The 83,347-nt window shown below is 40.1% G+C and carries 95 protein-coding genes, 1 tRNA gene, 1 other RNA gene and 2 riboswitches (1 of these 99 only partly in view); of the genes, 84 read left to right on the top strand and 13 right to left on the bottom strand.

The window, feature by feature from the left end:
• The 5 genes in view from ACFQZ9_RS15675 to ACFQZ9_RS15695 are tightly spaced (at most 32 nt apart) and all read left to right on the top strand, a layout consistent with a single transcriptional unit that may run on beyond the window.
• Positions 1 to 224, top strand: partial view of an NUDIX hydrolase gene (locus ACFQZ9_RS15675; RefSeq protein WP_026575958.1) — the 3' portion only. The gene continues 235 nt to the left of window position 1, outside the view; 224 of the gene's 459 nt are visible here — the last part of the coding sequence; its start codon lies off the left edge, out of view; it ends in the stop codon at positions 222 to 224.
• Between the two features lie 19 nt (positions 225 to 243).
• Positions 244 to 1,137, top strand: a complete 894-nt coding sequence (rapZ, locus tag ACFQZ9_RS15680) for an RNase adapter RapZ (RefSeq protein WP_026575959.1) — start codon at positions 244 to 246, stop codon at positions 1,135 to 1,137.
• Complete coding sequence (mgfK, locus tag ACFQZ9_RS15685; RefSeq protein ID WP_498944516.1) at positions 1,134 to 2,120, top strand: gluconeogenesis factor YvcK family protein; 987 nt, start codon at positions 1,134 to 1,136, stop codon at positions 2,118 to 2,120. The genes rapZ and mgfK overlap by 4 nt, the downstream gene beginning before the upstream one ends.
• Positions 2,121 to 2,152: 32 nt before the next feature.
• Entirely contained in the window at positions 2,153 to 3,106 is a 954-nt protein-coding gene (gene whiA, locus ACFQZ9_RS15690; protein WP_498944517.1) for a DNA-binding protein WhiA, read from the top strand.
• Between the two features lie 23 nt (positions 3,107 to 3,129).
• Positions 3,130 to 3,393, top strand: coding sequence for an HPr family phosphocarrier protein (locus ACFQZ9_RS15695; protein ID WP_198310436.1), 264 nt, complete (start codon positions 3,130 to 3,132; stop codon positions 3,391 to 3,393).
• A gap of 77 nt (positions 3,394 to 3,470) precedes the next feature.
• On the opposite strand, the gene clpP is transcribed toward ACFQZ9_RS15695, so the two are convergent.
• The gene (clpP, locus tag ACFQZ9_RS15700) at positions 3,471 to 4,079 is read right to left on the bottom strand and encodes an ATP-dependent Clp endopeptidase proteolytic subunit ClpP (RefSeq protein WP_198310435.1); all 609 of its coding nucleotides are present in this window, start codon (positions 4,077 to 4,079) and stop codon (positions 3,471 to 3,473) included.
• A gap of 203 nt (positions 4,080 to 4,282) precedes the next feature.
• On the opposite strand from clpP, the gene ACFQZ9_RS15705 reads away from it, so the two are divergent.
• From ACFQZ9_RS15705 to ACFQZ9_RS15730, 6 genes are all read left to right on the top strand, one after another.
• Positions 4,283 to 4,354 (top strand) — tRNA-Arg (locus ACFQZ9_RS15705).
• 138 nt (positions 4,355 to 4,492) lie between these two features.
• Entirely contained in the window at positions 4,493 to 5,443 is a 951-nt protein-coding gene (locus ACFQZ9_RS15710; protein ID WP_498944518.1) for a tyrosine-type recombinase/integrase, read from the top strand.
• A 171-nt stretch (positions 5,444 to 5,614) separates the two neighbouring features.
• Positions 5,615 to 6,370: a helix-turn-helix domain-containing protein gene (locus ACFQZ9_RS15715; RefSeq protein WP_498944519.1), complete on the top strand. Its 756-nt coding sequence runs from the start codon at positions 5,615 to 5,617 to the stop codon at positions 6,368 to 6,370.
• Between the two features lie 183 nt (positions 6,371 to 6,553).
• On the top strand, positions 6,554 to 6,805 hold the full coding sequence (locus ACFQZ9_RS15720; protein ID WP_498944520.1) for a hypothetical protein: 252 nt from the start codon (positions 6,554 to 6,556) through the stop codon (positions 6,803 to 6,805).
• Between the two features lie 573 nt (positions 6,806 to 7,378).
• Positions 7,379 to 7,948, top strand: a complete 570-nt coding sequence (locus tag ACFQZ9_RS15725) for a recombinase family protein (RefSeq protein WP_498944521.1) — start codon at positions 7,379 to 7,381, stop codon at positions 7,946 to 7,948.
• Between the two features lie 341 nt (positions 7,949 to 8,289).
• Entirely contained in the window at positions 8,290 to 8,439 is a 150-nt protein-coding gene (locus ACFQZ9_RS15730; protein WP_498944522.1) for a hypothetical protein, read from the top strand.
• Between the two features lie 121 nt (positions 8,440 to 8,560).
• On the opposite strand, the gene ACFQZ9_RS15735 is transcribed toward ACFQZ9_RS15730, so the two are convergent.
• A complete protein-coding gene (locus tag ACFQZ9_RS15735) occupies positions 8,561 to 8,788 on the bottom strand; it encodes a helix-turn-helix domain-containing protein (RefSeq protein WP_498944523.1) in 228 nt (75 codons plus the stop codon).
• A gap of 354 nt (positions 8,789 to 9,142) precedes the next feature.
• Between ACFQZ9_RS15735 and ACFQZ9_RS15740 the strand changes: the two genes are divergently transcribed.
• The 3 genes from ACFQZ9_RS15740 to ACFQZ9_RS15750 all read left to right on the top strand — a co-directional run bounded on the left by ACFQZ9_RS15740 (position 9,143) and on the right by ACFQZ9_RS15750 (position 11,152).
• The gene (locus ACFQZ9_RS15740; protein ID WP_498944524.1) at positions 9,143 to 9,331 is read left to right on the top strand and encodes a hypothetical protein; all 189 of its coding nucleotides are present in this window, start codon (positions 9,143 to 9,145) and stop codon (positions 9,329 to 9,331) included.
• On the top strand, positions 9,328 to 10,524 hold the full coding sequence (locus ACFQZ9_RS15745; protein WP_498944525.1) for an FtsK/SpoIIIE domain-containing protein: 1,197 nt from the start codon (positions 9,328 to 9,330) through the stop codon (positions 10,522 to 10,524). The genes ACFQZ9_RS15740 and ACFQZ9_RS15745 overlap by 4 nt, the downstream gene beginning before the upstream one ends.
• Positions 10,525 to 10,681: 157 nt before the next feature.
• Positions 10,682 to 11,152, top strand: coding sequence for a hypothetical protein (locus ACFQZ9_RS15750; RefSeq protein WP_498944526.1), 471 nt, complete (start codon positions 10,682 to 10,684; stop codon positions 11,150 to 11,152).
• A gap of 13 nt (positions 11,153 to 11,165) precedes the next feature.
• Here the strand turns inward: ACFQZ9_RS15750 and ACFQZ9_RS15755 are convergent, their stop codons facing one another.
• A complete protein-coding gene (locus ACFQZ9_RS15755) occupies positions 11,166 to 11,390 on the bottom strand; it encodes a helix-turn-helix domain-containing protein (RefSeq protein WP_498944527.1) in 225 nt (74 codons plus the stop codon).
• Positions 11,391 to 11,539: 149 nt separating this feature from the next.
• Between ACFQZ9_RS15755 and ACFQZ9_RS15760 the strand changes: the two genes are divergently transcribed.
• The 32 genes from ACFQZ9_RS15760 (at position 11,540) to ssrA (ending at position 36,572) form a co-directional block, all read left to right on the top strand.
• On the top strand, positions 11,540 to 11,728 hold the full coding sequence (locus tag ACFQZ9_RS15760) for a hypothetical protein (protein WP_498944528.1): 189 nt from the start codon (positions 11,540 to 11,542) through the stop codon (positions 11,726 to 11,728).
• A gap of 70 nt (positions 11,729 to 11,798) precedes the next feature.
• Positions 11,799 to 12,032: a hypothetical protein gene (locus ACFQZ9_RS15765; protein WP_498944529.1), complete on the top strand. Its 234-nt coding sequence runs from the start codon at positions 11,799 to 11,801 to the stop codon at positions 12,030 to 12,032.
• 923 nt (positions 12,033 to 12,955) lie between these two features.
• Positions 12,956 to 13,162 carry a helix-turn-helix domain-containing protein gene (locus ACFQZ9_RS15770; RefSeq protein ID WP_498944530.1) on the top strand — a complete coding sequence of 69 codons (207 nt, stop codon included), beginning with the start codon at positions 12,956 to 12,958 and terminating at the stop codon, positions 13,160 to 13,162.
• 13 nt (positions 13,163 to 13,175) lie between these two features.
• Complete coding sequence (locus tag ACFQZ9_RS15775) at positions 13,176 to 13,694, top strand: helix-turn-helix domain-containing protein (protein ID WP_498944531.1); 519 nt, start codon at positions 13,176 to 13,178, stop codon at positions 13,692 to 13,694.
• 251 nt (positions 13,695 to 13,945) lie between these two features.
• Positions 13,946 to 14,602 carry a hypothetical protein gene (locus tag ACFQZ9_RS15780; RefSeq protein ID WP_498944532.1) on the top strand — a complete coding sequence of 219 codons (657 nt, stop codon included), beginning with the start codon at positions 13,946 to 13,948 and terminating at the stop codon, positions 14,600 to 14,602.
• A 72-nt stretch (positions 14,603 to 14,674) separates the two neighbouring features.
• Complete coding sequence (locus ACFQZ9_RS15785) at positions 14,675 to 14,881, top strand: helix-turn-helix domain-containing protein (RefSeq protein WP_498944590.1); 207 nt, start codon at positions 14,675 to 14,677, stop codon at positions 14,879 to 14,881.
• A gap of 43 nt (positions 14,882 to 14,924) precedes the next feature.
• On the top strand, positions 14,925 to 15,062 hold the full coding sequence (locus ACFQZ9_RS15790; protein ID WP_498944533.1) for a hypothetical protein: 138 nt from the start codon (positions 14,925 to 14,927) through the stop codon (positions 15,060 to 15,062).
• 99 nt (positions 15,063 to 15,161) lie between these two features.
• Positions 15,162 to 15,728, top strand: coding sequence for an HNH endonuclease (locus ACFQZ9_RS15795; protein ID WP_498944534.1), 567 nt, complete (start codon positions 15,162 to 15,164; stop codon positions 15,726 to 15,728).
• A complete protein-coding gene (locus ACFQZ9_RS15800) occupies positions 15,725 to 15,949 on the top strand; it encodes a hypothetical protein (protein ID WP_498944535.1) in 225 nt (74 codons plus the stop codon). Before ACFQZ9_RS15795 ends, ACFQZ9_RS15800 begins: the two co-directional genes overlap by 4 nt.
• Before the next feature lie 113 nt (positions 15,950 to 16,062).
• Complete coding sequence (locus ACFQZ9_RS15805; RefSeq protein WP_498944536.1) at positions 16,063 to 16,242, top strand: hypothetical protein; 180 nt, start codon at positions 16,063 to 16,065, stop codon at positions 16,240 to 16,242.
• On the top strand, positions 16,243 to 16,395 hold the full coding sequence (locus ACFQZ9_RS15810; RefSeq protein WP_498944537.1) for a hypothetical protein: 153 nt from the start codon (positions 16,243 to 16,245) through the stop codon (positions 16,393 to 16,395).
• 18 nt (positions 16,396 to 16,413) lie between these two features.
• Positions 16,414 to 16,842: a hypothetical protein gene (locus tag ACFQZ9_RS15815; protein WP_498944538.1), complete on the top strand. Its 429-nt coding sequence runs from the start codon at positions 16,414 to 16,416 to the stop codon at positions 16,840 to 16,842.
• Positions 16,829 to 17,488 (top strand): hypothetical protein, encoded by a 660-nt coding sequence (locus ACFQZ9_RS15820; RefSeq protein ID WP_498944539.1) that lies wholly within the window; start codon positions 16,829 to 16,831, stop codon positions 17,486 to 17,488. The genes ACFQZ9_RS15815 and ACFQZ9_RS15820 overlap by 14 nt, the downstream gene beginning before the upstream one ends.
• Positions 17,488 to 17,814, top strand: coding sequence for a hypothetical protein (locus ACFQZ9_RS15825; protein WP_498944540.1), 327 nt, complete (start codon positions 17,488 to 17,490; stop codon positions 17,812 to 17,814). The genes ACFQZ9_RS15820 and ACFQZ9_RS15825 overlap by 1 nt, the downstream gene beginning before the upstream one ends.
• Complete coding sequence (locus ACFQZ9_RS15830; protein WP_498944541.1) at positions 17,814 to 18,095, top strand: hypothetical protein; 282 nt, start codon at positions 17,814 to 17,816, stop codon at positions 18,093 to 18,095. Before ACFQZ9_RS15825 ends, ACFQZ9_RS15830 begins: the two co-directional genes overlap by 1 nt.
• Positions 18,096 to 18,256: 161 nt before the next feature.
• Positions 18,257 to 18,616 (top strand): hypothetical protein, encoded by a 360-nt coding sequence (locus ACFQZ9_RS15835; RefSeq protein ID WP_498944542.1) that lies wholly within the window; start codon positions 18,257 to 18,259, stop codon positions 18,614 to 18,616.
• Positions 18,592 to 20,217, top strand: a complete 1,626-nt coding sequence (locus ACFQZ9_RS15840; RefSeq protein WP_498944543.1) for a tape measure protein — start codon at positions 18,592 to 18,594, stop codon at positions 20,215 to 20,217. The genes ACFQZ9_RS15835 and ACFQZ9_RS15840 overlap by 25 nt, the downstream gene beginning before the upstream one ends.
• A gap of 133 nt (positions 20,218 to 20,350) precedes the next feature.
• Complete coding sequence (locus tag ACFQZ9_RS15845) at positions 20,351 to 20,680, top strand: hypothetical protein (protein WP_498944544.1); 330 nt, start codon at positions 20,351 to 20,353, stop codon at positions 20,678 to 20,680.
• A gap of 547 nt (positions 20,681 to 21,227) precedes the next feature.
• Positions 21,228 to 22,562, top strand: coding sequence for an RNA polymerase factor sigma-54 (rpoN, locus tag ACFQZ9_RS15850; protein ID WP_498944545.1), 1,335 nt, complete (start codon positions 21,228 to 21,230; stop codon positions 22,560 to 22,562).
• An 89-nt stretch (positions 22,563 to 22,651) separates the two neighbouring features.
• Positions 22,652 to 22,906 (top strand): thioredoxin domain-containing protein, encoded by a 255-nt coding sequence (locus tag ACFQZ9_RS15855; protein WP_498944546.1) that lies wholly within the window; start codon positions 22,652 to 22,654, stop codon positions 22,904 to 22,906.
• A gap of 125 nt (positions 22,907 to 23,031) precedes the next feature.
• Complete coding sequence (locus ACFQZ9_RS15860; RefSeq protein WP_498944547.1) at positions 23,032 to 24,054, top strand: sugar-binding transcriptional regulator; 1,023 nt, start codon at positions 23,032 to 23,034, stop codon at positions 24,052 to 24,054.
• Between the two features lie 45 nt (positions 24,055 to 24,099).
• Positions 24,100 to 25,107: a type I glyceraldehyde-3-phosphate dehydrogenase gene (gap, locus tag ACFQZ9_RS15865; protein WP_198310431.1), complete on the top strand. Its 1,008-nt coding sequence runs from the start codon at positions 24,100 to 24,102 to the stop codon at positions 25,105 to 25,107.
• A gap of 166 nt (positions 25,108 to 25,273) precedes the next feature.
• Positions 25,274 to 26,458 carry a phosphoglycerate kinase gene (locus tag ACFQZ9_RS15870; protein ID WP_498944548.1) on the top strand — a complete coding sequence of 395 codons (1,185 nt, stop codon included), beginning with the start codon at positions 25,274 to 25,276 and terminating at the stop codon, positions 26,456 to 26,458.
• 31 nt (positions 26,459 to 26,489) lie between these two features.
• Positions 26,490 to 27,251: a triose-phosphate isomerase gene (tpiA, locus tag ACFQZ9_RS15875; protein ID WP_498944549.1), complete on the top strand. Its 762-nt coding sequence runs from the start codon at positions 26,490 to 26,492 to the stop codon at positions 27,249 to 27,251.
• On the top strand, positions 27,244 to 28,776 hold the full coding sequence (gpmI, locus tag ACFQZ9_RS15880; RefSeq protein ID WP_498944550.1) for a 2,3-bisphosphoglycerate-independent phosphoglycerate mutase: 1,533 nt from the start codon (positions 27,244 to 27,246) through the stop codon (positions 28,774 to 28,776). Before tpiA ends, gpmI begins: the two co-directional genes overlap by 8 nt.
• 27 nt (positions 28,777 to 28,803) lie before the next feature.
• Entirely contained in the window at positions 28,804 to 30,102 is a 1,299-nt protein-coding gene (gene eno / locus ACFQZ9_RS15885; RefSeq protein ID WP_198310427.1) for a phosphopyruvate hydratase, read from the top strand.
• Between the two features lie 332 nt (positions 30,103 to 30,434).
• Positions 30,435 to 31,826, top strand: coding sequence for a M28 family peptidase (locus ACFQZ9_RS15890; RefSeq protein WP_498944551.1), 1,392 nt, complete (start codon positions 30,435 to 30,437; stop codon positions 31,824 to 31,826).
• A 215-nt stretch (positions 31,827 to 32,041) separates the two neighbouring features.
• The gene (gene secG, locus ACFQZ9_RS15895; protein ID WP_026575985.1) at positions 32,042 to 32,275 is read left to right on the top strand and encodes a preprotein translocase subunit SecG; all 234 of its coding nucleotides are present in this window, start codon (positions 32,042 to 32,044) and stop codon (positions 32,273 to 32,275) included.
• Between the two features lie 126 nt (positions 32,276 to 32,401).
• Positions 32,402 to 33,148 carry an alpha/beta hydrolase gene (locus ACFQZ9_RS15900; protein WP_498944552.1) on the top strand — a complete coding sequence of 249 codons (747 nt, stop codon included), beginning with the start codon at positions 32,402 to 32,404 and terminating at the stop codon, positions 33,146 to 33,148.
• 24 nt (positions 33,149 to 33,172) lie between these two features.
• Complete coding sequence (gene rnr, locus ACFQZ9_RS15905) at positions 33,173 to 35,524, top strand: ribonuclease R (RefSeq protein WP_498944553.1); 2,352 nt, start codon at positions 33,173 to 33,175, stop codon at positions 35,522 to 35,524.
• Positions 35,525 to 35,611: 87 nt separating this feature from the next.
• The gene (gene smpB, locus ACFQZ9_RS15910) at positions 35,612 to 36,079 is read left to right on the top strand and encodes an SsrA-binding protein SmpB (RefSeq protein WP_198310424.1); all 468 of its coding nucleotides are present in this window, start codon (positions 35,612 to 35,614) and stop codon (positions 36,077 to 36,079) included.
• A gap of 158 nt (positions 36,080 to 36,237) precedes the next feature.
• Positions 36,238 to 36,572, top strand: a transfer-messenger RNA (tmRNA) gene (ssrA, locus tag ACFQZ9_RS15915).
• A gap of 337 nt (positions 36,573 to 36,909) precedes the next feature.
• On the opposite strand, the gene ACFQZ9_RS15920 is transcribed toward ssrA, so the two are convergent.
• Complete coding sequence (locus ACFQZ9_RS15920; protein WP_498944554.1) at positions 36,910 to 37,317, bottom strand: LAGLIDADG family homing endonuclease; 408 nt, start codon at positions 37,315 to 37,317, stop codon at positions 36,910 to 36,912.
• A 314-nt stretch (positions 37,318 to 37,631) separates the two neighbouring features.
• On the opposite strand from ACFQZ9_RS15920, the gene ACFQZ9_RS15925 reads away from it, so the two are divergent.
• The gene (locus tag ACFQZ9_RS15925; RefSeq protein ID WP_498944555.1) at positions 37,632 to 38,681 is read left to right on the top strand and encodes an acyltransferase family protein; all 1,050 of its coding nucleotides are present in this window, start codon (positions 37,632 to 37,634) and stop codon (positions 38,679 to 38,681) included.
• An 84-nt stretch (positions 38,682 to 38,765) separates the two neighbouring features.
• On the top strand, positions 38,766 to 39,368 hold the full coding sequence (locus ACFQZ9_RS15930) for an undecaprenyl-diphosphatase (RefSeq protein WP_498944556.1): 603 nt from the start codon (positions 38,766 to 38,768) through the stop codon (positions 39,366 to 39,368).
• Positions 39,369 to 39,406: 38 nt separating this feature from the next.
• On the opposite strand, the gene ACFQZ9_RS15935 is transcribed toward ACFQZ9_RS15930, so the two are convergent.
• Together ACFQZ9_RS15935 and ACFQZ9_RS15940 are read right to left on the bottom strand one after the other, a co-directional pair.
• Positions 39,407 to 40,045, bottom strand: a complete 639-nt coding sequence (locus ACFQZ9_RS15935) for a DUF2085 domain-containing protein (RefSeq protein ID WP_498944557.1) — start codon at positions 40,043 to 40,045, stop codon at positions 39,407 to 39,409.
• A gap of 61 nt (positions 40,046 to 40,106) precedes the next feature.
• Positions 40,107 to 40,328, bottom strand: coding sequence for a hypothetical protein (locus ACFQZ9_RS15940; protein ID WP_498944558.1), 222 nt, complete (start codon positions 40,326 to 40,328; stop codon positions 40,107 to 40,109).
• Between the two features lie 233 nt (positions 40,329 to 40,561).
• Between ACFQZ9_RS15940 and ACFQZ9_RS15945 the strand changes: the two genes are divergently transcribed.
• The 4 genes from ACFQZ9_RS15945 (at position 40,562) to ACFQZ9_RS15960 (ending at position 45,617) form a co-directional block, all read left to right on the top strand.
• Entirely contained in the window at positions 40,562 to 41,023 is a 462-nt protein-coding gene (locus tag ACFQZ9_RS15945) for a MarR family winged helix-turn-helix transcriptional regulator (RefSeq protein WP_498944559.1), read from the top strand.
• A 3-nt stretch (positions 41,024 to 41,026) separates the two neighbouring features.
• The gene (locus tag ACFQZ9_RS15950) at positions 41,027 to 44,164 is read left to right on the top strand and encodes an MMPL family transporter (RefSeq protein WP_498944560.1); all 3,138 of its coding nucleotides are present in this window, start codon (positions 41,027 to 41,029) and stop codon (positions 44,162 to 44,164) included.
• 149 nt (positions 44,165 to 44,313) lie between these two features.
• Positions 44,314 to 45,315, top strand: coding sequence for an AI-2E family transporter (locus tag ACFQZ9_RS15955; protein ID WP_198310405.1), 1,002 nt, complete (start codon positions 44,314 to 44,316; stop codon positions 45,313 to 45,315).
• Positions 45,316 to 45,383: 68 nt separating this feature from the next.
• Positions 45,384 to 45,617 carry a hypothetical protein gene (locus ACFQZ9_RS15960; protein ID WP_498944561.1) on the top strand — a complete coding sequence of 78 codons (234 nt, stop codon included), beginning with the start codon at positions 45,384 to 45,386 and terminating at the stop codon, positions 45,615 to 45,617.
• A 30-nt stretch (positions 45,618 to 45,647) separates the two neighbouring features.
• On the opposite strand, the gene ACFQZ9_RS15965 is transcribed toward ACFQZ9_RS15960, so the two are convergent.
• Positions 45,648 to 46,355 carry a DNA alkylation repair protein gene (locus tag ACFQZ9_RS15965; RefSeq protein WP_498944562.1) on the bottom strand — a complete coding sequence of 236 codons (708 nt, stop codon included), beginning with the start codon at positions 46,353 to 46,355 and terminating at the stop codon, positions 45,648 to 45,650.
• A 206-nt stretch (positions 46,356 to 46,561) separates the two neighbouring features.
• Here ACFQZ9_RS15965 and ACFQZ9_RS15970 point away from each other — a divergent pair, with 206 nt between their 5' ends.
• Both ACFQZ9_RS15970 and ACFQZ9_RS15975 read left to right on the top strand, forming a co-directional pair.
• The gene (locus tag ACFQZ9_RS15970; RefSeq protein ID WP_498944591.1) at positions 46,562 to 47,536 is read left to right on the top strand and encodes a cation diffusion facilitator family transporter; all 975 of its coding nucleotides are present in this window, start codon (positions 46,562 to 46,564) and stop codon (positions 47,534 to 47,536) included.
• Between the two features lie 60 nt (positions 47,537 to 47,596).
• Positions 47,597 to 48,598 carry a DUF3231 family protein gene (locus tag ACFQZ9_RS15975; protein WP_498944563.1) on the top strand — a complete coding sequence of 334 codons (1,002 nt, stop codon included), beginning with the start codon at positions 47,597 to 47,599 and terminating at the stop codon, positions 48,596 to 48,598.
• 30 nt (positions 48,599 to 48,628) lie between these two features.
• On the opposite strand, the gene ACFQZ9_RS15980 is transcribed toward ACFQZ9_RS15975, so the two are convergent.
• Positions 48,629 to 49,141: an acyl-CoA thioesterase gene (locus ACFQZ9_RS15980; protein WP_133334019.1), complete on the bottom strand. Its 513-nt coding sequence runs from the start codon at positions 49,139 to 49,141 to the stop codon at positions 48,629 to 48,631.
• Positions 49,142 to 49,311: 170 nt separating this feature from the next.
• Here ACFQZ9_RS15980 and ACFQZ9_RS15985 point away from each other — a divergent pair, with 170 nt between their 5' ends.
• The 9 genes from ACFQZ9_RS15985 (at position 49,312) to ACFQZ9_RS16025 (ending at position 58,770) form a co-directional block, all read left to right on the top strand.
• The gene (locus ACFQZ9_RS15985) at positions 49,312 to 50,424 is read left to right on the top strand and encodes a serine hydrolase domain-containing protein (protein ID WP_498944564.1); all 1,113 of its coding nucleotides are present in this window, start codon (positions 49,312 to 49,314) and stop codon (positions 50,422 to 50,424) included.
• A 43-nt stretch (positions 50,425 to 50,467) separates the two neighbouring features.
• Positions 50,468 to 51,289, top strand: coding sequence for an NAD(+) synthase (gene nadE, locus ACFQZ9_RS15990; protein WP_198310399.1), 822 nt, complete (start codon positions 50,468 to 50,470; stop codon positions 51,287 to 51,289).
• 136 nt (positions 51,290 to 51,425) lie between these two features.
• Positions 51,426 to 52,256: an amino acid ABC transporter substrate-binding protein gene (locus ACFQZ9_RS15995; RefSeq protein WP_498944565.1), complete on the top strand. Its 831-nt coding sequence runs from the start codon at positions 51,426 to 51,428 to the stop codon at positions 52,254 to 52,256.
• On the top strand, positions 52,243 to 52,941 hold the full coding sequence (locus ACFQZ9_RS16000) for an amino acid ABC transporter permease (RefSeq protein ID WP_198310684.1): 699 nt from the start codon (positions 52,243 to 52,245) through the stop codon (positions 52,939 to 52,941). Before ACFQZ9_RS15995 ends, ACFQZ9_RS16000 begins: the two co-directional genes overlap by 14 nt.
• 16 nt (positions 52,942 to 52,957) lie before the next feature.
• Entirely contained in the window at positions 52,958 to 53,692 is a 735-nt protein-coding gene (locus ACFQZ9_RS16005; RefSeq protein ID WP_498944566.1) for an amino acid ABC transporter ATP-binding protein, read from the top strand.
• Between the two features lie 677 nt (positions 53,693 to 54,369).
• Positions 54,370 to 54,915 (top strand): NfeD family protein, encoded by a 546-nt coding sequence (locus ACFQZ9_RS16010; RefSeq protein WP_498944567.1) that lies wholly within the window; start codon positions 54,370 to 54,372, stop codon positions 54,913 to 54,915.
• 12 nt (positions 54,916 to 54,927) lie between these two features.
• Entirely contained in the window at positions 54,928 to 56,448 is a 1,521-nt protein-coding gene (gene floT / locus ACFQZ9_RS16015; RefSeq protein ID WP_498944568.1) for a flotillin family protein, read from the top strand.
• Between the two features lie 254 nt (positions 56,449 to 56,702).
• Positions 56,703 to 57,413: a response regulator transcription factor gene (locus ACFQZ9_RS16020; RefSeq protein ID WP_198310394.1), complete on the top strand. Its 711-nt coding sequence runs from the start codon at positions 56,703 to 56,705 to the stop codon at positions 57,411 to 57,413.
• Positions 57,391 to 58,770, top strand: coding sequence for a HAMP domain-containing sensor histidine kinase (locus tag ACFQZ9_RS16025; RefSeq protein ID WP_498944569.1), 1,380 nt, complete (start codon positions 57,391 to 57,393; stop codon positions 58,768 to 58,770). The genes ACFQZ9_RS16020 and ACFQZ9_RS16025 overlap by 23 nt, the downstream gene beginning before the upstream one ends.
• A gap of 22 nt (positions 58,771 to 58,792) precedes the next feature.
• On the opposite strand, the gene ACFQZ9_RS16030 is transcribed toward ACFQZ9_RS16025, so the two are convergent.
• On the bottom strand, positions 58,793 to 59,548 hold the full coding sequence (locus ACFQZ9_RS16030) for a (S)-benzoin forming benzil reductase (RefSeq protein WP_498944570.1): 756 nt from the start codon (positions 59,546 to 59,548) through the stop codon (positions 58,793 to 58,795).
• Positions 59,549 to 59,690: 142 nt separating this feature from the next.
• Between ACFQZ9_RS16030 and ACFQZ9_RS16035 the strand changes: the two genes are divergently transcribed.
• Positions 59,691 to 60,359 (top strand): FMN-dependent NADH-azoreductase, encoded by a 669-nt coding sequence (locus ACFQZ9_RS16035; RefSeq protein WP_498944571.1) that lies wholly within the window; start codon positions 59,691 to 59,693, stop codon positions 60,357 to 60,359.
• Positions 60,360 to 60,386: 27 nt separating this feature from the next.
• Here ACFQZ9_RS16035 and ACFQZ9_RS16040 read toward each other — a convergent pair whose 3' ends face one another.
• Positions 60,387 to 61,169 (bottom strand): undecaprenyl-diphosphate phosphatase, encoded by a 783-nt coding sequence (locus tag ACFQZ9_RS16040; RefSeq protein ID WP_198310390.1) that lies wholly within the window; start codon positions 61,167 to 61,169, stop codon positions 60,387 to 60,389.
• 203 nt (positions 61,170 to 61,372) lie between these two features.
• Between ACFQZ9_RS16040 and ACFQZ9_RS16045 the strand changes: the two genes are divergently transcribed.
• The 3 genes from ACFQZ9_RS16045 (at position 61,373) to ACFQZ9_RS16055 (ending at position 63,715) form a co-directional block, all read left to right on the top strand.
• The gene (locus ACFQZ9_RS16045; protein ID WP_198310389.1) at positions 61,373 to 62,161 is read left to right on the top strand and encodes a DUF4931 domain-containing protein; all 789 of its coding nucleotides are present in this window, start codon (positions 61,373 to 61,375) and stop codon (positions 62,159 to 62,161) included.
• A 118-nt stretch (positions 62,162 to 62,279) separates the two neighbouring features.
• Positions 62,280 to 63,452 carry an FtsW/RodA/SpoVE family cell cycle protein gene (locus tag ACFQZ9_RS16050; protein WP_198310388.1) on the top strand — a complete coding sequence of 391 codons (1,173 nt, stop codon included), beginning with the start codon at positions 62,280 to 62,282 and terminating at the stop codon, positions 63,450 to 63,452.
• Positions 63,453 to 63,472: 20 nt separating this feature from the next.
• Positions 63,473 to 63,715, top strand: a complete 243-nt coding sequence (locus ACFQZ9_RS16055; RefSeq protein ID WP_198310387.1) for a DUF2573 family protein — start codon at positions 63,473 to 63,475, stop codon at positions 63,713 to 63,715.
• A gap of 266 nt (positions 63,716 to 63,981) precedes the next feature.
• Here ACFQZ9_RS16055 and ACFQZ9_RS16060 read toward each other — a convergent pair whose 3' ends face one another.
• The 3 genes from ACFQZ9_RS16060 to ACFQZ9_RS16070 all read right to left on the bottom strand — a co-directional run bounded on the left by ACFQZ9_RS16060 (position 63,982) and on the right by ACFQZ9_RS16070 (position 64,911).
• Positions 63,982 to 64,332, bottom strand: a complete 351-nt coding sequence (locus tag ACFQZ9_RS16060) for a spore coat protein (protein WP_498944592.1) — start codon at positions 64,330 to 64,332, stop codon at positions 63,982 to 63,984.
• Positions 64,333 to 64,352: 20 nt separating this feature from the next.
• A complete protein-coding gene (locus ACFQZ9_RS16065; RefSeq protein ID WP_498944572.1) occupies positions 64,353 to 64,652 on the bottom strand; it encodes a hypothetical protein in 300 nt (99 codons plus the stop codon).
• A gap of 124 nt (positions 64,653 to 64,776) precedes the next feature.
• On the bottom strand, positions 64,777 to 64,911 hold the full coding sequence (locus tag ACFQZ9_RS16070) for a YuzL family protein (protein WP_081810862.1): 135 nt from the start codon (positions 64,909 to 64,911) through the stop codon (positions 64,777 to 64,779).
• Between the two features lie 214 nt (positions 64,912 to 65,125).
• On the opposite strand from ACFQZ9_RS16070, the gene ACFQZ9_RS16075 reads away from it, so the two are divergent.
• From ACFQZ9_RS16075 to sufB, 17 genes are all read left to right on the top strand, one after another.
• The gene (locus tag ACFQZ9_RS16075; protein WP_498944573.1) at positions 65,126 to 67,501 is read left to right on the top strand and encodes a 3-hydroxyacyl-CoA dehydrogenase/enoyl-CoA hydratase family protein; all 2,376 of its coding nucleotides are present in this window, start codon (positions 65,126 to 65,128) and stop codon (positions 67,499 to 67,501) included.
• A gap of 49 nt (positions 67,502 to 67,550) precedes the next feature.
• Positions 67,551 to 68,726, top strand: coding sequence for an acetyl-CoA C-acetyltransferase (locus tag ACFQZ9_RS16080; protein ID WP_198310385.1), 1,176 nt, complete (start codon positions 67,551 to 67,553; stop codon positions 68,724 to 68,726).
• 71 nt (positions 68,727 to 68,797) lie between these two features.
• Complete coding sequence (locus ACFQZ9_RS16085; RefSeq protein ID WP_198310384.1) at positions 68,798 to 70,582, top strand: acyl-CoA dehydrogenase FadE; 1,785 nt, start codon at positions 68,798 to 68,800, stop codon at positions 70,580 to 70,582.
• Positions 70,583 to 70,842: 260 nt separating this feature from the next.
• Positions 70,843 to 71,199 (top strand): arsenate reductase family protein, encoded by a 357-nt coding sequence (locus ACFQZ9_RS16090; protein ID WP_498944574.1) that lies wholly within the window; start codon positions 70,843 to 70,845, stop codon positions 71,197 to 71,199.
• A 91-nt stretch (positions 71,200 to 71,290) separates the two neighbouring features.
• Positions 71,291 to 71,671 (top strand): glycine cleavage system protein GcvH, encoded by a 381-nt coding sequence (gene gcvH / locus ACFQZ9_RS16095; RefSeq protein ID WP_026576029.1) that lies wholly within the window; start codon positions 71,291 to 71,293, stop codon positions 71,669 to 71,671.
• Between the two features lie 230 nt (positions 71,672 to 71,901).
• Positions 71,902 to 72,258: a toprim domain-containing protein gene (locus ACFQZ9_RS16100; RefSeq protein ID WP_026576030.1), complete on the top strand. Its 357-nt coding sequence runs from the start codon at positions 71,902 to 71,904 to the stop codon at positions 72,256 to 72,258.
• 8 nt (positions 72,259 to 72,266) lie between these two features.
• The gene (locus ACFQZ9_RS16105; protein WP_498944575.1) at positions 72,267 to 72,575 is read left to right on the top strand and encodes a thioredoxin family protein; all 309 of its coding nucleotides are present in this window, start codon (positions 72,267 to 72,269) and stop codon (positions 72,573 to 72,575) included.
• Between the two features lie 112 nt (positions 72,576 to 72,687).
• Positions 72,688 to 73,044 (top strand): SCP2 sterol-binding domain-containing protein, encoded by a 357-nt coding sequence (locus ACFQZ9_RS16110; RefSeq protein ID WP_498944576.1) that lies wholly within the window; start codon positions 72,688 to 72,690, stop codon positions 73,042 to 73,044.
• A gap of 78 nt (positions 73,045 to 73,122) precedes the next feature.
• Positions 73,123 to 73,224: riboswitch (SAM riboswitch) on the top strand.
• A 59-nt stretch (positions 73,225 to 73,283) separates the two neighbouring features.
• Positions 73,284 to 74,600, top strand: coding sequence for an O-acetylhomoserine aminocarboxypropyltransferase/cysteine synthase family protein (locus ACFQZ9_RS16115; protein ID WP_498944577.1), 1,317 nt, complete (start codon positions 73,284 to 73,286; stop codon positions 74,598 to 74,600).
• 135 nt (positions 74,601 to 74,735) lie between these two features.
• A riboswitch (SAM riboswitch) is annotated at positions 74,736 to 74,841 on the top strand.
• Between the two features lie 163 nt (positions 74,842 to 75,004).
• Complete coding sequence (locus ACFQZ9_RS16120; protein WP_498944578.1) at positions 75,005 to 76,033, top strand: methionine ABC transporter ATP-binding protein; 1,029 nt, start codon at positions 75,005 to 75,007, stop codon at positions 76,031 to 76,033.
• Positions 76,023 to 76,694, top strand: coding sequence for a methionine ABC transporter permease (locus tag ACFQZ9_RS16125; RefSeq protein ID WP_498944579.1), 672 nt, complete (start codon positions 76,023 to 76,025; stop codon positions 76,692 to 76,694). Before ACFQZ9_RS16120 ends, ACFQZ9_RS16125 begins: the two co-directional genes overlap by 11 nt.
• 13 nt (positions 76,695 to 76,707) lie before the next feature.
• Positions 76,708 to 77,556 carry a MetQ/NlpA family ABC transporter substrate-binding protein gene (locus ACFQZ9_RS16130; protein ID WP_498944580.1) on the top strand — a complete coding sequence of 283 codons (849 nt, stop codon included), beginning with the start codon at positions 76,708 to 76,710 and terminating at the stop codon, positions 77,554 to 77,556.
• A gap of 390 nt (positions 77,557 to 77,946) precedes the next feature.
• On the top strand, positions 77,947 to 78,729 hold the full coding sequence (gene sufC / locus ACFQZ9_RS16135) for a Fe-S cluster assembly ATPase SufC (protein ID WP_198310377.1): 783 nt from the start codon (positions 77,947 to 77,949) through the stop codon (positions 78,727 to 78,729).
• Between the two features lie 21 nt (positions 78,730 to 78,750).
• On the top strand, positions 78,751 to 80,052 hold the full coding sequence (gene sufD / locus ACFQZ9_RS16140) for a Fe-S cluster assembly protein SufD (RefSeq protein ID WP_498944581.1): 1,302 nt from the start codon (positions 78,751 to 78,753) through the stop codon (positions 80,050 to 80,052).
• 1 nt (position 80,053) lies between these two features.
• Positions 80,054 to 81,283: a cysteine desulfurase gene (locus tag ACFQZ9_RS16145; protein WP_498944582.1), complete on the top strand. Its 1,230-nt coding sequence runs from the start codon at positions 80,054 to 80,056 to the stop codon at positions 81,281 to 81,283.
• Positions 81,273 to 81,710, top strand: a complete 438-nt coding sequence (sufU, locus tag ACFQZ9_RS16150) for an iron-sulfur cluster assembly scaffold protein (RefSeq protein WP_498944583.1) — start codon at positions 81,273 to 81,275, stop codon at positions 81,708 to 81,710. Before ACFQZ9_RS16145 ends, sufU begins: the two co-directional genes overlap by 11 nt.
• Before the next feature lie 61 nt (positions 81,711 to 81,771).
• On the top strand, positions 81,772 to 83,169 hold the full coding sequence (gene sufB / locus ACFQZ9_RS16155; protein WP_198310373.1) for a Fe-S cluster assembly protein SufB: 1,398 nt from the start codon (positions 81,772 to 81,774) through the stop codon (positions 83,167 to 83,169).
• Positions 83,170 to 83,347: the final 178 nt, after the last annotated feature.

Below are 83,347 nucleotides of genomic sequence, written 5' to 3' on the forward strand. Positions count from 1 at the left end.
TGATGTTTTCATTTTTGGCTAATGACTCAGATGGAATGGATGTCGAGGAGTCAGAAGAAGGAATTCTTCAATGGCATACATTGGATCAGATTAAAAATCTGCCAATGGCAGCGGGTGATTATCATATTATCGATTATATGATTCACGGAAAAGGAATCATTTACGGCACTTTCACGTATACAAAAGATTTTGAACTAATCAGTTATCGATTAGATCCAAGCTAATTTATAGGGGGAATTGAAAATGAGTACCGGGTCTACGGGCGATACTCAAATGGTCATCATTACAGGAATGTCTGGAGCAGGAAAAACAGTTGCCATTCAAAGCTTTGAAGATTTAGGGTTCTTCTGTGTGGATAATTTACCCCCAACATTATTACCAAAGTTTCTTGAACTAATGAAGGAATCAGGGAATAAAATGAATAAAGTGGCCTTAGTCATGGATTTGCGTGGGAGAGAGTTTTTTGATCATCTTTTTAAAGCTCTTGATGACCTAGCCGAAACCTCATGGGTTACACCAAGAATTTTATTCTTAGATTCAGATGATTCCACTTTAGTGCGCAGGTATAAAGAAACAAGACGGTCACACCCGCTTGCCCATGAAGGGCTTCCGTTAGAAGGAATTAAGCTAGAAAGAGAGCTATTAGAGGAATTAAAAGGCCGGGCCCAATTAATTTATAATACTTCAGAGATGAAACCGCGCGAATTGCGGGAAAAGATTTTAACGGAATTTACTGCGAATAAAGAACATATCTTTACTGTTAATGTCATGTCATTTGGATTTAAGCATGGGCTTCCAATTGATGCTGACCTTGTATTTGATGTGCGTTTCCTGCCAAACCCACATTATATTGACCATATGCGCCCTAAAACAGGAATGGATGAGGAAGTCTCCAGTTATGTTTTAAAATGGAGCGAAACCCAAAAGTTTTTAGAAAAGGTTACGGACTTGCTTTCCTTTATGCTTCCTCATTATAAGCGGGAGGGAAAGGCACAATTGATTATTGCGATTGGTTGTACGGGCGGGCAGCACCGCTCAGTAGCACTTGCGGAATATATTGGGAAGTTTTTCGAGAAGGATTACAAGACTTGTATTTCGCACCGTGACATTGAAAGGAGAAAGGAAAAAACTACATGAGCAATTTCGGACAGCCAAGAATCGTCATCATTGGTGGAGGAACTGGATTGCCTGTTTTGTTGCGAGGATTAAAGCAATATCCTGTTGATATCACTGCGATTGTTACCGTTGCGGATGACGGCGGAAGTTCAGGGAGATTGCGGGACGATTTGCATATTCCCCCGCCCGGAGATATTCGTAATGTATTAGCGGCCATGTCGGATGTAGAGCCGCTTGTCGAGGAAATGTTTCAGCATCGTTTTAAAACCTCAAATGAGTTGTCAGGACACTCACTTGGGAACCTCATCCTTGCTGCTATGACATCGATTACCGGCAACTTTGTGCATGCTATTCAAGAAATGAGTAAGGTTTTAAATGTTCGCGGCAAGGTATTACCCGCTGCCAATCAGAGTGTAGTACTGCATGCTGAAATGGAAGATGGGGCTGTCGTTTCGGGTGAATCGAAGATCCCGTATTCCGGTAAAAAAATAAAAAGGGTTTTTTTGACACCAGATGATATTCGTCCATTACCTGAATCCATTCAGGCGATACGCCAGGCTGACCTAATTATCATTGGCCCAGGAAGCCTTTTTACAAGCATTTTGCCGAACCTTCTAGTTCCAAAGCTTGGCGACGAAATATGCAAGGCACATGCAAAAAAAGTGTATATCTGTAATTTGATGACGCAGGCAGGGGAAACGCATGGCTTTACAGCTAGTGATCATGTAAAAGCGATTTACAATCACATGAAATGTGCCTTTATTAATACAGTTCTGGTCAATAATGAAGAAATTCCACCGGAGGTACAGCTCCGTTATAATGAAGAATTAGCGGACCCTGTTCTTTATGATTTTCCGCGTCTTTACGAGCTCGGTTTAGAAGTGGTTCATGCTGATATTGCGGTTCAGGAAAACGGGGCATTAAGGCATGACCCGAAAAAAGTAGCAAACATCTTATACAATTTGCTTATAGATGAAACTAAAAAGCGTTATCATCGTAAATAATAGCAGGCAAGAAATTTGAGGGGGGTGAAGGGATGTCTTTCGCTTCAGAAACAAAAAAGGAATTAACCAACTTGGAAGTGAAAACGTGCTGCATTCAGGCAGAGCTTTCTGCTTTAATTCGAATGAACGGTTCCCTTTCCTTTTCAAACCGGAAGTTAGTTGTCGATATTCAAACGGAAAACGCGGCAATTGCAAGAAGAATTTACACATTGTTAAAAAAGAGCTATGATGTTCAAGTCGAGTTGCTCGTTCGAAAAAAAATGCGTTTGAAGAAAAATAATGTTTATATTGTCCGGTTAGCGGATCAAGCAAAGGAAATTCTAGAGGATACGAAAATCTTAGGTGTGGGTTTCACCTTTATTCATGACATTTCAAACGATTTAATCAAAAAGAAATGCTGTAAGCGTTCTTATTTGCGCGGTGCATTTCTTGCAGGGGGATCCGTGAACAATCCGGAGACGTCTTCCTATCATTTGGAAATTTTTTCGCTTTATAAGGAACACAACGATTCTTTATGTGAATTAATGAATACATTTGGATTAAACAGTAAAACGCTTGAGCGGAAAAAAGGTTTTATTACTTACCTAAAGGAAGCAGAGAAAATTACCGAGTTTTTAAATATCATCGGTGCTCATAATGCCCTTTTACGTTTTGAAGATGTCCGAATTGTTAGGGATATGAGGAATTCAGTTAATCGTCTTGTCAATTGTGAAACAGCGAACTTAAATAAAACGATTGGTGCATCCATCCGCCAGGTAGAGAATATACGTTATATTGATCAAACAGTTGGACTTCATATTTTACCGGAAAAGCTTAGGGAAATTGCGGAGCTCCGTATCAACTATACAGATGTTACGCTTAAAGAGCTTGGTGAAATGGTTTCCGGAGGAGCAATCAGCAAGTCAGGAATCAATCATCGTTTAAGAAAAATTGATGAGATTGCAGAAAAACTGCGCCTTGGTGAAATAGCTGTAAAAAATAGATAATACTTTTGAGGAGGATACTAGAAATGTTAGAGAGACAAGTGGAGGTAAAATTGAAAACCGGTCTTCAGGCCCGTCCTGCAGCCCTATTCGTACAGGAGGCTAACCGTTTTTCGTCAGATGTTTTTCTTGAAAAGGATGGCAAAAAGGTCAATGCAAAAAGCATTATGGGGTTAATGAGTCTTGCTGTCGGTTCAGGAGTGGTCATTAATATTATTGCTGATGGTACGGATGAAGAAAATGCCATTACGACCTTAACTGATTTTGTCGAAAATGAACACCATCATTAAGAAAAAAAGGGTTGGCTTTTAGAAAAGCCAACCCTTTTTAAAAAAAACAACCGGTCAAAGACCAGTTGCTTTAAACATTACTTTTTATTATTTTTCTCATCCAATAAATTGCGGGTAATAATGTTATCGATTAACCCGTATTCTTTTGCTCTTTCAGCTGTCATAAAGTTATCGCGGTCTGTATCCTTGGCAATTACTTCAAGCGGCTGGCCAGTACGTTCTGCTAGGATTCCGTTCAATTTATCACGGAGGAATAGAATCCGTTTTGCAGCAATTTCAATTTCAGTTGCTTGTCCTTGCGCACCGCCAAGTGGCTGGTGAATCATGACTTCTGCATTTGGAAGGGCAAAACGCTTGCCTTTTTCCCCTGCAGCCAGTAAGAATGCTCCCATGGAAGCAGCCATTCCAATACATACTGTTGATACATTCGGCTTAATATATTGCATTGTATCGTAAATGGCCATTCCAGCTGTGATACTTCCGCCAGGGCTGTTGATGTAAAGAGTGATGTCCTTTTCAGGATTTTCAGCTTCAAGGAATAATAATTGGGCAACAATGGAGTTTGACACATTGTCATCGATCGCACTGCCAAGCATAATGATCCGGTCTTTTAATAGACGAGAATAGATGTCATATGCTCTTTCCCCTCTGTTTGTTTGTTCAATAACTGTAGGAATCAAATTCATTTTTCTTCCTCCTCTAAGTACGAAATTTTAAAACTTATGTACTGTTATCATACACTGATGGTCAATAAAGGTCAAACATTTCGACTGTAAAATTGTTCGACAACTTTCCTTCCTTCATCATTTCCATCTCTCCTAAATTTAAACCTATTTTACCCTTGCATTTAGGGCAGATATCGCATATAATAGGTAAGTCGCTAATATTTGCCCTCGTGGTGCAACGGATAGCACGTAAGATTCCGGTTCTTGAGATGTGGGTTCGATTCCTGCCGAGGGCGTCACTAATCGTTAAGTTTACGGTGCCTCTGCGCTTTTTTAAAGCGTGGGGGCATTTTTTTATTTCCGGGTACAAACCGATTAAAAATACCACGCAGTACAAAGCCGTCCCTTGCAGTTTTGCAAAGGAGGTTACCGCAATGAAAAGACGTAAATCCGTTTCCACTGTACTAACCGTAAAAGTAACACGCACCCTTTCAAGTTTCCGCGACACAACTGCGGAATTCCTTAAACATTGCCGCATAAAAGGACTATCATCGCACACCGTTAAGTTTTACGAAAAAGAACTTAAACAGATCAGGCGAGGGTTTGCCGAAATTGATGCGCCACTTTCAGACATTCGCAAAATAGAAGCCCACCACATCGAACAATTCATCGAATATCAGCAAGGATTAGGCCGTGCCGTCAATACGATTAATTCTCGTCTTCGTGCCGGTCGTACATACTTTAATTTTTGCGTAAGAAGAGGATACATAACGACCAATCCGTATGTTGACATTCACCAGCTCCGTAAACGACATGAAGTCGGGGCCACGTTTAACAAGCGCCAGCTCAAACGCTTACTTGATGCACCTAACACTTCAACGTTTATTGGCTTGCGTGACCTGGCGATTATGCTGACCTTCGCTCATACCGGTATGAGACTGACCGAACTAGTATCTTTACGCATTCAGGACGTCAGTTTTGACGGAAAAGGCGCCATTAATGTCCAACGTGCTAAGAACAGATATGCGCGTCGTATACCGCTTACAAAGCGCTTAAAGACGGTCCTTAAAGCCTACATAGAGGAAAGAGGCGTCCTGGACACCGATGCGCTATTTATTACCGTCGAAAATCAGCCGATCGGACCGCGCTCTATTCAAGATAGGCTCCGGCAATATGGGAAGCAAACGGAAGTAGGTAAAGAGGTAACGGTAAGCCCTCACGCATTCAGACGGACATTTTGCCGATTAAAAGTAGAAGCCGGCACGAACTTATTCGTCTTGCAGCGATTAACCGGGCATCAGTCCTTAGAGATATTAAAGCGTTATGTAGAGATATACGGAAGAGATTTAGAGGCAGCAATCGAGCAGGGATTCGAAGGTATTTAAACATAAAAAAGAGTGCCAGCCGCTACCAACGGCCAACACCCACAGATAAATCGATAACTACATAATATCGAAAAAAAGCGTAAAGGTCAACGCTTATTTAGTTATACGCTTTTAATCGAACGTATGTTTGTTTATTGGGATAGGCGCTCTCTAAACGGGGAGAGTACGCAAATGAAAAAGATAACGATAATTGCCAGCGCTGAGACGTTCGAGAACCTTTCGACGTTTGAGACTATCGAGCAATTGAACGAAACGGTGCGAGAGTATAAAAGTAAATATTTGGAAACACTATCGAATACGGAGCTTACGCTGATCGACAACCTCCATCGATATTCCGCTAAGTATAAAGGCGTAAGCTTCCTATGCAAAAATAAACTCGCAGAGCTGATCGGCAAGTCACGTCGGACGGTTATTCGAGCATGCCAGCGTTTAGAGGCGCTTGGAATCATCCGTCAATACGCAATGAAAAGGGCTAGCGACATGCAGCAGACGTCTAATGCTATTGTGATTCAGCCGGTCAAATTAGACGACGTCGTCCAATCTGCACAACGCGTGACGTCACGTGATTCCGCTAATGTCACACAAGAGGTCCGCGAAAATGTCACACCAGTAAAACAAATTCCTTCTAAAACAAATACAATTATAAATAATACGTATACTTCCGTATATGTTCGCTTCAAAGAGTTCGTGGCCAATTTCGTTAATGACCGCAAGCTAACGAATAAGCTCTACGGCATCTACCTGGCGCAAACTTCTTATATTCGCGATTGCTATGAGACTAGCGATCTCTTAAACACCGGCCTGCAGGCGCTTAAGATTGCGTTTGTAGCGACTAAACGGAAGAAGCTGCGCAATATAGCCGGGTATTATCACGGCACGTTGGACCGCTTGCTCGACCGTTTATATGCGGATTTAATTTTTGATTAAATTAAAAAAGCGCCAATACTGACGCTTTTTTAGGGATCCGAACATTTTGGCCACTTACAATACTCTTCCCACTATAATTTATGTTACCGTATCAAATTCGGTATGGTTAAGTGCGGAAACTTCGTTTTTATATTCATACAGAACGCCTGTTCGTGCTATAATAAACGCGAGAGGAGCGGTAATATGTCCGAAGTGACTATCGAAATTCACTATAACGTAGACAGCCGAATCACGCAGAAGGGTTCCTTTCCGCTGAGAGGAAGACGGCCAGAACACGTTGCCCTGGCGTTTTGGAAGCAGATACGGAAGGAAATGTCCTATCATGCGATATTAGAAAAGGTCCTTATTGATGGCGGTAAGGATATTACGGAGCAGGTGAAGGATTTAGAAACGCAAGAATGGCGCATTGTTGATGCCGTGGATTTACCGTTTTAACGTGGATATTACGGATATACCTACCGGGGGTATATAATAGAAGAAACTCGGAATGATTCCGATTTAGAAGGTAATGGGGCGTAAGGTTAACTTATACCTATGGGGGTATCGGAGTGGCTTCCGCATCAACAAGACGCGACCGGGGCGGACGTCTCTCTAAAACTCAGGGGGTCATGTTCCGGGGGTGATCCGGTGGGGTAAGAAGGGCGGGCATACCGGAGTGGGTCACTGATGCAGCTCGCTGATACCTTCCGCAAAACGACCGTTATTCGAACGGGGGATACTCGGGGGATATTGCGGGAGTATATAGGCGCCAGGGTGTCCGTTTATCCGTTCGTTTATCAAAGTTCGTGAAGCATCGAGTCGGACCGTTTAGCGGACGAATGCCAAACGATGAACGACCGCAAACCCCCCAAGGGTATGCCGGCCAGCCCGTTCGTTTGACGGTTACAATTAGCGCACAATTTTTTAAATCCGAGGGGTTCGAAAAACGTCCGTTTATCTATTGACTTTCCAATTACTAATCGGTAATATTAACGTAAGAGGAAAATCACGGTAAAGGGGTCGGTTGAAATGGGTTATACTTTCGGATATGCAAGGGTAAGTACGGATGATCAGTCGCTTGATTTGCAGCTTGATGCGTTGAATAAGTATGGAGTAGACGAAATGTTCATCGAGAAGGAGTCCGGCAAAAAGAAGGACCGTCCGCAGTTGGAACGATTACTTGATAAGCTTCGCGAAGGTGACACCGTTGTCGTCTATAAACTGGACCGGATCGGCCGTAATCGGGCGCATCTATTCCAGTTAATCGAATCCTTCAAGGAAAACGGTATTAACTTCGTTTCTATCCGCGATCAGATTGACACAACGACCGCAGTCGGCAACATGTTCTTCGGAATGCTGGCCGTTCTAGCGCAATTTGAGGCGGACTTAATATCAGAACGTACAAAAGCCGGACTTGAAGCTGCCCGCGCTCGAGGACGCAATGGTGGTCGCCCATCAGCCGATCAGAGCGCGATTGACCATGCGCTGACCCTTTACGATAGCAAAAAGTACACGGTGCCGGAGATAACGAAAGCGACTGGCGTCAGCAAAACAACGCTCTATAAATACGTGAAGGAAAGAGAAGAAACTGGGAAATAACGAAGAGCCCTGGCGTAAAATTGTCGGGGCTTTTTTATATTTTAGAATCATTCAAATCATGAAATTTGTTAAGTATTATAGTTTTTCGTATAAAACCCTCAGTTTTCTCCTATTTTCTCCGATTTACTGTAAAATTTAAGTTTGACAAAATAAAAGTTTTTTGCGTCCTTTACAATATGTAGTGGTGTCGAAATTATTATGAACACAACATGTTGATTTTTTGTGTTATGCCGTGATACTTTATTTACAGGGGAAATATTTGCTTGTCCCTAAAAAACTTTTGACCAAACGGACTTTTTTAAGTAAGTTTACAGTGAAAAGGAAAGAAGGGAGGGAGAACGATGAACTGGGATGTTATTGGAGTTGTCGGGGTGGTTTTAACCGGTGTCGGGGTCTTGTTCCAAATATTAAGTTGGAATAACGATCGTAAGCTTCTAAAACGAAACAATCCGCCAAGCCAGGAAGGCAAGACGGACAGTTTCATGGGATAGTGTGTTGTTTATTTTTTGAGACCTTGGTGTGGGAGCTAAGGTCTCTTTTTCTTTTTTATTATCTAACACTTATATTATATATGCGTACTTCCGAAGTCAATCGAAAAATTCTACAGTGAAATTATAAGTCGAAGAAGTCATCCGGTCTTGCATTCGGATCAACCTCGCGTATTACCTTCATTATCTTCTTAATTGTGCCGACGGTAGGATCGCGTTTGTCTGCGCATAATTCACTAATAGTAGTCCGGCTCACCTTCGATTTAGATACCAGCCACTCTTGCGAGATCCCTCTCGAATCAAGCCAGCGGCCTAGCCTCGATCTTGGCTTCCCTCCGAATAGTCCAAACATTTCTATCTCCCTTTCGCGATATTGATAGAACAAGTTATTTCCGTCGGTGAAACAAATTATACCTGCGAGTGAAAATAATTATTTTCGCGGACATGTAAACTGGTACAATCCGTGCGACATAGGCTATTAACACGAAAGCAAAAGGATTCTAAAAGTTTTAGTTTTCTATTCTATAAGTTTATCAACTGTTTAAGTCGATAGCACTCGTACAAGTAGAAACGTAGTAATAGTCGAAAATAGGAAATCTGTTAAGAATGAGCGAAGCGGGAAGGAGGGGAAGGGGGTCCGGGGGAAACCAAGAAAGTATTCAGATAATTTGACAATTTAGAATTCAGAAAATTAGGAGGAATTAGAATGTTATTTGGACCGGGAATTTTAATCGCTGGTGGTAGTTTTATCGCAATTACCTTGCTCGATAAGTTAGCGGAGGAAGTCGGCATCTATTGGATAGGAACAACGCTAAAACTACTGATTCCAGTCATTGCAATGGTCGCAAGTATTTACTTCTTAGAAACTAATGCGTTATTGAGGTGGCTGCGATGAGCATATGGGCGAAATTAAAGACGCGGCACAAGCTGGTAAAGGCCTTTAAGAATGGCGGACTTCATTTAACGCATAAAATTGACGACAACAATGAGCGCTTAATCCTTCCAAAAATCCACTCAGTTAATATCTACGATTCTGCCACGACCATAACCTTCACTATTCCAAACGGACTCGATCCGAAGCTAATCAAAAAGAGCGAGTTTCTATTTAAGCAATACTTCGGAAAGGATACGACTCTTGAAGGCGAATTGAAACTATTTAAATTGACGATTGTCACGAAATCAAAGAAGGAAAAAGTGCCGTATGACTATCCGCAGTTACTCGAAATCATCAAACGCGAAGGCTATTTTATGCCGATTGTCTGCGGTCAGGATAGTAATAAGCAGATGCATATATACGATGCAACCAATAATCCGAACTTGCTTATATTCGGGCAGCCTGGAAGCGGTAAGAGCTCGATTCTACACGTCATTCTCACAACGCTAATCCAATTATATTCAGAGGATGAAATAAACTTCTATATTGCGGACTTTAAGCAAAGCGAGCTGGCCGTCTATGAAGGTGTGCAGCACGTTAAGAGTGTGAGTTATCAAGTGAAGGATTTTGCGCCAGTTCTTACGCATTTAAAGAAGGAACTGATAAAACGGGGCGAATTACTGAAGAATCATCGCGTAAGACACGTTAACAAATTGCCAGCAGATAAGAAGCCTCCTTTTATCGTTCTATGCGTGGATGAGTTCGTGATGATTAATGATGCGGACATAATGGCGGACCTGTTGCAGATAGCTTCGCTCGGCAGAGCTTACGGGATATATCTAATCCTTTCGATGCAACGACCTTCGCATAAAATCCTCTCGACTGATGTCCGGGGCGTTCTATCGGTCCGAATGGGCTTCAGAACGGTTGACAAACGGAATGCCATGATCGGAGAGACTCCGGGAAGTGAAAAGATAAGCAAGGATGAGCCGGGCAAGTTCCTGCTTAATCTCGATGAACTTACGGAGCTGCGAGCACCTTATTTAGACGAGGAAAAGACTGAGGAGATACTGGCGAAGTATAAATCGGATGATTGGACGAACCACAATTATAGGAAAGTGGCGACATCGCCACCGAATGAGGAGCCAAATGATGCGACGTCGCAACATTTAACAGAGAGTGAGGTTTTTTACGATGCCATTAAGCAACCGTGATAAAGAGATAATCAAAGCGTTAAATAAGTTTCGCGTGATGGACCGGGATTCCATCGCTGAGCTTTTCTTCAGTAACCTCAAAAACCCTAAATTCTCGGCAAATAACGTCTTGCTACGGTTATTACGGGACGGTCAGATACAAAGGAGCACCGCGTTTGTGCCGTATGTTTACTTCGGACCTGATACGCAGATAAAGAAGAATAGTCAAAAAATCGGCCATTTCCTCGCAATATTAAACGTATATAAGGAAATGCGGAAGCTCGGACGCCTGGAAACGTTTCTTGTCGAGCCGAAATACTGCAAAAAGTCGGCAGGAGCTGAGCCGGATATCTTTGCCGTATTCCGTAACACGCCATTTTTTATCGAAGTCCAAAAGACCGTCTATTCCGAAAAACAAATGCTCGAGAAGATGCAGCGATATGTAGACCTGTTTAATTCCGGTGTAATGGGGAAACCTTTTCCGCATGTATTGATATTATCGGATCAGAGATATGCGTTAGATGATGGCGATTGGCCTTTTCGCGTGTTCCAGGCGGAGTCATTTACGCAATTTAATCAGTCATTGAAGTCGGAGCCGCAGCCGGTTAAAACCGTAGAACAGGGCGGCATTAAATTTAAAATAGGGTAATAAAAAAGGCGCCTTACTGGGCGTCTTCTTTGTTTTCTTCAATTGTAAATAATTCCTCGACGGATACCTTTAAAGCTTTTGCAACTGATATTAATACGTCTATGTCATAACGCGCCTGACTATCGAATCGGCTTATTGTCGGTTCTGTTACGCCAGCGAGTTCCGCAAGTTCTTTTCCGTTGATGCCTAGCTCTTTACGGATTTCGTTCATTCGTGGCTTTGCAATATATTTTGCCATCGATCTCTCCTCCAATTCTAACTAATTACTAATTACATATTACACATTAGAAATTTTTTCGTCAAATGCGCTTGACTTACTAATTAGTAATTGGTAATATAAAGACAAGAAATAAATTACACATTAGTAATCAGAAAGAGGTGCGGAAAATGGGTAATAAATTTGCTAACATACTCGATTTTATTGACCGAGTAATTGAGCACACCCAAGATGAAATTGACCTTCGTCGAAGATTTCCGTCAAACGAGCGAATGAGATACACAGCGGACGGTAAAGAATCGGTCCTCGAAAATGTGAAGTTTATTCGCGAAGAACTTGCAAAGTTAATTAATAGGTAATATGTCGCATTAAGTCGAAATTTATTGTCTGAATTTGGTGAAAAAAACTATTATAATTGGAGGAGTTAGCATGAAAAGATTAGTAAAAGTTCTATATGTATTCGATGGAGTCGTTAAAGAGAGTGAGTTGGAACGTGGCATACTTTTCGGTGATCGAGTGCTCGTAGCTGGAAAAGAAGGAACAGGGTTATATAACGCAATACCAACTGCTCAGCCGGACGTTTACCTCGTTAACCTTGATTCAGATGGCCGGGATTACTTAAGCCAGGCTCCGGAATTTCTACTTGACTTAGTAATGGTTTAATCAAATAAACGGTCGGTGCGTCTACGGCAAAGGCGCATCGGCTGCCCACGGCAATGGGCAAATAGCAAATAATCGAATGACCTTCGGTGGAGTCTTGAACAAAACTGCGGCAACAGTTAAAGATTGCACCAAGGGTCATCGATTGAGTCGGTTTCTCAGGGCAATTAGGCGGGCCCGCGAGAGCCGTCTTTTTATTTTGCGGAAAGGCGTCCGAAAACTAGGGTTCATATCGTCTAAGTATATGTAAGGGTGCGCGGATATGGTTGCTGAAATGACATACTTATTGAAGGGTATTTTTTCTGCGGAAACTGTATCGGTTGGCTTTCGCGGCTTGTTCTATAACAAAAGATTGTGATTGCCCTTACGCAACATTTTTTGTACATGGCAAAACTTCGAAAATAAGTAGGGCTTTAGAACGATTTTCAGTTACATTTTACACTCAAGTTCACAAAGTTGTCACAATTGACGGGACTTTGGTCACTTTTTCTCCTAATTTTCGGGAATTCACAAACTAAAATTTCGCATATAAGTGAGAGGAGTTTTAAGAGATTGTGAAATTTTCACAAACAAAGGGGAATTCCGTGTCTGAGGCCTAAGAAATCATCTGGGTCTTTTTTGCCGTGGATTTGCCGTCAAATTAACGCCCTAGACGCGATTTAATACCTAAGGTGCTAAAACGCTTAAAACGGCTCTGAGAGCCTCCTAGACGCCTTAAAACACGACTAGTACAGTTTAATTGCAAAATTATCCAATTTAATCGTACCATATGCCGTGTGATTTCGTCAAGAGCCTCAGTTTTAGGGGTTTAGCCGCAGTAAATTTCTTTATATTTAGGAAGACGGAGCTACTCCCATGACTCTGTCTTTCCCTTTTTATTTACGTGGGAGTTAAGAAAATTGAACAATATTAGGAGGAATTATTTTATGAGCCCGAAAGTTTTCCGTTTTATTAGGCAATCGCAAGGATTAACGCAAAAACAACTAAGCGAAATGTTAGGTATTAGCGAAGCTATGGTTTGTATGATCGAGCGAAACAAGAAAAATATCAGCGCAAGAGTTAATAAAAAATTCCGAGAAACGTTCGGCAACGAGTATGTAGAAAAATGCCGCGCGTTCTTAGAAGAAAATTAAGGGAGGAATTTTCATGGGAGAAAATAAAGTTTTACCGTTTGATACGGAGATGGGCTTCACCGGATTACCGAACGCAGTCTGTCAATTCTACGTAAGGCATCCGAAATTCAATCCGTCAGCAGAACGACTCTATCGTTATTTGTTGATGCGGTATAACCCTAATATCGGATATGCCTTTCCGTCCTGGAACGCAATAGTAAGGGAAACTGGATTAGCAAAAGGGACGGTCAGCACGGGCCTTGAATCGTTAGAGCAGCTCGGGCTAATTAACCGCCATAACCATGATAACGGCAGCGATTGGAATAACAAATTCTACACGTTTAATAAACCAATCGAAAATGAGGCGGAATTTAATCGAAGGTTTGCTTCGGAGATTGCAGCGCTTAAAGCGTCTAAGAAGCCGAAAGGTGGAAAAAAGAAAAAGGCCGACGCTGGGAACGTCGAGCCTCAAATAATATCTATTACCGAAAATATAGCACCGGAAAAGGTTGCTAGTCAAGTAGAAAATGAGATTGAAGATAGTTGGTTTTAAAGGTAGTTCAATTATTGAAATAGGGTAGTTCAATTATTGAAATAGGCTAGTTCAATTTTTGTACTCTATATATATTTACTTATACAGCTTTACGTATATAGAAATACATTGCGCCATTTGCTAACGCAAAATGTCGCTGCGATTAGATATGCAATATGTATTATTGCTGAAGTAAAAGAAACCAATAGAGAGATACAAGGTGGTTCAAAAATTGAACTAGGTAAAATACAAAAAACATGGGGGAATAAAACATGGGAGAAATCAATTATAGAAATCCAGGCGAAGGTGCTATCGAATTTGCAATAACGTTTGTAGAAGGATTAAGCATGGCGGAAGCATTACCGATACTCCGACAATTAAAAGACGGTGAACTACATGACGCAGCCGACAAGCGGATTAAACGCTGCGAATGGTGCGGCTATTATTACCGTGATAAGACCAAGCCTAACAATTCGAAAGTATGTGGTCCATCCTGTAAATTTGCGAAAGACAATCTCGCTAAGGCTATCAAAAAGGCGGATGCTGCGTTATTAAAGCCGAAGAAAGCGAAGTCGTTCCAGCAAGAAATGTACACATTTTATTCGTATTGGCTAGAGTACCCTGCTTATCTTTCTGAACATTACATGCTGAAACGTGCTCATCGTTACGAAACGCCATTCTCGCACGATAAACTCGAGCAAATTGACGCGGCAAAACAACGAGGATATAAAAAGAAAAGTAAAGCGACTCCGACGGACGGAAGCGATAAGGTGCAAATAAGAGGGATCAGACACGGCCGCTCTTACGGTGAAGTGGAAATATCGCAATTAGAGCCGGATTATTTTGCGAAAAAGTATTCGGAGGAACATCTTAAACAAGAACGCAGACGGGCGGTAGAATTTAGCCGCAGTAAAAAAATGCATATATAGGAAAGCCCAAGAGAGTTCGGTAATTTTTTTGGGCTGAATGTGAATAGATAGGAGGTTATCGTATTGGATGGAATGAAAGCGAGGGCGCTTAGATACTACATGGGCGAGTCGATGGACGGTTTCGCTAAACAACTCGGAGTTGCTGCGTCAACTATTAGTGCAATTGAGAATGGACAGCGTGACATAACAGATCATATTCGCGCGAAGTTAATTAGGATTGAGATGCAGATGCCTTCCGAATTTTATACTTTTTATGAGAAATTCAAAAACAACGCATAATTACCCATAATAATTTTATGTCAATAGTTAGGGTGTGTCAAGAATGAATGAAAAAGAAAAGCTCGGCTATTTAATCGCCTATTTACAAGCGTTAGCCGAAATAAGTCAGAAATCTGAAGTGAAGGTATTTTCGGAAATAAAACGAGTGATTAAAGAGATTGAAGAGTTAATTAAAAAATAACGAATGAATGGAGCGGAATGAACGAATGAGCGAACTATTAGAGTTAGTGAAACGCATTGATGCAAAGGTATCGGTAATTACGAAAGGCGGTGCCCGCTAATGGAGATGCGTATTTGTAGGATTTGCGGAATTGAAAAAGAACTGACGCTTATGGAGATTGATTCGCGCCATAAATCAAAGTATACGAATCGCTGCCGCCAGTGTAAGCATGATTCGGATGATAAGGCGTCCAGAGCATACCGAAGTCTTAAAGGTCGATCATCAAAGCTAGGCATTCCGATGGAAGTTACTGCAAAAGAAATCCGCCTCTTGTTCGGAATGTTTGACGGAAAGTGTGCCTATTGCTCAAAACGACCGGAAAAGGAACACAATCTACACCTTGAACATATTTGCGCATTGTCTGAAGGTGGTCGCAATACATTGGCGAACTTGTTGCCCGCTTGTGCTAGATGCAACATATCGAAGAGTAATAAGCCGATAGTTACGTATTTCTTTGATAAACGCGAAAAGTTTCCTGATACTAACCTCTCGATGGTCGTGGATTACATGTCTTTATTGCAAGGCGTAAGTAAAGAGGAAGTGCTTTCGGAGCTGACGGATGAGCATGTGGCTTATGAGTTGAAGCAAGAGCGGTTATCCATCAGTAAAGAGGCGAGTAGGACATGAGCAATCAGCTTTGGAGGTTAGAACCTGGCTGGCTTGCCGGTTACACAGAGGACCGCAAATTAATAGGACGCATCCGTAGATACAAAGATTGGGCAGTTATGGCTGACTATTACAAAAATAACCGGTTCATTGGGTGTCAATATAAGATACCTATCGAACAAAGACGGGCAGCAGAACGGATGTTTAACGTGACCGATTTTAAAGAAAATAAGCCGATTTAAGCAGTTTGGAGGCGTTACCCTTCCGCTAGTATTCAGAGAGGAAAACGCAAGCCAAAAACGGCTAAAATAGCAAGAAAATCTGTTAATTACACACATTTTTGGAGGAGATTAAGATGACAACTAAGCTAGTTTATAAGAATCGTTTTATTGTTGCACATGTCGAGTACGAAGGGGAACATTTTGAGTATAAATTTGGACGAAGTAACTCCTTAAGGCATATATCTGAGACCCTTCCGAAACTGGTTACCGATGAGTTGTTCATGAGACGTATTAGAGAAAGGGTGACTGCGTAAGTGGGGAGACGTAGTTCAAAAGAAGCGCGCTACGACCGGATGGATCAGTATGAAAAACGCAAGTATAAAAGAAAAAATAGTCCTTTAGGGCGCGAGGAAAAGGACTGGACCGAATTCTTAATGAAAATGATTAAAAGAGGCGCAAGCAGTTAAAGGGGGGATTTAGCGATTATGGCAATATATACAGCGGTTGCGAACGTTGAGAAATTAGAGGCTTCAGAGTTCCTCGTTATCAACCTTTACGACAAATATTTAATCGATCAGATAATCGGACCGTATGAGGGACCGGAAAAGGCAATCGAACGAATTAAAGGCTTAATGGAGCGTCATGGCGGTTCTGTTCTTCTAATGACGTCAAACCGTGAAATTTATGCGCAGACTTTAAACGAGCCAGGTATTCACGGGGTTATTAAGCATTATGATTCCGTCAGTGAAACGGCTTCGAGCTTAAAAGATGCCGAAGAGATTTTGCGAGATATATACGATATTGAATCGATTGTACCTTTGCCGGAATTACCGAAATGGCGCCTAAGACTATATTTATTTTTTATTAGATTAACAGACAAAATCGGAGGAAGTGGTAAATATGTTGAAGTTTGATTTATATGAGCAATACCTTCAGGAGCAAGAAAACGCAAAGGCAGCACGCCAAAAGTTTCTCGATCGTGAAAGTGAAGCGATGGAAAATTACGTTGCTGCTCAGTACAAATACGAAAACACACTGGCGGCATGTATTCGCGAAGGAAAGGACCCTTCAGAAGAACTTGACGCCCTTGACCAAGCAGTCCAAGACACTAAAACGATCTATTTGCGAAGAAAGCAAGAAACGGAAGCTAGCGGTCGTTATATCAGCGGCAGCATTAAGCCGGGTGACGTGGTAAAGGCATTTAACGCTGGTTATAAGGGAAAAGTCACTAATTCAATTTTGCCGTCCATAGAAGAGCGCGTGGAGATGGGGCGTAATTTAATCTTATCGGCAATGCTTGATTATTTCCAAGCGCTTCAGGAATATCGTCCAATTACAGATGAGATGAAAGAATTAGCTATTGCTGCAAGAGAAAACGGGGAAACGTCGGCTTATATTGCGGTAGAAAATCCAATATTAAAGAACGCTGACTTTGACGGAAGGGCTCAAGTGGTTAATAAAGTCCTTGGAGTACCTTCGGACGTGATAAATGTAGAAAGTAAGCTCCGTTTACCTGAGAACGCTGAATATATCGAGAAAATTAAAGGGGAGAAAAAATAATGAAACAACATTTTACTATTCGTGAAAGAGAACTACAGAGCAAAATGCTGTCAGGAGAGTTACTTGAGGCTGATATTAAAGCAGCTTTCGAATTAGCGCAAGACACAGGCAAAATCGAACACCGCAGCCTTTATTCTCAATTAAAACAGGCATACGCAGTTCAGGAAGAGAAAAAAGCAAATACTCCGGACGATAGTGTGATGCAATTTGCCGAAGATCTCGTCAAGCTATTCAAGGAAGATAATGACCTCGACAGTTCTTTAAAACAATATGAGGCGATTAAGCAAGCATACCAAGCGAAAACAGAAAAGGGAGATGACGAATAATGGGTTGGAGAATGATGGTACTAGAAACAGGAACAATAATCGACGGTGACTCGGAACTGCTTAGCAAAATTGAAGGTGAGGACCTATCCGATGTAGATATTAGCGAATTCGCTTTATCAGCGGATGATGTAGCTAATGCATACAACCTAGCGAAAAGTACGCGATACACCTACGTTTATGAGAGCGGTGTTCAAAATCCTCAATTAATTAAGACTCATGATAACATCAAACGTTACGCAGTCCTAAAACAAGCATATCTTGATCAAGCCAACGCCAACTAAGGCGTTTTTATTTTGCGCATTTGGACTAAGTCAGTCGTCATGCTGAAGGTAGGAGCGCATCATAATTTCCTCCAATTGGCGGCCCTTCCCCCAGGGTCGTCCTTTTTACATATCGCCTGATGAACCAGCGGACGGCATACCGCTGACGGGAGGGTTAATATATGCCGAAGAAAGGGAGGAGAACAATGTTACTAGAAACAAGAATAAGGCGGTTTGACCAATTTACGAGAGACTTAGATCAATCGTTTAACAAACTTGCACAAAACCGCAGAATCTCAAGGTCCGCTTTGGCTCACGTTTTTTGGTACGAAAGCTTTTTCAGAGCTCTCGAAAACGATCCGCAGTGGCAAAGCATTGCAAAAGCTAGCCTAGAAGTAATCGCTCGATTCAAAAACCTGGCGGAAGCATTCAATAACGGGCAATCTGATGCAGTGACAGACCATCTCGCGCACCAATTTGCGAAAGCAGTAGATAAAAACACTGAGGAGGTGCTGAAATGTTTAATCTCCAAGCCCGTCTAAGCCTTAGAGATGATTTCACTTCTCCAATGCGTCGTGTTTCTCGTCAAATTCAACAGAATCAGAGGTCGATTGAACGATTAACTCGTGCTCATGAGGAAAACGGAAGATCAACTTCACGGGCAACCAGAGCAGCAGAACATTTTACCAATGCTCTTCGCGGAGTAGGAGGTGCCTCCAAGGGTATTTTCTCATTAAAAGGCGCCTTTGTCGGTTTAGCGGCTGCCATTGGTGGCGCCAAAGCTGCGCAATCATTGTTTAATAAAACGATCGGAGAAGCGGCCAAATTTGAACAGAGCTCGGTAATGATTGACGCCCTATTTAACGATAAAAAGGCGTCGTCAAAGTACCAAAAGATGCTTACGGACATGGCTATTAAGTCTCCGGTATTCAATTCCGCTGATATGTTCGACAACTCAAAAAGCTTTATCACGTTGACTAAAAATACGAATGAATTACAGAAAATGTGGAAGCTGGCTGAACGAATGGCTGCAATTGATCCGATGCAGGGCGTTGAAGGGTCGGTTATGGCATTGCGTGAATTGTTTTCGGGTGACGCTACCAGCATGGTCGAACGTTTTGAGATGCCCCGTAAAGTGATGAATGAAATCAAAGGAATGGATCTTCCGGAGCAGGTGCGAGCCCTAAATAGATACTTTAATTCTATCGGAATGACCGAAAAAATTATCAAGGATGCCGGAGGAACGACGCTCGGTATTTGGTCGCAGATAACGGAAGCCGTCGATAAGATGCTCCGTGAAATGGGTCAGCCAGCACTTTCGGTAATTAAGAAGTTCCTTGGCGAAATCAATAAAGGTATAAGTGGCGGTGATTTAAGCGGATTCCAACAGACTGGCGCTAATATCTTAAAGAATGTTGCAACTGGATTTGTAGCTGCGGCAAAAGGAATTGGAAAATGGATTAGTAGTATTCAAAATAACGCAGAATTCCAAAAACAGACAACTCTATTTGGGCGCGTCAAATGGGTCATTGAAGACCTATTCAATAAGTTTAACGAGTGGTTAGATAATGGCGGAAGAGATAAAATCGCCAATACATCTAAGGCATTAGTCGAAATTTTAGCCGCTACTATTGAGGCATCTGCGGATACGCTCACACCAATCGCAGTAAACTTAGGGTCTGCAATTGGTTCCGGCATTGTTTCGGGAGTAAATGAAGCGCTAAAGTCATCTTGGATTTTGCAGATGCTGGCTGATCCTCAGTCTGCGGTAAAATGGGCAAAGCAAAAGGCAACGACTATTATTGCTAAAAAAGTATGGGGCGTCTCGCATTCGGGCTCTAAATCGTCCACACCAAGCAGCAGTACAAAAGGTGTAAATCCTTATGGTGTACGGACGAATGGTCCCCTTCCTTCGCATCACGGTGGATTAAATCGGGTCCCATATGACGGATACGTGGCGCGTCTCCACAAAAATGAAAAAGTGGTACCGGCTTCCCAAGTAAAAGACTACGAAAAAGGCGGAAACGTATACCAATTCGGAGATATTCATATTAACGGAACCGGATCGTCCAAAAAGGATGCTGATAAACTATTCGAATATTTCGTTAAGAAGATCGAAACTGCTGGCGGTGCCGGTGCTTAGCAATAACGGCTGACTTCTTCGGAGGTCGGCCCTTTTTTTGTCTACTGACGAAAACACACGCAATACAGACGCTAGAATTTTTTTCCATTTATCTTAATCTTTGCGATATAATAGGCATTAAGGGGGAGATAAAATGACTACTGAAGGTGTTTTGGGTCTTATAGGCGGTATTTTAGGGCTATTTGCTGCGATGATTGTATTTATTTTAGGCGGGCTTATTATGGAAGAATTAATCTGGAAGGCTCTAGTCGGATTTGTTTGCGGTGCTGCCGGAATAGTTGGCGCTGTCTTAACGAAGAAGAATCCGCATATGGCATCCGTGTTATTGATTGGGTCCGCTGTTGCCGGAACATACTTTATTACCTGGACGTACTTATTAGCGGATGTACTGTTGATTATTGCGGGGATTATGGCGGTTAGAAAAGGCGATAAGATAGTCGATGCAGAAACGATTGACCAATAGTGCTTGAGATTCGCTCTCAGACGAAATTATCTTTCGTTTTGCGAATGATTGTCCGTCTCGATTCGTTTAAATGACGATTAAGTTTCCGTTGCCTCTGCGGATTTTTTACCGTTGACAACCTACGACTCTAGCGTTATGATTTGAATAACGTTAAGGTTCGTCTTTGTAAAAAATATCGCGCAGTGGTTTTACGGAACATTGCCGTAAACGTTATTAGATTAACGATTACCCTCGAGAGCGCCAACGGGTGGTGCAACGGATAGCACGTAAGATTCCGGTTCTTGAGATGTGGGTTCGATTCCTGCCGAGGGCGTCATAAAAGCCTCCTGTTCTGTAACGACAGGGGGTTTTTATTTGTCTAAAATTTCGACACTTTTTTAAAAATATCTGAAATCATTTAACCTTCAAAAAAATATCCAAGTTCCTTAAAACCCTTTTAAAGCCTGTATTCTTCGCAATCCAATCGAAAAAAATATTCCATATACCAATTTCTTGCCATACACCAAATCCCTTCTATCATGTAAAATAGAACTATGGGGGGATTGGAATGAACTTAAAGGCTGGTTTATGGCAACAGCAAACGTTAAAATTAACCATGACGCAGGAGCTCTCGCAGGCTATTGCGCTTTTGCAATACAACGCTCAGGAACTAACTGCTTTTTTGGAAAATAAAGCGCTTGAAAATCCCCTAATGCAGATTGAAAATGGGAATGTTCAACCGATGAATCCGTTGATTGACCGAAACCGGAAAAAATCCCAAAAAGCAGAAAAAGACTGGATTGAACAGATTGCCGGAAAGACTGGGAATTCACTTGAGAATCAATTAATTTCTCAATTAAACTTAAAAACTCTTACACCTGAGCAATTAAAGATAATCCGTCATCTTATTCATAATCTTGATGAAAACGGTTACTTATTAGGCAATCTGACTGATATGGCAAAAGCGTTAAAAGTGCCGGAAGAGCTTGTCAGCGAATGCTTACTTATCATACAAACACTTGAACCAGTCGGAATTGGTGCCCGGAACCTACAAGAGTGTTTATTGATTCAAATAGAATGGGAATATCCTGATGAAGAATTGGCTCATAAAATCATTTCCGATTACTTTGTTCCCTTTGCAGATAAGAAGTGGAAACTGATTGCAAAAGAGCTGCAAGTATCACTAAAGGATATTCAAGATGTATTTGATCTTATTCAACTGCTCAATCCTAAGCCGGGAGCACAATTAGGCCTAGGGGATAATACCACTTATGTTATTCCTGATGTCATAGTCGAACGGAATGGGGACGAGTATACGATTCGGATGTGCGATGACTCCCTGCCAAGACTTTCATTTAATGATGGTTACTACAAGAAATTTTCTGGTATTCAAGGGCAGGATCCTAGTGTTACGCGGTTTTTACAAGAGAAAATGCAAGATTATCAGTGGATCTTGAAAAGCATTGAACAAAGGAAAGAAACATTAACAAAAGTAGTGGCGAAAATATTAGAAAAGCAGGTAATCTTTTTTCAAAAGGGGCCAAATTATTTATCGCCTATGACAATGAAGGATATTGCAAGTGAACTGGAAATTCATGAATCTACGGTCAGCCGTGCTGTTCGTGAAAAATTTGTGCAAACGCCAGTTGGAACTTTCCCGTTAAAAACATTTTTCACGAGTACCATTCAAACTACATCTAATGAAAATACTTCATCAACATTGGTAAAAAAAGCAATTTCTTCTTTGATTGAAAAAGAAGATAAGCAAAAACCACTATCTGATCAAGAAATTGTTGAACAGTTAAAAGATGCTGAAGGGATGGTCGTGTCGAGACGAACCATTGCGAAATATCGTGAACAATTAGGAATTCCTTCTTCGTCCAAAAGAAAGCGGTTTAATTAATGGTTGTGTTTAAAAGTAATTGTTGATTTACTAAACAATGTTGATTGGAGCGCAAATCAGTACAGCTTCCTAATTAAAAGGAGTTAAACATGGAACCAATTCTCGTCACCTTATATACCAGAACGCGCTGTCCATTATGTGATAAAGCAAAGAATACTTTAATGGAACTTAAAGAAACTTGGAATTTTGCTCTGGAAGAAATTGATATAGAGGAAAGTGATGAACTAACGGAACGTTATGGCTTAATGATTCCAGTCGTTCATATTGATGGGGAAGAAGTTGGATTTGGCTATGTTGATAAATTTGACATAAGTAACCGTTTGCAAGAAAAATCTGAATCTTAACTGTTGAAATTACATTTCACTCCTGCTACAATAAAGGAGTGATTTTTTTTAGCTGTAGCGGGACATAATATGTCACAGGTGGACATTTTGTGACCAACTACATAATATAAAAGGAGCTTATGCTCATGCAATCAATCATCGACATCCAAAAAAGGCTAGTTCCTGATATTCTACAGATGCTGCAGAAGAGACATCATATTCTTAGATACATCGGATTCATGCAGCCAGTAGGAAGAAGAAGCTTAGCCGTAAGCCTTGGGTATACGGAGAGAATTCTCCGAAGTGAAGTGGATTTTTTGAAGGATCAAAACTTAATATTCATCAATAGTGTTGGAATGAGTCTAACATCTGATGGAAAAAATTTACTTGAAGATTTAGAAGGACTCATGCGTGAACTTAAGGGCATTGATGTGATGGAATTAGAATTAAAGCATCGTATGGGTATTAAAAACGTCATTATTGTCCCGGGTGATAGCGAAGACTCTCCTATGGTGAAAAAGGACCTTGGTAAGGCAAGTGCCTCTTACATGAAAAAACATCTGGGAGGGAAAAATATTATTGCTGTGACCGGTGGGTCCACAATGGCGGCAATTGCCGATGAGCTTTCTCCGGAAACGGACCAAAAGGAGATTTTATTTGTTCCAGCACGGGGCGGTGTCGGTGAGGATGTTCACAATCAAGCCAATACCATTTGCTCGATTATGGCGGCAAACATGAAAGCGAAACATCGTGTATTTTATGTGCCCGATCAGGTTAGCCCGGAGATTTATGATTCACTTATTAAAGAGCCTGGGATTCATGAGGTTTTAGAGTTAATCCAATCGGCTAGCATGGTTCTCCATGGGATTGGGGACGCTATGACAATGGCTGAACGCAGAAAATCAAGCTCCGAAATCCTAGGGAAAATTGAAGAGGAAAAAGCTGTTGGCGAAGCATTCGGTTATTACTTTAACGAACTGGGTGATATTGTACACAAGGTATCTACCATTGGTATCCAACTCAGTGACTTGGCCCGCATTCCGGATATCATTGCGGTAGCAGGCGGTGCATCAAAGGCTAAGGCTATTCGGGCCTATATGAAGCAAGCACCGGCATCCACGATTTTAATAACGGATGAAGGTGCAGCAAGAAAGTTATTAAAAGGGTAAATCCTTTGAATATAAATCCTTAACCAATTAAAGGAGGAAATTATCATGACAGTAAAAGTAGGAATTAACGGGTTTGGTCGTATTGGACGGAATGTATTCCGTGCGGCATTAAACAATTCAAATATCGAAATCGTAGCAATCAATGACTTAACAGATGCTAACATGTTAGCACATCTTTTAAAATATGATACTGTTCACGGAACTCTTACTGAGGATGTAACAGTTGATGGTGAATACTTAGTAGTTGGCGGACAAAAAGTAAAAGTTATCGCTGAGCGCGACCCTGCACAACTTGGTTGGGGAGATCTTGGTGTTGAAGTAGTAGTTGAATCTACTGGCCGCTTTACAAAACGTGAAGATGCAGCAAAACACCTTGAAGCGGGTGCTAAGAAAGTAATTATCTCTGCTCCAGCAACAAACGAAGATATCACAATCGTTATGGGTGTTAACGAAGATAAATATGATGCAGCTAACCACCATGTATTATCAAATGCATCTTGTACAACAAACTGTCTTGCACCATTTGCAAAGGTACTAAACGATACATTTGGCATCAAACGCGGTATGATGACAACTGTTCACTCATATACAAATGACCAACAAATCCTTGATTTACCACATAAGGACTACCGTCGTGCTCGTGCAGCTGCAGAAAATATGATTCCAACATCTACTGGTGCTGCTAAAGCCGTTTCTCTAGTTTTACCAGAGCTTAAAGGAAAATTAAATGGTATGGCTATGCGTGTTCCAACTCCAAACGTTTCTGTTGTTGACCTAGTTGCAGAATTAGAAAAAGATGTAACAGTTGATGAAGTAAATGCAGCGTTAAAAGAAGCTGCTGAAGGTCCATTAAAAGGAATCTTAGCTTACAGCGAGCTTCCATTGGTTTCTAGTGACTACAATGGCGCAACTGTTTCATCTACGATTGATGCGTTATCAACAATGGTACTTGAAGGAAATATGGTTAAAGTACTTTCTTGGTACGATAATGAAGTTGGATACTCTAACCGTGTTGTTGACTTAGTAGATTACATCGCTCAAAAAGGACTTTAATCATAGAACATTTTCGATTGGACGGGATTGGCAAAAACGCCAAAGGCAGTCTATAATGGAAAATGGCGTGACAAAGGGGAGAGGGGAAGATTCCCCCTCCTTTTTTTAATGTAATTGGATGTACCATTGATCGTTATTCGAAGTACATATTAAGGAGGTCCTTTTCATGAACAAGAAATCATTAAAAGATGTGGATGTTAAGGGAAAACGCGTTTTTTGCCGAGTAGATTTTAATGTTCCGATGCAAGAGGGGAAAATCACCGATGAAACGCGGATTCGAGCTGCATTGCCAACCATCCAGTATTTAAGGGAGCAAGGGGCAAAGGTTATTTTAGCGAGCCACTTTGGCCGTCCAAAAGGCAAAGTAGTAGAAGAAATGCGGTTAGCTCCTGTTGGCCAACGTCTTGCAGAATTGCTCGGCAAAGAGGTTAAAATTGCCGATGAGGCGCATGGAGAATCTGTAAAAGCCTTGATTGGAACGATGAATGATGGGGATGTTCTCCTTCTTGAAAACGTTCGTTTTTATCCAGGTGAAGAAAAGAACGATCCAGAACTTGCGAAAGCATTTGCAGAACTTGCGGATGTGTATGTGAATGATGCTTTTGGTGCGGCACATAGAGCACATGCTTCAACAGAAGGTGTTGCCCACCATCTTCCAGCTGTGGCCGGATTTTTAATGGAAAAAGAGTTGGAGGTACTTGGCAAGGCTCTTTCCAATCCAGAGCGTCCATTTACAGCGATTATCGGCGGTGCAAAGGTAAAAGACAAAATTGGCGTTATTGAAAATCTATTAGAAAAAGTGGATAACTTAATTATTGGCGGCGGCCTTGCTTATACATTTATAAAAGCGCAAGGTCATGAAATCGGTCAATCACTGCTCGAAGAAGATAAAATTGACTTAGCTAAGTCTTTTATCGAAAAGGCAAAGGAAAAAGGCGTTAATTTTTACATGCCAGTGGATGCCGTTATCGCAGATGAATTTTCGGCGGAAGCGAATACACAGGTTGTTTCAATTGAAGCGATTCCTGCTGATTGGCAGGCACTTGATATTGGTCCTAAAACCGCTGAGATCTACCGTGAAGTCATTAAAAAATCAAAATTAGTCATTTGGAATGGACCGATGGGTGTATTCGAAATGGATAAATTTGCAGGCGGAACAAAAGCAGTTGCCGAAGCACTTGGAGAAGCGGAAGAAACATATTCCGTTATTGGCGGTGGAGACTCTGCAGCGGCAGTAGAAAAATTCCATTTAGCAGATAAAATGAGCCACATCTCAACTGGCGGCGGTGCTTCTCTTGAGTTTATGGAAGGAAAAGCATTACCTGGAGTCGTGGCGTTGAACGATAAATAATTTTTTTCAACTATAGAAAGGATGGTCCAGCATGCGTAAACCAATCATTGCAGGCAACTGGAAAATGCACAAGACTCTTTCAGAAGCCAAAAGCTTTGCAGAAGAAGTGAAAACATTAGTTCCTGCACAAGACAAAATTGAATCCGTCATCTGCGCACCTGCGTTATTTTTACAAAGCTTAGTGGAAACAGTTAAAGGCAGTGATGTAAAAATTGGTGCACAAAACATGCATTTTGAAGAAAGCGGAGCCTTTACTGGGGAAATTAGTCCAAAAGCTCTTGCTGATTTAGGAGTGCAATATGTAATCATTGGGCATTCGGAACGTCGTGAAATGTTCAATGAGACAGATGAGTCTGTAAACAAAAAAGTTCTTGCAGCTTTCCATTACAATTTAACTCCAATCGTTTGCTGTGGTGAAACACTTGAACAGCGTGAAAACGGTGAAACGATGAATTTCGTTGGAGGCCAGATTGAAAAGGCGCTGGCTGGTTTAACAGATGATCAAGTAAAACAAACCGTTATTGCTTATGAACCAATTTGGGCAATTGGCACAGGTAAATCCTCCACTTCAGAAGATGCAAACGAAGTGTGTGCACATATTCGTCAGGTGGTTGGAAAGCAATTTTCGGAGGATGTTGCGAACGCAGTAAGAATTCAATACGGCGGCAGCGTGAAACCTGGCAATATTAAAGAATACATGGCACAACCTGATATCGATGGTGCTTTAGTTGGCGGAGCCAGCCTTGAAGTGCAATCATTCCTGCAGCTATTGGAGGCAGGAAGCAATGAGTAAATCTCCTGTTGCGCTCATTATTTTAGACGGTTTTGGATGCCGTGATGAACATAAAGGGAATGCTGTTTATCACGCGAAAAAGCCGAATTTTGATCGTTATTGGGAAACTTTCCCTCATTCCCATTTAACGGCATCCGGCGAAGCAGTAGGTCTTCCTGAAGGACAAATGGGAAACTCTGAAGTCGGGCATTTGAATATCGGTGCCGGCCGGATTGTATATCAAAGCTTAACTCGTGTAAATATTGCAATCCGTGAAGGGGAATTTGAAAAAAATGAAACCTTCACCGGAGCGATGGAACATGTAAAAAAACATGGAACAAGTCTTCATTTGTTTGGATTACTTTCAGATGGAGGAGTTCACAGTCATATCAACCATATGTTTGCTCTATTAAAGCTTGCAAAGGATGAGGGCGTTGAAAAGGTATATATTCATGCCTTCCTTGATGGCCGTGATGTTGGGCCGAAAACAGCAGAAACATATATTCAGCAGACGCTGGACAAAATGAAGGAGTATGGTGTTGGCGAATTTGCTACCATCTCTGGAAGATATTATTCAATGGATCGTGATAAACGCTGGGAGCGAGTTGAAAAATCCTATCGTGCAATGGTTTATGGGGAAGGTCCTTCGTACACAAATCCATTGGAGGTTGTCAAGGATTCGTATGAACATGGCATTTTCGACGAGTTCGTAATTCCATCTGTGATTACAAAAGAAGATGGACAACCTGTGGCAACGATTCAGGATAATGATGCCGTGATTTTCTATAATTTCCGACCTGACCGTGCCATCCAAATTTCAAATACGTTCACGAACGAAGATTTCCGTGCTTTTGACCGTGGTCCTCAGCATCCAAAGGATTTATTCTTCGTTTGTTTGACACATTTTAGTGAATCGGTTGATGGATATGTTGCTTTTAAACCATCAAACCTTGATAATACCCTTGGTGAGGTCTTATCGCAAAATGGATTAAAGCAATTGCGAATTGCCGAAACGGAAAAATATCCACATGTGACGTTCTTTATGAGCGGCGGTCGTGAGGATAAATTCCCTGGGGAAGAACGGATTTTAATAAATTCCCCAAAAGTAGCCACATATGATTTGAAGCCTGAAATGAGTGCATATGAAGTAACAGATGCCCTGTTAAAAGAAATCCAGGCAGATAAATTTGATGCCATTTTACTAAACTTTGCTAACCCTGATATGGTTGGCCATTCAGGAATGCTGGAGCCAACGGTTAAGGCGATTGAAACGGTTGATGAGTGTTTAGGAAAAATTGTTGATCTTATTCTTGAAAAAGGCGGAAAAGCGATAATTACTGCTGATCATGGAAACGCCGATGAAGTAATCACGCTCGAAGGTGAGCCAATGACGGCCCACACAACTAATCCGGTACCTGTGATTGTAACAAAAACAGGTGCCCAATTACGCGAAGATGGAATACTTGGCGATTTAGCCCCAACCATGTTAGATTTATTAGGTGTACAAAAACCAGCTGAGATGACAGGAAAATCATTAATCAAATAATTAAATTTATTTTTAGGAGAGATACAAATGCCATTTATTGTTGATGTTTATGCACGTGAAGTTTTAGATTCCCGCGGTAACCCTACTGTTGAAGTTGAAGTATTCACTGAATCAGGCGCATTTGGCCGCGCATTAGTACCAAGTGGTGCCTCTACAGGTGAATACGAAGCTGTTGAGCTTCGCGATGGTGACAAAGAGCGTTACCTTGGCAAAGGTGTTTTAAAAGCCGTTGAAAACGTGAATGAAATTATTGCTCCATTCCTTGTAGGCGAAGAGTTCAGCGTCCTTGATCAAGTTGGTGTTGACCAAGCTTTAATCGAGTTAGACGGAACTGAAAATAAAGGTAAATTAGGAGCAAACGCGATTCTTGGTGTTTCGATGGCGGTTGCCCATGCTGCAGCTGATTACTTAGATGTTCCTTTATACCAATACCTTGGGGGATTCAACTCTAAGCAGCTTCCAGTACCAATGATGAACATCGTAAACGGCGGAGAGCATGCTGATAATAACGTTGATATTCAAGAATTTATGGTTATGCCTGTCGGTGCGCCAAACTTTAAAGAAGCATTACGCATGGGTGCAGAAATTTTCCATAGCTTAAAAGCAGTTCTAAAAGGCAAAGGCCTTAACACAGCTGTTGGTGACGAAGGTGGATTTGCTCCAAACCTTGGTTCTAACGAAGAAGCACTTCAAACTATCGTGGAAGCAATCGAAAAAGCTGGTTACAAACCAGGCGAAGAAGTCATGTTAGCCATGGATGCTGCATCTTCTGAATTCTACAACAAAGAAGATGGGAAATACCATCTTGCAGGTGAAGGCGTTGTGAAAACATCTGCAGAAATGGTAGATTGGTACGAAGAGCTTTCTTCTAAATATCCAATCATTTCAATCGAAGATGGCCTAGATGAAAACGACTGGGAAGGCCACAAGCTTTTAACAGAGCGTCTTGGCAAAAAAGTTCAATTAGTTGGTGATGATTTATTCGTAACCAATACGAAGAAGCTTGCTGAAGGTATTGAAAAAGGAATCGGCAACTCAATCCTAATTAAAGTTAACCAAATCGGAACTCTTACTGAAACTTTTGATGCGATTGAAATGGCAAAACGCGCGGGCTATACTGCTGTTATTTCTCACCGTTCTGGTGAAACAGAAGACAGCACGATTGCTGACATTGCAGTAGCAACAAACGCTGGTCAAATCAAAACTGGTGCGCCATCACGTACAGACCGTATCGCAAAATACAACCAATTGCTTCGTATTGAAGATCAATTAGGTGAAACAGCTAAGTTTAACGGAATTAAGTCTTTCTATAACTTGAGTAAATAATATAGTTCTTTTTGAATTGAAAACTCCTAAAAATGTGATAAAGCCTCACATTTATAGGGGTTTTTTTATACCCACCTGTATTTGGTAGGTAAATGTCGAATAGTTCATACTGCTAGACTAAATTTTGTCGAAGTGTAGATATTTCGGAGTAGATAGAGTGTAAAAGTGTAATGAAATGGACTTAGAAAGGTTGAAATTTAGATTGTAACTAGAAAATACAATCAGACGTTCTTACCAAAAAATCACCATTTGGTTAAAATGACCATTGTTTACTAAAAATTCCAAATAATGAATAATAAGGAGGTATGACAAATAAAGGGGGAATCCGATAGATGTTGCGAAAAAAATCGATTATTACAATCTTAACAGCAAGTATGGTTCTTTCAACTGGGGCCGTTTATGCTCAAACGACAAGTTCGGCCAATGGACAATCAGACACAGCTTTTGACAACAAGATTATCAAAAAAATCAGTGCGGATAATATGTATAACACCATTGCCTTGTTATCTGAGCAGCCGAGGGAGGCTGGCACAGAAGGGGAAGTTCGTGCAGTAAATTACATAGAGGGGCAATTTAAGAGTTTAGGTCTTGAAACAAAAGTAATCCCTTTCCCTATTTACGATTATCGGACAAACCATGTGTGGGTGAAAATTGGCGGTACAGACTTGTCTGGAACAGCTCCCCGTGCGTTCAGCGGTAGTGTAAGTGGAAAAGTCACAGCTCAGCTTATGAATGTTGGAAAAGCAAAACCTGAGGAAATTACTGATGCTGTGAAAGGTAAAATTGCCTTAGTGGAACGTGGGGACCTAACGTTTGTTGAAAAGGTGCAAAATGTTCTTGAAAAAGGTGCCGTTGGGGTACTTATGTATAATAATGGTAGTGGGAATAGTTTTGGGCAAGTTTCAGAGGGACAGAATATCCCGGCTGTTGCTATCACACGTGCTCAAGGTTTGGCATTGGTTGAGCAATTAAAGTCCGGACCGGTTGAGTCAACCTTAGATGTCGATATTGACAAAATTGAGAAAACCTCATATGTGGTAGAAGCGAAATTGAAGCCGAACAACAATAAGGATACAGGACAAATCATCACCATTGGGGCGCACCATGATTCTGTTCATGGCGGCCCGGGAGCAAACGATGATGCCTCAGGAGTATCAGCTGTCCTTGAATTAGCACGTATATTCTCTAAAACTCCAATTGACACAGAGGTTCGATTCCTTACCTTTGGTTCAGAGGAAAGAGGTCTGGTTGGTTCGTCGTTTTATGCATCTCAGCTTCCAAAGAGCGATGTGGATCGTATGGTTGCCCACTTCCAAATGGATATGATTGGCGGGCGTGATGCAGGGGAAGATAATCCAGCAGGCGGCTTAATCATGTATACAATCGACGGTAAGAAAAATCTTGTAACGGACTTAGGATCCTCTGCTGGTGCAAGAACGATGGATGTAGCAATACCATATGGACAATTAGGGCGAAGTGATCATCAGCCATTCCATGAGCTTGGAATTCCTTCAGCACTATTTATCCACTCACCGGTTGAGCCTTGGTATCACCAACCGACGGATACAATTGATAAAATTAGCAAGGAAAAGCTTCAGCAAGCTGCTTCGATCGTGGGAGCCGCTGCTTATCAAATTGCTCGTCCAGACACGCCAGCTCTAGTAAATGCACACGTAGCTCCAGGACCAGTTGATTATGATTTTGAGGACCGCCCAGTAGATTAATAAAATTAATTCAAAACCGCTTGAAACGAATGTTTTAGGCGGTTTTTATATACGTCTTAGGATAGTCCTATTCCTTTTCTAAAAAGCATATTTGAGAAACTGCTTCCGATTATCCGTTGATCTCCCAAAAGCTGTCAGAACAACTCTATTGTGAAAAGGGAAATAATATGGTAAATTTAAGATACTGTGATGCACGTGTAACTGGAGGTGGCCTTATGCATACATTAGTCGTAATCTTATTAGTAATCGTAAGTATCGGACTTATCGCTGTTGTTTTACTTCAATCAGGAAAAAGCGCTGGTTTATCCGGTGCCATTTCAGGTGGTGCTGAATCACTATTCGGTAAGCAAAAAGCTCGTGGTATCGATCTAATCCTACATCGTATTACCGTCGTTTTATCGGTGTTGTTTTTTGTACTAGCTGTTGCTGTTACCTACTTTAAAGTTTAATGACAAATGCTCAAAACCCGGCTGGATTGCCGGGTTTTTTTATCGCTCTAAGCCTTTTTTCTGGAATGTTCGCCACCCCATTGCTTAAACTAAGATAAGCTAGAGATTAAGAAGGAGTTTTTACATATGAGAATTTCATTACCAAAGCCATTTACCTTTGAAGGAGGAAAAAGAGCGGTTCTCTTGCTGCATGGATTCACCGGGAATTCCTCCGATGTGCGGATGCTGGGCCGTTTTCTTGAAAAAAAGGGCTATACTTGCCATGCCCCACATTATAAAGGACACGGAGTCCCTCCGGAGGAACTTGTTCATACCGGTCCTAAGGATTGGTGGCAAGACGTACTGAATGGCTATGAATTTTTGAAAAATAATGGTCACGAGGAAATTGCAGTCGCCGGTCTTTCCCTTGGCGGGGTATTTTCTTTAAAATTGGGTTACACTGTACCTATAAAAGGCATCGTAACCATGTGTGCGCCTATGTATATTAAAAGTGAAGAGGTTATGTACCAAGGAGTTTTAGAATATGCCCGCGAATTTAAAAAAAGAGAAGGAAAAACAGAGGAACAAATCGAATTGGAAATGAACGAGTTTGCAAAAACTCCCATGCAAACATTACGCGCTCTTCAGGAGCAAATCGCAGATGTTCGGGACCATGTTGATTTAATTTATGCTCCAACCTTTGTGGTTCAAGCTCGCCATGACAACATGATCAACACGGATAGCGCCAACATTATTTACAACAACATCGAATCTGTTCAAAAACAAATCAAATGGTTCGAAGATTCCGGACATGTGATTACTCTAGATAAAGAGAAAGAACAGCTTCATGAAGATGTATATGCCTTTTTAGAAACATTGGAATGGAACGATTAAAGCACCCGAAAAGGAGGGATTTGCTTGGAAGATACAATTCAAAAGCATATTGACAAGCTTTTGCATTATATGAAGGACGAAGCCTATAAACCGTTGACTGTACAAGAACTTGAAGCTGCTTTTGGGATTCAAGATTCTAGTGACTTTAAGGAGTTCGTTAAGGCATTAGTCCAAATGGAGGAGAAAGGATTAGTTGTTCGAACCCGGAGTAATCGCTACGGCTTGCCGGAAAAGATGAACCTAATCCGCGGAAAATTAACAGGCCATGCAAAGGGCTTTGCCTTTGTGATTCCAGATGAGCCGGGAATGGACGATATTTTTATTCCTCCAAACGAAACAAACACGGCCATGCACGGTGATACGGTATTAGCACGCGTGTCATCAGAGAGCACCGGCCAGCGCCGAGAGGGCAGTATTATCCGGATCATTGAACGAGGAATTCAGCGAATGGTCGGAACCTATGTGGAAAGTAAAAGTTTTGGTTTCGTGATTCCGGATGATAAAAAGTTTGCTAGTGATATTTTTATCCCGAAAGCTGCTTCAAAAGGAGCAGTAGAAGGGCATAAGGTAGTTGTAAAATTAACTACCTATCCAGAGGGACGCAAAAGTGCCGAAGGGGAAGTCGTTGAAATTCTTGGACATAAAAATGATCCGGGAGTGGATATCCTCTCGATTATCCACAAGCATGGCTTGCCAATGGCCTTTCCGGAGGATGTTCTGCAGCAAGCAAATGAAACACCGGATACGATTGATGAGAGTGAACTGGAGAACCGACGTGATTTACGGAACGAAACCATTGTGACGATTGATGGTGCAGATGCAAAGGATCTCGATGATGCCGTAACAGTTACGAAACTTGAAAATGGAAACTATAAGCTTGGTGTACATATTGCCGATGTCAGCTATTATGTAAAAGAAGGATCACCGATTGATGTAGAAGCTGCAGACCGGGCAACAAGTGTTTATTTAGTAGACCGAGTAATTCCGATGATCCCTCACCGGCTCTCAAATGGAATTTGCTCGTTGAATCCAAAGGTGGACCGCTTAGTTCTTTCTTGCAATATGGAAATTAGCTCGGAAGGCCAAGTGGTGGATCATGAAATTTTTCAAAGTGTCATCAAGACAACAGAGCGGATGACTTATTATGATGTTAATCGAATTTTGATTGATAAAGATGAGGAAACAAGAAAACGTTATGAACCGCTAGTTCCAATGTTTGAGTTAATGGAAGAACTGGCTGCGATTTTACGCGATAAAAGAATGAAACGGGGCGCCATCGATTTTGATTTTAAAGAATCGAAGGTATTAGTCGATGAGGAAGGAAATCCAACAGATGTGGTTCTCCGTGAGCGTTCCGTTGCTGAGAGATTGATTGAAGAATTCATGCTTGCCGCAAATGAAACGGTCGCAGAACATTTTCATTGGATGGAAGTTCCGTTCATTTACCGAATCCATGAAGATCCTAAGGAAGATAAGCTAAGGAAATTTTTCGAGTTTATCACCAATTTTGGCTATATTGTAAAAGGTACAGCCAATGAAGTGCATCCAAGGGCGCTTCAAGAAATTATTGAAGAGGTACAGGGAAAGCCTGAGGAAATGGTTGTTTCAACGGTGATGCTGCGCTCAATGCAACAGGCGAAGTATGACCCGGAAAGCTTAGGGCACTTTGGTCTTTCAACGGAATTTTATACCCATTTCACATCGCCAATCCGACGTTATCCAGATACGATTGTGCACCGCTTAATTCGCACGTATTTGATTGAAGGTAAGCTGGATGAAGCGACAAGGGAAAAATGGAATGTCCAGCTTCCGGAAATTGCAGCCCATTCTTCAAGAATGGAGCGCCGTGCTGTTGATGCGGAGCGAGAAACGGATGAATTGAAGAAAGCGGAGTATATGGAGGACAAAATTGGTGTTGAGTATGATGGAATCATCAGCTCCGTAACCAATTTTGGGATGTTTGTTGAGCTTCCAAATACGATCGAAGGACTTGTCCATGTCAGCTATATGACGGATGATTATTACCGCTTTGATGAACGCCACTATGCGATGATTGGCGAACGTACAGGTAACGTGTTCCGTATAGGTGATGAAATCACGGTTCGAGTTGTGAAGGTGAATAAAGAGGAGCGCTCGATTGATTTTGAAATCGTCGGGATGAAGGGTACACCACGCCGCGAACGGTCAGAGGCACCTAAAGTCTTTAAGACCGGCAGTGATACCAATAAACCTCGTAGAAACAAGCAGCAGGGGGACCGCAATCAAAGGTCTGGTGATGGCGGCCAAGGCGGCAACGGTTCCAAGTCGAAAAAGAAGCGTAAATTCTACGAAAATGTGCCTAAAAATAAAAGCACAAAGCGGAAAAAGAGAAGATAGTGTAAGGAGGGCCTTCTAGAGGCTCTCTTTTGATTGTACGAGTTATCATAATCTGCTAAAATTAAACCCAGAAATAGAGGTGAGAACATGCCAAAAGGTGAAGGAAAAGTTGTTGCGCAGAACAAAAAGGCTTATCATGATTATTTTATTGAAGAAACATATGAGGCGGGCATCGTTTTGCAGGGAACTGAAATCAAGTCAATCCGTGCGGGTAAAGTAAACCTAAAGGATTCATATGCCAGAATTCAAAATGGCGAAGCTATTCTTTTCGGGATGCATATCAGTCCCTATGAGCAAGGGAATCGCTTTAATCATGATCCATTAAGAACCCGTAAATTATTGCTTCATAAACGTGAAATCAATAAGCTAATTGGTGAAACAAAGGAAGCGGGCTATGCGCTTGTACCATTAAAGCTTTATTTGAAAAATGGCTTTTGTAAGGTTTTAATTGGCCTTGCAAAGGGTAAGAAAAATTATGATAAGCGTGAGTCTCTGAAACAAAAAGAAGCGAAGCGTGAAATTGAGCGTGCATTCCGCGAACGTCAAAAGATGTAGTTTACAAATACTTACAATTGAATTTTTCTCTCAGTGTGTTATAATAAGTTTGTCGCTAAGGAGCGACGGAAACTTTTGCTCTTAACTAATTCTTGAGCACCCGAACGTCTTGCTAAAATCTTTCATTAGATTTTAAGCACATTTTATAATGGGGACGCTACGGATTCGACAGGGGTAGTTTGAGCTTAGGTTGCGAGTCGAGGGGATCGGCCTCGTTAAAACGTCAAAGCCATAACTGGCAAAACTAACAACAACCTCGCTTTCGCAGCTTAATACTGCATAGCGGTTCCTCCCTCCATTGCCCATGTGGTAGGGTAAGGGACTCACTCTAAGTGGGCTACGCCGGATTCCACCGCCTGAGGATGAAGGAAGAGAACAACCAGGCTAGCTGACCGGACGCCTGTCGACAGGCATATGGATCAGCGAAGCGCCAATATGTCGACTACACTCGTAGAAGCTTAAGTGCCGATATCTTTGGACGCGGGTTCGATTAGTAATTAGTCGCCTTGTGTGGTAACACACAAGTGATAATTCGGCTTTATCGGTGAAACCTAAGTCGCATAAATGCGATAAGGCAATGCCGAGCGGTATGTGGAGTAATCCAACAGCCGTGTATCGACTTATAGGCTGCCATGATGAGAGTGGTAGTACTAGGATGCGAATCCTCACCTAAAAGGTAAATTTATGGTTCGCATAAGACGCCGGAGGACCTGTATGATTGCAGGTTCAAGATATAGTCAGTGCCATGACGAAAGCATGGAAACGCACGTCCCGCCGTCTCCACCATACATAGGTGGATACAAGACTAGCATAAATAATGCTGGTCTTTTTTATATTTCAAAAAACTTTTCCTCAAATGCTATTTTCTTCTCCAATAATTCTGTGTTGTACTTTCCATTCCTAAGAGTCACCTTTTCATAGTTCTTGAGTATCCAAAGTGCTCTTTTTCGTTTTTTTTCTACTCTTAAATAAGGAGATATTTGTCTTAGTATGGATAAAACATCCTCTTTTTTCTTTATATTTAATGTGAAGGAATCTTTATGCCGTTCTGGATTATAGTTCTTTTTGGTATTGAGTATTCCGCAAGTTAAAGTTTGAACATAAATTAATAGTTCTTTATCTGTTGATGCAATTGAAATACATGGTCTTCTATATTCATTTTCATGCATTCTGGTTAACGAAATAGAACCTTCACCATCAATTATGCCTGCAACATAAGCAGCTTCCCAACCTTCCATTGTGTTGCACCCCTTCAAAATGGCAAACATTCGTTCTATTTAATATTAATACTAATACCATGAGTTTTCAATTATTTTATAGTCTTGGAGTATTATCAAAAAGTGGCTAAAACTGACAAATGGGGAAATTGAAATTTAGAGATTCCTTTCTATCCTTTTATGTCCTGACACCATAAATCAGGTCATTCGTTGAGGGAATATCCTCCTAAATTTCCTCAAGTTTTGCCCTTTTGTTCTATTGAAGGGTGTTTCGGGGTTCGATATAATTAATAAATGTCGAGAAGTGTCGAAAAAAGTTATTGAAGGAGGTATATATGATAAAACAACGTATACCATGGTTCGATAACGTAAAAGGCCTTTTAATATTTTTAGTAGTGTTTGGGCATTTTATTGAATCATACCGAAATCCAGAACATCCTGGTATTATTTTGTATTTTTATAATGTAATTTATTTTTTTCATATGCCATTATTTATTATGATAAGCGGATATTTCTTTCGACCGCAAAAATTTGAACGGATTATTCAATTAATTTCAGTGTACCTAGTCTGGCAAATCGCGAACGGCTTCTTACAAAAATTAATACAGGATCATTCTCTGGTCAATTTGTCACCTAAAGGAAGAATATTTGATTTATTTGACCCGTATTGGACGCTGTGGTACTTACTTGGAATCGTCGTTTGGAGTATTGTTACACCATACTTCCTGCGCCTGCGGTATCCAATTATCATATCGCTTATTTTTGCCGTTGCCATTAGTTATGTAGATCATGTTCCATCATGGTTCTCGATGAGAAAATTAGTGAATTTCTACCCATTTTTCTTAATTGGCTATAGCCTTGCGAGGAAAAACATTCTTATCAGCCTTAGTCAAAAAACGAAAATTTGTAAAATACCAATACGATGGGGAGCCTTATCCGTCGTGGCCGTATTCCTTGTTTTTATGATCTTTTTTAACCAATTGCCATCAGGGACAGAATTTTTATTTTTACGAAGCTCCTACAGCTTTTTTACTTGGTCAATCTTAAAGGGAGCAGTCATTCATCTAGCTTACTATGGAATTGTTGTCGTTCTTTCCATATCACTTATGCTGCTTGTTCCTAAGGAAAAGAAACTCATTTTCTTTAATAAACTCGGAGTAAATTCCTTGTTTATTTACTTGATTCATACAAATATTGTCCGAGTATACCGCGAAATAGCACCGGAGCAGCTTGTCAGCCATAAAGGATTTGTCATTTTGGGGGCCATCCTATTTGCTTCAATTGTCTGCTGGCTTCTGACAAGAAAATTTATTCTCAACCTTTTCAAGCCAATTATTTTGCCACGTTTAAACTGGATGATAAAGCAAAAAGAAGTCCACTCATAAATGTTTTGCCATTTTATGTCCAGAAAGGTATACTATTTTGGTGGAAAAAGTTTTATTAAATAACTTTAGGTTGGGAGTAGGAAAATGTCTCAATTAAATATTGAAGCCTTTCGCGCGATTAATAATCTCGGTAGAGACCATTCGTTTTTAGACCCGATTGCTGTTTTTCTTGCAGAATATATGCTTTATTTTTTAATTTTAGGAATGTTAGTTTATTGGTTTACTAGAACCGATAAAAACAGAATGATGATAATCTTGTCGATTATTTCTGTTGCTGTAGCTGAAGTCATCGGAAAAATAGCCGGGAAGTTTTATTCCCATTACCAGCCGTTTGCGGAGCTGCCGCATGTTAATAAGCTTGTAAGCCATGCTGTAGACAATGCGTTTCCGAGTGACCACTCGATAATCTTTTTTTCAATATGTTTTTCAATCTTGTTGGTACGCAAAAAAGAGGGCTGGTTATGGATTATTCTGGCCTGCTGTGTAGCCATCTCCCGTGTAATGGTTGGCGTTCACTATCCTCTAGATGTAATGACAGGTGCTCTTATCGGAATCATTTCTGCTTTGTTTGTTTACTTGATTGCTCCGAAGCTTTCTATCTTAAACAAATTGCTTGCTATATACGAAAAAGCAGAAGGAGTCATTCTGCCAAAATCGAAATCTGGAGACAGAAATAAAAACTTTTAATCAAAAAGGGCTGAAACTTTAAAGTTTCAAGCCCTTTTTTAAGTTATCGTTAAAATCCATGAATGCAGGATGGATAGGAAGGACAAAAAGGTTAAACTTGTAGATACAGAAAGAAACCATCTTAAATACTTGGAGCCCATTCGTGAAAATAAAAATGATGCGCATAAACTAAACCAAATAACCACAGTCACAATGATGAACCCGTCCAACAAATAATAGGGCATTACTACTTCAAAAAACGCCACGCCTAAAATGATACTAATAATAATTGGCCAATAGAGATCCTTGCTTTTCATGATAACAGCCTCACTTGTCTCCTCAAGGCATCCTACTGAAAGCAGGGGATAGAGAAAGTAAGGCAAAACTAGACCAAAGCAAATTCCAGTCAGGAGCCTTCGGATATTGCTTGATTCAAATAAATGCAAATAGGACCCCAACCCGTCAATCATCAATGGAACGAGAAACAACAAAAGGAACAAGCTTGTTTTTACAGAAGGGATGGTTAAGCTTTTTTTCCTTTTTGTTAAATGCAAATAAATAAGGGATGAAAAGATCCCGATATAGATTCCCGTATCTCGGGCACAAACTGACAGTGTTTCACCCGAAGCATGGAGTGAACGTTCCTCAAGTTGATGACAAATCGCTCTTCCTAAAAAATGAAATAATTCTTGAATCATTATTGTTACCCACTCCTAAAGAAAAACCCAATCCACAAGGTGAATTAGGTTCTAAAATGATTTAATATCCGGACATAAATGCAGGACTAATTGAGAGCGCAGATGCAGCAAACCAGCAAATACAACTTAAGACAATGGAGACAATTCCGACGATCAAGCAAGTTTTTCCAACTTGTTTCTTTTCAGGTTCCTGATCATTCAACCATATGATTCCTAAAATAATTCCGACCACAGGTATAAAAAACGATAAAATGTAAAGCAGGGCTCTGATACCACCTGTCATTATCGTTCACCTCCATTATTTAAGGGAAAGTTAATACTTATGAATATGTATGTGGAAGGATACCCAATTTTGTCTGTCCTTGTTTTAAAATTTATGCTGTGTTAAAGGTCAATAAGGGATGTAATTTTCTCATTGACAATTAAAAGGTACACAATTATAGTTAATTTTGTTAATAGTTAATGAGTTGAACAGTTAAACAATAGAATCATTTTTGTGAGGTGAATGGATACATAATGTCTAATCCAAGCATCAAAGAACTAGTCGATCGTTATATCACTTTATCGTTTTCCGTAAATAAAAAAGGAGAATCGCTGGTAAAAGAGCAAATCAGCAGTGATCTTACTAGTGACCAACACTATATGTTAAGGTATATCCACAAATCAGGTACCTGTACATCTACTGAATTAGCAGAAGTATTTGAAGTGAAAAAGAGTGCCATCACCGCCATCATTAACCGGATGTGGGAAAAAGGGTTAATAAAGCGGACCCGTGATGAAAATGACCGCCGTGTTGTTTACTTAACGTTAACGGAAAAGGGTATTGACTTATTTGAACAAACGGAAGAGCGAATTCATAAGTTGGTCGAGTCCTTGATTACCCAATTCGATGAAATGGAAATTAAACAATTTTTAAATACGTATGAAAAGATAAATCGCATACTTAGCGAAAATAAAGAGCTACAGCAGGAGGAGTAAACGGTGAGGTTTATTATTAAAAGTAAATGGCTCGTGCTAATTGCCTGGATTGTGATCGTAGTGGGGTTATTCATGATTGCTCCGAATATGGCTGACCTTGTCCGTGATAAGGGGCAGGTGGATGTTCCAAAGGGATATTCCTCCCATTTAGCTACGGAGATTATGAATCAGGTTCAGAAACAAAAGGATGGCGGCAAGGAAACCCAAGTCGCCCTTGTGTTTCATGATAATAAAAAGTTAACAAGTGCTGAAATAGAGGAAGCAAAAAAGGCGATTCAAGCACTGGAAGACAACAAAGAAAAGCTTGGTATTACAGAAATACTAAGTCATTTTAATGAAAAGAGCTTAAAAAATCAGCTTGTTGCCAAGGACGGAAAGTCCATCCTTGCTTCTCTTAAGGTGAACTGGAATGACCGTGAGCCCAAAGAAGTCAGTGCTGCCTTGTATAAAACAATTGATACTGTAAAGGTGGATCATTATTACACCAGTAACTGGATGATCAATGAGGATTTGATGAAAAGCTCTGAAGAAGGCTTGAAGAAAACAGAGGGAATTACAGTTGTGTTTATTTTAGCTGTATTACTACTTGTTTTTCGTTCATTAATATCACCGTTAATTCCATTGCTAACAGTGGGTATTACTTATCTGGCTTCGCAATCAATTATTGCTATTTTAGTAGATAAACTGAATTTCCCTGTCTCCAACTATACACAAATCTTTCTGGTTTGCGTTTTATTCGGAATAGGAACGGATTATTGTATATTATTGCTTAGTAGATTCAAAGAGGAATTATCTCAAAGAGAAACGGTCGTTGATGCAATCGTAGAAACATACCGAACCGCTGGACGAACGGTATTATTTAGCGGTTTAGCCGTTATGATTGGGTTTGCCACGATTGGTTTTTCTCAATTCATCCTCTACCAATCTTCTTCAGCAGTAGCCATTGGAGTGGCAATGCTTTTGATCGCCTTATTTACAATCGTTCCATTCTTTATGGCGGTATTAGGGCGGAAGCTTTTCTGGCCTTCTAAGGGAAGTGCAGAACATGCCGAGAGCAAGCTTTGGGGGGCAGTCGGAAGGTTTTCTCTAGCCCGTCCAGTGGTTTCATTATTAATTGTTGCGGCCATTTGTGTTCCATTTTTAGTTACGTATGATGGGAAATTATCGTTTAACTCATTAGAGGAAATCAGCGGAAAGGTTCCTTCTATCCGTGCTTTTAATGCGATTGCTGACAGTTTTGGTCCTGGTGAATCAATGCCGACGCAAATCGTGATTAAAAATGATGAGGCGATGAATTCGACGGACTACATCGAATTGGCTGAAAAAATTAGCCAAGAGGTTGAAAAAGTAGACCAAGTGGATACGGTCCGCTCGGTAACAAGGCCTACAGGTGAAAAAATTAAAGAATTTTATGTGAACAAGCAAGCAGAAAGTCTTGAGAATGGTTTAGGCAAAGGCAAGGATGGAATTACGAAAATTAGTGATGGTCTTCAGGAAGCAGGCAGTAAGCTCTCGAAGTCCGGACCGCAGTTAAAGGGTGCGGTCAACGGGATTAATGGATTAATTTCGGGAACAAATCAGCTAAAAGGCGGGCTGACAGAAATTCAAACCAACCTTACCAAAATTGAAAACGGAATTCGTCAAGGTTCAGCGGGTTCTACTGAATTGAAAAAAGGATTGGAAAAAACGAAAGCAGGCGCCGAGGACTTACTTGCTGGCTATAAAAAGCTGCAAAAGGGTTATCAGGACATAGATGCGAATCTTAAAACATTAAACTCCAAATATAGGGATGTAGCCGGTGGATTAACCTCTTTATCCGGTGCGCTTGCCCAGATTAAGGGTGCAGATTTTACCTATTTGGAAAGCCATTATGATGGATTGGCGAAAGAAGGGCAATACCAAAAAATAAAAGGAACCGTTCAGGTACTGCAGCAGCAGCTAGCACCTCTTTCTAGTGGTCTTAATCAGTTAAACGCAGGTCTTTCTCAAATTACAATGGGAATGGATACGGCGAACGCTGGATTTGCAAAAGCAAATGGCGGCCAGCAGGGACTTGCTTCGGGGCTGGAAAAGTTAATTAAAGGAATTGAGCAGCAGCAGGCAGGACTTGACAAGTTGGCAAACGGTCAAGGTCAAATTGTTGCTAATATGCCAAAACTGACTAGCGGTTTGTCTGGAATAAACGATGGACAAAAGCAGCTGCTTTCCGGATTTGGCGGTCTAACTGGCCAGTTAACACAATTATCCAACGGGCTTGACCAAAGTGCGAAAGGTTTAAATCAAGTGTCGGATGGTCTTGGTTCTGCTCAAGGTTATTTATCCGGTCTTTCTGACTCGACCGGCATGTCCGGTTTCCACCTGCCAAAAGAGGCGGTGGAAAGTAAAGATTTTAAGCAGGCGTTAGATGCCTATATGTCAGATGATCGGAAAGTCATGACCATTGATGTCGTTTTTAAATCAAACCCTTATTCTAATGAGGCGATTAACCAGGTTCCTGAAATTAAGGATGCAGTGAAACGGGCAGTTAAAAACACGAAACTTGAAAATGCTGTTGTAGCTGTTGGCGGGATCACCAGTACAAATGCAGATTTAAATAAGATGTCAGGACAGGACTTTTCAAGGACAGTTGTGTTAATGCTGATTGGAATCACGCTTATTTTAATTCTTTTATTTAGATCTATGATCATGCCGCTTTATATTATCGCTTCCTTGATTTTAACCTACTTTACGTCAATGGCGATGAATGAGGCACTGTTTGTCAATCTATTAGGTTATACGGGAATTAGCTGGGCCGTTCCTTTCTTCGGATTTGTGATCCTGATGGCCCTTGGAGTGGACTACAGCATTTTCTTGATGGACCGATTTAATGAATATAGGGATTTAAAGGTAGAAGATGCGATGCTATTATCAATGAAAAAAATGGGTACGGTCATTATATCGGCTGCAATTATTTTAGGGGGAACATTTGCGGCGATGATGCCATCAGGAATGTTATCCTTGCTTCAGATTGCATCGATTGTTTTAATCGGTTTATTATTATATGCTTTCGTCATCTTGCCGTTGTTTATTCCTGTTATGGTTAAAAATTTTGGCAAAGCCAATTGGTGGCCATTCCATGGGATGACAAATAATTTAAAATAAAAACGTAGAGGCATCCATTCGGGTGCCTCTAGTTTTATAAATATACAGATAATATTCTTTCTAAAAAGTAACCATTTTAAAAATGTTTTGTTATAATGAAATTAGTATATTTAGACTATAAGTACAAATAATGGGGTTAGATTAAATAGATGATCAATAAACTTTGGCAGAGCAGCGGTTTTAAAAGAATTTTAATCTTCATTTTCATTGCTCTTATCATTTATGGGATGAAAGAGATGATTAATTTAATTTTATTTACCTTTATTTTTGCGTTTTTAATGGATCGTTTAGTGAAATTCATTGAGGGGAAAGTTCGACTGAATCGAAAGATTATTGTTGTTATCTCCTATGCAGTGATTGTTGGATTGCTTTCGTATGGATTGGTTGTTTATTTACCGCTTATTGCAGCAGAAATCACGCAGCTTATAAAACAATTAACCACCTTCTATACAACCAAGCATGATAATATTGTTTTAAATTACATCACGGAAAAAATTGAAGAAATCCAAATATCGAATTACTTAGAACAGGGATTCACTTTCTTAATCAAATATTTTACAGATATAAGTAAGGTAAGCTTGCAAATTCTTTTGGCCCTTTTAATGAGTTTATTTTTCTTGTTGGAAAAACCAAGGTTAATGGAGTTTACAAAGAAATTTAAAAAGAGCAAGATTTCCTCCATTTACGTTGAAATTGAGTTTTTTGCCCGAAAGTTTGTGGGGACATTTGGTAAAGTAATCGAGGCTCAATTAATTATTGCAGTCGTTAACTGTATTTTAACAACGATTTCTTTATGGATTCTGGATTTCCCGCAGTTAGGCGGACTTTCAATTATGATCTTCCTTTTAGGTCTCATTCCGGTTGCTGGAGTGATTTTATCGTTAATTCCACTGACGATTATCGCCTATAGTATCGGCGGTTTGATGAAGGTTCTTTATGTTGGAATTGCCATCGCGATTATTCATGGAATTGAAGCCTATATTTTAAATCCAAATTTGATGTCGTCTAAGACCAATCTTCCTGTTTTCTATACGTTTATTGTCTTAATTTTCTCTGAGCACTTTTTTGGGGTTTGGGGTTTGATTGTCGGAATTCCGATCTTTGTTTTCCTTCTGGATGTATTAGAAGTGACGGATCAAAAAAAGGTATAATTTGAACCCCTCATTCTAAATAGAAAGAGGGGTTGTATTATTGAAAAGGTATGAAGGAGGTTATTTTGTTGAGCGAATGTAAACTTGACCATTCCCAAGCAGATGTAAAAAAGAAATATGAATCGCAGGCATCCTTTTTGCCTGATGAGATGCAGCCCTTATTTGAGCAGTTTTTTGAAAAAGAACACGCACAGGAATTGTTGAATGAAGTCTTTCATTTATTAAAAAAATACGATCTCGCATCCGATGAAGAGAAAAGTGAGCGGAACAATCGTTTATTTCTAGTGTTGGAAAATGTATAAAATGAAGGCCCGTTTTTAAGACGGGCCTTTTTAGCAGATACAGGTCTTTTTCTTTACGCCAATTTTTCCTTTTTGGTCGATTTTTTGAATATAATCGACCGCAAGTGGCACTTTACATGCTGTTTTCCCCACATCAACATGCACCTTTCCGATTTTTTCTGCCACTTTCATTGCCTCATTATATAAGGAAACGACATACGCACCAACACATATCACAAAGAGATTCATCACGTAACGGACCCGGTTTTTCTCTTCATGAATGGAAGCTTCAACCTGATACAGCAAATGGCGAATTTCAGTTATATCTAAATTTTCATCTGGGGCAATCGATAAGTAATTTGCATACGTGCTCCAGCCGCTAACGGCAATCATTTCTTCCTCAGACCTCATCCACTCTCGTGCAAGTTCTAGGGCATATTGACTTTCGGCGGCCACACCTGCAACCGTATATTCGGCAAGTAAATACCAATTTGCTTTCTTCACCCAATCTTGGAGGGTTTCTTTTGAGATTGTTTTTGGATTAATCGACAGCCCCGCCAAATACATTGCATCATGGTTACCTGAATTAAATAACGCTAATGCTAATTCATGATCCTTTTTTACGTATTTAACTAGTTTTTTTAAATCTCCAACCTTAACTCCAAAAAGAGGTTCTTTTGCTCCATGGTTGACAAAGGTTTTTTTCGTTTGTTCGGACCCGAGTTCAGCCAGCTTTATCATTATTTCATCAAATGTCATGTACTTCTCCTTGTTTACGAATTTGCAGGAATAATCACCATTTCGTTTCTTAAATTCTTGACGATTAAAGTAAAATCCTTCTACAATATACCTTGTTTTCTAAAATATACCGTTTTTATACAAGTGTTTCTTGAGATTTTTTCATGATTCCAGGTGATTTAGAAAATATTAAGGGTATTAATTATATAAAAAGAATAGGGGATACGATGAGAGAATTATTTCAGTTATTAAAAAAGGGCAATAAGTCAGCGATGCTGGCGACGATTATTAATACGATCATAGCCATCATTAAAGGGGTTGCCTATTCGTTTACGGGAAATGTAGCGATGTTCGCTGAAACGATGCATAGTTTAGGGGACGCGGCGAACCAGTTATTTGTTTTTATTGGTTCTGCTTTAAGTAAAAAAGCACCAACGGAACGATTTCCCAATGGATTCGGCCGCTTGGTCAACTTAGTTCTTTTAGGTGCAGTGCTAGTCGTTGGAATAATGGCATTTGAGACAATTGTGGAAGGCTATCATCATGTCGTCCATCCTACAGCATCCCATGGGTTTATCCTTAATATTGTCGTGTTAGGAGTCTCAACGATTCTTGAGACAACCGTTCTATTTAAAGCGATGAAGGAAATTTTGCATGAAGTCGAGATCCAGGCTAAAGGCTTAAATGTATTTGCCCAAAGCTTTGCGAACTTGGGCAGAGCAAAGCCTGCAACAAAATTGGTTTTCATGGAGGATATGGTCGCAACTCTAGGAGGCTTACTGGCCATTGTGGCTGTCCTCATTTCTCATTTTACCGCAATTCATCAGGCAGAGGGACTTGCTTCGATTATTATTGGAGCGATGATGTTCTTTGTTGTCGGCAGGGTATTTTTAGATAATGCGGCAGGTGTAATCGGGCAGGCAGATGAAGAAATGGAGGACAAAATTGGTAATCTCGTGATGGCAGATCCTGATGTGAAGGATATCCAGGGGATTACCGTTATTAAAGAGGGGGAGGATCTCCACGTTGAATTAGAAATAGAGGTCGATCCGAAATTGACAGTTGCTGCAGCAGATGATATAAAAGATCGCCTTGAAGAAAGAATTATGGCGGAAAAGGGTGTAGTCGATGTCACAATCGAAATTGACGAAGATGATCAAGTCATGAATTGGAAACCTCAGACGGAAGAAACGGCAAAATAAGTATAAAACAAATTGTATGTTGGGAACCTAATTTTAAACCATGTTTTTAGGGGGGATATAATGGTTTCACATACCGCAAGATTGTCCAGTTCAGAAATTGGGGGATTATGGGCAATTTTTCTTCAAGAGGATATGAGTATTCGTTTATTGGAATATTTTATCCATCATAATCAAGATGAAGAAATAAAAAGTGTACTAGAGCAAGCTCTTACTGCTTCCATTAGTCGTATTCAACAAGTAACCGATATTTTTAAGGAAGAAGGAATCCCCCTGCCAGATCGACTTACAGATGAGGATGTCGACCTTTCTGTCCCTCCTTTGTTTTATGATACATTTGCGTTAAGCTTTGTCTATTCGATGGGCCGGATGACTATGGTCAATATGGGATTTGTCACCGCAAATGTCGCAAGAACGGATATTCTGAGTTTTTTTACAACCATAGTGAAAGAATCTGCCACTTTGTATCAAAATGCTACTACTTTAATGCTTAAAAAAGGAATCTATGACCGCCCTCCGATGATTCCATACCCTAAAAAAGTTGAATACATTGAAAAACAATCCTATATATTGGGACTTGGTAAGAAAAGACCGTTAAACACAGCGGAAATTACTGAGATTTTTTTTAATGTCGAACGGAATTATTTTTCAATTCTTATTTGTACTGCTTTTTTACAAATTGTTAAAGACAAGGAAATACGAAAGTATATTAAAGAAGGCAAAGAAATTTCTGAAAAACAAATCAGGGTGTTTAACGATCTTCTCCTGAAGGAAGAGCTTTTAGGAATAAAGCCAACACAGATGGAGGTAACGGATTCACAAGCGGCTCCGTTCTCCGATAAATTAATCGTTTTGCTCTTTCATTCTTTAAATGCTATTGATATCACATTCCTTGGGCACGCACTGTCCTTGTCAATGCGGACAGACCTAGCGGCCCATTATCAAAAATTTATCCTTGAGATTTTACTTTATGAAGAGAAAGGTTTTACTATCATGGTAAATAGAAGCTGGCTGCAAATGCCTCCACATGCACCCAATCGAAGAGAATTAGAAGGTTTAACGTAAAAAAGGTTCGTCGTCTCGACGAACCTTTTCTTATTCCCACGGTTTATTAATGGTTAAGTGCTCTGCTAATTCTTTGCTGTTTTGTCTATGCACTTTTCGTTCTTCAGCCCGTTTTGAAGCCGTTTCATGCAATTTTTTTTCTTCCTCAGTTTCAGGAATGATTCCAGGTACTGGTGCGGGTTTGCCGTCATCATCTAAGGCAACAAACGTTAAAAACGCGGTGGCAGCAATTTTTCTATCCCCAGTAATTAGATTTTCAGCAATAATTTTTACAAAGACTTCTAATGATGTTCTCCCTGTCCAGGTTACAAACGATTCGAAACAAACAGAATCATCAGGAGTAATTGGACTTAGAAAATCAACAGAATCGGTAGAAGCTGTAACACATTCTCTTCTTGAATGCCTTACAGCAGAAATGGATGCAATCATATCTACATCACTCATTAGTTTTCCGCCAAATAAGGTATTGTGATTATTTACATCATTTGGAAAAACTCTGCTTGTTCTTACTACTACTGACTCTTTACAAGTTTTTGCGTCCATATTTTTAATCCTCCCGTAAGTGCTCGCAATATATTTATTTTTTACCAGAACTTCTGGCACTAACCGAAAATTCTAATCAAATGTTCATGATAAATTAAGGAAAAAAGTGGTTTAATGAAAGCATTATGATAAAAAATAAGAAAAGGAAATGGATGGTATGGGGGATTGGAATGGTAAAAAATCTTCTAATTTGTTTAGTCGTCGTATTGATGATTGTTGGACAAACAGCCTGCCAAAACAATAATGGATTCATTAATCGTCCTCATCGGACTTTAGCAAAACAGCATGAAGTTAGTCTTAAAAAGATTGTCCAAAAGGGAAACAATGAACAAGAACGAATTAAAGATTATTTAACTCGCATGCATCTGAATGGAAGTGTTACGGTTATCAAGAATCATAAGTTGGTCTTTAACAAAGGGATGGGCTATGCGAATTTCAAGAATCATATTTTGAACCAACCCTATACTACCTATCCCATTGGTTCGATTTCAAAGGCGTTTGTAGCGGTATGTATCTTACAACTGCAAGAAAAAGGAATACTTTCGATTGAAGACCCTTTATCAAAATATATTCCCGGTTTTCCTAATGGCCAAGAAATAAAATTAGTTCATTTATTAAGCCATACATCAGGAATTCAAAAACCGCTGTGGAAAGTCTGGGATACTAAGCCCGTGGATATGATAAACGAGGCGGAAAGAAGACCACTTCTATTTATGCCGGGCACAAGATGGGATTATAAGGACATTAATTATCTCATTTTAGGCTATATTGTTGAGAAGGTGTCGGGAACAACACTACATGAATATATTCAACATCATATTTTTGCTCCTGCAGGTATGAAAAGCTCAGGATTTATTACGAGGGAAAATCTTTTTCCTTTCACATCAACTGGGTATTTAAAAATAGGTCAACATCTGCATTCCATTAAAAAGCTAAATCCGTATCCTCTTTTTGGCTGTGGAGATATATTTACAACTGCCCTTGATTTATCTCGTTTTGATGAGGCATTATTTGGTGGTAAACTTATTTCTAGAAATCGTTTGAAGGAAATGCTTAGGCCAAGAAGTATCTCGAAATATGGACTTGGGCTTTATAACTATGGCAATAGCATATTAAGCCGAGGCGTTTTATTAGGGTGGGAATCGCTTCATGTATATTATAATGATAAAACCCAAATTACGATTTTATTGAATATTCATTCCAAAAGGACAAAAATTAAAGCCATTGCAAATGATATTCACACAATCATAAAATGGGGGGAATCCCACAATTTGGAGACGTGACCTAGTAATTTCCTAATGGCAGTGTATAGAATGGAGGAAAAAGATGAGTATGCAAAACCAAATTATGCAGGAGTTAAATGTATCTTCTGAGATTAACCCTAAAGAGGAAATTAGAAAGCGAATTGACTTTTTAAAAAATTACTTGCTTAAAACAAAGGCAAAAGGTTATGTTTTAGGGATTAGCGGCGGTCAGGATTCAAGCCTTGCCGGGCGCCTTGCACAGTTATCGGTTGAAGAGCTGCGGAAGGAAGGAACGGAAGCTGTTTTTATTGCAGTCCGTTTGCCCTATGGTGTTCAACAGGATGAAGACGATGCACAAAGATCGTTGTCCTTTATTCAGGCAGACCAGGACTATGTTTTTAATATAAAATCTTCTGTTGATTCTGTTCAAACAGAGTATGATGGGATGACTAAAGGTAAACCTTTAAGTGATTATCAAAAAGGAAATGTAAAAGCTAGGATGAGAATGATTGCCCAGTATGCAGTTGGAGGAATGGAAGGGCTACTTGTAATTGGTACGGATCATGCCGCTGAAGCTGTTACCGGATTTTATACGAAATATGGTGATGGGGGCGCAGATGTTCTTCCGCTTACAGGTTTAACAAAGCGCCAGGGAAAAGCTTTGTTAAAAGAACTTGGAGCGGATGAGCGTTTATATTTAAAAGTACCGACAGCAGATTTACTGGATCATAAGCCAGGACAAGCAGATGAAACAGAGTTGGGCATTTCATACGATGAGCTTGATGATTACCTTGAAGGTAGACCTGTTTCAAAGGAAATTGCCGAGAAAATTGAAAACCGATATCTCATGACTGAACATAAACGCCAACTGCCAGCAACCATGTTTGATTCTTGGTGGAAATAAGTTTTAATAACCTATTAGAATTTTCTGATAGGTTTTTCTACATTAATTTTTAATAATCGGATAAAATAACTTTACAGAAGTAATTAGTTGTAATATGATAATCCAAGTAAAACACTAAGAATTAGGGGGTTATATTGTGAAAAAGCTTTCAGTATTATTTGCACTTTTACTAAGCTTTATGTTAATTTTGTCAGCATGTGGTACAAGCAATAAAGATACCACTAAAGATAATAAGAACGATAATCAATCTGCTTCAAAGGAAAAAGACTTATTGGCTAAGATTAAAGCAGATGGAAAAATTCTTATTGGTACGGAAGGTACATATGCACCATTTACGTTCCATGATAAAAGCGGTAAATTAACCGGTTTTGATGTAGAGGTTGCTACTGAAGTGGCCAAGCGTCTAGGAGTAACACCGGAATTTAAAGAAACACAATGGGATGCTATGTTTGCCGGATTAGATGCAAAACGTTTTGACGTGGTTGCCAACGAGGTTGGAATTCGTCCAGACCGTCAGGAAAAATACGATTTTTCAGATCCATACATCACATCAAAAGCGGTTCTAATTGTTCGTAATGATAATAATAAAGTGAAAAAATTTGAAGATATAAAAGGTTTAAAATCTGCTCAATCTATGACTAGTAACTATGCGGATATTGCAAGAAAATTTGGTGCAAATATTACCGGAGTAGAGGGCTTTAACCAGGCGATTGACTTATTAGCATCTAAACGTGTTGATGTAACGGTCAACGATAAAATTTCTTTCTTAGACTTTAAAAAACAAAAGCCTGATGCACCTGTTAAAATTGCGGCAACTTCAGCGGATGCTTCACAAAGCGGATTTATGTTTAGGAAAAACAATCAAACACTAGTAGATGCAGTAAACAAAGCATTAAACGACATGATTTCAGATGGAACATACAAAAAAATCTCTGAGAAATGGTTTGGTGAAGATGTACTTAAATAGTATTTTTGCTGACCCGGAAAGAACAGCACGTTTAATGGATATTGCACAAAGTTCCTTTCTGCCCCTTTTGAAAGGGGCTATTTTTTATACAATACCCTTAACGCTGATAACCTTTGTCATTGGTTTAATCCTTGCCATCTTAACAGCGCTGGCGCGGATTTCGCATCTTAAAGTTTTACAAATGATTGCCAGAATTTATGTTTCTATCATTCGGGGAACCCCATTGTTAGTCCAGCTGTTCATCATTTTTTATGGCTTACCGACGGTTGGAATTACACTGGATTCCTATGTCGCAGCCATTATTGGTTTTTCTCTTAGTGTCGGTGCTTATGGATCGGAAATTATTCGTGCCGCGATTATCTCAATCCCAAAAGGACAGTGGGAAGCAGGTTACTCGATCGGAATGTCTTATTCTCAAGTACTTAGAAGAATTATTCTTCCTCAGGCTACAAGAGTCTCGATACCGCCATTATCAAACTCGTTTATTAGTCTTGTAAAGGATACATCGTTGGCATCTCTTGTTCTTTTAACGGAGTTGTTTCGAAAGGCACAGGAAATTGCTGCAACCAATTATGAATTTTTATTGGTTTATAGTGAAGCGGCACTTATTTATTGGGTCATTTGCTTTTTCCTTTCCATCCTTCAACAATCATTGGAAACGAGATTGGACCGCTATGTGTCTTAAGTAAAGGAGAATGACCATGATATCAATTAAAGGACTATATAAGCAATTTGATCAATTAGAAGTATTAAAAGGGATTGATCTTGAGGTAGAAAAAGGAAAGGTTGTTGTCATTATTGGCCCGTCCGGTTCTGGAAAAACAACGATGCTTCGCTGCTTGAATGTTTTGGAAACACCTACGAAGGGTGTTATTTCTATCGAAGGACAAAGTCTTGATTTTTCTAAGCCTGTTTCAAAGAAGAATATTGCTACCTTTCGTCGCTTAACCGGTATGGTTTTTCAAAATTATAATTTATTCCCGCACAAAACCGCAGTGGAAAATGTGATGGAGGGGCCGATTATCGTCAAGGGTGAAAGTAAAGATTCGGCTCGTAAAAAAGCAGTGTCTCTCTTGGAAAAAGTCGGACTTGGTGACAAAATAGATTACTATCCTGCACAGCTTTCCGGCGGACAGCAGCAGCGGGTAGGTATAGCCAGAGCGCTTGCAATGGAGCCGGAGGTTATGTTGTTTGATGAACCGACCTCAGCTCTCGATCCTGAACTTGTTGGGGAGGTTCTTAAAGTAATGAAGGATCTTGCCCAAGAAGGAATGACGATGATTGTCGTTACCCATGAAATGCGCTTTGCCCGTGAAGCAGCGGATGAAGTTATTTTTATGGACCAGGGTGTTGTTGTTGAAAGAAACAAACCGGAAGAGATTTTCACGAATCCAAAAGAAGAACGGACACGGAAGTTTTTAAATATGATTCAGTAAAGTGTTATGGCTAAGGTCATAGCACTTTTTGTTTTTCAATCGTCGAATGATAGTGCCTGTGCAAAGGGAAAAATCGTGAGCCCGGGAACTAACAGAGGTTGATAGTGCCCGTTTGAAGGAAAAAAGCAAGAGCATGGAAACTAACAGAGGTTGATAGTGCCCGTTCGAAGGAAAAAAGCAAGAGCCCGGGCACCAACAGAGGTTGATAGTGCCCGTTCGAAGGAAAAAAGCAAGAGCCCGGGCACCAACAGAGGTTGATAGTGCCCGTTAGAAGGAAAAAAGCAAGAGCCCGGGAACTAATAGAGGTTGATAGTGCCCGTTCGAAGGAAAAAAGCAAGAGCCCGGGCACCAACAGAGGTTGATAGTGCCCGTTCGAAGGAAAAAAGCAAGAGCCCGGGCACCAGCAGAGGTTGATCGTGCCTGTGAAGAAGAAAAAACCAAAAGCATGGGCACAATCAAGCGTTCATAGTGACCGAGAAGAACAAAAAACAAGGGTATGGGTACCGAAAAACTACCGCAGTTTCTGCATATGCATCTGCAAAAGGAAGAAATTTTAAACCAAACAAAAAACATTCCCCCACTACCCAATATTTTCCTGTACAATGATAATGTGAAACCTTTTACATATTTTATACGTATATACAAATATAGACAAAGAAAAGGAGTGGTGCCTATTTATGGAGCCGTTAAGCATTCCTTTAGAAACCATCTATTTATACGCACTTATCATTTCAGGTGTTTTAACCATTTTGTATGTTTTGTTTGCGGATGTGTTTCATTTTCATGGAACCGGTGATGGGGGGCTGCATTTTTTCAATCCGGTACTAATTTTTGCATTTGTGACCATTCTCTCAGCCAGTGGGTTTCTGCTGGAAAAATTGTCATCACTCCATTACGGATTGATTTTGGGGATTTCTGCTGTCTTAGCTTTTATAGTGGTGACATTATTAAATGTTTTCGTTCTTATTCCCTTATCGTCAGCAGAAGAGTCACTTGTTTACAAAGAAAGTGATTTACGCGGCAGAATTGGCACAGTTATCACAGCCATTCCAGCAGACGGATTTGGGGAAGTCATGATTGAAAATATTAGCGGCAGAATTGCCAAACCTGCTTCAAGCTTCGATGGCGTGTCCATCCAAAATGGCACGAAAGTACTAGTAGTCCAAGTTGAAAATGGGGTCCTTCAGGTAACCATTAATCAAGAGATAGAAAGCTTTTTATAAGGGGGAGTTTCAATGGGCTTTGGAATTATTTGGGTAATCATTGGGATCGTTGCATTAATCCTAATTGCCTTAATCGGGGTTTTTATTACAAAATATAAAACGGCAGGGCCGGATGAGGCACTGATTGTAACAGGTAGTTTCCTTGGAAACCGTAATGTTCATGTGGATGAATCAGGTAATAAAATCAAAATTATCCGCGGCGGAGGTAGTTTTATTTTACCAGTCTTCCAACAAGCAAAACCACTCAGTCTTCTTTCCAGTAAGTTAGAGGTTACGACACCCGAGGTTTATACGGAACAGGGAGTACCTGTTATGGCTGACGGGGTTGCTATTATTAAAATTGGCGGCTCAATTAGTGAAATAGCTACAGCAGCAGAGCAATTCCTTGGAAAGGCGAAGGAGGACCGCGAAAATGAAGCGCGTGAAGTGTTGGAAGGTCACCTGCGCTCCATTCTCGGTTCGATGACCGTTGAAGAAATTTATAAAAACCGTGATAAATTCTCGCAGGAAGTTCAAAGGGTCGCTTCACAAGACCTGGCAAAAATGGGCTTAACAATTGTATCGTTCACGATTAAAGATGTCCGTGATAAAAATGGTTATCTAGACTCATTAGGTAAACCACGAATTGCTCAAGTAAAACGTGATGCCGATATTGCCACAGCTGAAGCAGAAAAAGAAACACGGATCAAAAAGGCTGAGGCATCTAAGGAAGCAAAGCGTTCTGAATTGGAACGAGCAACAGAAATCGCTGAAGCAGAAAAAATCAATCAGCTGAAAATTGCTGAATTCCGCCGTGAACAGGATATTGCCAAGGCGCGTGCCGACATGGCCTATGATCTTGAAAGTGCCAGATCGAAACAAGAAGTTACGGAACAGGAAATGCAGATTAAGATCATTGAAAGGCAAAAACAAATTGAACTGGAAGAAAAAGAAATTCTCCGTCGTGAGCGCCAGTACGATTCAGAAGTAAAGAAAAAAGCGGATGCGGACCGCTACTCTGTTGAGCAGGCTGCTGCTGCAAATAAGGCAAGAGAGATTGCAGAAGCGGAAGCCAATAAATACCGGATTGAAGCAATGGCGAAAGCGGAGGCGGAACGCATCCGGATGGATGGTCTTGCAAAAGCGGAAGCACAGAAAGCACAAGGTCAATCCGAGGCTGAAATTATTCGCTTGAAAGGCCTTGCTGAGGCAGAAGCAAAAGAAAAAATTGCTGAGGCGTTCGAACAATTCGGTCAAGCCGCGATTCTCGACATGGTTATCAAAATGCTTCCAGAATATGCGAAGCAAGTGGCCAGCCCGCTTTCAAATATCGATAAAATTACCGTTGTTGATACGGGTGGCGAATCGGGTGCGAATGGCGGCGCTAATAAAATTACCAGCTATGCGACAAACCTAATGGCGAGCCTCCAAGAGTCATTAAAAGCTTCAAGCGGAATTGATGTAAAAGAATTAATTGAGAATTATTCTGGAAAATCGAATGTAAAAAGAAGTATTGAGGAATTGACTGAAGAAGTGAAAAAGACAGCAGAATAAATTTTAAAAATCCTTATCCGTTGTGATAAGGATTTTTTTGCCTAAAAAATAAGATGCCCCTCAAGCAGGGACACCACTATATAAACAGAGAGGTTTAAGGAAAGAGCAACCAGTTTTTCTTCCACTTTCGTTCTTACACCTACATATTAGCGGGAAAGATTGAAGATATGATGAAGAAGTTGTGGTGAATTTGTGAAGTTGAAAACATCAGAGACCTCAAATGTTATAGTAAGGGTGAGAGGGAGGGGTGTCGGATGAAAATTTTACTAGTAGATGATGAAAGAAGAATAATCGAAGTTCTCGAAGCCTACCTCGAAAGGGAAGGATATGAGATTCATTGTGCTGATAATGGTATTGATGCTTTGAAAAAAGTGAAATCCGTTCAGCCTGATTTAATTATATTAGATTTGATGCTTCCGGATATTTCTGGTGAAGAGGTTTGCCGTTTGGTCCGGAAAGAATCCGATGTTCCGATTTTAATGCTGACAGCTAAATCGGCGGAGGATGACCGGATTAATGGAATCATTATCGGAGCTGATGATTATTTAACAAAGCCATTTAGCCCGAGAGAAGTGGTTGTTCGTGTACATGCGATTTTACGTCGTGTGAAAAAATCAGAAAAAGTGGAACGGCTTGAATTCAACGGCAAAAAGCTTGCGATTGATCTCGAAAAAAAAGAAGTAACTATAAACGGCCAAGAAATTATGCTGACTCCGATAGAATATAAGCTTTTAACCAATATGGCATTAAATCCGGGGAGAGTCTACAGCAGAATAGATTTACTCGAAAAAATTCAGGATGAGGGCATTTTTTACGAAGGGTATGAACGTAGTGTGGATACCCATATAAAGAATCTTCGTAAAAAAATTGAGTTGGAGTCACGGCAGCCGGAATTTATTTTAACCGTATTTGGCATGGGCTATAAATTTGGAGGCGTTGCCGATGCTGCAGACATTACGGTCTAAAATTCTCTTTTATTTATTATTAATCTCTATGATTGGGATTCTATTGGTCAGCTTTTTTATCCAATGGGGGTTTGAAGCGAGCTTTAAAAGCTATTTAGATCGCAATCGTGAAAAAAAGATTGAAAGAGTGATTGTTGAGATTGAAAAAGATTATAAAAAAAATGGCCATTTTACAAGTGACCCCGTTTTTAACCTGCTTCATGAGCGTGCCATGACCGACCAGCTCTATTTTCAATTATTCGACCGTTTTGGCCGCCTGCAGATGGACTCCTCAAAAATCAGAGGAATGTTAAATAGCTTGGGATTAACAGAACCGGTTACGATTGGCGAGGAGTGGCATACGAAATCCTATACGCTGAAGGTAGACCAAACGGTGATTGGGAAGCTGGTAGCCATTTATCCCGAAGGATTGATTGATGATGAGCATACATTTTTGCAAACCATTCAGTTATATATTTATGGAGCTGTTTGTTTGACCATTGTCCTTGCAATTCTTTTTAGTATGCTTTTTTCCAAAAAATTAACTTTGGGTTTGAAAAAACTCTCTTTTGCAGCGGATGAACTGCAGCAGCATAATCTTTCTGTTCGGATTCCTTTGGCAGGATTGCCGACAGAGGTAAAAGATTTAGCGATTTCGTTTAATAATCTGGCTGAATCCTTGGCGAAGGAAGAAATGCTGCGTAAGCAATTTACCGGTGATCTTGCTCATGAACTAAGAACACCACTTGCGACGTTAAGGAGCCAAATCGAGGCCTATCAGGATGGAATTTGGGAACCGACACATGAGCGTTTACAGCAAAGCCATGAGGAATTAATGCGTTTGGTTCGCCTTGTCAATGAGCTTGAAAAACTGCTTGCAGCGGAAAACCCGCAAATTCGCTTGGAAAAAATTGAATTAGAAGCAGGAAGTGTCATTGCGGCTTTATGGGATATGTTTCTACCAGTGTTTAACGAAAAAGGTGTTCATCTTGATATTGTTGAACCAGCGGATGAAGAAATGTTCTTTGCGGATAAAGACCGATTAGTTCAAATCCTTTCAAACGTTCTAAATAATGCGCTGAAATATACGCCAAAAGGGAAGAATGTTACGATTTCGGTTCTTACCGAAAAAGAGGAATATGTTGGATTTCAGATTGTGGATGAAGGCTCTGGTATCGCAGAGGATGATATCCCCCATATTTTCGAACGATTTTATCGGGGCGACAAATCCCGTGACCGTAAAACAGGAGGTGTCGGGATTGGCCTATCCATTGTAAAAGCTTTGATGGAGGCCCACCAAGGAATTATAAAGGTTAAAAGTACAATAAACATTGGGACAAGCTTTACACTATGGTTCCCAAGGGAAATTAAAAATTGAAAAGCCCGCCGTAATTGGCGGGTCAGATTAGATCATTCACATTATAGATTCTTCCCGTTTCTGCTTCACCGCTAAGGGCAAGGTCAACAAGTGCATTCGCTACTTTTTCCGGTGGAAGCAGCATGTTGTTTTCTTTAAATTCTTTAAACCGCTCCAGCTCTTTAAATGCCTCATTGGATGAGGAACGAATGGTTTTCTGCATTTTTGTGTCCATGATTCCAGGACTAAGGGCATAAATTTTATGCTTCGATTTCGCTGCCACCTGTTCTAAGGCAACCGTTTGGGTAAACATATTTAATCCGGCCTTTGCGCTGCAATAAACGCTCCAGCCCTCAATCGAACGGACCGCTGCACCTGAAGTGATATTAATGACCTGAAGGCTTGTATTGGCCTGCTGCGCTTTATTTAAAAATAGATTGGTAATCAGGATGGGGGCAATCAAATTCACATCGATATTGCGAATGATGGGGGTTTGGTCTAAATTGCCCACTATGTGAATCGGTTCAATCACCCCTGCATTGTTAAATAAATAGATTTCTTCAGGATTTTTTAGAAAAATATAATGGGTGATGAGCATAAAGATTTCCTGCACTTCCTCTTCCAGAGACAGGTTGCAGGAATAGTGTTTATAGTAGATTCCTTTTTCAGCTGCTAATTGTTTAATTTCTTCATTTTCTGTCCGGGAAACAGAAATGACTGCTATTTCTTCCATTAGTAATCTTTTCGCAATCGCTTCACCTAAGCCTTTTGAAGCCCCTGTAATAATAGCGTATCTCATGTCATCCCCCTAGGTTCTTTTTGAATAGTTTATTCCTCTTTTTTCCTTAAATCAACCAATCGTTCAAAAATTGTTCAAAAGTGAGCATACAAGATTGTAGTACTATAGACGTAAGAACTTTTTATTAAAGGATGAGATTTTGATGACAAAGCTTCTTTATATAACTGTTAACCCAAAGAGGGATGCAAAGCTTTCAAAAGGAATGCAGATAGGCGAGGTTTTTCTGGAGGCATTCCAAAAAGAAAAACCGGATGTCGAGATTATTCAAATGCATTTATATGACATGGAAATACCGGAAATTGATATGGATTTAATGTACGCACGTGCGAAGCTATCCTTTATGGGACAAACCTTTGACCGATTATCTAAGGCAGAACAAACGAAAGTAATGAAAATGCATGCTCTTGCGGATCAGTTTATTGATGCGGATTATTATGTCTTTGTCACACCGTTATGGAACCTTGGCTCCCCAGCCATATTAAAATCCTTTCTTGATAATCTATTTATTGTTGGAAAAACCTTTATCAACACAGAGGATGGTCCTAAAGGGCTATTAAAAGGAAGAAAGGCGATTCATATTCAAACACGCGGAGGCATTTATTCGACTGAACCTATGGCTGATTTCGAATTTGGCGACCGTTTTTTAACAACAGCACTGGGTTTCCTTGGTTTGGAAGTGATGGACTCGATTATTGCTGAAGGAACAGATCATTATCCAAAACAGGTACCGGAGATTATGGCAAGGGCCAAAAAAGAAGCCATGGAAAAAGCAAAGGCAATGGCAAAAGAAACAGTTATCATTAGCAACTAAAAGCGGCTCAGAAGATGAGCCGCTTTTTTAGAACTTACCTGTTAATTGGAAAAACAAGACCGCAAATCCTAAAATCCAAACATAAATCGCAAAAGGCTTTAAGGAATGCTTTTTCAAAAATTCAACCATCCATTTGACGGCAATATAACCAAATATAGCGGAGGATACAATCCCAACTAATAACGCCGATAAAGAAATGGTTTCACCCTTACCCTCGAATAAATCAAAAGACTGAAGGACTACTGCACCCGCAATCGCCGGTGTCGATAGGAGAAAGGAAAAGTAAGCAGCTGTTTCGCGGTCCAATTTTCTCCATAATGCGGCAACAATGGTCATACCGGACCGGGAGATGGCTGGAAAAATCGCGGCTGCTTGAAAAGTGCCGATAATAAATGCATCCTTATAGCTGATTTGGTCCATTTTTTTATAGCCATTTTTTGCTGAATCCGCAAACCAAAGGAAAACCCCTGTAATTAAGAATTCCCAGCCGATTGTTGCTCCTGTTTTAGAAATTTCATCAAAATAATCCTTAAAGGTTAATCCAATAAGAACGGCAGGGATAGTTCCAATAATTAATAATAAAGTTAGTTTACTAAACGGTTTTTTGATGATATAGATAAACTCGTTCTTATAAAATACCAATACGGCAAGCAGCGTTCCGAGATGTAGCATGGTATCCAATAAAAGCCCCGCTTCTTGCAAGCCAAACAAATTTCTTCCTAAGTATAGGTGACCTGTACTACTGATCGGTAAAAACTCTGTTAATCCCTGAATAATTCCGAGTACCAGTGCTTCAAGTTTCGTTAACATATTTTCCCTCTCTTTTATGGTAATGGAAAGCTTGTTTACTTTATAAATATTCGTAAAAAGGCGGGCTATTCAATTATTTATTAAATTTCTCCTTATCTTCTCTCAAAGATTAGCAAATAATTGTATTGTTTAAGTAAAAATAGTGCAAAAGCTTTTCATTGTCCCATAAAATAGAAGTAAGTATGTTGGAGGGGAGAAGCACAGTGAAAAATAGCCATTTATTATTTAATACATCCATTGGTGTTCAAAAGCCTGAAAATATCCGTAATAAACAGCAAGCTTGCCCTTTTTGTGACCGCGACCAATTGACGGATTTGATTGAAGTCGATGGTCCTATTATTCTTTTAAAAAATAAATACCCTGTTTTGGTAAACGCTTATCAAACCGTTTTAATTGAAACAGATGAATGCCATCAGGAATTATCGATGTACTCGAAAGCTCATTTACATAGACTTTTGCAATTTGGCCTAAAACATTGGCGTGAAATGGAGGAAAGTGGTCATTGGAAATCAGTCATCTTTTTTAAAAACCATGGGCCATTATCAGGAGGAACAATTGCCCACCCCCATATGCAGATTGTTGGCTTAAATGATCTTGATTACAAGGAGAAGGTCTTCGAAGGTGTATTTGAAGGGATTGTCATAGAAGAAACAGACGGAGTGGTCTTTTCTTTATCAACTAAGCCAAGAGTTGGTTTTTATGAATTTAACGTAGAAATGGCTGATGCCGGATATGTCGAGGCATTTGGAGATTATATCCAAACAGCAGTTCATTATATTTTAAACCATTTTCCATTTAAAGCTACCAGCTATAATTTATTTTTTCATCATATTCATCAAAGAATTTTTGCGAAAATTGTGCCCAGGTTTGTGACAACCCCGCTGTATATTGGCTATGGGCTTCCACAGGTACCCAATAATTTGGAATGGATGGTGGAAGAGGTTAAGAAAGTCTACTTTCAACCTGAAATTCCCAGTGAAAATCTGGATTAACCATGTAAATTAACCCATTCGATGGTTAGAAGTTGTGATTTGCGGATAATAAAAATATAATGAAGAAATGTAAAGATTCTTTTAAGGGTTCGTTACATTAAAAGGAGAATGAATGAGCATGACTTCCAATCACAATAACTCAACTTCGAAGCTTGATTATAGTCTTATTTTTATCTTATTGTTACTCTGTTTAGCCAGTTGTATTTCGATCTATAGTGCACAGGCAAGCGGCCAATACAAGGAGAATTTTGTATTGAAGCAAATTATCTGGTATGCAGTGGGGGGCGGAATCATTGCCGGGGTTATGACCTTTGATTCTGATCAATTAAAGAAAATCACATGGTACCTATACGGCTTTGGTATTTTTCTTCTAGTATTATTAATTATTGCCCCGCCAAGTATTGCACCAGTCATCAATGGCGCGAAAAACTGGTTTAAGGTCCCTGGGATTGGTTCGCTTCAGCCATCAGAGTTTGTGAAAATCTTTATTATCCTGGCTCTGGCATGGGTGATTGAAAATCATCATCATAAACATCTGGTAAAAACGATGCAATCGGATTTCTGGCTTTTAATGAAGCTGGGAATTGTAACAATGTTTCCGTTAATGCTGATTATTAAGCAGGACTTGGGGACTTCGCTTGTCTTTTTATCCATCATGTTAGGTATGATTTTTATCTCGGGAATCTCCTGGAAACTCCTTTTACCGATTTTTTCAGCTGGAACCGTGCTGATTTCCACCATTTTTTATTTTGTATTGGTGAAACCGGATTTGTTGGAAAAGTATCTTGGGGTAAGGCAGTATCAGTTCAGCCGGATCTATTCTTGGCTTGATCCCTATAATTTTCAAAGTTCTGCTGGCTATCAATTAACACAATCCCTTCTGGCAATTGGTTCCGGACAAACATCGGGAAAAGGATATGGGAACAGGGATGTATATTTACCCGAGAGTCACACTGACTTTATTTTTAGTATTGTCGGCGAGGAATTTGGCTTTGTTGGTGCAAGTGTTTTAATCAGTTTATTTTTCTTGTTGATTTACCATATTACCAAGGTGGGTATGGAAACGAAAAATAATTTTTATACGTATATATGTGTCGGGGTGATCAGCATGATTACCTTCCACGTTTTTCAAAATATCGGGATGACCATTGGAGTATTACCTATCACCGGTATTCCGTTGCCGTTTATCAGTTATGGCGGCAGTTCGTTAATGGGGAATATGATGGGGCTGGGATTGATTTTTTCCATTCGGTACCATTATAAGAAGTACATGTTTTCAACTACATCTTAATTAGATGGAAGGTGTCGAAAGTGGAAGAGAAATTTTTGCAGCAATTCGAAGCAATGCTCGATAAATACAGCGAACTCCTTGTCGGAGACGGCGATGCAGAAACAAAAGAAAAAGTAAAAGTATGGGCACTCTACTCCCATATTGCCAAATCCATGCCCGCGCTGGCCAAGCATTGGAATAGTATGTATCCAGAAGCAAAAGAACAAATGAAAGAAATTGCCGGCGAAATCAAACAAATGAATGAAGAACATCGTAAGAAATAAATTCGACAAAAATCGGGTGGTGCCTGGCACCACCCGATTTTTGTCGAAAAGCTATTATTGTCCAGCTCCAGCGCCTAGCCCCTCGAGTCGCTTCGGCCCTGCCGATGAAGTCAAAGAACGACTTCACCGTCAGGTCCTCCAGCGCTTGGCTACAGAAAGCTACCGCTTTCTGTACGCATTAAGTGCGACTAAGTCTCTGTCTTCGCTACGCTTGCCAATCGACTAGTCTTACTATATCGGGTCTGATCAAGGCGCTTCTGCTTTTCTTATTGAACCATTCCGCCATTTGGAAGTTGGTTGGTGTAGCCTTGGAATTGCTGGTAGGATTGTTGAAGTTTTTGTTGTTCGGCGGCTTCGACTGCGTACCAGCCTTTTTTAAACATTAGGTTGTATAGGTCTCTTTGGCAATTTTGTGTTTCGGTAAAGATCTGCATCATGTCCTGGTAGAGGCCTTGATGGCTTGCTTCGTGCAAGGCCATGCTATAGGAAGTGGTCAAATACTTTTCAGTTGTTAATAAATCGTTGATAAAATCTCGTTCATTCATTTGCGGTGTTTTCGGAACCTGTGTTTCGGGATTTTTAATTTTTTGTTGGTTTTGGTTCTGATTTTGGTTCATCATAATCTCCCGCTCCTCTCTTATTGCATACCATTTAGCGGTTGCTGTGAATTTGCATGGTGCCCAAGATGATTAAGCAGCTGCTGATAGTGGCGCTGATGCATTTGGCCGCACTTTTCAGCTTCCGTTTTTAACTCTTGGTCCTGACATTGCTGGGCAAAAAAATGGGCCTTTTTAGCCGCCAGTAAATTCCATGACATCATATCGGTTAAATAAAGAGAATCCTTTGTTGATATAATCCCGGGAGGCTGCTGCATGATATTCTGTTGATTTTGCATATTCATATTTGACTGAGCCGTATTCATATTTTGTTGCTGCATAGTGATTACCCCTCCTGCATCCATAATCTTTTACCACTTTATCCTTTGTTAAAAGAGAATTTTTATTCCCGTAAAAAAATGCATATTCTGTGAACAAAAAACAGGCTGAAGAAATCCAGCCTGCTTATCTTTTCTTGAATTGGTTGTTTTGGCTGTTCCTTTTTCCGCCGCCGTCATTTTCAACGTTAGGACCAGCATCCCCCTGAACGCTTGCTGCACTTACTCCTGCTTTGGAGGGGTTTTTTTTCATTTTGCCCATGATTATCACCTCAAAAATAGAATGCCCATTGATTAATTTTTATTGTATTAAACCTATAAAAATTAATTTTCAAAAAAATTTCAATTTTCCGCGATTATAGATTGCGCAAATTTTTAAAATCTTTTATAGTTAATAGTAACAGAACTCATTCAAGTAAATTTTTTTTACTCAAAAAATGAATGAGTATTCATTCAAAGTATTGAAGGGGGAGACAATGTTGAACCAACTAATTAAAAAAGCAGCTGTTCTAGGATCTGGAGTAATGGGCTCGGGAATTGCTGCCCATCTGGCAAACAACGGCATTCCAACACTTTTATTGGATATTGTGCCTCGGGAATTAACGGAAGAAGAAAAGGCGAAAGGGCTTACTCTTGAAGACAAACAAGTCCGAAATCGTATTAGTCATACATCCATTCAAAAGCTTTTAAAACAAAAACCGGCACCATTAACGGTGAAAAAAAATCTTGCCCTTATTGAGGCAGGAAATCTTGAAGATGATCTAAGCAAATTAAAGGATGTTGACTGGGTCATCGAAGTGGTCGTTGAAAATTTAAATGTCAAAAAGCAGGTATTTGAGCGTGTTGATCAATATCGTAAGCCAGGCAGCATCATCAGTTCAAACACATCAGGAATTTCTGTCGAAGCAATGGTTGAAGGCAGATCAGACGATTTCAAGAAGCATTTCCTGGGAACTCACTTTTTCAATCCTCCAAGATACTTAAAATTGCTTGAGGTCATTCCTACTCAATATACCGACCCCGAAGTTCTTGCTTTCATGAAAACCTTTGGTGAGGATGTATTAGGTAAAGGAGTCGTCATTGCAAAGGATACACCAAACTTTATTGCTAACCGTATTGGTACGTATGGTCTTTTGATTACACTTCAGGAAATGCTAAAAGGCGGTTACAGTGTCGGTGAAGTGGATTCCGTTACAGGTCCGTTGGTTGGCCGTCCAAAAAGTGCAACCTTCCGGACTCTCGATGTGGTTGGTCTCGATACCTTTGTCCATGTCGCCAACAATGTATATGAACAAGTGGAAGGAAAAGAAAGGGAAGTTTTTGAAGTTCCCGCCTTCATGAATACGATGCTTGAAAAAGGCTGGCTAGGCAGTAAATCCGGCCAAGGGTTCTTTTTGAAAAAAGGCAAAGAAATCCTTGAACTTGATCCTAGTACATTAGAATACGGTCCACGTAAAAAATTATCCACGCCTGCGGTCGAACTGAGCAAACAGGAAAAGGGCAGTGCCAATAAATTGAAAGCGCTTGTATATGCCAAGGACCGTGCCGGTGAGCTTTTATGGAATATATTCAGTCCCGTTCTCGTTTATTCCGCTCAATTACTAGGCGAAATCGCCGATGATATTGTTGCGATTGACCGTGCAATGAAATGGGGCTTCGGCTGGGAAATGGGCCCATTTGAAACATGGGATGCCATTGGTGTAGAAAAATCCGTTCAAAAGATGAAAGAAAACGGACTTGAAGTCCCTGCTTGGGTTACAGAAATGCTTGAAAAAGGATTTACGACTTTCTACAAAGAAGAATCCTTCTACCATAACGGAGAATATAAACTGGTTGAATTTAATCCAAAGGTAATGGATTTGAATAAAATTAAAAAACAAAAAGGGGTCATTAAGAAAAACAGCGGCGCCAGCTTAATCGATATCGGAGACGGTGTAGCGCTTCTCGAATTCCAATCTCCTAATAATGCCATCGGTCTTGATATCATCCAAATGGTAAACTTCGCCATTGATGAGGTAGAGAAAAACTACAAGGGTCTGGTGATTGGGAATCAAGGGAAAAACTTCTGTGTCGGAGCCAACCTTGCAATGATTCTGATGGAAGCACAGGATGATAATATTTATGAATTGGATATGGTTGTTCGTCATTTTCATCAGGCGATGATGAAAATTAAATACAGCTCAAAACCGGTTGTAGCGGCACCATTTGCGATGACACTTGGCGGAGGAGCGGAGATTTGTTTACCGGCTGCCCATATCCAAGCATCTGCCGAGACTTATATGGGACTTGTTGAAGTCGGTGTCGGTTTAATCCCTGGCGGCGGCGGAAATAAGGAGCTTTACATTAAGCATTTAGAAAATCTTCCAAATGGTGTGCCATTTGATTTGCAAAACGTCGCTAATAAAGTGTTCGAAACGATCGCAATGGCTAAGGTGTCAACCTCTGGGGAGGAAGCGCGGGAAAATAATTTCTTAGATTTTGCTGATGGAATTAGTGTAAACAGCGATCACCAGCTATACGATGCAAAGCAGGCGGTTCTAGCGCTCCATGAAAAAGGCTATAAACCAAAGGTTCGCAGAAAAGTACCTGTTGTTGGTGAAACCGGTTATGCGACCCTGTTACTTGGTGCAGAGGGAATGTTCCTATCAGGCTACATCTCCGAGCATGACTTAAAAATCGCCAAAAAACTTGCATATGTCATCGCTGGCGGAAAGGTTCCATTTGGTACTGAAGTAGATGAACAGTATCTATTGGATTTGGAAAGAGAAGCATTCCTTAGTCTTGTTGCAGAGCCAAAATCACAGCAGCGTATGCAGCATATGCTTGTGAAAGGAAAACCATTAAGAAACTAAAATAATAGATTGGTATTCTTTGAAAAATGAAAGAAAGCGAGGGAACGTAATGAGAGAAGCGGTCATTGTAGCCGGAGCTCGGACCCCGGTAGGTAAAGCGAAGAAAGGAACGCTTGCCAATGTTCGTCCTGATGACTTGGGAGCATTGGTAGTAAAAGAAACATTAAAACGTGCCGGAAATTATGAAGGAAATATCGACGACTTAATTATAGGCTGTGCAATGCCTGAAGCGGAGCAGGGAAATAACGTCGCACGTAATATAGGTGCCTTGGCAGGACTCCCTTATACGGTTCCAGCGATTACCATTAATCGTTTTTGTTCCTCGGGCCTTCAAGCGATTGCCTATGCAGCTCAAGGAATTATGCTTGGCCACACTGATACCGCCATTGCTGGTGGGGCAGAGTCAATGAGCCTGATTCCGATGATGGGTCATGTTGTTCGTCCGAATATAAAATTGGCGGAAACAGCGCCGCAATATTATATGAGCATGGGCCATACAGCAGAACAAGTGGCAAAAAAATATGGAATTACCCGTGAAGACCAGGATGCCTTTGCGGTACGAAGCCATCAACGTGCTGCAAAAGCGCTTCAAGAAGGTAAATTTGTCGATGAAATTGTTCCGGTAGATGTCACAATCCGCACAGTTGGCAAAGACAATAAGCTGGTTGAAAAAAACATTCAATTCTCACGGGATGAGGGAGTACGCCCTGGTACGAATCTGGAAACTCTCGCGAAACTTCGCCCGGCCTTCTCGGTAACAGGGTCTGTTACGGCCGGTAATGCTTCACAAACCAGTGATGGAGCGGCCGCAGTAATGGTCATGGATCGTGAAAAAGCGGAATCGCTTGGACTAAAACCATTGGCCAAATTCAGATCATTTGCTGTTGGCGGCGTTCCGCCGGAAATTATGGGTGTAGGCCCGGTTGTTGCCGTTCCAAAAGCTGTAAAGCTGGCAGGCCTTGAACTTTCTGATATCAATCTCTTTGAATTGAATGAGGCCTTTGCTTCCCAATCGCTTCAAGTTATTCGTGAGCTTGGCCTTGATGAAGAAAAAGTGAACGTAAATGGCGGCGCAATTGCACTTGGCCACCCGCTAGGCTGTACAGGTGCCAAGCTTACATTGTCACTCATTCATGAATTAAAACGCAGAAATGAACAATTTGGTGTCGTTACGATGTGTATTGGCGGCGGAATGGGCGCTGCTGGCGTATTCGAATTACTATAAAAAATTTAGGGGCTCCCCTTAGCCCCTTTTAAACCTAACTCACTGATATTTTTGATAGGAGGAATTTTTAAATGGCAAACCAAACTGAAAAAATCATTAAAGGCGGAAGCTTTTTAATTGAAGATGTTTCCTATGACCGTGTGTTTACACCTGAGGATTTTTCGGATGAACAAAAAATGATTGCGAAAACAACCGAAGACTTTGTTGAAAATGAAGTGCTTCCACAGGTTGAGTATTTAGAAAAACATGAATTCGACCGTACAGTAAAACTCTTAAAAGAAGCAGGTGAGCTTGGACTACTTGGTGCAGATGTACCGGAAGAATATGATGGATTAGGCTTAGATAAAGTTAGCTCATCACTTATTACTGAAAAAATGTCAAAGGCCGGCGGGTTCTCACTTTCACATGGTGCTCATGTCGGAATTGGATCCCTTCCAATCGTCCTGTTCGGAAACGAAGAGCAAAAGAAAAAATATTTACCTGCACTTGCTTCAGGTGAAAAGCTTGCTGCTTATGCCCTAACAGAGCCAGGTTCAGGATCGGATGCACTTGGTGCAAAAACAACAGCAAGATTAAATGCGGAAGGAACTCACTATATTTTAAATGGTGAGAAGCAGTGGATTACCAATGCCGGTTTTGCAGATGTGTTCTGTGTTTATGCAAAAGTGGATGGTGAGCATTTTACTGCATTCATCGTTGAAAGAGATTTCCCAGGCGTTTCAACGGGTGCTGAAGAAAAGAAAATGGGAATTAAGAGTTCCTCTACTCGGACGCTGATTCTTCAAGATGTACCAGTTCCAAAAGAAAACCTTTTAGGCGAATTTGGCAGAGGTCATGTTATTGCCTTTAATATTTTAAATATCGGTCGTTATAAGCTCGCAGTCGGTGCTGTTGGCGGTTCTAAAAATGCTTTTGAAATGACCGTAAAATATGCTAATGGGCGCCAGCAATTCAAAACACCAATCTCTCAATTCAATCTAACAAAAGAAAAATTCGGTACCTTGGCATCAAAAATTTATGCTGCTGAGAGCTCTGTATATCGAACAATTGGATTATACGAAGATAATCAAGGAAAACTTTCAACCGAAGAAGCAAAAGACATTAAATTAGTGGCTAATTCCATTGCCGAATATGCAATCGAATGCTCTCTAAATAAATTCTTTGCAAGTGAAGTTTTAGATCAGGTTGTTGACGAAGGTGTACAAATTCATGGCGGCTACGGCTTCATGCAGGAGTATCCAATTGAAAGAGCCTACCGTGACTCCCGTATTAACCGAATCTTTGAAGGAACAAATGAAATTAACCGTCTTCTTGTACCAGGAACATTTGTGAAAAAAGCAATGAAAGGCGAACTGCCATTATTCCAAAAAGCATTACAGCTTCAGGAAGAATTAATGATGTTAATGCCGGAAGAACCAGGCGACGCGCCACTTGCACAAGAAAAATATTTAGTAAAAAATGCAAAGAAAATTGGTTTATTGGCTGCTGGTTTAGCGGCACAAAAATACGGTAAAGCACTTGAAAAAGAACAGGAAGTTCTTTCGAATATTGCGGACCTCGTATCCAATGCCTATGCGATGGAATCCGTTGTATTACGTACGGAAAAAGCAATTGCTAAATCAGGTATTGAAAAGAATCAACAAAAGCTTCTTTATACGCAAATTTTCTGTCAAGAAGCCTTTAATGAGATCGAGCAGATTGCAAAAGAAACATTAGTTGCGGTTGAACAAGGCGATACGCTTCGCATAATGTTGTCTTCGCTTCGTAAATTCACCCGCCATACCCCAATTAATGTTATTGCGAAAAAACGAGAAGCTGCAGATGTAATCATTGAAGCAGAACGTTATATCGTTTAATTCATATGAAACTCCCTTCTTTTAGAGGGGAGTTTTCTCTTTTTTTATAAAAATTTAGATGGCAGGAAGGATTTTTGCGAAGAAAGTCGAATTTTTTCTAATGGACTTGATGATAGAATCCATTCTAATTCCTACTTAGCAGGATCGATTTAAATTGTCTTATTATTGTGCTATTTTTATATTAGGAATTTTGACTCCGTTATGGTAAGATTCAATTGTCACTCTGAAGTTTAATTTTGGAAAAGAGGGCGGTGAAACAGATGTCTCTGACTTTTTATTGGTATCCTAAATGCGGGACCTGTCGAAAGGCAAAGAAATGGCTGGATGATCATCATCTTTCCTACAAGGAAATACATATTGTTGAAAATCCCCCTTCTAAAGAGGAATTAATGGGATTTTATCAAAAAAGCGGTTTAGAGCTGAAAAAATTCTTTAATACAAGCGGTTTAAAATACCGCGAATTAGGTATTAAAGATAAAATGAAGTCTGCATCCGATGAAGAATTAATTGATTTACTTGCATCAGATGGGATGTTAATCAAAAGGCCAATTTTAACAGACGGAGAAAAAGTTACCGTTGGCTTTAAAGAAGAAGAGTATGAGCAAAAATGGCTGTAAGCGTTTAACCATCTACTTTTCTTGTCTTCATTATGGAAATCGATTTTTTTATCGATAATAGATTTTAGAAATATTAATGGAGGGATTTCGAATGAGTACACCAAAAGAGTTACGTTATTCTGAAGAACATGAATGGGTAAAAGTTGAGGGAGAAAAAGTGCGAATTGGAATTACTGACTTTGCACAGCACGAACTAGGAGATATTGTATTCGTTGAGCTTCCTGAAGTTGGCGATGAAGTTTCTGCTGACGAACCATTTGGCAGCGTTGAGTCCGTTAAAACTGTTTCTGAGCTTTATGCTCCTGTCAGCGGCAAAATCGTTGAAATTAACGAAGATTTGAGTGACAATCCTGAATTTGTAAACGAATCTCCATATGAAAAAGCATGGATGATTGTAGTAGAAGTTTCCGACAGCAGCGAATTGGACAAGCTGATGACTGCTGAACAATACGAAGAAATGATTAACGAATAATCATGTAATCCCAGCACCTTGATATCAGGGTGCTTTTTCACTTTATTACCATTCTTCAAAAAGTATATTAGGAAACAAATAATACAATATAACAGGAAATACCTTCATTTAAAAAGTTATCTTTATTTCTAATTTTTTAGGTAAATATGGACATAAAAGCAAGGCTCACGTTATATGTATATCTAGAATATGTTAACATAAACACAAGACTTCATAATACAGGTGATGATATGAATGACTCATATGTTGACAAGGTTCTTATTGTGGAAGGGACATCTGATAAGAGAAAGGTCAAAAGAATTGTAAAGGAACCTGTTGAGATCATATGTACCAATGGGACCATTAGCATTACAAAATTAGATGAATTAATTGATTTTCTTGAGGACAAGGATGTCTATATTCTAGTGGATGCAGATGCGGCTGGAGAAAAACTGCGAAAACAATTTAAAAGGGAATTTCCCCAAGCTGAGCATATCTATATTGATCGGTCTTACCGCGAAGTTGCAACAGCCCCTGAACACCATCTTGCGACCGTCTTATTAGGGGCAAATATTGATGTGCATACACAATTTTTGGAGAATTGCTGAGTGAATCGATGAAAGAATGGAATCGAGATGAATTTACATCATTTATAGAAAATAAATCGACAGGGCTCGTGTACTTTTATACGCCCCTATGTGGGACCTGTCAGGTAGCATCAAGGATGCTGCAAGTCATTGAACAAATGGTGGATTGCAGAATGGGGAAAATGAACTTAAACTTTTACCCCGATTTTGGGAAAAGCTATGGTATCGAGAGCGTTCCGTGTCTAATGTTTATTCATGATGGCCAAGTGGTTGAACTGCTCTACGCTTTCCGCTCTGTGCCTTATCTAATCGAAAAAATCAATGAAAATCTAACATAAAACAGATGCTGCTACCTGAGCAGCATCTGTTTTAATTTGTCGACAGGTTTTGAAAGGATTCTGGTTCTTTTTGCTGAAATAGTTAGTAAGCAAATAGAACGGAGTGATAAAGATGATGGAAATGATTCAAACCTTTCTGATCAAGGTTAAAGAGCGTGATCACATACGGTCTCTATTAAATAATGCGGATTGTCTGATGGTCCGTTTTATTTGCGGGCGGCAAAGCATTGAAATTTTTTTAAAAAATGGAGAATGTACATTGTTGCATGATCCAAGTGAGAATTTTACAGAATGTGAAATTTACGGTGAGATAGAAACAGTTCAACAGCTTCTTTCAGGTGAAAGGAAATTGAGATCTCTTATGCAGAAGGGGAGGCTCCAAGTAAAAGCTTCTTTCCGAACCTTGCTGCTTTTGGAGGCGCTTTTTTATTTAACTAAAATTGACACAAATTCTTACAGAATAATCTAAATAAACCTATTGACTCTATCGGAATAAAGGTGTATTATCTGTTTAAATATTCAATCAATAATAACAATTCAATAAATATTCTTATCCAGAGCGGTGGAGGGACTGGCCCTATGATGCCCGGCAACCGGTTTTTACACGGTGCCAATTCCAGCGGAGCAATATGCTCTGAAAAGATAAGAAGAGAGAGCCCCCTCTTCTTATGAAGCGGGGGTTTATTTTTAAACAGGGAGTGGATTTGTGTGGGAGTCGATCAAAAGAAATTACGTTTTGAAACTTTAAGTGTTCATGGAGGCTTATCTCCAGATCCCGTAACGGGTGCTCGTGCCGTTCCAATTTATCAAAACAATGCCTATCAATTTAAAAGCACTGAACACGCCGCTAACCTTTTTGCGTTAGCAGAACCAGGTTACATATATACACGGATTCATAACCCCACCACAACTGTCTTTGAGGAAAGGGTTGCCTTATTAGAAGGCGGTGTTGGGGCTCTTGCAGTTGCAAGTGGGATGGCCGCCATTACCTTGGCAATTTTAAACCTTGCTCAAGCTGGTGATGAAATTGTCGCAGCATCAACATTATACGGCGGCACTTACAATCTTTTTGCAGTGACATTACCAAAGTACGGAATTAATGTGAAATTTGTTGACCCTGAAAATCCTGAAAACTTCCGTACTGCCATCACGGAAAAAACAAAAGCGGTTTTCGCCGAAACAATTGGCAATCCAAGCTTAACCATATTAGATATTGAAAAAGTGGCCGATATTGCCCATGCGGCAGGTGTTCCGCTGATTATCGACAATACCTTTGCAACACCATTTCTCTGCCGTCCGATTGAACATGGTGCAGACATTGTCATTCACTCTGCTACAAAATGGTTGTTAGGAAATGGTACAACAACAGGCGGGATTATTGTAGACGGTGGTAAGTTTGATTGGAATTCGCCAAAATTCCCGGGCTTTACAACACCAGATGCGAGCTATCATGATCTTGTTTATGCGGAGGCACTTGGTGCGGTTGCCTATATTATCAAGGCACGCGTTCAATTGCTGCGTGATCTTGGACCGGCATTAAGTCCTCAAAATGCTTTCCAATTTGTCCTAGGGCTCGAAACTCTTCATGTTCGTATGAAAGAACATGTTGCCAATACGAAGCAGATTGTGGATTATTTAGTAAACCATCCTGCTGTTGAATGGGTATCCTATCCAGGACACCCATCACATCCTGACCATGAGCTTGCTGAGAAATATTTACCAAAAGGTGCCGGCTCAATGGTTGTATTCGGTATCAAGGGCGGTAAGGAAGCAGGAGCTAAGTTAATTGATTCCATTACTCTCTGGGCACATGTGGCCAATGTTGGGGATGCGAAGAGCTTAATTATTCACCCGGCAAGTACCACACACCAGCAATTAGACGCTGAGGGTCTTAAAGCAGCTGGAGTTTCTGAAGATTTAATTCGTCTATCAATCGGTATCGAAAATGTTGAGGATTTAATTGAAGACCTTGAATCTGCTATTGAAGCAGCAACCGGGTTGATATCGTTAACGGCCAATGCCTAAAACTACCATGTTTGATTTTTTCTAAATATGTAGAATTTTCGTTGACACTCCTTTTTATCCGTGATACGATAGCTTTCGTAATAAAATGATTGCTTACATCATATGTGTGTTAATTGAATATAGGATGCTTAAATGCTCTTATCCAGAGAGGTGGAGGGATGTGCCCGATGAAGCCCGGCAACCGTCAATTTAATTGAAATGGTGCCAATTCACACAAAGCGTTTGCTTTGAGAGATGGGAGAAAGGTTGAATTTATTATGCCTTTCTGCCTGCGCAGAAAGGCATTTTTATTTTCCTAATATAGAATGTTTTATTCAAAACCATCAAACCCTATGTTTAAGTGATACTGAGCAATTGGAATTTTTTACTTTTACTTATATATGGAAAAAAAGAAGGTGAATTCTATGATTTCTATAAAAAATGTTCGAAAAATTTTCCCTTCGAAACAGGGACAGTTAAAGGCAGTAGACGACGTGAACCTGGAAATTAACAAAGGGGAAATTTTTGGGGTAATTGGTTATAGTGGCGCGGGTAAAAGTACACTAATTCGTATGTTAAACGGATTGGAGCTTCCTACAGAGGGATCCGTTACTGTTGTAGGCCGTGAAGTTTCAAAGATTAAAGGCAGTGACTTGCGAAAAGCACGTCAAGAAATCAGTATGATATTCCAGCACTTTAATTTACTTTGGTCAAGAACAGTTAGTGAAAATATTGAGTTCCCACTGGAAATTGCAGGAGTAACGAAAGCGGAAAGATTAAAGCGCGTCAGCGAGTTGGTAAAACTAGTTGGCCTTGAAGGCAGGGAAAATGCTTATCCCTCACAGCTGAGCGGCGGCCAAAAGCAAAGAGTTGGTATTGCCCGTGCATTAGCGAACAATCCAAAGGTTTTGCTTTGTGATGAAGCAACCTCAGCCCTTGACCCGCAAACCACGGATTCAATCCTTGACTTGTTGGTCGATATCAATAAAAGGCTTGGTTTAACGATTGTTTTAATCACCCATGAGATGCATGTAATTCGTAAAATCTGCCACCGAGTTGCAGTAATGGAAAGCGGTAGAATTGTAGAGCTTGGTCCTGTATTGGAAGTGTTTAGAAACCCGCAGGCACCGATTACGAAGCGATTTGTTCAGCAGGTTACGGAGCCGGAGGAAACAAAAGAAACAGTGGAGCATTTGCTTGAACGATATCATTCCGGTACTGTTGTCCAGCTGACCTTTATTGGTGAGGCTGCTGAACAGCCAATTATTACGAATTTGATTCGCTACAATGATGTAACGGTTAATATCCTGCAGGGGAAAATTTCTCAGACACAAAGCGGTTCATATGGTACCTTGTTCATTCATCTCGATGGGGACGCGGACAAAGTCAATCAAGCGGTTGACTATATTCGCACCCAGCAGGTTGGAGTGGAGGTGGTAACAAATGAACAATGATCCATATTTAACTGATATTGACTGGCAGGCAATGTGGGAGGCAACCGTGCAAACTCTTTACATGACCGCAATATCCGTTATTGCTACCTTTATATTAGGAATTATTTTGGGATTACTCCTTTTTCTTACCGGAAAAGGAAATATGTGGGAAAATAAAGTGGTTAACACTGTCATTAGCGCATTTGTAAATATCTTTAGGTCGATCCCTTTTATTATCTTAATTGTTTTGCTCATTCCATTCACAATGCTATTGGTTGGCTCGATGATTGGAGAAAATGCAGCATTACCGGCCTTAATCATTGGTGCGGCTCCGTTCTATGCAAGAATGGTTGAAATTGGCCTGAGGGAAATTGATAAAGGTGTTATTGAGGCAGCAAAATCAATGGGGGCAACAACAGGAACGATTATCTGGAAGGTACTGCTTCCGGAATCGATGCCGGCACTTGTCTCAGGGCTTACGGTTACAGCGATTGCACTTGTTGGTTACACAGCCATGGCAGGAGTAATTGGTGCGGGAGGACTTGGAAACCTTGCCTATCTCGAAGGGTTCCAGCGAAACCAAAATGATGTAACACTGGTTGCGACCATCATCATTCTTGTCATTGTATTTATCATACAGTTTATAGGGGATTTAATTACTACAAAAATAGATAAACGCTAAAGGAGAATTCAAAATGAAAAAATGGTTAAGTTTATTACTTGCATTATCTCTTGCGCTTGTTTTAGCAGCATGCGGAACATCTAAAAAGGACGATACTGCAAGCAGTGGGGACAGCGGAAAAAAATTAACAAAATTAGTTGTGGGTGCATCTAACGTGCCGCATGCAGAAATTCTTGAAAAAGCTAAACCAATTTTAAAAGAAAAAGGAATTGACCTAGAAATTAAGAAATTCCAAGATTATATTTTACCGAATAAAGCATTAGCTTCTAAAGAATTGGATGCGAACTACTTTCAGCACATTCCTTACTTAAATGCTCAAAATAAAGAATTTGGTTACGGCTTTGTAAATGCTGGTGGAATTCATATTGAGCCAATCGGAATCTATTCTAAAAAGTATAAAAAGTTAAGTGATCTTCCAAAAGGTGCACATTTAATTATGAGTAACTCTGTAGCTGACCATGGCCGTCTTCTTTCTTTACTTGAAGCACAAGGACTAATTAAATTAAAGTCTGGGATCGATAAAACAACGGCTACAATTAAAGATGTTGTAGAAAACCCTAAACATCTAAAGTTTGATACAAATTATGAGGCTTCTTTATTACCAAAAATCTACCAAAATGGTGAAGGTGATGCTGTATTAATCAACTCAAACTATGCGATTGATGCAGGTTTAAACCCACTCAAGGATTCAATTGCAATTGAAGATAAAAACTCACCATATGTCAATGTGATTGCTGTTCGTAAAGGCGATGAAAATAAGCCGGCAATTAAAACTCTAGTTGAAGTATTGCATTCTAAGGAAATTCAAGATTTCATTCTTGAAAAATACAAAGGTGCTGTCGTACCAGTTTCTGCGAAATAATATATAAATAGGAAGAAATTGAAAAAGTCAGCGGGTAATCTTGCTGACTTTTTCTATGCATGTTTTTTATGCCAATACATGAAACATACTCGAAGAGTGAAAAATAGGTAGGAATTGAATGGCAATATCTAAAAAAATAGGTTATGATTTTATCCGAGTGTGTTTGTCCGAATCAGAAATTACTCTGAAAATAATCTGAATTTTTCTTTTATTGGACATGTCTATTCTCATTTAATAGGGTTGCAGTGAAAATCATTTCACGTTACCACTGTTTAGGAGTTGCTAACAGATTCTATTTGTTATAAGATTGTAATGAGAATAGAATGAGAATGAATTTTTTAAGTACTGCGTTCTATAAGATACAATAACTTTCTTTTCGGAGGTATAGATATGGCTGGATCAACATTAACTATCAAGGATCTACATGTAGAAATTGATGGAAAAGAAATTTTAAAAGGTGTAAACCTTGAAGTAAAAGGTGGAGAAATCCACGCAATCATGGGGCCAAATGGTACAGGTAAATCGACATTATCGTCTGCAATCATGGGTCACCCTAAATATGAGGTAACTAGCGGAAATATTATTTTAGATGGTCAGAACGTCCTTGAAATGGAAGTAGATGAGCGAGCACGTGCAGGCCTATTTTTAGCTATGCAATACCCAAGTGAGATTAACGGCGTAACGAATGCAGACTTTTTACGTTCAGCAATCAATAGCCGCCTTGGCGAAGGTAATGAAATTTCCTTAATGAAATTTATCCGTAAAATGGATAAACAAATGGAATTCCTTGAAATGGACCTTAATATGGCGCAGCGTTATCTAAATGAAGGATTCTCCGGCGGTGAGAAGAAGCGTAATGAAATTCTTCAATTAATGATGCTTGAGCCTAAAATTGCTATTTTAGATGAAATTGACTCTGGTCTTGACATCGATGCCTTAAAGGTTGTTTCAAAAGGAATTAATGAAATGCGCGGTGAGGATTTCGGGTGCTTAGTTATTACTCACTATCAACGACTTTTAAACTATATCACTCCTGACTACGTGCACGTAATGATGCAAGGCCGTATCGTGAAATCAGGCGGTCCAGAACTTGCACAACGCTTAGAAGCAGAAGGATATGACTGGATCAAGAAAGAACTTGGAATTGAAGATGAAACAGTTGAGCAAGCTTAAGTAAGCGTTAGGAGGATTACGATGACAACAGAAACGAAATTACCGTTTGATCAGGATTTTGTTCGCTCCTTTTCAAAGCAAGCAGGCGAACCTGCTTGGATGGAAGAGCTCCGCTTAAAGGCATTAGCTGATGTCAATATACTTCCAATGCCAAGACCGGAAAAAACAAAAATTGATAAATGGAACTTTACCCAATTTACTTCACATACTGTGAAAAGCGAACCATTCACTTCCCTAAATGAATTACCGGAGGAAGTGAAATCGCTTGTAGCGGAAAATAAAAATTTATATATTCAACGCAACCAAACACCTGCGTTTTTATCTTTATCTGAAGAACTTAAAAATAAAGGTGTTATCTTTACCAATCTAATTACAGCTGCAAAAGAGCATGGAGATTTATTAAAAAAATACTACATGACTCAAGCCGTTAATGCAGATGAACATCGCTTGACTGCATTGCATGCAGCCCTAGTAAATGGTGGAGTATTCTTATATATTCCAAAAAATGTAGAAATTACTGAACCAATTCAAGCTGTTTATCTACATGATAATGCGGAAGCTAATCTTTTTAATCATGTAATTGTGGTTGCAGAAGATAATAGTTCAGTAACGTATGTTGAGAACTATATTTCCACAATGGAAGCAGCGAATGGTATTTTTAACTTGGTATCAGAAGTCGTTGCTAATACAAATTCGCAAGTAAAATATGGTGCCGTTGATTACCTTGCAAAAGGCATCACTACTTATGTAAACCGACGTGGCGTGGCCGGCAGAGATGCGCGGATCGAATGGTCACTTGGTTTAATGAATGAAGGAAATACAATTTCTGAGAACACCACTAATCTTATTGGTGACGGTTCATTTGGCGATACAAAAACAGTTGTAGTAGGCCGTGGGGACCAAACCCAAAACTTTACGACACGTGTTGTTCACTTTGGTCAGCATACCCAAGGAAATATCATGAATCATGGTGTGGTGAAAGATAGTGCTACAACCATCTTCAATGGAATTGGAAAAATCGAGCATGGTGCATCAAAATCTGATGCCGAACAAACTTCCCGTATATTAATTCTTAGCGATAAGGCACGCGGAGATGCCAACCCAATCTTGTTAATTGATGAAGATGATGTAATGGCGGGACACGCTGCTTCTGTTGGCCGTGTTGATAATGTACAACTTTATTATTTGATGAGCCGTGGTATTTCAAAATCGGAAGCGGAACGATTAATCATTCATGGTTTCCTTGCACCTGTGGTTAGCCAGATCCCAATCGAGGGTGTTCAAAAGCAATTAACTGGAGTAATTGAAAGGAAAGTGCGTTAAAATGAATATCCAAGATATTCGCAAACTGTTTCCTATTTTAGACCAAGATGTTAATGGTAAGCCGCTGGTATATTTGGATAGTTCAGCAACCTCTCAAAAGCCAATCCAAGTAATTGAGACCATTGAAAAATATTATCGTGAAATCAATTCCAATGTCCACCGAGGTGTGCATACACTGGGAACAAGAGCAACAGATGCATACGAAGGGGCAAGGGAAAAGGTTCGTAAGTTTATCAATGCAAAATCAACACAAGAAGTTATTTTTACTAGAGGAACAACTACTTCTATTAATACGGTTGCAGCAAGCTATGCGGCAGCGAACTTAAAAGAAGGCGACGAAATCGTTATAACTTATATGGAGCACCATAGTAATATCATTCCGTGGCAACAAGTGGCTAAACGAACAGGGGCTAAACTAAAATATATAGACTTGCAGGAAGACGGCACCATTTCCTTAGATGATGTTCGGGCACAAGTTACATCGAATACGAAAATTGTTTCGGTTATGCAGGTTTCAAACGTGCTTGGTTCCATTAACCCCGTAAAAGAGATTGCTAAAATTGCTCATGAAAATGGCGCTGTAATGGTAGTTGATGGGGCTCAAAGTGCACCACATATGAAAATTGATGTTCAAGATTTAGACTGTGATTTTCTTGCCTTTTCTGGCCATAAAATGTGCGGTCCTACGGGGATTGGCGTTCTTTATGGTAAAAAAGAATTGCTTGAAAATATGGAACCGATTGAATTTGGCGGTGAAATGATTGATTTTGTTCATTTACAAGAATCAACTTGGAAAGAACTCCCTTGGAAATTTGAAGGAGGGACACCGATCATTGCCGGCGCAGTCGGTCTTGGAGCAGCTATCGACTTTTTAAATGAAGTTGGATTAGATAATATTGCCGAGTATGAACATAAGCTTTCTGCTTATGCTTTAGATAAATTATCTTCCGTTCCTGGTATTACAATTTATGGACCTCATGATCCGGCAAAACGTGCAGGCTTGGTTACGTTTAATATCGATGATGTTCATCCGCACGATGTTGCAACTGTCCTCGATGCTGAAGGAATTGCCGTCCGTGCAGGACATCACTGTGCACAGCCATTAATGAGATGGCTGAAAGCAACAGCGACAGCACGTGCCAGCTTTTACCTATATAATACGGAAGAAGATATTGATAAACTCGTTGAAGGGCTTGTCAAAACAAAGGAGTATTTCAGCGATGTCTTCTAATATAGATTTAGACGCACTTTACCGAAGAGTTATTATGGACCATTATAAAAAACCGCGGAATCGTGGTATTTTAGAGGATGGCAATCATACGATTAATATGAATAACCCAACCTGCGGCGACCGCATTCAATTGACCTTTAAGGTTGAAAACGGAATCGTCGAGGATGCCAGGTTTGAAGGCGAAGGCTGTTCCATTTCCATGTCCTCTGCATCGATGATGACGCAGGCGATTAAAGGAAAAAAAGTTGAAGAGGCTTTAAAACTCTCAAAAATCTTTTCCGATATGATGCAGGGAAAAGAAATAGATGATGATATCGATTTAGGTGATATTGAAGCACTTCAAGGGGTTTCAAAATTCCCTGCCAGAATCAAGTGTGCAACTTTAGCATGGAAGGCCATGGAAAAGGGTTTGAAGGAAGAGGAATAAGAATAAAAACGTACGAGTCCTTTTTGGTCTCGGACCGTTTACGAAATGGAGGAAGACGACGATGGCAAAAAAAATGCCTGAAATCGGTGATTATAAATATGGTTTTGCCGATAAAGACGTTTCCATATTCCGATCAAAACGTGGTTTAACACGTGAAATTGTTGAAGAGATTTCAAAAATGAAGGGTGAACCCCAATGGATGCTTGATTTCCGCTTAAAATCATTGGAAATTTTTTATAGCAAACCAATGCCGCAATGGGGCGGAGACCTAAATTCATTAAACTTTGACGAAATCACTTATTATGTAAAACCATCTGAGAAATCTGAGAAGTCATGGGACGAAGTACCGGAAGAAATTAAAGCGACTTTTGACAAACTTGGTATTCCTGAAGCAGAACAAAAATACCTTGCAGGTGTTTCTGCTCAATATGAATCCGAAGTTGTTTATCATAATATGAAAGAAGACCTTGAAGAACTTGGAATCGTATTTAAAGATACGGATTCTGCTTTACGTGAAAACGAAGACATTTTCCGCGAGCACTGGGCAAAGGTTATTCCGCCAACAGACAACAAGTTTGCGGCATTGAATTCTGCAGTTTGGTCAGGTGGTTCCTTCATCTATGTACCGCCGGGTATTAAAGTGGATACGCCATTACAAGCGTACTTCCGCATCAACTCTGAAAATATGGGGCAATTTGAAAGAACATTGATTATCGTTGATGAAGGAGCAAGTGTACACTATGTAGAAGGCTGTACTGCACCGGTTTATACAACAAACTCCCTTCATAGTGCAGTTGTTGAAATTATCGTTAAAAAAGGCGGTTACTGCCGTTATACAACGATTCAAAACTGGGCAAACAACGTTTATAACCTGGTTACGAAACGTACAGTCTGCGAAGAAAATGCCACAATGGAATGGATTGATGGGAACATCGGTTCTAAATTAACGATGAAATATCCTGCGGTTATTCTTAAAGGTGAAGGTGCCCGCGGATTGACACTATCCATTGCGATTGCCGGCAAAGGTCAAGTTCAAGATACAGGTTCTAAGATGATTCATTTAGCACCAAATACATCTTCAACGATTGTATCGAAATCTATTTCTAAGCATGGCGGAAAAACAAACTATCGTGGTTTGGTTCATTTTGGCCGTAAAGCTGATGGCGCGCGTGCTAACATTGAGTGCGATACGTTGATTATGGATAATTTATCAACATCGGATACGATTCCATACAATGAAGTGTTAAATAACAATATCTCACTAGAGCACGAAGCAAAGGTTTCTAAAGTTTCAGAAGAACAGCTCTTCTACTTAATGAGCCGAGGTATCTCTGAACAAGAAGCAACTGAAATGATTGTTATGGGCTTCATCGAACCATTTACAAAAGAATTACCAATGGAATACGCCGTAGAAATGAACAGATTGATCAAGTTCGAGATGGAAGGTTCTATCGGTTAATATGTTATTAAATCCGCTTTGCCGTTCGGGCAGGCGGATTTTTTCTATTTTAAGATAATCTTTTTTTTGAAAATGAAAGCCTAAGCATCCAAAAATGAAATGCCCCCTAAATGTTAGACACCATTCTAACGTTTAGGGGTTTTTTTATGGCCAAATTTACAGCTGAAGAAAGAATACA

The sequence above is a fragment of the Neobacillus sp. GCM10027624 genome (assembly GCF_042675345.1).
Taxonomy (GTDB): Bacteria; Bacillota; Bacilli; order Bacillales; family Cytobacillaceae; genus Neobacillus; species Neobacillus cucumis_D.

Excerpts from the sequence above, each read along its gene's own strand:
- ACFQZ9_RS15745 (WP_498944525.1), top strand. The coding sequence starts at position 9,328 with ATGAGCATATGGGCGAAATTAAAGACGCGGCACAAGCTGGTAAAGGCC.
- rapZ (WP_026575959.1), top strand. The coding sequence starts at position 244 with ATGAGTACCGGGTCTACGGGCGATACTCAAATGGTCATCATTACAGGA.
- ACFQZ9_RS16030 (WP_498944570.1), bottom strand. The coding sequence starts at position 59,548 with ATGAGATACGCTATTATTACAGGGGCTTCAAAAGGCTTAGGTGAAGCG.
- ACFQZ9_RS15855 (WP_498944546.1), top strand. The coding sequence starts at position 22,652 with ATGGAACCAATTCTCGTCACCTTATATACCAGAACGCGCTGTCCATTA.
- ACFQZ9_RS15840 (WP_498944543.1), top strand. The coding sequence starts at position 18,592 with ATGTTTAATCTCCAAGCCCGTCTAAGCCTTAGAGATGATTTCACTTCT.
- ACFQZ9_RS15770 (WP_498944530.1), top strand. The coding sequence starts at position 12,956 with ATGAGCCCGAAAGTTTTCCGTTTTATTAGGCAATCGCAAGGATTAACG.
- ACFQZ9_RS15800 (WP_498944535.1), top strand. The coding sequence starts at position 15,725 with ATGAGCAATCAGCTTTGGAGGTTAGAACCTGGCTGGCTTGCCGGTTAC.
- ACFQZ9_RS16010 (WP_498944567.1), top strand. The coding sequence starts at position 54,370 with ATGGAGCCGTTAAGCATTCCTTTAGAAACCATCTATTTATACGCACTT.
- ACFQZ9_RS15860 (WP_498944547.1), top strand. The coding sequence starts at position 23,032 with ATGCAATCAATCATCGACATCCAAAAAAGGCTAGTTCCTGATATTCTA.
- ACFQZ9_RS16090 (WP_498944574.1), top strand. The coding sequence starts at position 70,843 with ATGTCTCTGACTTTTTATTGGTATCCTAAATGCGGGACCTGTCGAAAG.
- ACFQZ9_RS15740 (WP_498944524.1), top strand. The coding sequence starts at position 9,143 with ATGTTATTTGGACCGGGAATTTTAATCGCTGGTGGTAGTTTTATCGCA.
- ACFQZ9_RS16125 (WP_498944579.1), top strand. The coding sequence starts at position 76,023 with ATGAACAATGATCCATATTTAACTGATATTGACTGGCAGGCAATGTGG.
- smpB (WP_198310424.1), top strand. The coding sequence starts at position 35,612 with ATGCCAAAAGGTGAAGGAAAAGTTGTTGCGCAGAACAAAAAGGCTTAT.
- ACFQZ9_RS15765 (WP_498944529.1), top strand. The coding sequence starts at position 11,799 with ATGAAAAGATTAGTAAAAGTTCTATATGTATTCGATGGAGTCGTTAAA.
- ACFQZ9_RS16035 (WP_498944571.1), top strand. The coding sequence starts at position 59,691 with ATGACAAAGCTTCTTTATATAACTGTTAACCCAAAGAGGGATGCAAAG.
- tpiA (WP_498944549.1), top strand. The coding sequence starts at position 26,490 with ATGCGTAAACCAATCATTGCAGGCAACTGGAAAATGCACAAGACTCTT.
- ACFQZ9_RS15780 (WP_498944532.1), top strand. The coding sequence starts at position 13,946 with ATGGGAGAAATCAATTATAGAAATCCAGGCGAAGGTGCTATCGAATTT.
- ACFQZ9_RS15965 (WP_498944562.1), bottom strand. The coding sequence starts at position 46,355 with ATGACATTTGATGAAATAATGATAAAGCTGGCTGAACTCGGGTCCGAA.
- ACFQZ9_RS16025 (WP_498944569.1), top strand. The coding sequence starts at position 57,391 with ATGCTGCAGACATTACGGTCTAAAATTCTCTTTTATTTATTATTAATC.
- ACFQZ9_RS15900 (WP_498944552.1), top strand. The coding sequence starts at position 32,402 with ATGAGAATTTCATTACCAAAGCCATTTACCTTTGAAGGAGGAAAAAGA.
- ACFQZ9_RS16105 (WP_498944575.1), top strand. The coding sequence starts at position 72,267 with ATGAAAGAATGGAATCGAGATGAATTTACATCATTTATAGAAAATAAA.
- ACFQZ9_RS15790 (WP_498944533.1), top strand. The coding sequence starts at position 14,925 with ATGAATGAAAAAGAAAAGCTCGGCTATTTAATCGCCTATTTACAAGCG.
- ACFQZ9_RS16005 (WP_498944566.1), top strand. The coding sequence starts at position 52,958 with ATGATATCAATTAAAGGACTATATAAGCAATTTGATCAATTAGAAGTA.
- sufB (WP_198310373.1), top strand. The coding sequence starts at position 81,772 with ATGGCAAAAAAAATGCCTGAAATCGGTGATTATAAATATGGTTTTGCC.
- sufU (WP_498944583.1), top strand. The coding sequence starts at position 81,273 with ATGTCTTCTAATATAGATTTAGACGCACTTTACCGAAGAGTTATTATG.
- ACFQZ9_RS15815 (WP_498944538.1), top strand. The coding sequence starts at position 16,414 with ATGGCAATATATACAGCGGTTGCGAACGTTGAGAAATTAGAGGCTTCA.
- ACFQZ9_RS15755 (WP_498944527.1), bottom strand. The coding sequence starts at position 11,390 with ATGGCAAAATATATTGCAAAGCCACGAATGAACGAAATCCGTAAAGAG.
- ACFQZ9_RS15955 (WP_198310405.1), top strand. The coding sequence starts at position 44,314 with ATGATCAATAAACTTTGGCAGAGCAGCGGTTTTAAAAGAATTTTAATC.
- ACFQZ9_RS15870 (WP_498944548.1), top strand. The coding sequence starts at position 25,274 with ATGAACAAGAAATCATTAAAAGATGTGGATGTTAAGGGAAAACGCGTT.
- ACFQZ9_RS15980 (WP_133334019.1), bottom strand. The coding sequence starts at position 49,141 with ATGGACGCAAAAACTTGTAAAGAGTCAGTAGTAGTAAGAACAAGCAGA.
- ACFQZ9_RS16120 (WP_498944578.1), top strand. The coding sequence starts at position 75,005 with ATGATTTCTATAAAAAATGTTCGAAAAATTTTCCCTTCGAAACAGGGA.
- eno (WP_198310427.1), top strand. The coding sequence starts at position 28,804 with ATGCCATTTATTGTTGATGTTTATGCACGTGAAGTTTTAGATTCCCGC.
- nadE (WP_198310399.1), top strand. The coding sequence starts at position 50,468 with ATGAGTATGCAAAACCAAATTATGCAGGAGTTAAATGTATCTTCTGAG.
- ACFQZ9_RS15975 (WP_498944563.1), top strand. The coding sequence starts at position 47,597 with ATGGTTTCACATACCGCAAGATTGTCCAGTTCAGAAATTGGGGGATTA.
- ACFQZ9_RS15945 (WP_498944559.1), top strand. The coding sequence starts at position 40,562 with ATGTCTAATCCAAGCATCAAAGAACTAGTCGATCGTTATATCACTTTA.
- ACFQZ9_RS15835 (WP_498944542.1), top strand. The coding sequence starts at position 18,257 with ATGCCGAAGAAAGGGAGGAGAACAATGTTACTAGAAACAAGAATAAGG.
- ACFQZ9_RS16130 (WP_498944580.1), top strand. The coding sequence starts at position 76,708 with ATGAAAAAATGGTTAAGTTTATTACTTGCATTATCTCTTGCGCTTGTT.
- ACFQZ9_RS15805 (WP_498944536.1), top strand. The coding sequence starts at position 16,063 with ATGACAACTAAGCTAGTTTATAAGAATCGTTTTATTGTTGCACATGTC.
- ACFQZ9_RS15920 (WP_498944554.1), bottom strand. The coding sequence starts at position 37,317 with ATGGAAGGTTGGGAAGCTGCTTATGTTGCAGGCATAATTGATGGTGAA.
- mgfK (WP_498944516.1), top strand. The coding sequence starts at position 1,134 with ATGAGCAATTTCGGACAGCCAAGAATCGTCATCATTGGTGGAGGAACT.
- ACFQZ9_RS15935 (WP_498944557.1), bottom strand. The coding sequence starts at position 40,045 with ATGATTCAAGAATTATTTCATTTTTTAGGAAGAGCGATTTGTCATCAA.
- ACFQZ9_RS16070 (WP_081810862.1), bottom strand. The coding sequence starts at position 64,911 with ATGGGCAAAATGAAAAAAAACCCCTCCAAAGCAGGAGTAAGTGCAGCA.
- ACFQZ9_RS15760 (WP_498944528.1), top strand. The coding sequence starts at position 11,540 with ATGGGTAATAAATTTGCTAACATACTCGATTTTATTGACCGAGTAATT.
- ACFQZ9_RS15970 (WP_498944591.1), top strand. The coding sequence starts at position 46,562 with ATGAGAGAATTATTTCAGTTATTAAAAAAGGGCAATAAGTCAGCGATG.
- ACFQZ9_RS15725 (WP_498944521.1), top strand. The coding sequence starts at position 7,379 with ATGGGTTATACTTTCGGATATGCAAGGGTAAGTACGGATGATCAGTCG.
- ACFQZ9_RS16145 (WP_498944582.1), top strand. The coding sequence starts at position 80,054 with ATGAATATCCAAGATATTCGCAAACTGTTTCCTATTTTAGACCAAGAT.
- ACFQZ9_RS15735 (WP_498944523.1), bottom strand. The coding sequence starts at position 8,788 with ATGTTTGGACTATTCGGAGGGAAGCCAAGATCGAGGCTAGGCCGCTGG.
- ACFQZ9_RS15820 (WP_498944539.1), top strand. The coding sequence starts at position 16,829 with ATGTTGAAGTTTGATTTATATGAGCAATACCTTCAGGAGCAAGAAAAC.
- ACFQZ9_RS16020 (WP_198310394.1), top strand. The coding sequence starts at position 56,703 with ATGAAAATTTTACTAGTAGATGATGAAAGAAGAATAATCGAAGTTCTC.
- whiA (WP_498944517.1), top strand. The coding sequence starts at position 2,153 with ATGTCTTTCGCTTCAGAAACAAAAAAGGAATTAACCAACTTGGAAGTG.
- ACFQZ9_RS15695 (WP_198310436.1), top strand. The coding sequence starts at position 3,130 with ATGTTAGAGAGACAAGTGGAGGTAAAATTGAAAACCGGTCTTCAGGCC.
- ACFQZ9_RS16075 (WP_498944573.1), top strand. The coding sequence starts at position 65,126 with ATGTTGAACCAACTAATTAAAAAAGCAGCTGTTCTAGGATCTGGAGTA.
- ACFQZ9_RS15940 (WP_498944558.1), bottom strand. The coding sequence starts at position 40,328 with ATGACAGGTGGTATCAGAGCCCTGCTTTACATTTTATCGTTTTTTATA.
- ACFQZ9_RS15730 (WP_498944522.1), top strand. The coding sequence starts at position 8,290 with ATGAACTGGGATGTTATTGGAGTTGTCGGGGTGGTTTTAACCGGTGTC.
- ACFQZ9_RS15890 (WP_498944551.1), top strand. The coding sequence starts at position 30,435 with ATGTTGCGAAAAAAATCGATTATTACAATCTTAACAGCAAGTATGGTT.
- ACFQZ9_RS16085 (WP_198310384.1), top strand. The coding sequence starts at position 68,798 with ATGGCAAACCAAACTGAAAAAATCATTAAAGGCGGAAGCTTTTTAATT.
- ACFQZ9_RS15720 (WP_498944520.1), top strand. The coding sequence starts at position 6,554 with ATGTCCGAAGTGACTATCGAAATTCACTATAACGTAGACAGCCGAATC.
- ACFQZ9_RS15830 (WP_498944541.1), top strand. The coding sequence starts at position 17,814 with ATGGGTTGGAGAATGATGGTACTAGAAACAGGAACAATAATCGACGGT.
- ACFQZ9_RS15825 (WP_498944540.1), top strand. The coding sequence starts at position 17,488 with ATGAAACAACATTTTACTATTCGTGAAAGAGAACTACAGAGCAAAATG.
- gpmI (WP_498944550.1), top strand. The coding sequence starts at position 27,244 with ATGAGTAAATCTCCTGTTGCGCTCATTATTTTAGACGGTTTTGGATGC.
- ACFQZ9_RS16110 (WP_498944576.1), top strand. The coding sequence starts at position 72,688 with ATGATGGAAATGATTCAAACCTTTCTGATCAAGGTTAAAGAGCGTGAT.
- clpP (WP_198310435.1), bottom strand. The coding sequence starts at position 4,079 with ATGAATTTGATTCCTACAGTTATTGAACAAACAAACAGAGGGGAAAGA.
- ACFQZ9_RS15930 (WP_498944556.1), top strand. The coding sequence starts at position 38,766 with ATGTCTCAATTAAATATTGAAGCCTTTCGCGCGATTAATAATCTCGGT.
- ACFQZ9_RS15715 (WP_498944519.1), top strand. The coding sequence starts at position 5,615 with ATGAAAAAGATAACGATAATTGCCAGCGCTGAGACGTTCGAGAACCTT.
- gcvH (WP_026576029.1), top strand. The coding sequence starts at position 71,291 with ATGAGTACACCAAAAGAGTTACGTTATTCTGAAGAACATGAATGGGTA.
- sufD (WP_498944581.1), top strand. The coding sequence starts at position 78,751 with ATGACAACAGAAACGAAATTACCGTTTGATCAGGATTTTGTTCGCTCC.
- sufC (WP_198310377.1), top strand. The coding sequence starts at position 77,947 with ATGGCTGGATCAACATTAACTATCAAGGATCTACATGTAGAAATTGAT.
- ACFQZ9_RS16040 (WP_198310390.1), bottom strand. The coding sequence starts at position 61,169 with ATGTTAACGAAACTTGAAGCACTGGTACTCGGAATTATTCAGGGATTA.
- ACFQZ9_RS15795 (WP_498944534.1), top strand. The coding sequence starts at position 15,162 with ATGGAGATGCGTATTTGTAGGATTTGCGGAATTGAAAAAGAACTGACG.
- rpoN (WP_498944545.1), top strand. The coding sequence starts at position 21,228 with ATGAACTTAAAGGCTGGTTTATGGCAACAGCAAACGTTAAAATTAACC.
- ACFQZ9_RS15710 (WP_498944518.1), top strand. The coding sequence starts at position 4,493 with ATGAAAAGACGTAAATCCGTTTCCACTGTACTAACCGTAAAAGTAACA.
- floT (WP_498944568.1), top strand. The coding sequence starts at position 54,928 with ATGGGCTTTGGAATTATTTGGGTAATCATTGGGATCGTTGCATTAATC.
- ACFQZ9_RS15775 (WP_498944531.1), top strand. The coding sequence starts at position 13,176 with ATGGGAGAAAATAAAGTTTTACCGTTTGATACGGAGATGGGCTTCACC.
- ACFQZ9_RS16065 (WP_498944572.1), bottom strand. The coding sequence starts at position 64,652 with ATGCAGCAACAAAATATGAATACGGCTCAGTCAAATATGAATATGCAA.
- ACFQZ9_RS15925 (WP_498944555.1), top strand. The coding sequence starts at position 37,632 with ATGATAAAACAACGTATACCATGGTTCGATAACGTAAAAGGCCTTTTA.
- ACFQZ9_RS15985 (WP_498944564.1), top strand. The coding sequence starts at position 49,312 with ATGGTAAAAAATCTTCTAATTTGTTTAGTCGTCGTATTGATGATTGTT.
- ACFQZ9_RS16060 (WP_498944592.1), bottom strand. The coding sequence starts at position 64,332 with ATGAACCAAAATCAGAACCAAAACCAACAAAAAATTAAAAATCCCGAA.
- ACFQZ9_RS15785 (WP_498944590.1), top strand. The coding sequence starts at position 14,675 with ATGAAAGCGAGGGCGCTTAGATACTACATGGGCGAGTCGATGGACGGT.
- ACFQZ9_RS16100 (WP_026576030.1), top strand. The coding sequence starts at position 71,902 with ATGAATGACTCATATGTTGACAAGGTTCTTATTGTGGAAGGGACATCT.
- ACFQZ9_RS16000 (WP_198310684.1), top strand. The coding sequence starts at position 52,243 with ATGTACTTAAATAGTATTTTTGCTGACCCGGAAAGAACAGCACGTTTA.
- ACFQZ9_RS16080 (WP_198310385.1), top strand. The coding sequence starts at position 67,551 with ATGAGAGAAGCGGTCATTGTAGCCGGAGCTCGGACCCCGGTAGGTAAA.
- ACFQZ9_RS16050 (WP_198310388.1), top strand. The coding sequence starts at position 62,280 with ATGACTTCCAATCACAATAACTCAACTTCGAAGCTTGATTATAGTCTT.
- ACFQZ9_RS15845 (WP_498944544.1), top strand. The coding sequence starts at position 20,351 with ATGACTACTGAAGGTGTTTTGGGTCTTATAGGCGGTATTTTAGGGCTA.
- gap (WP_198310431.1), top strand. The coding sequence starts at position 24,100 with ATGACAGTAAAAGTAGGAATTAACGGGTTTGGTCGTATTGGACGGAAT.
- secG (WP_026575985.1), top strand. The coding sequence starts at position 32,042 with ATGCATACATTAGTCGTAATCTTATTAGTAATCGTAAGTATCGGACTT.